Raw genomic sequence first — 82,260 nt, forward strand, 5'->3', positions numbered from 1 at the left:
CCGCCAAGCTCAGCTCGGCGTGTTGAACCAATGACCGGATCAACCGTTATTCAGACAGTCCCAGGCGCCTCAGATGGATTGATACGTCGGAGGTGGAGTACCGATCTGCGCGCGCGTGTAGTTCCAGCACGAATCCGTGCACGTTGTCGTTGTAGATGAAGAGATCCAGGTCGTCGACCGGGCCTATCGCCAGCGACTCCGGTACGCCTCGCGCGCCCGCGAAGTCGAGGTCGTAGTCGAAGACTTTGGGATTGAGTTGTGGGAGCGCAGCCTTACGGCCGCCCGATGCCGTGGCGAGGCGTTCACCGCGATACCGCTGGTGCTTTCGGACATCCTTCATCGCGGCGACCACTCGTGCCAGCCAGTCGCCGACCGTGTCGTCGGGCGAGGCCTCCAGGTGCAGCGGAAGCATGTTGACCAGCATCATCGGCGTCAACAACGCGACCCCGCGCCGACCCATCATCGGAAGTGCGATGCTCGCTGCGGTCTTGCCCTGCCGCGCCGCGTTGTACCAACTCCACACGGCGATCGCTGCGTCGCCCCATGATGCACCGACCGCTTTCCCCAGTTCGCCTATCCGGTTGATCACCTCTCGGTCTATCGAGACGCTCGCCTGAATCGGCAGTGCCAGTGCGGGTGTGGCCGTCACCAGTTCCGAATCATCATCCGTCCGGGCAGCGAGGACCCCCTCCCAGTAGACCCGGTCGACCTCGGCACTCGGTCCATTCTCGTAGGTCGCTTCGAGCGCCACCACCTCGGCCACGGTGCCTGCCTTCGAGGCCGGGATCTCACGGCACTGCGCCAAAGCCGTGTACACCTGCGCAACTCGACGAGTCAGCAATGACACCCCATATGCATCCAGCATTATGTGGTGAGCCTTGAATTCCCAGGCAACCCCGCCGCCGGCCAGTGTCCAAACGGTGTTGTCGTACATGAGGTTTGCTGACAGAGCGATCGGCACCGCCATACGACTGCGCGCCTCGCCCCGCAATTGGTCGGGCGTGCCGCCGAAGTGGACGACGGATACCGCCACCTCATCCGTCGGCGCCCCGACGATCTGTACGGGCCCGGCGTCGCCATCTTCGAATCGGCACCGCAACACGTCGGCCTCGCCGGTCGCGATACTCACCGCGGACGCCACCAGGTCGGCGTCCACGTCGGACGGTAGCCAAACCAGTTGCCCTACCGAGAAAACGGGCGACTCCGGCTCCAGCTGCTGGGCAAACCACACGCCCCGCTGGGCCCCTGACAACGCCATACGTGCACTCACAAGAAATCTCCTCGGACCACGGACCACGGACTGCTCGACGTCGGTAACTCCGTCTGCGACCGCAGAAGAAGGTGCACGAGCAGATCGTCGCTATGCTGTCCAACCTAGCCTAGACAGTGGAGAGCATTCCAGGAAGCCTGGGCGGTCCCGGTCAGTGGTGTGGACTACCGGGCTTCGACAGCCGTCAGACCGAGTTCGATTTCCTGATACTCGCGAGGCGATATCCCATGGAAGGCACTGAACGTCCTACTGAAGTTGGACAACTGGCTGTATCCGACTCTGCAGGCCACGAACCCGTTTGTGCAGCACGTAGAATCTGTGGCCACTGAAAACTGGTTTGGACAGGTGGTCGCGGGTGACAACTGTCCCACAGAGGACGTCTTCGTCCGATGACGGGCATCAGTCGATGCGCGCGACGCAATGAAGAAACGGCGGGCCGGCGGCCGCTACGCGACCGCCGATCCGCCGTTCGTTCAACGCATTCAGATCACCGCACCGCGGTGACACGTGCATCTCAAGCCGGCATCTTCTCCAACTGCTCGTCCAAGCTGTCCAAACTCGCAAGTCCCGCGTCATAGGTCTGCGGACGCGTATGCGACACCGCGAGAACGCGACCGGCCCGGACTGCCGGAAGAGACTTGAAGAGTTCCGAATCGAGAACCGCCTGCATCTCCGGTGTCGGGGTACCGTCCGGCTGCACCGGGTAGAGAATCGCGTCGTATTCCGCAAGAGTGCCGAGCTGCTCCACCGAGACCTCCGCCAGCTCACCCTCCGGGAAGACCAGACCTGCGTCCTGCGCCTTCTGAGGTGTGAACGATCCGGCGGGCTGGGTGTAGACGGTCCCTGGTGTCCACGAAGCGATCGCCACGAACTTCGTGCCGTCGATCTTCGCGGCATGCTTGTCGTGAACCTCAGCGGCCCGAGCCTCGTACTCGTCCTTCTTCGCGGTACCGGCTTCGTTCAGACCTGCGATATCAGTCGTCTCCGCGAAGACTCTCGTCCACTCCGAAGAGACAGATCCCGTGTCCAGGTTCACCACTGGCGCGATCTGGCCAAGTGCTTCTTGATTGACGTCGGCCCAGTACACCTGCGGGACGCCGCCGAGGATCAGGTCCGGTTCCAGCGCTGCGACCTTCTCCAGATCGGGGTCGTCCATCTTTCCGATCTTGGGCAGGGCCTGGTAACGCGCCCACGCCTCGGTGTTGTCGCCGAACATCTCCTCCGTGTACCCCTCGGGAACACCCACCACATTGCCGTCCAGAAGCACGAGTGCCTCAGCAGTGTTGCGCAGGGCGACTATTCTCTGCGGGTCGGCTGGAATCTCGACCGGACCGTCAAGCGTGGTGACCGTTTTCGTCTCACTCGAATCGCCGGATCCGCCTTCGTCGTCCGAACTACTCGAGCACCCGGTCAGCACGACCACGAGCGCCAGCAGCAGCGCTGCCACCACTGACCACGGCCGCATCAGTTTCGAAACCATCATCACCCCATCTACGGCGCCACGATGACGCCTCACATCAGTTCAAGCTAGCCTAACCGGACATAGCCCTCAAGTAGGTGGAGGATATTCCACGGAGGTGGTCACGCGTTCCGCCATAGTTCGGCGACCGGGCCGATCCACCGTGCCACCTCAGCGGGGACAAGCAGTTCGCGGTATTCGGCGTCGGCGGCAGAGCACGTTGCCTTCGGCAGATGGGTACTCCACGACTCCTGGAGATCAGTGAGTCCGGTGGTCCGGGAATTCGTTGACGCAATCAGGACCGTGGCGACATCCAAGGTGCCCCTGGTTGGTTGGGCGCGTACAGAGAGACTGCGTACCAGGGAGTCGAAAAGGACGCCGTAGGGTTCGTCATCGTCACCGAACACCGGTTCCAGCCTGGGGTGAGCCAAACGCACCAAGTGCCCAGGAGTGATCTGGTCGTCGATCTTCACTCCAACGGGCAACATCGGCGCGAGTGCACGGAAGACCGCATCGTATGCGCCGTCCGCCAGCGAGACCGGCTCGTATCCGGACTCACCCGTGGCGTAGCCGTCGATCAGCGCCAACGAGGCGACGTCCTCACCCCGCGAGGCCAGCTCTACGGCGACCGCGAAAGCCAGATGGGCGCCGAAGGAGTATCCCAGCAGGTGATACGGGCCGACGGACTGGATCTGCTGCACCAGATCCGCGTATTTCGCGCCGGTCGTGGCCCGGGTGTCGAGTCCGTCCGGTGAGCTGTGATGTTCGGGATCCTGCACGCCCACCAGACCCAGCCCGGTCGGCAGGTGCGGCACGAGTGCCCGGTACCCATCCGCCAGACCCAGTCCGTCGTGGAAGCCGAAAACACTCACACCAGACGCGGCCGGTGCGAACACCGTGATCCACGGTGGGACGGTCGCCCGATCTCCATCGGCGCTGTCCTTGTTCTTGCCATCCAACAACTCTCGGACGGTTGGCGATGAAAACAGATCACGGGCCTTGATGCCCAGCCCTGGCAGAACCCGTGTGACGGTGCTGACGAACCGCATCGCACTGAGCGAATCGCCGCCGTGCTCGAAGAAGTCGTCATCGATCCCGACGTGGGTGATCCCGAGCGTCTCGGCGAAGGCATCGCACACGGCGCGTTCGTCATCCGTGCGCGGTTCGACTGATGGCTGGTCCGGAGTCGACAGATCGGGGGCCGGAAGGGCCTTCCTGTCGATCTTGCCGTTGCTGGTCAGCGGCAGCGCATCGAGTACGACCACCGCCGAAGGAACCATATAGGCGGGAAGACGATTGGCCACAAAAGCTTTCAGACCTCTGGTGTCCAGCGCCGCGGCCCCCGAGCAGTACGCCACCAGGTGTCTGCCCTGGCCGTCCTCAGTGCCGCCGACGGCCACCACGACTGCCGTGCCGACCTCAGGATGTTCGGTCAGCGCCGCGGCGATCTCATCGGGTTCGATCCGGAATCCCCGGATCTTGATCTGGTCATCTGTCCGGCCGAGATAGTCCAACTGTCCGTCGTCCCGATAGCGCACCAGATCGCCGGTGCGGTACATCCGCCCCCCACCGAACGGGTCTGCTACAAATCGCTCCGCCGTCAAACCTGCGCGGGAGACATATCCGCGGGCCAATCCATCGCCGGCCAGATACAACTCGCCGGGAACACCGGCCGGCACGGGGTTGAGGTCGAGGTCGAGAACATGGGCGCGGGTGTTGAAAATCGGTGAGCCCACGCTTGCAGTCGGACTGTCCGCAACGTCGGCGCCGAGCGCATTGATCGTGTATTCGGTTGGTCCGTAGAGGTTGTAACCCTCGACGCCTGCGGCATTTCGCAGCGACGACCACAGGGACTCCGGGACGGCTTCGCCACCGAGCGACACGAACACCACACCGGCCTCATCAGCGGCCGTCGACGAGCCGGCAGAGCGCGGTCGGTCGAGCAGACCTTCGTCGACGAGAACCTGACCATACGAGGGGGTCACGTCGAAGCCGTCGATGTGTTCGCAGTCGTAATGCTCTAGCAGCAGCTGCGGATCCTTACGCATGTCCTCATCGATCACATGCACCTCGTGCCCGTTCAACAGCCAGAAAAGCTGCTCCCAGGAGGCGTCGAACGAGAACGACGTGGTGTGGGCGATCTTCATCCGCCTGCCCGACTGATGTTGTGTCACCCGGTCGAAGATCTTTGCCACGTGGTTGTAGTACATGTTGGTCAGGCCCCGGTACCCGACCGCGACACCTTTCGGTCGACCTGTCGAGCCCGAGGTGAAGATGATGTACGCGAGGTTGTCCGCTCGCAGGCGATCGCGATCGGCCTGCGGCATCGGGCCACCGGACAGTCCCGCGAGTTCGGTGTGCACCTCATCAGCGTCCAGATTGATCGTCCGATAATGCCCCGACGTCGGTATTCGATGGGCGAACTCGTCGACCGTCACCACGACCGACGGCTCGGCCACGTCGAGCATGTACGCGATCCGCTCGTCAGGAAGTCCCGCGTCGATCGGTACGTACGCGCCACCCGCCTCGAACACCGCGAACATGGCCACCACCATGCGCTCGTCTCGGGGAAGCAGCAGAGCGACCCGATGTTCGACGTCCACCCCACCTGCCAGGAACAGCCGGGCATGGCGTCGAGCGGATGCGACGAGCTCCGCGAACGAGAGCCGAACGTCGCCCGCCACCAAGGCGATCTCGTCCGGCGTCCGAACAGCGGCGGCATCGAGCAGGTCCGCCACCGACACCGCGTCGATCGCCACGTCGGTGTCGTTCCAGGTCCGCAGGGTTCGCTGCTCGGACGACGTCGTGATCGACAGCGCGGCCACGGGTTGGTCGATCTGCGACGCCATGGCTCGCGCAAGCGCCTGCAGCCGATCCATGATCTGGTCCACGTCGGCGCGGGAATACACATCGCCGCGGTACGAGCAGCGCAGACGTACCTGCTCTCCCGGATACAGCGCGAACGACAGCGGATAATGCGTCGAATCATCGAGATCAGCACCCACGGCAGAAATCTGGGCATCGACAGGACCCACCGAACGACCCGTCTCGGCGTTACCAAACGCATGGTTCTGGATGATGAACAGGGTGTCGAAGAGCTGGGTCGAACCGGCCACGCGCTGCACGTCGCTGAGGCTGACAAACGAGGATTCCAGTACCCGTGCCATCCGAGACTGCTGGTCCCGCAGGAACTCACGCACCGTCCAGTACGGATTCGTGGCGACTCGAACCGGAATCGTGTTGAACAGCAGACCGATGATCGACTCCGACCCGGGGAGATCGGGTGATCGTCCGGAGACGCTGGTCCCGAAGACCGCGTCGGGTCGGCCGGTCAGACGCGCGAGCACCACGCCCCACGCAGCCTGGAAGAACGTTCCGATCGTCACGCCCGACTCTCGGCACGCTGCGACCACTTCCGAATGGAGCTCGGGATCGAGGTGTCGATACACATCTCCGGCCATCTCGGGCCGCGGCGCCTGCCCGAGGCATCGGGCCGCACGATTGTCGGCTCGACACCGTCCGCGAACTGTTCTTCCCAATGTTCCAGCGCGGCGCAATGGTCCTGAACGTGAGGCCATTCCACATACCTACGGAACGGAACCGCCTCGGCGAGCGAGCGTCCGCTCAGATCGTCGTAGAACGCGAACAACTCGTCCCACACACTCCCGAGTGACCAGCCGTCGAAGAGAATGTGCTCGAAGGTCAGCGCGATCGTCCATTCATCACCGGCGTGCTGTACCAGTGAAAATCGCAACAAGGGCGGTTCGGCAGCGATGAAGGGACGGAACCGTTCGCGTTCCAGGACGTCTTCGACAGTCCCGGCGTAGTCGTCCACGGCAAATGCAGTCACCGGCGTGGGCACATGCGCCGGCAGGACCTGGACGGGCCGGTCCCCGACCATCGTGAATCCAGCTTTCAGGTTTTCGTTCCGGCCGAGGAGCCGCTCGACTGCCACTCGCATACGATCGGGGTCCAGCGCTCCGCGAACCCGGACCCGCGCCTGCGACGCGTACAGATCGGTGATCCCCGCCTCGTTCGCCAATCCGAGGTGGAAGAAGAAGCCCTGCTGGAGCGCCGACAACGGTAGAACATCCGCGATATCGCCGAATTGTTCCTCCAGAGCGCGTAGTTGGGAGGCATCGAGGTCGAGCAGCGGTGCAGGTGCCTGTTCGATGGTGACGACGTGCAGGGCGGCATCCGTGATGCGTTCGGCTCGTTCGCAGTTCGAGTTCTCGACCGCGCCGGATGACCGCTCGATGGCCGCCATGATGTCGTCGACGACCGTGGCGTCACCGAACGCCACGAGCTCGGTCGACTCGGTACCGATCGTCACCGCGATCACCAGCCGATACCCGCCCCACGACCGCGGTTGGTCATCGAGATGGACCCGGGCCTCACCATGCGCCACCTGCACCAGGACTTCAGCATCCGGCACCTCGTCGAACATCCCTCGGGCGTGACGGCTGGCATGACGAAGGAGTTGGTAGTCTGCGGCGGTCTGCTCATCGGTCGGCAGCACTCCGGCGGCCCGTAATCGCTCGGCGACACCGGCATGCTCGTCGCCGGTGTCGAGGTGTTCCGGGCCGATGTGGACGGGATAGCGAGTCGCGAGTCGACCGGGAGCCACGAGCACATCCGCTGTCCCCCTGACGGACTCCTCGACGTCGACCAGGACACCTTCGGCCTCCGGACGCTCGGCCAGCACCGTGGTGGCCACCCGATCGAGCACCGCCGCGACGGTGGCAGGGATACCGGCGGCGAGGTGGCCTGCCACGCGCGTGCGCCGGACCACGGGAGCCCCGTCTCCGCCGACAGACCCGAGGTCGTCCTGGTCACGGCCTGCGTACTCCTCGACGAAGTCGATCCAGTGGTCGCTGTCGAGTATGGACCTCGACTCGGCTCGATCGGTGCGCCCGGCGAGCAGCTCGGTCGGATCAGGAGTTCGGAGGCTGACGCGGTCGCCGCGTTCGACCGCGTTCGCGCCCAGCTCCAGCGATCTCGCAAACACCTCGACAGTGCCCACATCGAGGTCGCCCGCGGCCACGACTGTTGCCGCGGCGACGTTCCCGCCCGTGGTGGTGCACCACAACTCCACCAGCCCGGAGCCGATCCTCACATGGGCGTCAGGTCCTGCCTGATCCTCGCTCACGTGGATCTGCGCGCGAATCACCTCCGCATCGCCCGCGGCCACTGTCGGATGGTATCCAAAGGCAATGAGGCAGCGCACAAATGCTTCGACGACCGCGTCAACGGATGTTCCGGCCACCGCAACCGCCCGGTCGACGCGGGCCGCACGAGACATGTCGATGCCGGCGAGGCGATCGCTGTTCGCGAGCAGATCCACAGGGTCCGGCGTGTCGATCCGGGCGCCTTCCAGAAGCTCTGAAACCACCCTGTCGACGATGTCATTCGCATCCTCCGACCCTCCGAGTGCACCCATACGCACGCGGTCGAGTACCTCCGCCACGTCGAGTGTGGAGTTGTCACACAGGATCTCCAGAGACGAGGCGACAGTTCGCGTGAACATTTCTGCGGTGGCCAGGTCTACGTCGGGGTCCGTGTACGAACACCGCAGCACAGCCTCGTCGAGGTGAGCGATGAACTCGAGGCCGGCGGCCGAGTCACCTACTGCGGGAGAGGACGCACGCACCCCGGCGGTACGTACGACCGACGCCGCAACACCGACGATGTCGCGTGAGGTCGTCGCGCCGAACATGAGACCAAGGAAGTCCGCGACAGGAATGTCGGTGTGCGTGAGACCCTCGGTCATCGTTCGCTGCACGTCTGCCAGCAACTCGGCGCCGGTCGAGTTGCCTCGCAGCATGTATCGGAGTGGGATCAGCTCCCCGGTGGTCGGCGTTGCACGGGCCTCCTCCTCAGTCGGGAGTCCCACCACCAGATCCAGTCCGCCGTCGATCGCAGCGGAAGCGATGACAACCGCAGCATGGACGACGGCATCGAGTGACACCTGGCGCTCGGTCGCGACTTCACGGACCTTCTCCGCCAGAACGTGATCCATCGGACGTTCCACTTGCCCAGTCGATCTGGGCGAGACCGGCTCCAGCGGATCGGGTGCCTTTCGTGCCACACCTTCGAGACGCTCCTGCCAATAGCGGACATCGGCGATCATGGTCGTCAGATCGCTGCGACCACCCCGAGCGGCGCGGAAGAGAAGCTCGTACCAGGGGTAGCGATCAGCGAGCATTCCCAGATCGGTTGCACGCCGGAAATCGCGCTCGCCGCTGCGTTCCCCGATGGTGGCCAGCTGTCGAAACCCGAAATAGTGACCGGGACCGTCGCCTAAAGATGTCGCAGCAGAGCATGTCCCGGCGAGCACCGCCGCGTAGTTCCCCAGGAAGAGCTCGTGGCATGCCTCCGACACATCGAGTGACAACCCCTCGAGGGTGACGTCGCCTGAGAGGTCGAAGCTGACCCCATCGATGACCGGACCGGTGTCGATGCCACCGTCGACTCTGTGCAGCGCCGCTCCATACCGGCTCTCACCGTTGAGGATGGCGTATGCCTCGGCAACCAGGGGCACTCCCCGATAGTCCGGCAACGGACCACCGTGGACGTTGTAGATGGCCAGCCCCAGATCGAGGATCGGCCCCCGGAAGATAAGGGATTCCCCACCGACCAGATCACGCCGTCTGAGCACAGTTCCTCGATGCGACCGGACAATTCGTTCACGTCGGCCGTGGCGACGGTCTCGAGGTCGACCGCCCACGCGGGAACGATTTCCTGATGAGGATGAACAACGGCATCGACAGTTCCATCTTGCGCGCGTGCGTACCGAACCGCGCGCCACAGGACCGCACCCGAACCGACGAATATCACCGAATCTCCCTCTGTCCGAAGCGGATCTCCTGCTTCCATGTGTCGACAACCTGCTCGGCGATCTCCTGCTGGACTCCGATCACGACCACTGTGATCGTCGAATCTCCACAGAAGTACCGGCAGACAACCGGATACAGATGCTCGAGCCCTTCCCTGCCGTGCAGCGTCGCGGGCTCGCCGTGGACCCGGGTCAGCAGGACAGACTCTTGTGCAATGCTCCTCAGCTTTCGTCGCGTTCGAGCAGCATGCCTCGTCAGCGAGAAGAACGCTCGGTCGTCTCCGGTGAACTCCCCCTCCGACAACTCCTGCGGGTAGGTGGCGGTCAGAGGGCCTTCGACCGTGCCCGGCACGGTGACCACAGCCCTCAGGTCGAACTCCCGGTCGATGCCCACCGGCCCGAGCGTGTTCCGGGCGGCGCGGATGAATGCCTCCTCGACAAGCAGCGGGTCAAGGAGTCCATCGATCACGGTACTCACAGCGTGGGTACCCGACGCCGCCTCGACACTCGTCCGTTCGGAATCGAGTAGGGCCGCCAGGCATCTGGAGCCGGCGTCGTCCTCACTGCGGACCTCGGCAAAGGTGTCCACGGCAGCAGCGGCGTCGGCGATCGACACGAACTCGTCGGATACCAACGGGTGTGCAGACGGACCGGTGCAGTCGTGTATCCGTGCCGCGAGTGCATGCAGGCCCACCCGATCGATACACAGGGCATGTGCGACGACGACCACCGAGCGGCCCACGGCACTGTCGACGAGAGCGGCCGCCAGCCCCTGTCCTGCGGTGACGTCGATCTGATCCGACAACTCCACTGCTGCCGCGGCGATCGCCTCGGCCCGCGGTAGCCGGCTCATGTCCAACGCGGTCACCCGCTCGGAGATGGCCCGCGGCGATGGCGGCACGGTGTCGATCCACCAGATCGATGAACTCCTGGGTTCGACTCTCGTTCTGAGGGAGTCGATGCTGCGCGTCGCGGAGTACAGGAAGGCCCGCAATTCCGCGATGTCGAGGTCACTCCGGACGTCGATCACCTCCGAATACCAGGCTGACGCGAGATCGGCACCACCGGTGCGGATCCGGTGCGCCGTCGGCAGTGGCACGACCGCTGTGGGCGTGGCCGCCCGTTCGCCGGCCGAATCGGCGACGACATCGAGACCGGCCGCCATCTCCGAAGCGGCCTGCTGCCAGTACCTGGACATCTCCGCGAAGTCGTCGTCGGAGAGCTCACCGGCGATCACGTAATGGACTGCGGTGCCTGCGAGGCTTCGGACGGCATGGAGATCGACCGTGATGGGATGCGAATGTTCGGAGTCGTCGGTCCGCCCGGAGATCACGGCAGGCGACTGGGGCGGGGTCTCCCAGGCAACGGCACGATTCTCACGCTCGAAATCACCTAGAACACCCGCGAAATTGAACAACACGTCGGGCTCGGCAAGACCCGCCAGCTCGGGTACGGACTGGGCATCGAGTGACGTCAGCACCCCATATCCGACCCCCTGATCGGGGACGTCACCGACCACGTCTGCGACGGCGTGAACCACATCCGCAGCAGCCGCCGGGACGGCAGAGATCGCCTCGGCGGTATCGCTGCTGACCGGGATGGCCAAGGGATACATCGAGGTGAACCAACCGACTGTCTGTGTGACCTCGAGTCGATCGTCGAGGGCGGTCGGACGACCATGGCCCTCGAACTCGACAAGCATTCGCTCTGCGGGCGGGCCACCACGGCGGGTTCTCCACCGTTGCAGGGCAACCACCAGCGTCGCGATGAGGACATCCTGCAGCGAGGTGCCGATTCGGCCGGCTCCCACGAAGAGTTGTTCGCCGACCGCAGGTGCGATGGTCGCGTCGACCCGGCCGGTGCCGGGTACAGCCGACCCGGTCCGATCGATCGATTCCAGGACCGGGGTTGCCGACGCCAATTGCCCTTGCCAATAGCTCAACTCACCACGGAACTGCTCAAGGGTCGATTCCGAGTTCAGGTGTTCCATCCACGTCGCATAGGAACTCTCCCGGCGAGGTGTCAGATCGTCCCCCAGATAGGACGCGCGCAGATCGTCGACGAGCACGTGCCACGACACGAAGTCGACCGCGAAGTGATTGACCGTCCACACCAGCAGGTCCTGCTCCGCGTCGCGTTCGACGTACATGATGTTCGTCAGGATGCCCTGCGCCAGAGAGATATCGGCGCTGTGGCGCACCTCGGAGTCCATGATCAGTTCGGCAAGATCCTCCTCCGCGACTCCTCGCGCGTCGAGACGTGTCACGGAGGACTGGCCGACCTTCTCGTCGACGAACCGCACACGCGGGTCGTTCGCGGTGTCGATACTCATCCGCAGCGCGGGGTGACGGACGACGACCGACGCCAGCGCAGCGCGCAACCGATCGAGATCCGTCTCGTCGGGCGCCAGCACGATGCGGATCTGCCGCACCGTGTCGGGGCTCGCGGCACCGGCGAGCTGCCGATGCATGATCGGTGTCATCGATGTCTCGCGATGTGGGAGGTCGAGAACCTCCGATTCGGCCGGCGGACCCTCGTCGACGAGAGCCGCTGTGCGAGCCGGCGTCCGCAGGTCGAACAGATGGTGAACCTTGAGTCCGATCCCACGCTGACCTGCGCGCCGTACCACGCTGATCGACAGAATGCTGTCGCCGCCGAGAGCGAAGAAGTCGTCGTCGACGCCTACCGCACCGACCCCCAGTACATCGGCGTAGATTTCACACAGGACCTTCTCTGACTCGGTCGTCGGCGCACGCTGCTCCTCCGCGCGGACCTGCACACTCGGTTCAGGCAGGGCACTGCGGTCGAGCTTGCCGTTCGCCGTGAGCGGGAATGCCTCGAGCACCGTCACTGTGGTGGGCACCATGTGGGAGGGGAGGACGAGTCCGGCCTGTTCGAGGACCGTCATCCCATCGATGGTGTCGACGTCCCGGGTCGGGGTCACGTAGCCCAGTAGCCGGGTGGTGCCGAGCTCGGTCGAGGCAACCACCACGGCGGCGTGGACCCCGTCCACCGACGCCAACGCGGCCTCGACCTCACCGAGCTCGATGCGGAAGCCGCGTACCTTCACCTGGAAGTCATTGCGTCCCAGATACTCCAGACGGCCATCGGCGTTCCAGCGGGCAAGGTCACCGGTGCGGTACATCCGCGCGCCCGCCTCGGAGGAAGGAGCGTGCAGGTTGGCGACGAACCGATCGGCCGTCAGGGCCGGTCGATCGTGATAGCCACGGGCCAATTGCACCCCGCCGAGGTACAGCTCGCCCGGTACTCCGGGGGGAACCAGACGCAGGTGGTGATCGAGCACGAACACATCGGTGTTGGCCACCGGTACACCGATCGGAACTCCGGATACTGCCGGGTTCGCAGTGTGGTCGGTCTCGATCGGCTGATAGGTGACGTCGACAGCGGCTTCGGTCGGGCCGTAGAGGTTGTGGACGCCACCGGAGAAGACGGCCATCGCTGCAGAAGCATTCTGCGCTGACAGTGCCTCACCGGAGGTGAACACTCGTTTCACGCTCGCCAGTTGCGCCGGTGCTGGTCCGGAATCGAGGAATGCGGCCAGCATCGATGGCACGAAGTGCACCGTCGTGATCTGTCGTTCGGAGATCAGAGTGGTCAGATACTGCGGATCCTTGTGCCCCTCGGGAGCGGCGACGATCATCGCCGCTCCGGACATCAGTGGCCAGAAGAACTCCCACACGGACACATCGAAGCTGAACGGGGTCTTCTGCAGCACCCGATCTGCGCCGTCGAGCCCGTATTCGCTCTGCATCCACTTCAGGCGGTTTCCGATCGCCTGATGGGAGATCGTGACACCCTTCGGCTTTCCGGTGGTTCCCGACGTGTAGATCAGGTAGGCGGCGTCATCGGGCAGCAGCGTTCGTGGTCGGTGACCGGGTGGTCGGACATCGCAGCGATCTCGCGAAGCGCGGTCTGATCATCGAGATCGATCTGTTCCGGCCGGCCTGGGACATGGTCCAGCCGGCCGGCCAGTTCATCACCGACCGAGAGCCTTCCGGTGATGACGGCGGTCGGTGTCGAATCGCTGAGCAGGTGGTCGATTCGCTCCATCGGGTACGAGGGGTCCACCGGCACGTACGCGGCTCCACTACGGACGATCGCGGAGAGGGCAATCGGCAGCCACTCGCCTCGTGGCAGCACGACTGCCACGCGGTCGCCCACCCTCACACCACGTGCCAGCAGTAACCGGGTCAGTCCGTTGACTCGGGCGTCGAACTCCGCGTACGTCAGCGTGGTGTCGCCGAAAACGATTGCGACCGAGTCAGGAGTCGATGCCGCTTGCGTCGCCAGCAGGCTGTCGAGGGTGCCGGTGCCGGAGAGGATCTCGGGAACCCGTGTACCGCGCGAGCAGGTGTGCAGTCGAGATCGATCTCGATCGGTCAGTAGATCCACCTGGGCCAGCGCGGTGTTCACGTCGGTGGCGAGGATCTCGAACGCCCGCATCAGCGTATCGGTGAACCGCCGGACCGTACTGTCGGAGAACAGTTCGTCGGAGTACCCACCCACCACCGTGATCTCGTCCGCGGCAACGGTGATGTACAGCTCCGCCTCTGACTTCAGCGTGTTCAGGGAGATTCGGTCCATCGACCCGAACCCGATCCCCGGGGCGAACTCGTCCGGCGGACCGCCGTCCTCGCGGTAGGTCACCATCGTCTGGAAGAGCGGCGATGCCGACCCGCTTCGTTCGACACCGACAGCGCGGACCATCTCCTCGAACGGGGTCTCCTGGTTCTCGAACCCGGCCAGCACCGTTGCGCGAACACGCGCCAACAGATCCGCAGGGGTCGGATTGCCGGTCAGGTCGTACCGCAGCGGCAAGGTGTTGACGAAGTAGCCCACCAGGTCGGTCAAAGCTTCGTCGGTGCGGCCACCGACGGGAGACCCGAGGACCACGTCGTCACCGCCGCCCGATGCCGACACCGCCAACGCGACTGCCGCCTGGGTCAGCATGAACATGGATACGCCCTGCTGCCGTGCCACCTCCCGGAGCATTGACACCACCACGTCCGGCACGACAGCCTCGCGCCACCGCCCGGACCATGTCGGATCGGTCGGACGTATCCGGTCGGACGGAATACCCGACACCGCGGGTACCTCGTCCAGAGCAGCGGTCCAATATCGCAATTGCTCAGCCAACAGGGAGGTTTCATCGTCAACGGTGCCCAGCAACCGGCGCTGCCAGACTGCGTAGTCGGCGTACTGCGTGGGTGACTCCGACCACGTCGGCGCCGAACCGTAGGTCCTCGCGCGGTACGCGGTGACCATGTCCCGGTGCAGCGTCGGGATCGACCATTCGTCGAGAGCCGAGTGGTGCACGCCCAGGCCCATCACGCAGCCGCCCTCGGTGTCGATCAGAACCGCCCGGATCGGGAGGTCGTCTGCCAGCGAAAACGGTGCCAGAATCCGATCGCGAACCTCCGCATGGACCTGCGCAGTTGCCAGCTGCTTCCGTCGAGCCGGTCGATGACCAGCCGCCCCGGCAGTTCGTGGTCCGGGACGACCTCCTGACGGACCAGTACCTGATCGTCGGCGATCAGGAGGGTTCGCAGCGCTTCGTGGCGGGCCACAACATCGCCGATCGCCGACGCCAGGGCCGACGTGTCCACGGGGCCGACCAGCGGTACCGCGATCGGAACGATGTACTGGTCGGAAGGCCCACTACGCTGATCCATCAGCCACAACGACTGCTGTCCGAACGATGCCGGGATCACTTCGGGGCGAACCACATCCGACACCCGCACCCGCGACGCGGTCTCGGCGCCCACCAGATCGGCCACCACTGCGCCCAGGGTGCTGACCGTGGGATTCTCGATCAGCGGACGCAACGTCAGCGTGATATCGAACTCCGCACTGATCCGTGACGCCAGCCGGGTGAGCCGTAGCGAATCGATACCGATGTCGACGAAGTCGGCGGCGACCGAGACCTTGGCCGGATCCATGTCTGCATCGATGACGAGTGCCACTATCGCGCGAAGTCTGCGCTCCGTCTCGGTCGTCGGTTCGAGGATCTCACCCCCAGCGAGGTCGAACTCCGGAGCAGGCAAGGCCGCGTGGTTGATCTTGCCGTTGGTGGTGAGCGGCAGAGTCGTCAGATGGGTGAAGCTCGCCGGGACCATATACTGCGGCAGCCGTTGCGCCGTGTGGGCTCGAATATCGTTGTCGTCAAGCGCCTGCGGACTCGAGTAGTAGGCGGCGAGCTGGATGTCCTTGCGATCGTGCCCGGTGTTGACGGCGACGACGGTCGCCGCACCGACACCGGGCATGGCCCGGATCGTTTCGGCGATCTCGCCCAGTTCGACGCGGAACCCGCGGATCTTGACCTGGTCGTCCGTACGCCCGAGATAGTCGATCTGGCCATCGGGCCGCCACGACACCAGGTCGCCGGTTCGGTACAACCGCCCCCCGTGATCGAAGGGATCGGCGACGAACCGCTCACTTGTCAGGGCGGACCGGCCGAAGTAACCGCGCGCCAATCCGGCACCGGCCAAGTACAGTTCACCCGGCGTTCCCGGCGGAGTGAGCGCGAGGTTGGTGTCGAGGACATAGGCGCGGGTGTTGTCGATCGGCGTACCCGCGTTCGACGTGGGGCTGTCGGCAAGGTCGGCGCCGAGGGCATTGATCGTGTACTCGGTGGGTCCGTACAGATTGAAACTCTCGATCCCTGGCGCGGTCCGGAGCTCGGTCCACAGGGATTCGGGCACGGCTTCCCCACCAAGCGAGATGAAGACGACACCCGGATCGGTCTCGTCGGGCGACGCGCCCGCCGGTCGTGGCCGGTCCAGCAGCCCCTCCTCGGTGAGGATCTGTCCATACGAAGGGGTCACGTCGAACCCGTCCACACGGGCAAGGTCGTAGTGCTCGAGCAGGAGGCGGGGATCTTTTCGGAGTTCGTCGTCGATGATGTGCACCTGATGGCCGTTGAGCAGCCAGAACAGTTGTTCCCACGAAGCGTCGAACGAGAACGACGTGGTGTGGGCGATCCTCATGCGGCGTCCGCGCTGGTGCCGGACCACCGGATCGAAGATCTTGCGCACGTGGTTGAAGTACATGTTGGTCAGCCCCCGGTGGCCGACCGCGACCCCTTTGGGACGACCGGTCGATCCGGACGTGAAGATCACGTAGGCAAGATTGTCGAGCGCGACGGGTACCGGATTGACCGGATCACTCTGCGGCGCAGCCAACTCCGTGGCCACGGCCGCGGAGTCGAGGTCGATGACCGTATGGGCACGATCAGCAGGGATACGTGTCCGAAGATCGGTGGTGGTCAGCACCACGGTCGGCGCAGCGGCATCGAGTATGTATTCGATGCGTTCGTCGGGGTGTTCACTGTCGATCGGGACGTACGCCGCGCCGGCGAGCAGAACTCCGAACAGCGCCACCACAGTTCGTTCGTCGCGCGGAAGCAGCAGTGCCACGCGGTCTTCGACACGCACGCCGTGGCGCCCGAGGATGGCAGCGCAGCGGCCGGCAGCGAGGAGGAGTTCGGCGTAGCTCAACTGGGTCTCGCCCGCCACGACCGCTGTCTCGTCGGGAGTGCGCTCGGCCTGCTCCACGAGCAGTTCTGCGATGGTGACAGCCGCCACCGGCCGACTGGTGTCATTCCACGACCTCAACAGCTCGAGCTCGGCGGGGACGGTCACCCCGATTCGACCGACGGCCCCATCGAGGTCGGCGACCATCGCCCCGGCCGTGTGGATCAGTCGATCGATGATCGTCTCGACCTCGGCAGGCGTGTAGACGTCGCCGCGATACGAGCAGCGCACCCGCACCTTGTCACCTGGATAGACGGCGATCGACAGCGGGTAGTGAGTCGAGTCATCGAGCGCGAACTCGTCGGCGCTGATCTGCGAGCCGTCCGGTCCGAAGCTCTCACCGAGCTCGGTGACCGCAACCGGCATGTTCTGAATGATGAACAGCGTGTCGAACAGCTGCGACGAGCCTGCGATCCGCTGGGTATCGGTCAAAGGCACGTGGGCGGCGTCGAGCACCGCGGCGCTGCGGGACTGATGATCGGTGAGCACTCGTCGGACCGATGCCGATTGCGGCGCGCGCACATGCACCGGAACGGTATTGAACAACAGCCCGATGATGGACTCGGACCCACCGAGTTCGGGTGGTCGGCCGGACACGCTGGTTCCGAACACCGCGTCCGTCCGGCCCGTCAGTCTCGCGAGCGTGATGCCCCACGCCACATGGAGGTAGGTTCCGATGGTGACCCCGGCCTCGCGGCACGCGGCGGTGATGCGCGAGTGGAGTTCGGGATCGAGATAGCGATAGCTGTCGGCTGCGGCATCCGCGGCCGCGGAGGTTTCCAGGGCTCTCGGCGCGACGATCGTCGATTCGATCCCTCCCGACGCGAGGTCGAAATACTCGCTCCAGGACTGCTCTGCGACGGCACGTTCCCGGTCGCCGAGCCACCGGAGGTAGTCGCGGTAGGCGGGACTGTTCGGTACCGAGAACCCCGTGAGATCGCCGTAGAGAGCGAACAACTCATCCCACAGCAAAGCCAACGACCAACCGTCGAAGAGCAGGTGTTCGAACGTGATGGAGATGATCCAGTCGCCCGGTTCGGTCTCCAGGAGCAGGAAGCGGATCAGCGGTGGCCGGTCGGCGATGAAAGGTGCGCTGCGTTCCTCCGCCAGTGCCTCTTCGAGCCCTCCGGGGTCGGCACTCGCACCGTCCGCCCGGACCACTCGGACCGGGATCGGGCGGTCTCGGGGATCACCTGGACTGCGCGGCCACCGATGGTGACGAAACCCGCGGTCAAATTCTCGTTGCGTGTCAACAACTCCGAGATTGCGTCGGTCATCCGGTCGGTGTCCAGCGACCCGCGGACGCGGGACCTCGACTGGGACGCGTACAGGTCCGTCTCGCCGCTCTCGTTGGCCATCTGCAAGTGGTAGAAGAACCCCTCCTGCAACGGCGACAGCGGCAAGATGTCCCTGATCGCACCGAAAGACGCTGACAAAACGGCTATCTCGGGATCGGTCAGCGCTACCAGAGGAGGCCGCGCTGCCTCCACCGTCACCACCCCGGTGACCGCTGCGGCGATGGCTCGGCAGCGTCAGATGTCACATCGGCGTCACTTGTCGAGAATTCCAATGACCGGCACAGGGCATCGACATCGAAGTCGATGCCGCTGCGGGATTGGAGCACCACCTGGAGCCGACGAGAGTTGCCATCGGCCGTCGCCGGTCCGCGAACCACCGTGACGACCACTGCGTAACGACCCCAGTGCTCGCAGTCGGCGTCCGGCACCCGAACGGCGGCCTCGCCTTCGGCCACCCGCACCAACACTGCAGCGTCAGGAACGTCGTCGAAGATGCCGAGAGGCTGGTCGTTGTCCCAGTACAGCAGTGCGTAGTCCATCGCCGTCGATCGGTCCGCCGGGACGATGCCCGCGTCACGAAGCGTCGCATAGACGCCTGGCCCCGCTCCGATCGCCTCTGAACCGAGATCCTCCAACACGACCGGGTAGCGCGTGGTGATTCGCCCCGGCAGTACGAGATCCGCCGAACCGCGAGCCGATTGTTCGACGTCGATCACCACACCGCCAGTGACCACAGCACCGATGTGCGCTCCGAGCCACCCGAGTACCGATGCCGTGATTTCCTCCACCGCAAGCGAACTGAACACCTCACTCGCGCCGATCACGGCCTGCGCGTCCGCATCTATCCCAGCGAACTCGCGGTCGGAGTGGTTGTCCGCGAAATCCATCCAGTACGCGGAGTCGAGGATTTCAGCGGACCCTGACCGATCGCTGCGCTGCCGCAGCAATGAATCACAATCGGGGACATGTAGATGCGGGCGATCGCCCGCTGCCAGTGCCGTTGCCACTGTCGCCAGGGTTTCGGCGAACACATCGACCGCTGTGGCGTCGATGTCGCCCGCGGCGACCACCGAGAACGAGACATCGTCGGTCGCCGACCCACACAGCAGGTGCATCGACCTCGGCGACACCGGTGCGTCGAACACATCGCGATCCTCGAGGTGGATCTGCGCGCGGAGGTCGGCGGCCGTCGGATTCCCGCCGTGATAGCCGAATGCCCGCACGCACCGCACAAAAGCATCGACCATGACCGGGGTCGGCAGATCCGATACCCCCTCGACGTCACGGACCCACTACCACACCCGCGCCGAGTGCACACCCGCTTCTGCGTCGAAGCGTTCCAGCAGGTCGAGGCCGGTACCACCCGGCACCTCCGCTGCGATACCCGCGGCGACCGCGGCGTCGATGTCGACAATCGTTGCGGACCCGCCTCCACCGACCTCGGCCAGCGCCGACAGGGCCGTCTCGATTTGTTCCAGGAGCCGGTCCACGGTGTGGCGTTCAACAACGTCTGCGGCGAACACGCAGGTGATCCCGATCTGATCGTCGTCGAGTCGCAGCGCCAGTTCGATGTCCGATGCCCTCTGTTCCACAGCATCGAAGCGGTACGACTGCGGCGGTTCATGGCGGTTCGTCGACCCAAGGTCGTGCCTGCTCACACAGGACACGGTCAGTTGCGGCCTGCTGCTGACACCGTCCGTCCCGTCGAGGGCATCGACGATCTCGGTGAACGGGATCGATGCATGCCGGGTGGCCTCGCCGATGGCCCGCTGCACCTCGACCACGACTTCTTCGCCGAAGTGGTTTCCGGGCAGCTCAATTCGCAGCGGAACCCAACCGGCCTCTTCGCGGACCGGAAGAGCCAGGGTGAGCGCGCGGTCTCCGGTGATCTCGGACACCCCAGCCGCCACCGCACCGATCAGCACAGCGGTCACCGGCAGTTCGATGCGCTGAGCCGCGTCTCGGACGAGGACGGACGCACGGCCCGCCGCGATCCGTTCGACGCGCTCGACACTTCGTGGGCCCGAACTCCTGTCGGAGCGACCGCCGGGTATCGGCGCACCCGCGGTCGTGGTCTGCCCCACGCCCAGCCAGTAGCGGAGGTCCGCGATGACCGACGTGAGGTCGTCTTTTCCGCCACGCGCGAAGTCGAAGAGAATCGCATAGAACCGGTAGTGGTCCGTGAGCACCCCGAGGAACGTCGCTCGCGCGAAGTTCTCGTGGTCGCGCAAGGTCCCGATCGTCGCCAACTCTCGCATCCCGAAATAGGACCCGGCCGTAGGGTCGCTCCCGCCCGCGTCCGCGGCCGGCCGGAGTCCGCCGGTGGTCTTCGCAGCGTCGAACGCCGACACGAAGATGTCGTGACACTGCTGGCTGACGGTCAGCGTCAACTCTTCGAGTGTGATGTCGTCGGGGAGGTCGAAGGTCGATTGCTCGACGATTGCCCCCGTGTCGATACCCTTGTCGACCCGGTGAATTGTGACGCCAAAACTGGTTTCACCGTTCAGGATCGCATGCACGGCGCCTGCCATCGGCAGTCCCCGATAGAACGGTAGCGGTCCGCCGTGAACATTGAGGATCGTCAGTTCGAGGTCGAGGATCGGCTTCCGAAAAATGAAGGGGTTTCCTGTCGACCACACGACCTGATCGGCCGTCGACGCCTCCTCGAAGACGTCCGCCAGGTCGTTGACATCGGTCGCCCCGACACATCGGAGCTCGCCTGCCCAGGCAGGCGGGTCCTCGCGTTCAGGATGTACGACCAGACTCACCTCTGCGTGCCTTGATCGCGCGTACTCGACCGCGCGCCAGAGCAACGAACCCGAACCGACAAATATCATGTTGAACTCTTTCAATCCTGTTCGTTGGCACCGGCTGACCTGCCCGGCCAGGTTTCACCGGTCAGCGACCACCGAACCGACGGGTCCGTCGTGACAGTGGTGAACGCCGCTAGCGGGACGCTATCTGGTCGGCAGCGCCGGGTACGGGTTGCGCGGGATCGTTACCTAGGGCGACGATCCGGTTGTCGCCGTCGACGTGGACGACTTTGGGCTCATGGACGATCACCTCGGCCTGCTCGAGTTGCAGGAACGACATGATGATCACGAGGTCGCCTGGGTTGACCAGATGTGCCGCAGCACCATTGATACAGACGACGCCCGAATCAGGTGCGCCTGTGATCACGTAGGTCTCCAGTCGCGCGCCATTCGTGACGTCGACGACCTGGACCTGTTCGCCCTCCACCAGATCCGCCGCCTTCATCAACGTCTCGTCGATGGTGATCGAACCGACGTAGTGCAGGTCGGCCTGGGTGACGGTGGCGCGGTGGACCTTGCCATTGACCATGGTGCGAAGCATGTTAGTTCCCTCGAGGTTTGAGTTGAGTTGGGGTTGAGTCAGTTGGTTACGCTCTGGCGAGACGCCGAGTCTGCAGCATCGCGTTCCATGGCGTCGCGCAGACTCTTGGGCCGCATGTCGGTCCAGTGTTCCTCGACGTAATCAACACATTCTTGCCGCCCGGTACCGCCGTCACGACCATGCACCACCCGCCAGCCGTCTGGCACCTGGGCGAACGTCGGCCACAGGGAGTACTGCTCCTCGCCGTTGATCAGGACGTAAAACGTTCCGTCTTCGTTGTCAAAGGGATTGGTAGACAAGGTTCTTTTCTCCTTCAGCGGGGGGCGCCGCAGTGGTGTCGACGCGGGTACCGGACTGCGCCGCCCGTTTGGCGGCCACAAGCGAATCGACGAGCTCTCCGGATCGCACGGCGAGATTCGACAACAACGTCGATGTCAGTCCGTGCGTGTGCTCGGTGGCACCCTGGAGGTATATCCCGCCCGAGATCTGCCCGCTCGTGGTGACGCGGTAGTCGCGATCGACCAGGGGGCGACCCTGATCGTCGACATCGCAAGCGCCCGCGAGCGGCCCCAGCAGATCCTGGATCCCGGCCGGTTCGAATCCAGTTGCGTACACGACGGCATCGCACTCGAGCTCGTCGACGTCTTGCGACGGGCGGTGCAGGACCTGCACGTTCACACCGGATTCCGACTCGGAGATCGAGCTGATCTCCGAGGCCCCACGAACAAACAGTCGCCTTCGCCCCGAGACCCGTTCGCCGTACTCACGTCGGTAGAGTTCCTCGATCAGCGGCGGGTCGACCGCGGAGTAGTTGGTGCCGCGGTGATAGCTGAGCAGCTGAGCGCGAAGCTCATTCGATGACTGGTGAAAGTCGACCACGGCTTCGGGATCGAAGATCCGGTTCGCGTACGGGCTGTCGTCTGCCGGCGTGTAACCGTATTTGCCGAAGACCGCATGGATCTCTGCACCGGGATACGACTCGTGCAGGTACGCGGCGACTTCCGCCGCGCTCTGGCCGGCACCGACCACCACGAGCTTCTGATGACGGAGCGGAGGCAGCTCACGAAGGTGTTCCAGGAGTCGATGATTGTGGAAGAGTCTGCGACTCAGTTGCACACCCTCAGGAACCTTGGATCGCAATCCTCCGGCCAGCACCACGTTACGTCCGGATACCGGGACCGAGCCTGCCACCCGAACCTCGAACAGCTCCCCCGTCCACCCCACCGAACTGACCTCTGCGCCGTAGGTGACCGGCGACGAGACCTTCCCCGCGGCCCACTCCAGGTAGTCGTGAAACTCCAGGCGAGTGGGAAAGAAGCTCTGCTGATTGATGAAGTCGATCAATTTGCCACGCTCGGACAAGTACTTCAGGAAGGAATACTGACTACAGACATCTCGCTGTGTGGCAAGGTCTTTCAGGAAAGATATCTGCATGGTGGTGCCTGGGAGCAGCATGCCCCGGTGCCAGCCGAACCGCTCCTGCTTCTCCACGAAGCTCGCCGTGATCCGCTCGGAGGGATCCGTTCGTTCGTTGTGTTCCTCGATCGCGATCGCCAACGCGAGATTCGATGGACCGAAGCCCACCCCCACCACGTCGACCGGAGTATTGCTGTCGCTCTTCACGAATCGACTCCTCCCGCCAGGCTCTCGAATGAGCCGACTCGAATGACCATTTCAGACCTATCCATTCTGTGGATTGTGCAAGTATAAGCTATTTAATCTCCTGATTCGCCACGTACCCTCGCGAACGATCGACCTCACTTCGCGCGCTGGTTCAGCTTGCTGACCTTGCCCACGGCCGTCCGTTCGAACTCGTCGACAAGTTCGACCACATCAGGCAGTTTGTAAGCGGCAAGCCGTTTGTCCCGCAGAAACTTTCGGATGGTTCCGAGGGTCAACAGCGACGTGTCGCCGCCCGCACGTGACACCACAAAGGCTTTCGTGCGCTCGCCGAGCATCTCGTCTGGAACTCCCACCACCGACACGTCATGGACGGCGTCGAACGCCAGCAGTAGATTCTCGACTTCCTCAGGGGCAATCTTTTCGCCGCCACGGTTGATCTGATCCTTCGACCGGCCGACCACCGTCAGATATCCGCGCTCGTCCTCGAGCACGATGTCGCCGGTCTTGTAGAACCCGTCTGCGGTGAAATTCTGCGCGTTGTGCTCCGGCGCCCGGTAGTACCCACGAATCGTGGACGGCCCTCTGGTCCAGAGATGTCCGGCAGTTCCGGTGGGCACGACAGTGCCCTCGTCGTCGACCACCACCACCTCGTCGGCTGACAGAGTGGGCCTTCCCTGCCTGGATGTGATCGTGTCGTCGTCTTCGTCGAGGCCGGTGAAGGTGGTCAGGCCCTCCGCCATCCCGAAGCTCTGCTGCACGGTCGCTCCCAACTCGGCACGTACCCGGCCCGCTGCCTGCGCACTGAACTTTGCGCCGCCAACGCGCAGTACCTGCAGACTCGTCAGGTCGTAACGCTCTTTCAGCGACGAGTTCAGCCACACGAGTGCCAGCGGCGGCACCACCGAGACGTCCGTGACGCCATGCTGGGCGATGAGCGGGAACGCAACGTCCGGGCTCCCGTTCAAGGTCGGCACGATGGTGCCGCCCTGACTGAGCACACCGAGGAAGCCCGGGGATCTCATCGCAAAGCTGTGGCACAGAGGCAATACGACCAGCTGGACGGTGTCCCCGGTGATCGCGCCGATTTTGACACTTGCCCTTACCGAGGCCAGATAGTCCTCATGGGTGTGCGGGATCACCTTCGGTTGACCAGTTGTGCCGCCGGATAATTGGAGAAAGGCGACGTCAGACGGCAGTGACCGGCGAGCATGACCGAGGGCGCCATGCGACAACAATTGCTCGACGTCCGCGCTGGTACCGTCCGTCGCAAGTACGACGGTGTGTTCCAGGTTCGGTGACGACTCCTCGAGTTCGCGGGCCAGCGCGGCGAAGTCGTTGCCCGCGTGCGTCTCGATGGTGACGTAAGCCCGCGCCTCGGTGAACTCCACGAAATACTCGATCTCGTGCCGACGCAGCGCGGCGAGTGCCAAGACCGGGACAGCGCCGATCTCGAACAGCGCAAACAGGATCGGCACATAGTCGGAGACGTTCGGCAGGTGCAGCACGACGCGATCACCGCGACTGATACCCAGATCGGTGAAGCCGGCCGCGAACCGAAGTACGCGCTCCCCCAACTCTCCGTAAGTGATCCGGACGTCGCCGGCGATGATTGCAGTCTTGTCCGGGACGCGTTCGACGACTTCGAACAGCATCTCTGCCAGGGTCTGATCGGTCCAGTGAACCTCACCCCGGTACCTGACGGCGAACTCCTCCGGGTAGGGCACGACACCGTCGAGCAGGAGAGGTTCGAGGGCGGTCATGAGTGGATTCCGACTGTGTCCGGTGAAACAAACTCGGCTGCAGCGTCGTTCGCTGTCGGCCGCAGGCTCCTCAGGGCCGCGACCAGTCCCTCGAGGGATTGGGCGCCGACTCGTGCCACCTCGTGAGGCGATCGCTCCCGGTAGCCAGGGTTGAAGATCTCGAGCGACAGGGGTCCGTCGTAACCTGATGCGAACACCGACGCCGTGGACGGCAGCAAGTCCATCTCACCTTCCCCCGGGAAGCATCGATGATTTCGGCTCCATTGCTTGAGATCCATCGACAACCACGGCGCATCGGCCAGCTGGAAGAACCCCACAGCCCCGTGCGGCAGCGCGTCCAGCGTGTCGACACCCTCACCGCCGGCGAGCAGATGGAACGTGTCGACGACCAACGACAGATTCGGATGATCCGCCTCTCGCACCACATCCCAGAGGTCGACAACCGAGCTGATGTGGGTCCCCCAGGCGAGCGCCTCGAACATGACCGTCATGCCCTGCTCCGCGGCGGCGTCACTGAGAGCTGCCACCTGAGTGGTGGAAAGATCGCGACTGCCCTCGGCGTCGTCATCGGTGTTGGACACCACCAGAATCGAGTCGGCACCGAGTTGTCGCATCACCTCGAGTTCTGAGCGAAAGCGCTTGAGCACATCGTCGAACTCTTTGTACGACACGCCTTCTGCGCGGCGAAAGGGTTGATAGAGATCGATGGTCAAGCCCAGATCTCCGCACCGCCGGGCGCAGTCGGCCGGCGACATCGAAGATTCTCGCAGGTCTGTGTCGAGTAGCTCGATTCCGTCGAACCCTGCGGCCGCAACGGCGTCGATCTTTTCGTCGAGCCCGCCGCCAAGCGACACGGTCGCCATACACAGTTTCATGACATCGCCTTTCCGACTTCGGTATTCGGCTCGTTCACGAGCACCTCCACCCAGTGGCCGACGACCGGCTCGGACGCCAGGACCGGAAAGTCGACATCAGCCGCTCCGGCGCTGCGCCACTTCTCGACCAGCGACATCAACCGGATGGAATCCAGCCCGGCATCGATGAGATCCGTGTCCTCGGCCAGTTCCTCCGGAGGTATCCCGAGCGCTGCGGCGATGTCAGCGACCACCTGCTCTTTCGACAACGTCGCCTGCGCATTCTGCTGGCTCACCACTGCACTCCTAGTCTCACTTTCCGTGGATGATCCGAGGCGGCGCCCCAGCCAGCCAGTCGATTTATAATAGCCTAGACATATATTGGCATTTAGGGAAGTGCTTAGCCCCCGCAGCTACCTCTTACAACGCTCACTGCGAGCCTGTGGTCGCCCCAGGGCCCCGTGGCCGCACATAAGCCATATAGGCTATTCCGTAGTGAAATCGCTGCTCAGAACACTTCGACGAAAGGCCGACCACTGTGACGGTCCACGCAACACCGAGACGACTGACGATGCTCGTCGCCGCCCTCCTCAGCTCCGTCTTGTTCCTGACCGCCTGCAGCGGCGGCAACGACAACGAGTCGGCCGACGTCGGCGAATCGTCGTCTGCCGGCTACCCGGTCACCGTTCCAGCCGCGTACGGAGACTTCACCCTGGACAAGAAGCCCTCACGAATTGTCGTGATCGGCGTCGAGAACGTGGACCTGCTCAATGCTCTTGGCGAGAAGCCGGTTGCGTTCGCGGCCGCGGGCGAGGCGGACGAGGAAGCCCTGAACGCGGGCTCGCCGTGGATCGCCGACCTCTACTCGGCGGGTGAGTACGACCCTTCGCTGATCACCAGCGAATACAAGGTCTCGCTCGAGGCTGTGGCGGAGCAGAATCCCGACCTCATCATCGGCTCGTCGTTCTACATCGAGCAGCCGCAGTACGAAGAGCTGAGCAAGCTGGCTCCGACCTACGTCAAGGTGACGTCGCCTGATCGTGACTGGAAAGCCGACTTTACCGACCTGGGCGAGCTGCTGGGCAAATCCGACCAGGCACAAAACGCCCTCACCGACCTCGACGCAAAGTATGCGGCCGCGAAGGAGACCTTGCCTGGTCTGCAGGGGCAAGACCATCAACACCGGTTGGTACAACGAGGGCGGCGTTCGTATGCCACCCACCTACAGCTGGGTCGAGGATCTCGGTCTGGTTCCGGCCGCGAACCAGCCTGCCTTCGGTACTCCCGCAGCGACGCTGTCGGCGGAGAACCTGGATCAGTTCGCCGGCGATGTGGCCATCCTCAGTGCCACCGACCCCGAACGTGCTGCCCTGGAGGCAGATCCGCGCTACAGCCGGCTGCCCTCCGTGGCGAACGGAACGTTCATCTTCAGCGACCGCACACTCATCGACGCAGGGCTCTCGGCCGGGCCTGCAAGTCTGAGCTGGTTGCTTACGGAAATCGTGGCGACGCTCGAACAGTCGAAGTTGAACTCCGAAGGACAGTAGGAACACTCGAGCTCGAGTAAGAGCTCATCAAACGGAAGGCCGGACCAGGGCATACCCGCCCAGGTCCGGCCTTCCGGCTTTCTGATGTCTGCCTCGGGCTGTCAGATACCGGCGCGGCCGCGGGACCACGCCTTCCACAGATCTCCGTAACGACCCCCCAGCGAGACGAGCTCGGTGTGCGTGCCCACCTCGACAATGCGGCCGCGCTCCATGAAGACGATTCGGTCGGCACGTGCGGCCTGGCTGAGCCGGTGAGCGATGATCAGCGCGGAACGACCTCGCAAGGCGGCCTGAGCCGACTCTTCGAGTACCCCGGCGCCGACGCTGCCGGCATCGGCGGTGGCCTCGTCGAGGATGGCGATCTTCGGACCGAGCAAGACCAGCCGCGCCAGCGCGAGCTGCTGTGACTGCATCGGCGTGAGCTGATGTCCCTCCTGCCCGACAACGGTTTTCACACCATCGGTGAGTCCCCGCACCCATGCGGCGGCGCCGACGACCTCCAATGCGGACCACAACGCTTCCTCGGACGCATCGGGGGCGGCCATGCGTAGGTCGTCGCCGAGGGTGCCGGCGAACACGTGCACTTCCTGGGTGACCAGCGCGATCGAGCGGGACAGCTCGGTGGGATCGACGGTGGAGATGTCGACGCCTTCGAGCAGCGCGCGCCCGCCGGTCGGCCGATGGATGCCGGCGACGATCGCCGCGAGGGTCGTCTTGCCTGCGCCCGAGGAGCCCACCACCGCGACGTGTTCTCCATCGGCCACGGTCAGCGATATATCGTGCAGCACAGTGTGATCTGCCGAGTATCCGTGCGTGATGCCTTCGAGCTCGAGCAGCGGCGCCGAAGGCACCCGAGAGCCATCTGCCGTCGGTGCGTCGACGGCAGCGGACTCTTCGATCACCCCGACGATCCGGCCGAGTGCGACGGCACCGGACTGCAGGTCGTCGACCACGAACAGCAACTGACCGATCGGATCGAACAGCAGTAGGAAGAAGAGCATGGCCGCGGTGACCGCACCGATGGTGAGGGAGTCGGCGTCGACGAGGATGAATCCGACGATCAGAATGGTTGTCATCCCGACGAATTCGCCGAGATTGACACGTGCGCCGAGTCGACTCTGCAAGACGCTGGCGCGCATCTCCCACCGGACGACCTCCCACGAGTGCCGGTCGATGCGCCGATTCAGGGAGTCCGACAGACGGAAAGCGTGCACCGACTCGAGGCCGCGAATGGCGCCGAGCACGTTGTGCGCACGATCGGCGGTAGAGGCGCGCACCGCGGCATAGAGTCCCGGTGCCCGCTCGAGGTACATGCGAATCCCGTTGATGTACACCGGAAGGACGACCACCAGCACCACCAGGAAGCGCCAGTCCAGCGAAGCCAGCCCCAGGAAGGTGACGCTCACGGTGAACGCTGCGGTCAGGAGTGTAGGGATGGCGGAACCGATGGCCTCGCTCACGGTACTGACGTCGGCGGTCGCGCGAGACACCAGGTCGCCGCTACCCGCCGCCTCGATCCTGTTCAGCTGCAACCGCAATGACGCTTCTATCATCGCCTCGCGTAGGTTGGCGAGCATCGATTCGAAGATCTTCGCCGACAGCATGACCCCGAGTCCGGCGAACAGCGCCGCGCCGACTGCGGAGGCCGCCATGATCGCGGACAACCGCCAGATCTCGGAGGCCTCGCCGTTGTCGTTCGCGATATCTATGATGGTGCCCAGTGACCGCGGCGTGACCAGGCCGAGAGCGGCAGCGACAGTCATTATCACCGCGAGGAGTACCAACTGCCAGACGTGCCTGCGCATCTCCCGGCCGAGGTAACCCATCGTCGTCCCGAAGTCGGCGATCGCGAGTTTGCCGGATGTCGGCGCCACCTGCGGCGTCGCGGTGCTCATCGCTGTCCCCCGTTCGCACCGGCACGCAACGTCTCTGCGCCGGCCACATCTCCCTGATAGCTCAGTGCCCCGCCATCGAAAATGATCACCTGATCGGAAACCTCCAGCAGGGCAGGTGAATTGCTGAACACCACGGTGACGTGTCCGGCTCGCGCCCGAGCCAGCCGCTGTGCCACTGTCGCCTCGGTCACCGAATCCACTGCCGTGGTCGGATCGTTCAAGACCAGGATTCCCGAATCCGCTGCAAGCGCTCGCGCGAGGCTGACACGTTGACGCTGGCCACCGGACAACATGCGTCCGGCCTCCCCGACCGGGGTGTCCAATCCGAGCGGGAGTACGTCCGCGACATCATCGCAGGCCGCAGCGAAGATCGCCCGGGTGATTCGCGAGTCGCGGTCGGGCTGGTCGCCCGCTCCCGCCCCGATGTTCTCCAGCACCGTGCCGTCGAACAGATCCGGGGAGTGGGGAACGCTGCGGACGAGCTGCTGTGAGATCTCGCTGTCCAGATCGAACAGGCCGACCCCACCGACGGTCACGCTCCCGGACTCCGGCACCATCTTGCGGGCCAGGACCGACGTCAGCGCTTCGGTGGTCTCGGCCGGGCAGATGACGGCGACCAAACCCTGGATCGGCAGTTCCAGATCCAGGTCGCGAACCGGTCCGAGGCTGAACTTCTCGAAAGCAAGTGCCCCCTGGGCATCTCGCACGTCACCGGTCTGCGCCGACGGCTCGGCCTGCAGCACCGAGAGCACCCGCTTGGCGCAGGGCACCGCGGTGTTCCACACGGCACCGAAGTTGGTGCCCAGATTGTTCAGTGGTCCCATGATGAACTGCGTCAGCCCGACCACGGTGATCAACGCGCCCAGGCTCATCTGACCGTCGAGGGCCATGAGTCCGGCGGCGACGCCGACTCCGACGACGAAGAGCGCCGAGACCATCTGCATGACACCGACATATGCGCCCTGAGACCGACCCGCTCGGATGGCGCCGTCGCGGGCGTGGCGGCTCGCCACCCGGTAGCGACGCCCGGCCTCGGATTCAGCGCCGAGACCCTTCACGATGCGGAACCCGGCAACCAGATCGGCTGCCGTGCCTGCAGCCTCACCTGCCGCTTCCTGCTCGTGCTCGGTACGCGCCCGCAGCGGTCCTCCGCTGAGATCGAGGATCCAGAGCAACGTCGGGGCTCCGAGCAGGATGGCGAGGCCGAGCGGCCACGAGATGAAGAGCAACACGCCACCGGCTACCAGGACCGCGGCCATTTCACCGACCGGGAACACCGACAGGAAGACCGCGTACGAGAGCCGGTTGACATCCGAGGTGGCGATGTTCAGCGACACGCCGGGGAGCCGCGCCGGACCCGCCATCCCCATCGGGTTCAAGATGCGATCGGTCACCCGCATGCGGAAGTGGTGTTCGACCATGGTCTGTCCGTAGACCGCCAATCGCTCCCCGAAGCGCCACGTATGGGACAGCAGTACGAAGTTCGCGGCGAGCGCGATCACCCAGATCACCAGCGAGCCGACGTCACCTGTCGCAACTGCGCGATCGATGGCGACGCCCATGATGACCGGGACCAGGGCCTCGCCGACGAAATGTCCGACCATCAGGGCCATCGCGGGCACTGTGTATCTGTTGGCCCCGAACACCGTCCGCACGGCCAGCTGCCGCGGGGTGGTGTCGGCGTCGACCTGTATCTCGTGGCCACGGACCGGGTCTGCGGGTGGAACGAACCAGACCGGCCATCGGGTACCGGACCGGTACGCATCGGAATCCGCCTGACGCAGCTTCGCGTCGGTGTCCACTAGATCCTCCGGCCGTTGTCCCTGCACGTGCCAACACCCTAGAACGCTAAGGGCGTCCTTACTTGCAGGGGTGTGCCGATATGCCGGTTTCGTCGACGCGGAGCGCGATCACGGGCCGGTCGCGCCGCCGTACGTGGCGATCTTGTACTCGGTCGCCACGAGCGAGAACTGGAGCTCCCGGATCTGCCTGCGGATGGTGTCGCGATGTTCCATCAAGATGTCGAGACGTTCGGGCACCGTGTCGTCCCCGCGATCGACCAGTTCCACGTAATGCTGCAGGTCGCGCATCGGCATACCCGAGAGCCGCATCCGGGTCAGAAAGACGAGCCGGCGCACGGCCGCTGCGTCATATCGCCGGTGCCCGTTGGCATCTCGGTCCACGGTGATCAATTCGGCACGTTCGTAGTAACGGAGCGTGTGCGCGGTGATCCCGAGCATGTCTGCGACGTCGGCGATCGGAAGCGGTTCGGTCACCTCGCTCGCGTCGATGAGGTCGTGTACCACCTCGATGGTCTTCGGATCATCGACGTCGCCGAGGGCGGCGAGCGCCCGGCTCATCAGATCGTCGATTGCCATCTGATCACGGTAGTCCTGGCCGCCCGATCAGACCGGCCGTACCGATTCCGGCACACCCGGGAAGTCGGCACCCGCCGAGACCTCGGCGTACGCCTCCAATTCGGCCAGCCCGCTGCGGTACGAATCACCGATCCGGCGGACGGCCTCGCGGCCCAGGGCGATGCGCAGCGGAGCGGTCTCCGCGTCGACCAGCGTGCGGATGATCTCGGCAGCGCGAGCAGGATCACCCTCCTGCTTGCCGTCCACAGCGAGCATGTCCGCCCGGATGGCGCCGAGCATGTCGCCGTACGTCGACGACGACGGTGCGAACTCGAGGACGTCGGCGGCGTTGAACCCGGTACGGAAACGACTCGGCTCGACAATGAGGACCCGGATACCGAACGGCGCCACCTCCCCGGCCAACGCCTGCGACCAGCCTTCGAGTGCGAACTTGCCTGCCGAATAGGAACCGGCGCCGGGGAACGAGACCCGCCCACCCTGACTGCTGATCTGCACGATGGTGCCGGCTCCAGTCGTGCGCATGCCCGGCAGTACAGCTCTGGTCAGCGCAGCAGGACCGAGCAGATGTTGCTCGATCATGTCCCGCAACCGGGCATCATCGACCTCTTCCGCGGCGCCGATCTGACCCACGCCCCCGTTGTTGACCAGCACGTCGACCCGACCGAAGCGGGCAACGGCCTGGTCGACGAGCCCCGCCGCGGCCGCGGTGTCGCGGACGTCGAAAGTACGTGGCAGCAGCTAATCCGGGTACTGCGCGACGAGGTCGTCCAAACGCTCGGGCCTGCGCATCGCGGCGACCACGGTGTCGCCAGCGGCCAGTGAAGCCTCGGTGAGTGCACGTCCGAACCCGGACGACGCTCCGGTGATGAGCCAGTTCTTTGTCATGGGAGTGAAGCTATTGCTTCGAGTGCGCTCGAACGCAAGCCCGGCGCTGCGTGGTTACAGGCCTGCTCTCTCGAGGGCGTCGTCGAACTCCTCGCTGGCGATCTTCTCGCTCTTGCCTTCGGCAATCGCCGTCGAGTACACCGAGAACAGCTCGGCACCAACCTCTTCGAACTTGCGGGCCCAGGCCTCACCGTCGAAGCGCCAGTAGCCGATGATGTCGCACTGATCGGCCTTCCAGCCGTACTGCTTGCGCAGGTGCTTGCGCGCCGTCCGCGACGCCTTGGCCTCGGCGGCGAACCAGCAGTAGCCGCGGCCGTCCGTGTGCACGAACTCTTCGACGGCGTCACCGAGCTTGCTCTCGCCGAATCCGTTGCCGCTGCCCACTTTTGCGATCACCTCGACGTCGGCACGCTTCGGTAGGTACGCGAGATCCTCGTCGTCGCACACCTCGACGATGGCCGTCACCCGCGGATTCGCGGGAAGCTCCTCGAGTATGCGGGCGAGCGCGGGCAGTCCGGCGAGATCGGCCACCAGCAGCTGCCATTCGGTGGTGGGCTCCGGTCGATACCAGGACCGGGCGTGCGACATCGCGACCTCCTCCCCGATCCCTGTGCGCTGAGCCCACAGGGTCGCGGTGCCATGGTCGTGGACGACGAAGTCGATGGTCATCGTCGCCGTCCGACGGTCCAGGTGGCGCACTGAGTAGTTGCGCCCTTCTGGCATCGGATTGATGTCGTAGTAGCTCCAGACACCGTCGCGGTTCTCCATCGCCGGCGCCTTGCGCTCACCGGGCTCGGGAAAGTAGATCCCGACGGCCGCGTCGGCCACATCCGGCACCTGCAGCTGGTCGAGATCGTCGATCGCGAAGATGATTCGGATCAGCCGGGGGTTCAGCTCTGTCTTCTCGACCACGCGCCCAAACGAAAATCCCATGCAACGAAGGCTACCCTAACCATTGAGCGCCGCGGTGACGCAGTTGCGGCTCCAGCCCTCTCCATGGTCCGACCAGTGCTAACTTCACAGCTGGCCGAGAGCGAGCCAGATCACACCGGAAGGCAGGCGTATGAGCCGGCGCGGCGCCACCCGTTCACCTGCGAAATTCCTGCGTCTTGCCACCATCATCTCGACCTTCGGCGGCCTGCTGTTCGGCTACGACACGGGCGTCATCAACGGCGCCCTGCCCTATATGGCCGAGAAGGACCAGCTGAATCTGACGTCGTTCACAGAGTCCCTGGTAGCGAGTTCGCTCATCTTCGGGGCCGCGGTCGGCGCAATCGCGGGCGGTCGTCTCGCCGACCGATATGGACGTCGTCGCAACATCATCGGCTTGGCGGTCATCTTCTTCTTCGCGACCCTGGGCTGCGTCTTCGCCCCCTCGATGGAGGTGATGGTCGCCTTCCGGTTCGTGCTCGGACTCGCGGTCGGCGGCGCGTCGGTCACCGTACCCACGTATCTCGCCGAGATGTCACCGGCCGAGAAACGCGGACGGATGGTCACCCAGAACGAGCTGATGATCGTCAGTGGACAGCTTCTCGCCTTCACGTTCAACGCGATTCTCGCGAACCTCACCGAGGACAACCACGTCTGGCGCTACATGCTGGTCATCGCCACGTTGCCGGCGTTGGTGCTGTGGTTCGGGATGCTGATGATGCCCGAGAGTCCGCGCTGGCTCGGCCGGCAGGGTCGGACCGCGGACATGCTGCGCGTCCTGTACCAGGTCCGCGAAGAGCAGCAGGCCCGCACCGAAGCGGACGAGATCACGCGCATGGCCGAGGAAGAGAAGGCGACGGTCGCGATGCAGTGGACCGTCCTGCGCGACGTCCCCTGGATCCGGCGGGTGCTGGTGATCGGCTGCGGCATCGCGGTCGTCCAGCAGATCAGCGGCGTGAACTCGATCATGTACTACGGGACGCAGATCCTGGAGGACTCCGGCTTCGACAAGGACGCCGCCCTCACGGCCAACATCGCGAACGGCGTCATCTCCGTGGCGGCCACGTTCGTCGGGATCTGGTTGCTGGGCAAGGTGGGTCGTCGGCCCATGTTGATGGTCGGCGTCGCCGGTACTGCCACGGCTCTGCTGCTGATCGGGATCTTCTCGCTGGTGTTGCCGGCGGGTACCGGCCGCGCGTTCGTCGTACTGACCCTGACGGTGACGTTCCTGGCGTTTCAGCAGGGAGCGACGTCGCCTGTCACCTGGCTGATGCTCTCTGAGATCTTCCCGCTGCAGGTGCGGGGCTTCGCTTTCGGCGTCACCGGCTTCGTGCTCTGGATGGTGAACTTCGCAGTCGGCTTCTTCTTCTTGCAGCTCGTCGACTGGTTCAGCATCTCCACGACGTTCTTCATCTTCTTCGTCCTGGGCTGCTGCGCACTCACGTTCGTGAAGCTGTATCTGCCCGAGACCAAGGGCAGGACGCTGGAGTCGCTCGAGACCGAGTTCACCGAGAAGTACGGCGACGACGTGAGCACCGGGAAGCCGCGGAGTTACCTGCAGAAATAGGTAACTCCGACTGAGCTACAGGGTCGGGGGTCGTGCAGCTCAGCCGGAGTTACTTGGTTCATCGCAGAGTTCTGCCAGGGCGTTACACACTCGCCAAAACTTTTTTCCCGCCTCCCGGAAATGGGGCCTTTTGGCGGACCCCACCAGGGGTTTTGTTCGCCAGAAGGCCCCATCTTCGGAGACGAAGCGTAGCGGAGCTCGACCAGAACGTCGGGAGGGTCAGCCCTCGATGATCGCGGTGACGCCTTGCCCACCGGCAGCGCAGATGGAGATCAGCGCGCGGCCGCCGCCGTTTTCCTTGATCTGCTTCGCCGCCTGGGCGACGATCCGGCCACCGGTCGCGGCGAACGGGTGTCCCGCAGCCAACGACGAGCCGTTGACGTTGAGCTTGGCGCGATCGATCGAGCCGAGGGCCTTGTCGAGGCCGAGGCGTTCTTTGCAGTAATCCTCGGATTCGAACGCCGCGAGCGTGCAGAGCACCACCGACGCGAAGGCCTCATGGATCTCGTAGAAGTCGAAGTCCTGCAGGGTCAGGCCGTTGCGCTCGAGCAGCCGCGGGATGGCGTAGGTCGGGGCCATCAGCAGGCCGTCCGGCCCGTTGACGTAGTCGACTGCAGCGGTCTCGACGTCCACCAGATGCGCGAGCACCGGCAGCTTCTTCTCCGCAGCCCACTCGTCGGTGGACAGCAGCACCGCCGACGCACCGTCGGTCAGCGGGGTCGAGTTGCCCGCGGTCATGGTCGCGTCGCCGAGCGAGACGCCGAAGACCGGCTTCAGGGTCGCCAGCTTCTCGACCTTGCTGCCCGGACGCAGGTTCTGGTCGCGGGTCAGACCCTGGAACGGGGTGATCAGATCGTCGAAGAACCCGCGGTCGTACGCTGCCGCCATCTTCTGGTGGCTGGCCGCGGCGAGCTCGTCCTGGTCCTCGCGCTTGATGCCGAATTCCTTGGCGGTGATGGCCGCGTGGTCGCCCATCGACATCCCGGTGCGTGGTTCGCCGTTGCGGGGGATCTCGATGCCCAGCGAGGTCGGGAGCTTGGCGACGGCCTTGAGCCGGTCAGCCAGGCTGCGCGCCCGGTTCACCTGCAACATCACCTGGCGCATGTCCTCGGAAACCCCGATGGGCGCGTCCGACGTGGTGTCGACGCCGCCGCCGATACCGGCCTCGAACTTGCCGGTGGCGATGCCGTCGGCGACCGCGGAGATCGCCTGCAGGCCGGTGCCGCAGGCCTGCTGCAGATCGAAGGCAGGCGTGTACGGCGACAGCGCCGAACCCAGCACCGATTCCCGGATCAGGTTGAAGTCGCGCGAGTGCTTGAGCACCGCGCCGCCGGCGACCATGCCGAGGCGTTCACCCTGCAGGCTGAACCGGCTGATCAGGCCGTCGAGGGTGGCGGTGAACATGTCCTGATTGCTCGCGCGGGCGTACGCACCATCCTGGCGCGCGAACGGAATCCGGTTGCCACCGACGATCGCGACCGGCCGCACGCTGCGGGTCTTGCGCGATGTGGTCGCAGCCCCACTGGTTTCTGTCGGCCCGTTGTTTGTGGGCTCATTGCTCGTCGACACTGTGGCTCTCCCATGTAGTGGATGACTCGTATAGCGTATTCTTACTCGCGAGTAAGTTAGTTGTCGACTCCGCCCGGGACTACCCCTGATGGGCGGCGGAAAACAACTTCAGATGCCGTCAGCGACCTAGGAGTGCTTCGTGTCAGCCACTGGAACCACCGACCTGTATTCGACGTTCGTCAGCTCCGGACCCGGATCGTTCATCGCCGGCAAGGTCGGCCTGCCCCAGCCGCCGGTCCTGCGCCGTTACAAGGCAGGCGAACCGGCTCTGTCCGGGCCCGTCCTGCTCGGCGGCAACGGCCGGCTGATCGAACCGCTGCGCGAGATCCTCGGCGATCCCGACAGCGGATATGAACTGATCACGAACAACACCGGGGGCCGGGGTGCGGACAAGCTCGGCGCCGTCGTGCTCGATGCGACCGGGATCACCCAGTCCTCGGAGCTCTCGCTGCTCTTCGAGTTCTTCACCCCGACCCTGCGTTCCACCGGCAACTCGGCGCGCTTCGTGGTCATCGGCACCACTCCCGAACTGATCAAGAACCCGAACGAGCACATCGCCCAGCGCGCCCTCGAAGGCTTCACCCGGTCGCTCGGCAAGGAGCTGCGCAAGGGTGCCACCGCCCAACTCGTATACGTCTCCCCCGACGCCAAGACCGGCCTGTCCGGCCTTGAGTCGACACTGCGGTTCATCCTCTCGGCCAAGTCGGCCTTCGTCGACGCCCAGGTCATCCGCGTCGACGAGAAGGATGCCGTCGCCCCGGCCAGCTGGGACAAGCCGCTGCAGGGCAAGGTCGCCGTGGTCACCGGAGCCGCCCGCGGTATCGGCGCCACCATCGCCGAGGTGCTCGCCCGTGACGGCGCCCACGTCATCGCCGCAGACATCCCCGCGGCGGGCGATGCCCTGTCGGCGACCGCGAACAAGGTCGGCGGCACCGCGCTACCCCTCGACGTCACAGCCGCCGACGCAGGCAAGAAGCTCGCCGAGCACGTCCTCGAACGTCACGGCGGCGTGGACATCATCGTGAACAACGCGGGCATCACCCGCGACAAGTTGCTCGCCAACATGGACGACGCTCGCTGGAGTTCGGTCATCGGCGTGAATCTCATTGCGCCGCAGCAGCTCGTCGACGACCTGGTCGAGGCGGGCGCACTGCGTGAGGGTGGCTCGGTCATCGACGTGTCGTCCATCGCGGGAATCGCGGGCAACCGCGGGCAGACCAACTACGGCACCTCGAAGGCCGGGGTGATCGGCCTCGTCGACGCCTACGCGCCGATCCTGGCCGAGAAGAAGATCACCATCAACGCAGTCGCCCCGGGCTTCATCGAAACCGCCATGACCGCCGCGATTCCGCTGGCCACCCGCGAGGTGGGCCGTCGCATCAGCTCGCTGCAGCAGGGCGGTCAGACCGTCGACGTCGCAGAGACCGTCGCATACTTCGCCAACCCGGCGTCGAGTGCGGTCACCGGCAACGTCGTCCGGGTCTGCGGCCAGAGCATGCTGGGTGCCTGATATGGCCAAAACCATTGCACTGAAGGAGTTCCCGGGGACCGCCGACATCTACCGGCGGGCCATCATCGGGATGCTGCCGGTGGTCGGCAAGTCGGGGAAGGTATCCCCCGACGCCACCCTCCCCGACACCGAGCTGACGCTGTCCGGCGTGAAGGTCGACCTCGATCAGCTCGCCAAGTACTGCGCCGCGACGGGTCAGCGGTTCGGCGACACGCTCCCGCTGACATTCCCGTTCGTCCTCCAGTTCCCGCTGGTCATGAAACTGCTTGTCGCAGGCGACTTCCCGTTGACGGCCATCGGCTCGGTCCACATCGAGAACACCATCGAGCGGTTCCGGCCGATCGGGGTCACCGAGCCGCTGACGATCACCACGCACGCCGAGAATCTGCGCGAACACCGCAAGGGCATGCTGGTCGACGCGATCTCAGAGTTCGCCGTCGGCCACGAGCCGGTCGCCAGGCAGACCGCGACGTTCCTGAGTCAGCAGCGCACCAGCCTGTCCGGTGGGCCGCGACCCGAGGCCCCGAAGGATCACCGCCCGCCACCGCCGGATGCGAAGCTGAAGGCGGATCTGGGGCTGATCCGGCAGTACGCGGCTGCCAGCGGCGACCGCAACCCGATCCACATGAGCGATCTGGGCGCCAAGGCGTTCGGCTTCCCACGGGCCATCGCCCACGGTATGTGGACCGCCGCCCGCGTCGTGGCCAACGTCGAGGGACGACTCGACGACAAGGTCACGTACAACGTGCGGTTCGGTAAGCCGGTCATCCTGCCCGCCACGGTGAACGTCTACACCGAGCAGGTCGAGGGCGCGGGCTCAGGCGCGTTCGACATCTCGGTGCTCAACCCGAAAAAGGGTTACCCGCACCTCACCGCGACACTCCGGTAATCCCGGAATTGGTGGGTTTTGGCGAGCATTTCCCCAGGTGGGGGTCGCCAAAACCCACCATTTTCGGATTCTAGGGGCGGTCGCCTGCGAGGCCGCGCCAGCCCATGGAGACCATGAGGTCGGCCGCGGTGTCGAGGTCGATGTCCCCTTCGGAGATCCGGTCGGCCACCGCCTCACCGGCACCGACCAGCGCGACGGCCATCAGTTCGAAGTCGGTGTCACTCGGGTGCGGAACCGTGGTCCCGCGGCGGAGCAGGTCGGCGACCATCTCGATGAGTCGCGCACGGCTGGCGGCGACAAGACCCGCGAAGTTGGCCTGGCCGGTGGCGAGGCGATAGAGCACCCGCCACGACTCCTTGTTGTCGTGGACGTACCGCAAGAAGTCGTAGATGACGGTGCGGGCCTGATCGTGCTGCCGGAGATTCGGGTCGAAGCCGGCGCTCATCGCTTCGATGAAGCGGCCACCCTCCCGATTGATACAGGCGCCGAACAGTTCGTCCTTCGACCCGTAATAGAGATACAGCATCGGCTTGCTGATGCTGGCCTGTGCCGCAATGGCATCCATCGAGGTCTCACGAAAGCCGTTGGCGGCGAACACCTGTACGGCCGCGTCGAGCATCTGCTGCTCGCGGACGGCGCGCGGTAGGCGCTTCGTTCCTCCGGCCACCACAACCACTCTTTCTGCCAGTTTCTGGACACATGGACGTCCGGACTACCTTACCAGCCGGTAAGTTTCGGGTTCCCGGAGTGGTGAATCGTCGCCGCATCTGCCCGGTCGAGCATGTCAGCGGTCGCGCATGTCAGCAGTCGAGCACACCCTTCGCGCGGAGCACCCGCACCACCGACTCGTCCACCTGCGTGGCAGGCAACTCGCCGGTGTTCACTGCCGTGGTCAGCGTATCGAGCACCGCGGGCACCTTGTCGGTGGACAGCCACAGCGCGATGTCGGCGCCGGCGGACAGCGCGAGGGTCGCAGCCTTCTCGATGCCGTACTTGGCGCTGATGGCCGCCATGCCCGACAGATCGTCGGTGAAGATCGGACCGTCGAAGGGCTGGCCGCCGTAGCCGGTGCCCTCGCGGAGCAACGACATCGCCGGCTCACTGATGCTGGCCGGGGTGTCCGGTCCGGTCAGGCCCGGGACGATGAGATGCCCCACCATCACCCCGACGCCGGGCTGGATCAGCGACCGATACGGGACGAGATCGTCGTCCTGCAGCTCGTCCAGCGGCGGGGTCGCGACGGTGCCGGTGTGTGAGTCGCCGGATCCGTGACCGTGGCCCGGGAAGTGCTTGAACACCGGCATGATGCCTGCATCCTGGAGGCCGTGGGCGTAGGCGTTCGCGTACTGGGTCACGACCTCGGGATCATTGCTGAACGAACGGTCGCCGATCACGTCGTCGTCGGACTCATCGCTCACGTCCGCCACCGGTGCGTAATCGACGGTGACCCCGAGTTCCTTCATCTTCAGACCCTGAGACCTTGCCAGCGCCCGAACCTGCGCCGGCGTGTCGGTCTGGGCGAGTTCACGGGCCGACGGGCTGTCGATTCCCAGCGACGACAGCCGCGACACCCGGCCGCCCTCCTGATCGACGGTGACCATCACCGGGGTCTTTGCCGCGTCCTGCACCGTCTCGATGCCACCGTCGGACAGGATCGACAGATCGGTCCAGCTCCCGATGAACACGCCGCCGATCTGTTCGGTCTTCACCACGTCCAGCGCGTCCGACGTTCCGGTGACACCGACGACCAGCAGCTGGGCGAGCTTGCGCCGCAGGCTCATCGACTCGAGTTCATCGTCCCCGCACGACACCGGCGACACCGCAGTCGACGACGACACCGGAACACTCGAAGTCGTACCGCTGGAGTAGGCCGAGGTCGGCGGGATCTCCGGACCTCCGTCCCCGTTACTGCACGCCGCCAGCACGGACGCCACAGTCACGGTCAGCACGGCCAGACACCTGGACCGCCCGTGATGAGAGAACTGCCCGCGACGAGAAGGCTGCACTGGGGAAAACATGCGTCGAGTCTTGCACGGCCCACTGATGTGACGGACGTTACATTTGCCGGGTATCCTCGAAACCCTCAGCCCCTGCGGGAGGAAAAGCCATGTCCGGTCTAACAGGCGACACCAAGCAAGACACGATCATGATCGCCTACGACGGCAGCGAGAACGCCGATCGCGCGATCGACTACGCGGGGCGTTTTCTGGCCTCTCATCGCGCCTATGTCGTGACGGCGTGGGAATCGGGAGTGCACCAGAGCGCCCGTCTGTCCGCTCTGTCGGGCGGGATGCAGCCGGTACTGCATTCGGTCGTCGACCAGGACATCGACGACGCACTGCATGTCGACGCCCGCACCCGCAATTCCCGGGGCGTCGCGCGGGCCCGGGCGGCCGGCCTGGCTGCCGAGGGCCGCCTCGCCGAGGTCGATTCGACCGTGTGGGGTGCACTGGTCGACGCCGCGGACACCCTCGAGGTCGACATCCTCGTCACCGGAACGCGCGGTTCATCAGGTTTGCGAGCGCTACTGCACAGCAGTGTTGCCGAGCACGTACTGAAGCACTGCCAGCGACCGGTGCTCGTGGTCCCGGCCGGGTGTGCCCGCCGCGGCGAGGGCGCGGTCGCCGGCCAGAAGGCGGCTGACCGGAAGAGCAAGGCCCGGGTGGTAACTTCGCAGCCATGATGAACAACCGCCTGATCGCCGGCGCTGTCGCCGGCCTCCTCGGCGTGGTCGTGGCCATTGGAGCGGTGTTCCTCGGTGGCGTCTTGACCTCTGAGGACAAGCCAGCAACTGATGTGAACAGCTTCAACGCCGACAGCGGATTCGTTCAGGGCTCGGTCGACTACGGCACCAGGGACAACGCCGGAGTCACAAACTGACCAAACGGGGACTGCTTATTGCAGCTCTGTGGGCGCTGTTGGCGTCGTTCGCCCAATCGCCCGGCCTGATCGCCGCCGACACCAAACTCGACCTCACCGCCGACCCTCTCGGCTTTCTCGGTCGCGCCGCGCATCTGTGGTCGTCCATCGCCCCACTCGGCCAGGTGCAGAATCAGGCCTACGGTTATTTCTTCCCGCATGGGGCCTTCTTTGCTGTCGGTGATCTGCTCGCCGTTCCGCCCTGGGTGACCCAGCGCCTGTGGTGGGCCCTGCTGCTGTGGGTCGGTTTCGTGGGGTTTGTACGCCTGGCCGACGCGGTGGGCGTCGGCTCGCGCTGGTCCCGGATCTTCGCCGCGGTGATCTTCGTCGCGAGCCCGCGAGTGCTGACGACCATCGGATCGATTTCTTCCGAGACGCTGCCGGTGATGCTGGCCCCGTGGGTACTCGCTCCCGTCGTCATCGCCCTGAACCACCCCGATCCGCGAAAGAATCTGCGGCAGCTGGCTTTCCAATCTGCCTGCGCACTGGCGTTGATGGGCGCGGTGAACGCGGTCGCAACGCTTGCAGCGGCGTCGGTCGCCGGACTGTGGTGGCTGCTGCACACCCCGATCAAGCGACCGGCCGAACGCTGGTTGCGATTCGGTGGGTGGTGGGCGCTCGGGGCGACGGCAGCGTGCCTGTGGTGGGTCGTCCCACTGCTCATCCTGTCCCGCGTCAGCCCGCCGTTCCTGGATTTCATCGAATCCTCCCGGGTGACAACGGAATGGGTGTCGCTGACCGAGGTGCTGCGCGGCACCAGCGCCTGGACACCGTTCGTGTCACCGGAGCGGGTCGCGGGGGCAAGCCTGGTCACCCAGCCGGTTGCGGTGCTCTCCACCGGGTTGCTCGCGGCGGCAGGACTGACCGGGCTCGCCATGCGGGCGATGCCAGGACGCGGCCGACTGATCACCATCTTGATCATCGGCCTGCTCATGATCTGCCTCGGCTATCCCGGGCAGCTCGGGTCGCCGCTCTCGGAGTCGGTGCGGGTGTTCCTCGACGACGCGGGCGCACCTTTGCGCAACGTCCACAAGTGGGATCCGCTGATCCGGATCCCGTTGGCACTGGGCATCGCTCACCTACTGGCCCGCGTCCCCACACCGGACGTCGCCGGCTGGCGCGGTACCGGCCGCGCGGTCGCCCACCCGGAGCGTTCCCGGCCGGTGGCGGCAGCGATCGTGGTCCTGGTGGCTGCGCTCGCCGCGGGTTCCATGGTCTGGACCGCGGCCCTCGCAGCCCCTGGCAGCTACAGCTCCATCCCGTCGTATTGGAAGCAGACGGCGCAGTGGCTCGAAGACAATGATGCGGACCAAGACCGGCGCGCACTGGTGGTGCCGGGATCACCTTTTGCGAACCAGACCTGGGGTCTGACCCGCGACGAACCGCTGCAGGTGCTCGCCGACGAACCGTGGGCCGTGCGCGATGCCATCCCGCTGACACCGCCCGGCGCCATCCGGGCCCTGGATTCGGTGCAGCGAGCGGTCGCCGCCGGACGACCGCTCCCCGGCCTCGCCGCCACGCTTGCCCAGCAAGGCATTTCGTATGTGGTCGTACGTGCCGACCTCGATCCGTCCACCTCGAGGTCCGCGCGACCGATCCTGGCCCACAATGCGATCGCGGGTTCGCCGGGTATGACCCCGGTTGCGCAGTTCGGACCCGAGGTCGGCCCGCCGCGCATCGACGACGTCGTCTCCGACGACGGGTTGCGTCCGACAATGCCTGCGGTGCAGATCTTCCAGGTCGACTCCGACGTCGCGTTCCCCGGTACCCGGCCTGCCACCGTGCCACTGAACCAGATGCCCAGGGTATCCGGTGGACCCGAAGCCCTTGCCCCACTACAGAATGCAGCGGCGCTGAGCGGTGGTCCACCCCTGGGACCCGTCCTCCTGCAGTCCGATGCGCAGCGCGCCGGACTTCCCGATGCACCGTTGATCGTCACCGACTCCCCCACCGACCGTGAAGTCGACTTCGGGCGGGTCGACGACCACAGTTCGGCACTTCGCGCGCCAGGCGATCCACGACTGACCCAGAACGCCGCGACGGACTATCCGGTCGACGGGCAGCCTCTGGTCCAGGGCGAATGGCTGCTCGACGGTGAGCCCGGGCAGCTGTCTGTCAGTGCATCCGGGTCTGCCTCCGACGCAACGCAACTGGGGCAGAGTGCTCCGGGCAGCTCACCGGCGGCCGCGTTCGACGGGAACCCGAACACCGCGTGGGTCAGCCGCGGACTCGATTCCGCGGTGGGACAGTGGTTACAGCTCGACTTCAGCAGACCACGGGAGCGGCTGGCCCTCGACGTCACCGTCGGCAAGGCACTAGGCGCCGGCGTCAGTACGCTTCTGATCACCACCGAGGCCGGGAGCACCGTGGCCACCGGCGTGACCCCGGGCGAACCCACGTCCGTGGTGCCACCCAGCGGTCCGACCCGATGGGTGCAGATCAGGGCCATCGGCACCGACAATGGCACGGCCGGAAACCAATTCGCGATCTCGGAGATAGAGCTCCGCGATGCCGCGCAGGCGCGGACGCTGCCCATCCGCCACCGGGTGGTACTACCGGAATTGGTGGCGGGTCAACAGGTCGCCGGGTGGGCGCTGGCCCCCGAACTGCCCGGGCGCGACGCATGTGTACCCGACCGCGACGTCACTCGATGTTCGGGAGCACTGGGACTCGCGCCCGAAGAGCCCGGGATCTTCGGACGGGTGTTGTCGGTGCCGAGCCCGGTGGCGGTGACGCCCTCGATCACGCTGACCGCCAACCCTTCCGAGGAACTCAACCGGCTATTGGCCGGAGATGATCAGATCGTCGCGACTGCGCCGTCGGCGAGCATCGACCCCCGTGGCAACGCGGGCGCGGCCGTCGACGGCGACCCCGGCACCACCTGGGTCGCCCGCGACAGCGGCGCGGGGGCCGAGCGCCCCACGATCGAACTCACGCTGCCGAGTCCGCGTGAGGTCGACGGACTGCAGATCACCCTCCCCCCTGGCCAATTCCCGGCGCGACCGGTGAACGTGGGGATCGATCTCGGCAACGGACGTCAGGTACGGGAAATCCCCGCCGATGGCCGAATCACGCTCGATCCCCATCTCACCTCGACGATCTCGATCACCGTCCTCGAGAAGGAGGAGGTCCTCGACGTCAACAGTCTCGGGTTCGCCGCCATCGCCCCGTCCGGGATCTCCGAGATCACCGTCCTCGGGGGCGTGCCGACCCCGCCGGACCCCGACCGCCCGATCGAGGTCTCCTGTTTCGACGGGCCGGGCCTGACCATTGCCGGTAGCGTGCAGCGATTTTCGCTGCAGACCACAGCCGCGATCCTGGCCTCGGGAGCACCGATCCGGGCACAGGCCTGCGACCGAGGGTCCGTGGACCTTCCCGCCGGTGAACAGGAACTCGCGGTCAACCCCGGTCCGGCGTTCACCGCGGCCGGGGTCGAGCTCACGGCTACCGATCTCGAAGACGGAAGCCCCTCACCGGGCGCCACACCGACACCGGTGAGCGTGAACAGGTGGAACGCCACCGACCGCAGCGTCACGGTCGCCGGCGAGAGCAGCGAGCGGGTCCTCATCGTGCCGGAGAGCATCAACCCCGGATGGCAGGCACATGCGGGAGACGACGAACTGCAGCCCATCGTCGTCAATGGCTGGCAGCAGGGTTGGATCGTGCCCGCAGGTTATGCCGGCACCATCGAACTGACCTTCCCGCTCGACAAGCCCTACCGGTGGGCCATCGCGGGCGGACTCGCCCTGCTGGCGCTGCTGCTGCTCTGCACGTTCGTCCCGGCCCGCCGAGCACCGGTGTCGTTGCCGGTGGCCCGCCCCGTCGACAGCCGCACAGTGCTGCCGCTGTTGCTCGGCGCGGTGGTCTACCTGCTCACAGGTCCGATCGCGCTGGCCGTGGCAACAGTCGTCGCGATCACCAGCACCGCGGCACCTCTCGTCTCACGCTCACTGCGCGGCAAGCAGTGGACTCCCGCGCTCGTGGCATGGTTGATGACCGCGGCCACCTTCGGTCTCGCTGCCGGACCGTGGCGGTCATCGCTCGGGTACAACGGCTGGGACTGGTGGGTGCAGCTACCGGCTCTGCTGGCGGTCGTACTCATCGCGTGGCACGCGATCAGACTGCCGCGATGGCTGATCCGGGCGAACCTGCGCCGTCGTCGACGCTGACGTAGCGCGCTGTTCGGAGCGACGCAGCCACCGCCGTGCCGGATCCTCGATCCACGAGTAGCTCGCCGCCGAGACCCCGATCGTGAGCAGCAGCGTCAGACACCAGACCACCACCATCGAACCGGAGAACGGGATGACCCCGGCCAACGGGAAGACCGCGGCCAGGACCGCGAGATGCCAGATGAAGATGGCATACGACCACCGGCCCAGGGCCTGCATCGGCGCGGAGTCCAATAGCCGATGAGTCCGGGGTGGTCCCAGAACGAGTGGTCCGAGCAGCGCGAAACCGAGAATCGCACCCAGCACCATCTTGACGGCGAACTGCCAAGGCGCCAACGGGGCCAGCCCGGTGGGCCCGGCGAGTTCGGTGCAGGACAACGCGAACGCGACCGCCGCGACGCCTGCCATCCACCAGGGCCGCGACCCCAGCCTCGCGACGACACCGCCGGATCTCGACACCACCAACTCGGCCAGGATCAGACCGCTGATGAACCACGGCAGATGACCCGGCAGCCAGTTCTTGGCCTCGACCCCGGCGGCCAGCGGCAGTGCGTCGGCGACCCAGGCCCAGCCCAGGCTGGTCACCGCCGCAGCGGACAGCATCGGTATCCGCCACCGCGCCCGTCGCCCGCGCAACCGCACGAGCAGGCAGGCGAACAGCGGCAGCGCCAGGTAGAAACTGACCTCGACCGACAGGCTCCACATCTGGGTCAGCCCGGCCGTCAACGTCAGCGGTACGAAAACTTGGGTGAGGGTCAGGTTCGCCAGCCACACGGTGGCGCCGGCGGGCCGGGCGTCGGGCAGCAACGTCAGGACGACGACCACGACCACGACGTACGCGGGCCAGATGCGGACGAACCGGTGGCGCAGGTAACGGACCACTCCAGGGGGCTTGCGCGACAGATTGTGCGCGGCGTCGGCGTGCGGACGCCACAGCAGAAACCCCGACAGCGCGAAGAAGAGGGCCACGGCCATGTCGAAGCGACCCCAGATCGCCCCGAGGACACTGCCGTCCACCGCGCCCGTCTGGAAGGCCACGTGCGTGGTCATGACACCGACAGCCGCCAAGGCACGCATGCCTTCGAGCGCAGGCAGAAAGGCGGCCGGGGCGCCGGCCTGCCGCTGGGGACGCATGGTCAGCCAATGTACCGGCCACGATGGCCGTCGGTCAGAACTCGGTGCCGAGGGCCGAGCTGAGTGCCCAGCTGCGACGACCTCGGCTGTTAGTCTCGCTTTATCTGCCCGCTGCACCGACTCAAGATCTGAAGGAGTACCCGACGTATGGCAACAGGGCCTCGGATGTCTGCCAGGGACCTCGCGGGACCGGTCGCCATCTTCTTCGGCGTTCTACTGATCGTGGTGGCCATCGCGCTTCCCCTCTATTACGTGGGCACGCTCAAGAAGACGCCGATGGATCTCGACATCACCAGTGTCGCCGACAGCCAAGGTCAGCAGGGGGTGTCCGCCAGTGATGCGCTGCCCGCGAAGATCTTCAACCGCTGCTCACTCGACGAGCCGCGACCGCAGGTGTCGGACGCGAAGCTGACCGAACAGCAGCGGGTGCTGGTCGTCGACCCCGCCGACGCCAACAAGGTCACCTTCCAGGCGGGTAACTCAATCCGGATCGACTCGTACACCGACGGTGACGAGACCGTGACCCCACCGGCGCAGGGTGGTGCAAATGACTGCATGACAGCGCTTCTCACCGCGACCCGCGACCGGATCACCACCAACCGCACCACCGCCGAACCGCAGATCAGCGGCGGTGGGCAGTCCGAGGTCCAGGTCGACGCAGGCGAGAACAGCGTCAGCCTCCCCGACCGCCAGGGACTGCAGTACCGCTTCCCGTTCGGTGTCGACAAGGGCAAGACCTACACGTACTTCGACCTGCCGAGCCGCACCACGAATCCGTTGCAGTTCGTCGACGAGACCGAGATCAACGGCGTCAACACCTACCACTTCACCCAGGAGGTCCCGGAGACCGACCTGAGTACCCTCACCGATGCCAACGACCAGCAGCTCGCCGGTACGTCGATCGATCAGCCTGCCGGCTGGTACGGCGGGTTCGAGGGGTACCGCAACAATGAACGGTTGCCGGCCTCGCTGATCCAGACCACGACCCGAGACCTCTATGTCGATCCGGTCAGCGGCACCATCGTCAACGAGCGCGAACACATCAAGCAGGAATTCAAGCTCAACGTCAGCGACGGCTCGCCGCAGGCGATGCTCGACTACCGGCTGACCGCGCTCGACGTCGTCTTCTCGTACACCCAGAGCACGCAGGAGCAGCTGGCCACGGACGCCAAGGACCTCGGCAGTCCGATAAAGCTGTGGGGTCGCTGGATCCCGATCGGTGTCGGCATCCTCGGAGTGATCCTGCTCGCCGCCGGCGTCTGGCTGTTGCTCCGTGGCCCGAGCACGCCCGCCCCCGCGTCGGGTGCGCCGTACAACCCCGCCGATCCCGACGAGCAGCAGCGGACCGATCTGATCAAGCAGTACCGGGGTGGGGATCAGGGCAACCGCCCTCCTCCCGCGCCGCCGTTCGATCCGGATCAGACGCGTCAGATCCCCGCTATCAGGGACGATCGCGGCGACGGCTTCGCCGGTCACAATCAAGACGGCTTCGCCGAGGTCGGCGACCAGTATCCCTACCTCGATCAGCAGAACATCGGTCAGCAGGACCAGCCGCCGGTCCGCGATCCGGGCTGGACTGTCCCGCAACAGGATCCGCCGTCAGATCAGGAGCCGCGCCGCGGCGGTGACGAACCCTGGCGACGTCCCTGAACCTGCTCGAACGCAAACCCACCCGTTCCGGTCAAATCCAGAGGTCTCCGACCCTTGGGTGTGACCAGAACGGGTGGGTTTGTGCATTGAAGAGCTAGTTCACCAACGGGGCCAACGCTTTACCGGCCAGCGTGATGTTGCCCGGCTCGTGCCCGTTGTGCAGCATGTTGATGGTGAGACCGTCGATACCGACGTCGAGAACACGCGCCTTGATGTCGGCGGCAACCTCATCGGGCGAACCGACGAAGAACCGTTCGGTGGCCTTCGCCCAGTCGTCGGCACTGACCGAATCGTGATCGACGCCGTTGGCGCGCATCCGCCTGACCACCTCGGCGCGGGCCTTGTCACCGTCGGCGTCGAGGAACACAGTCGCCAGGAAGCTGGTCTTGATCGTCGAACGATCCCGCCCCGCTTCCTCGCAACGCTTGGCCAGGGCATCGAGCTTGCGCGGCAGTTCGCTGGGCGCGGCGATGACGTTGAGGTGCTGGGCGTAGCGTGCCGCCATCCCGAACGTCTTCTTCTCGCCACCGCCGCCGAGCATGATCGGCAGATCCGTCCGGAACTGCGGATTGTTGCGGGTTCCGTGCGCCTGGTACCACTTGCCGTCGAGTTCGGGTTTCTTGCCGCGCAGCATCGGCTCGATGATCTGCAGGGCCTCCTCGAGACGTTCGAAACGCTCGGTGAAGGTGCCGAACTCGTAACCCATCTCGTCGTGCTCGAGCTCGAACCAGCCGGCACCGAGGCCGAGGATCGCGCGGCCTCCACTGACCACGTCGAGGGTGGTGATGGTCTTCGCCAGCATCGCGGGGTTGCGGTATGTGTTGCCGGTGACCAGGGTCGAGAGGTTGATGGTCGACGTCGCGGTCGCGAGCGCTCCGAGCGCCGTGTACGCCTCGAGCATCGGCTCATCCGGAGACCCGATACCGGGCAATTGGTAAAAATGGTCCATCACGAGAACCGTGTCGAATCCGGCACTTTCGGCTTCCTGCGCCTGGGCGATGACGGTCGGGAAGAGGTCGGCGACGTTGCCGCCAGGGTAGGAGAAATTGGGGATCTGATAACCGAGACGAATGCTCATGCATCCACAGTACGACTGCCCGAGACCCGGCGGAGTGTCGTCGATGTGCTGACCCTCGGGGCGATCAGCGTCAGTGCGGTCCCGATGACCGCACACCCTGCCGCGGTCAGTGCCAGCGTGGTGATGCTGTGCGCCCAGGCCACGATGATCACGACCTCGACGACGAAAACCAGCCAACTCAGCGCCGCGACCAGTGTCTGGTCCCGCGCGATCGCCGCGAGCAGACCGACCTGCAGGATCGACAGCGCACTGCCGGTGAGCGCGAAGATCCACAGGATCGGCACCACGGCCCGGTACTCGTCGCCGACCAGGACCGGGGCCAGCGGCGCGAGGATCGCAGCCCCGCCGACCACCACCACGGCGATCGCGAGCAACCAGCCGACGGCAGTTCGCAGCGCCGCCGACGACCGGGCAGTGTCCGCGAACTGCGGGAACAACACCACGCCGATGGCCTGCGGCAGCCAGAACGCGGCCTTTGTCGCGATGGTCCCCAGCGCGTAGACCCCGGCGTCCTGTTCTCCCAGGACCGGTCGCGACAGCAGCAGATCCACCGACGAGAGCGCGATGAGGACCAGCTGCACCTGCGAAGCGCGCAGCACCATCGTCAGCGCGAGCGCCCGGGCACCTGGGTGGCGGTCTGATTCCGATCCGGTCCGCGACACCGCGACCCAGACGCCGGCAGCCGACACCGCGGCACCGACGGCGGTCGCGGCGAGGGCACCTGCCGCACCGCCACCGGCAGTGATGACGACGATCCCTGGCACCGTACGCGCGACACCCACCCCGGCCAGCACCCAGGACAGGAGCGAGAACTGTTGCCGACCTTGCAGAATCCCCTGCCCCGCGGCGATGAGGACGAGCAGCGGTGCCGTCGCGAACGCGGCGATGGTCGACGCCAGGCCGGTGTCGGCGATCCACATCACGATCGGGACGGCGATCACCGCGGCCCCCAGCACGGCGGCCGCTGTGCGAATCGTGATCGACACCAGGTCGGCGATCGGACGCCCATGCACGACTTCCCGCGCGATCACCACCTGCAGAGCCAACGCCGGGACCCCGAGGACCAGCATCGTCTGCAGTAGGACGGCGAACTCTCCGTAGGAGCTCTCGCTGAGCCACCGGGCCGCGGGCAGGTGGATGAGGTAGCCGCAGATGTTGGCGACCATGGTTCCGGCGGCGACACCGCCCACGCCCGCCATCACCCTCGCCATGGCGCTCAGTGTCTCAGGGGAAGCGCTGCCTGCAGTCGAGGGAGGGTGTCGATGTCGCCCGAGAGGCGGTCATCCTCCTGTGTCGGGACAGGTGCGACTCCGGTGCGGAACCGGGCGCGCTGGGCGACCCACACCAACAGTCCGAGCGTCACCCCGACCGCGTAGATCCACGGATCGGGACGTTCCCCGAGCAGCAGCGCCGACCACACGATCGTCATCAGCGGCTGGATCTGCTGGATCTGACCGACCCGCGCGATCCCGCCGCGCGCCAGCCCGCCGTACCAGGCGAAGAAGCCGAGGAACTGCGAGATGACGGTGACATAGACCATCCCGGCGATGACCGAGCCGGTGAACTCGTAACTGCCGCTCATCCCGAGCACGATCGACACCGGTATCGACACCGGCAGCAGCAGGACCAGTGCCCACGACACGCTCTGAGCTCCACCGATCTGCTTGGCCTGCGCCCCTCCGACCGCGTACCCGAATCCAGCGCTGACGGTGGCCAGCACCATCCACAGATGTCCCCACTCCAGCGTGAATCCGGAGAATCCCGACGGGCTCGTGCTCAGCAGGTAGGCGACCAGCACCAGCGCTCCCATCCCGGTGGCCAGCCAGAACATCCAGGGCAGGCGCTCGCCCGCGAGGAGGGAAGCGAAGGTCGCGGTGAGCGCCGGGAGCAGGCCCAGCACCACGGCGCCCGCCGACGCGTCGATGGTCTCCAGCGCCAACGAAGAGAACAGCGGGAACCCGATCACAACACCGAAGCCGGAGCACAACAGTGCACCGAGGTTTCGCCCGGAGGGGATCGTGGGACGCACCATCAGCAGGTAACCCAGCGCGAGCAGTCCCGCGAGTGCGGCCCGCCACGCAGTGATCGAGAACGAATCGATCCCGGCGACCGCCAGCTTGTTTGCCGGCAGCGAGAAGCTGAAGGCCAGCACACCGAGTCCGCCGAGCAGAATGCCTGCGTGGGCGGACACCCTGCGGCGACCGTTATCTGCTATCAGGGAAACAGTGAAACTGTTATCGTTGTCACTCATGGATAACGATAGCGGAGTAACAGTGCTTCGCGAAACCCTCCGATCCCTGATATCGGAGAGCAGCTCGGGGACACGTCTGCCGTCGGTCCGCCTCTTGCAGGAGCAGCACCGCGTCTCCCCGAACTCGATTCAGCGTGTGCTGTCCGAGTTCGCGGCCGAAGGACTGGTCGACGTGCGTCCTGGCGCCGGGTCCTTTGTCGCTGCGCCACCGGCCCCGCGGGTCCCGGCAGACACGTCTTGGCAGGAGTCCGTCCTCGGCTCACGCATCCCGCCCGAGTTGTCGCGGACTCTGGACCTCTGGCGAACCCCGGGTTCGGACGTTATCCGCCTCAAGGGTGGATACCTCGACGAGGAGTTGGTGCCGACAACCGCACTGAACGCGGCGATGTCGCGGGCCCTCAAACGGTCGAACAGCTGGGGTCGGTACCCCTTGGAGGGCAGCCCCGAACTCCGGCGCTGGTTCGCGTCCGAGATCGACGGAATCCATGCCTCCGAGGTGATCGTGACCGCGGGCGGGCAGAGCGCGCTGTCGATCGCCATCCGCGCACTGGTCCGACCAGGCGAGCCGGTGATCGTCGAGAGCCCCACGTACACCGGCACCGTCGCCATCGCCCGCAGCCACGGCGCAGACGTCATACCCGTCCCGATGGACGAACGGGGCATCCGCACGGACCTGCTCGCCGACGCCATCGCGCGGACCGGCAGTCGGTTGCTGGTGGTGCAACCGGCGTTCTCCAATCCCAGCGGCGTCACGCTGTCCCACTCGCGACGCGACGATATTCTCGAACTGGCGCACAAACATTCGATGTTCGTGATCGAGGACGACTACGCGCGCTATCTCGGTATCGACCGGACACCGCCCCCGCCGTTGACGTCCCGTGACCCGAACGGCCACATCGTCCACATCCGTTCGCTGAGCAAGCCGGTCGGACCGGGCATGCGCGTGGCCGCCCTGTGCGCGCGGGGCCCGGCGCTCGCGCGGTTGCGCGCGGCCAAGACCCTCGACGACTTCTACGTCTCGGGTCCGGTGCAAGAAGCTGCCGTCGAGTTCCTGAACTCACCGGCCTGGACGCGGCACAACCGGCACGTCGGTCGCGCGCTCGGGGAACGTCGCGACGCCCTGGTGGGAGCATTGCGACGCTTGATCCCGCAGGTGGAGATCCCGGCGATCCCGCACGGCGGCATGCATCTGTGGGTGCGGTTGCCCGCAGGATTCGACGACCGCGACGTCGCGGCCGCGGGTAGTGCCGAAGGTGTGCTGGTCGGCGAAGGCGCCCCATGGTTTCCATCCGAGTCCGACCACTCTCACCTGCGACTGACTTTCGGCGAAACCCCCGTCCCGATGATCCACGAAGCGGTCACCCGTCTCGCGCGCGTAATTGGGTGACGTCACCCTCTAGGGTTCGACATATGACCCACCGGCACTGGATCACCCTGTGGCTCACCAGTGCCGGACTCTCACTTTTCATCCTCGCGCCGATCTTCCGGCCCGGGTATCTGCTGATCCGCGACATGGTCAGTACCCCGCGCTCCTATCTGACAGACACCGCGCTCGGGCTCGGGGACAGCGCCCCTCGCGCGGTTCCGCAGGACTGGTTCATCGCCATGACCTCCCAGGTGATCGATGGCGGCATCGTGGTGAAAGCGCTGACGTTCGTGGCCCTGCTGCTTGCCGGAGTCGGGTACGGCAGGTTGGCCCGGCTCGCGATACCCGCGTCGGGAACACCCGGAATGATCGCTGCGGTCGTCATCACCACCTGGAATCCTTATGTCGCCGAACGTCTCCTGCAAGGTCAGTGGAGCCTGCTGTTCGGGTACGCCGCCCTCGGCTGGATCGTCGTCTCTGCGGTGCTGGTACGCCGCGACCCTTCGTTCGCCCACTGGTCGATGTTGGGTGGCTGGCTCGCGGTTGCCGGATTCACGCCCACGGGATCACTCCTGGCGGCTTTCACCCTGCTCGCGACGCTCGCCATTCCGGTTCTGGCGACGAGACGCTTCCGTACAGCAGCCATCGCGCCAGGGGTGTGGCTGCTCAGCGCGCTCCCCTGGCTCACGGCCGCGGCGTTGGGCAGCGGGGCGACCACATCAGACTCCGCGTCCGTGGCAGCGTTCGCCGCCCGGGCCGAACCGTTGCTCGGGACAGCCGGATCAGTGCTCGGATTGGGTGGCATCTGGAACGCCGACGCCGTGCCCGCCAGCAGGACCTCGGGATGGGCGCTGGTCGCCACCGCACTGGTTCTCCTCGTCGTGGCCACGGGTCTGCCGTCGCTGTATCGACGCCGACGCAACGGGGTGATCACCGGAGTGGCATGGCTCGCGATCGCCGCGATCGTCCTCGTCGTCTTGGCCGCGACCCCACCTGGGATCGCGGTGCTCGAATGGCTGGTCGATGTGATCCCCGGTGCCGGTCTGCTGCGCGACACCCAGAAGTGGGTCGCGCTGGCGGCGCCGCTGTACGCCCTCGCCGCCGCAGCAGCAATCCAGACTCTCGGCCGCTACGTGCCACGGGCTTTCGCAGCGGTGATCGCCGCGGCGCTCATCATGGCACCGCTCCCCGACCTTGCCTGGGGTGTCGGCAACACCATGACTCCGAGCACGTATCCGGCTGACTGGCAACAGGTGTCCGACACGATCGGAGCGGGACAGGGCGATGTGCTGATCCTGCCGACCGGGATGAACCGGGAGTACGCATTCACCGGACACGTCTCCCTCGACCCGGCACCTCGACTCCTGCGCGCCGATGTTATACAGACCGGCGAGCTCATCGTCGGTGGCCGCAGCGTCGACGCCGCGGATTCACGGGCAGCCCGCGCCGAAGCTGCGCTGGTGGCGGGCGCGGACCCGAACGCCTTGGCCGACCTCGGTGTCGGCTGGATACTCGTCGAGGGCGATTCGGGCTCGGTCGGCGACGCTCCGCGCACCCTGGCGCAACTCGACACCGTCTTCACCGGTGATGACCTGCGGGTCTATCAGGTGCCGAGTCCGACGTCGTTCGCGGCTTCCAGTACCAATCGGACGCTCGTATGGATCGCTCACCTCTGGTGGGTTCTTTTGATCGCCAACGGTTTTGTGGCCGTTGTGCTGCAATGGGCGCACCGATCAGCGCACCGAAAGAGGCTCAGCTAGTGGACGACATCGAAGCCATCAAGCAGGTCAAGTACCGCTATCTCCGTACCCTGGACACAAAGCTGTGGGATGAGTTCGAAGGCACCCTCACCGACGACGTCACCGGTGATTACGGCGACAGCCTGTCGTTCACCACCCGCGACCAGCTGGTGGATTTCATGAAGTCGTCCCTGGGCGCAGCCATCATCACCGAGCATCGGGTCGATCACCCCGAGATCGTCGTCGACGGCGATGAGGCGACCGGACGCTGGTATCTACAGGACCGCGTGATCGTGGCGGACTTCGACTTCATGCTTTTCGGCGCTGCGTTCTACAACGACCGCTACCGCCGCACCGCCGACGGCTGGAAGATCAGTGCGACCGGTTACGACCGGACGTACGAGGCCACGGTGTCCTTGGAGGACATGCCGAGCTTCAAGGTGAAAGCTGGCGCAGCCCTGAACCTTTGATTCAGCCCTGAACGAGGCCCGACACCCTACGCCCCGCTGCGGCCTCGGTCAGCACGTGCGTCACACCTGACGCTGCCACCGGCCACGAATATCCCTCGGCGCGTTGGTTGGCCTTCTCACCGAGCTCGCGACACCACGCCGGATCGTCGAGTAATTGTGCTGTGGCAGCGGCCAGTTCGTCGATGTTGTCGACCAGCAAGCCGGTGACGCCGTCGATGACCGAGTCGGTCAGCCCCCGCGAAGAGCGGTAGCCGATGGTCGGGACACCGTGTCCCGCCGCTTCGACCACCGCCAGACCCCACCCTTCCGTCCGTGACGGCATCACATGCAGGGCGGCGCCGGCCAGCACCCTGTGCTTGTCGTGCTCGCTGAGATGACCGTGAAAGACGACGCGCTCGTCCACACCCAGTTCTGTTGCACGCACGTGCAATTGCTCCGACCACCAGCCGCCGCCGATGACGTCGAGGACCACATCCGGATGAGTCGCTGACAGCCGCGCCATGACCTCGAGTGCATGCTCGATCTGCTTGTGCGGCACCAGCCGGGAGAGCACGCACAGCCGCATCGGGCCGGCAGCGTCCGACTCCACCTCCGGCACGGGATCGGTGCCTGCCCGGACCACCGCTACGCGTTCAGCGCCGATCCCCATCGAGTCGAGATCTTCGGCCGACGGCAGGGACACGGTCAGATACTGCGAGCGCCGGTGCACCCACGGCGACATCCGCGATTCGATGAACCAACCGACCTTGCCCAGCAGGGCACCGGCCACCGGCCACTGCATCCGGTGACAGTGATGCACGAGCACCACCACCGGCGCCCCGGCCACCCAGCGCGCGAAGAAGGGAATGCCGTTCTGGGTGTCGATCACGACGTCGGGGCGGATGCCCGCGAGCGGGCCGCGACCGAACCGACTCGCGACGATCGCCGCGAGCGCCGATGGATACACGCCCAGGCGACCCCCACCCCGAGAGATCGTGATGCCGTCGCGGACCTCTGAGGCCGCCGATCCCGGATAGCGTGCCGTGCGCAACGTGACCTGGACACCGCTACCGGCCAACTCCGCCCCGATCCGCTCCAGGTAACGCTCGCTGCCACCACCTTGCGGATGGTCGCTGTCGCGCCAACAGAGCAACAGCACCTCACGGAGAGATGCCGGCCCGGTGGTGTCGGTCGCGTTTTTCACTGCCAGCCAGGGTAGCGGGCACAGCGCACCAGGTCAGGTGTGGGCGGTCGCGGCGCCTCTGCTCCGCTGACATGCCTGCCTCGAGAATCTGCTCCGCTTCCGGGTAGATGCTCCAGTTCCAGGGTGCTGGAAGCGGAGCACATCACTGAAAGTGGAGCAGATCAGGTCGACGCGGGGCCCAGTATCGTGTCCCCGGTGAACCGAAGCACCCGCCGAGCGCAGAAACGGGCCACCGTATCTCGGTCGGTACGTCTGCTGAACCATTTCAGGTACGAGCAACCCGATCCCGACCGGTTCTACGGCGCACTCGCGGACGATTCGGTGGAGCTGATCGAGGCGTTGCACCTCGACGTCAGCGGCACAGATCTGCGGGGTCTCACCGTGCTGGACGTCGGCGGTGGCCCCGGATACTTTGCCGAGGTCTTCCGAGCCCGCGGCGCCGACTATGTCTCCGTCGAACCCGACCCCACCGAGATGCACGCCGCGGGTCTCCCGCAGCGTGCCAGTGTCCGTGGTTCGGGTATGGCCTTGCCGATCGCCGACGCCGCCGTCGACATCTGCTATTCGTCGAATGTCGCCGAGCACGTCCGTGATCCGTGGACCATGGCTCAAGAGATGTTGCGGGTGACCAGGCCCGGCGGGCTCGTCCTCCTGAGCTACACCCTCTGGTACGGGCCGTTCGGCGGGCACGAGATGGGGCTCACCCACTACGCGGGTGGCGCCCGCGCAGCGCGGTGGTACACCAGTAAGCACGGGCATTCACCCAAGAATCTCTACGGCACATCGCTTTTCAAGGTCACAGCAGCTGATGGTCTGCGGTGGGCCGACTCGGTCCCCGCTGGTGAGGCCACCCTGCTGCGCGCTTTTCCCCGCTACCTGCCGGGCCGACTCTGGTGGATCATGCGTGTCCCACTGGTGCGAGAAGTGCTGGGTAGCAACCTCGTTCTGCTCCTGCGCAAGAACTGAGACCACAAAAGCACACGCTCCGGTCAGGTGCACACGTTTGAACGTGTGTTTCTGACCGCAGCGTGTGCTTTTGCGGAGACTGCTATTCGGCGATCGCCTCCAGCGGCTTGGTCTTGGCCGCGCGGGATGCCGGCCACAATGCCGCCAGCACACCGACTATCGCCGCGCCCACCAGAGTGATGACGATCAAACCCCATGGGAACACCGGATCTCCGAGTCCCCAGTACCGCAGGGTCCGGACCAACGCCCAGCCGAATGCCACACCGAGCACCACGCCCAGAACGGCACCGAAGATCGCGATGAGCAGCGACTCGATGTAGATCGTGCGTCGCACCTGCGCCCGGGCCATACCGATCGCCCGCAGCATCCCGATCTCCCGCTTACGCTCGATCACCGACAACGCCAGCGTGTTCACGATACCGAGCACCGCGATCACCAAGGCGAGTCCGAGCATCGCGTACAGGACGCTGAGCATCTGATCGATCTGAGATGACTGCTCGCCCTTGAACTCTGCCGGCGTCTGCACCTTCACCGTCAGGTAGTCGGCGGTGGCGTCCTCGACGCGATCGCTGATCTGGTCGATGTTCGCACCCGGCACGGTCTTGATGGCCGCGAAGACATCGGTCCGCAAGGGTTCGGGGATCAGCTTCTGGTACGCGTCACTGCCGATCGCCCACGGATCGACGAGCGGGTTGTCCTTGAAGATGCCGGTGACCGTCACCGGGACGACAGTGCCGTCGAAGTTGGTCATCTCGACGGTGTCACCGATGTTCCAACCCTTCTCCTTGGACGTACGCTCTCCCACGACCATGCCGTCCGGCTCCACCGTCGGCGGGCCTTCGACCATGTCGTAAGGGGTCACCGTCTCCATGTCACCGATCGGCGAGTAACCCCAGACGCTGTCGCCGTCGACCTGCGCCTGAACAGCTCCGAACGACACCACCGATTCGACACCCTCGATGCCGTCGACCGACTCGCTCACCGAGGGCGAGAAGCCGCTGCCCTGCGAACCCGAGATGATCAGGTTGGCAGTCAGGCCCGTGTCGATCGCCTCGTCGATGGTTCCCTTGAACGACGAACCGAGCGTGCCGATCACCGCGACCAGCATCAGGCCCAGCGTCAACGCGAAAGCCGTTGCAGCCGTTCGTCTCGGGTTGCGAACCGCGTTGGTTCGTGCCAGCTGACCGATCTTTCCGAACGGCCGGGCGAGTACGGAGCCGATGCCGCTGACGAACGGCCTCGACAGCGCGGGCGCCGCGAACACCACCGCGAAGATCATCACCAGGGCACCGCCACCTACTGTGGCCGCCGCACCCGGGCCCTCGCCCGCCGCGCCGATTGCCAACAAGGCAACAGCGATGACGGCCAACACGATTCCGATGATCGTCCGCACCTTGAGTGAGGCCTGGCCGTCCGTGGCGCTCTCGCGCATCGCCTCGACCGGCGACACCTTCGACGCGCGCCGAGCCGGGGCGTAGGCGCTGATCATGGTCACACCGATACCGACCACGAGACAAGCGATGACCGCGGGCGCACCAATCTGCAGCGACGCCGTCGGCAGACCGGTCGACGAGGTCAAGGCCCGCAGCAACGCCGCGATACCGATACCTGCGGCGAGTCCGATCAGCGCACCGATCAACCCGACGACAAAGGCCTCGAGCAGCACAGACCTGGTCACCTGCTTGCGGCTGGCGCCGATTGCCCTGAGCAGAGCCAACTCTCGCACCCGCTGCGCCACGATCATCGAGAACGTGTTGTAGATGATGAACGTGCCGACGATCAGTCCGATCGCAGCGAACGCCAGCAGGATGTAGTTGAAGACATCGAGGAACTGGTTGATGTTGTCTTTTTCGTCCTGTCGGACCTGATCACCGGTGCGCAGTTCGTAACCGTCACCGATCAGGGCGCCGGCCCGGGACTTGAGCTCCTCGGGGCTCACTCCCGGCACAGCCTGCAGATCGATGGCTTGCGAATGCGATCCGTCGGTGAACAGATCCTTTGCCGTCGACTCGAGGAACTGGACGTTGGTGAAACCGCTCGTGTCGCCCGGAACGTTCAGGAGCCCGACGATGGTCACCTCTATCGGCGCACCCATGCCGCGGGTGATCGCCACCTTGGTGGTCGACCCGAGCTTCAGATCGGCTTCGTCTGCGGCCGAATCGTTCAGCGCAACCTCGTTCGGTGCCGCGGGTGCCCGGCCTGCGATGAGCCGGCTCTCCGTATCCGAGAGTCGCTGGTCCGGAGGTTGGAAGGCACTGCCGACACTCGGTGCGCCTCCGGTCTGCAGCGCCTTGCCATCGGCCTTCGCGATCGTCGCCGGACCGCTGTACGACGGCATGATCTTGGCGATCCCGAGTTCGGACTTGTTGTCTTCCAGCTGGTCGAGAACCGAATCCGGAACACCGGAAGAGTTCGATTCCTTCGGCGTGACCTGGGTGTCGACGCCCAGCGCCACATTGTTGAAGATGCCATCGAACGCAGTCGACACCGTCGAGGTGAAGATCATCGAGCCCGCGACGAACGCGGTACCCAAGACCACCGACAACACCGTCAACACAAGCCGGAGCTTGTGTGCCGCAAGGTTTCTCAGAGAAACCTTGCGCATGGTGTTCGACGCCATCAGAGCTCCCTGGGGGCTTGCGAGAAGCCTCCGCTCGACGGTGTCTCGTCGAGGTTCTTCATGTACTCGAAGATCTCGTCGGCGTCGGGGTTCCGTAGCTCCTGGACGATCTGGCCATCCGCGAGGAACACGACCCGATCCGCGTAGCTGGCCGCACGCGGGTCGTGGGTGACGATCACGACGGTCTGCCCGAACTCGCTGACCGCAGCCCGCAGGATGCTCAGCACCTCACCCGAGGATCGGGAGTCCAGGTTGCCGGTCGGCTCATCGCCGAAGATGATCTCCGGCTGGCCGACGAGTGCCCTCGCGCAGGCCACACGCTGCTGCTGGCCACCGGAGAGCTCGCTGGGCCGATGGCCGAGACGATCGGCGATGCCGAGGCGCCCGATAACGGTGTCGAACCACTGCTGGTCCGCCTTGCGGCCCGCGATGTCGAGCGGCAGGGTGATGTTCTCTTTGGCGGTGAGAGTCGGAACCAGGTTGAACGACTGGAAGACGAAGCCGATGCGATCGCGACGCAGCAGTGTCATCTGCTTGTCGGAGAGGTTCGTCAGATCCGTGTCCCCGATGCTGACCGAACCACTGCTGGCCGTGTCCAGGCCGGCCAGGCAATGCATCAGGGTGGATTTGCCGGACCCTGACGGGCCCATGATTGCGGTGAACTCGCCGCGGACGAAATCTGCGGTGACTCCTGCCAGCGCGTGCACTTGGGTGTCTCCGGTGCCGTAGATCTTCTTCAAATCGGTCGCACGGGCTGCAACTGCGGTCGGTGGGGCGGTCATGTGTCTGGCCTTTCTCACTCTTCGGTCAGTGGTGCACGATGCCTGGTTAGGGCTGACTCAAATACTGACTGGCAGCCCGCCGCCGAATCATCGGGGACGACCCTGATCTTTCCCCCTACATCCTGCCTGGGAATCCTCCTACAGGATGATTTGCGCGGCCAGGTCGATCTGCGCGGCCGGTGACACAACAATGCCGCCGCCGGGAGACCCGGCGGCGGCATTGTGATTGTTGCCCGCTACTTGTCTGCGGACAGACGTTGCTTGAGTGCGTCGAACTCGTCCTTGATGCCGGTCGGCAGCTTCTCGCCGACGAAATCGAACCACTCCTCGATGGAGGGGATCTCGTTCAGCCACTCATCGGTGTTGACTGCGAGAGCTTCGGCGACGTCTGCCTCGGAGACGTCGAGACCTTCGAGGTCGAGGGCCTCCGGGGTGGCGACGATCCCGACGGGCGTGTCGATGCCACCGGTCTTGCCCTCGATACGCTCCACGATCCACTTGAGGACGCGGCTGTTCTCGCCGAATCCTGGCCACAGGAAGCGCTTGTCGTCGCCCCGGCGGAACCAGTTGACGTAGAACACCTTCGGAAGTTTCGACTCGTCGGCGTTCTTACCGAGGTCGATCCAGTGGTTGAGGTAGTCACCGACGTTGTAGCCGAGGAACGGCAGCATCGCCATGGGGTCGCGACGAATGGTGCCGACGGTGCCCTCGGCGGCTGCGGTCTGCTCCGACCCGACGGTGGCACCCATGAACACGCCGTGCTGCCAGCTGCGAGCCTCGGTGACCAGCGGCACGGTGGTCTTGCGGCGGCCGCCGAACAGGATGGCCGAGATGGGTACACCCTGGGGGTCGTCCCACTCGGGAGCCATGATCGGGCACTGGCTCATCGGAGTGCAGTAGCGCGAGTTCGGATGCGCTGCCGGAGTATCGGAGTCCGGCGTCCAGTCGTTGCCGCGCCAGTCGATCAGGTGCTGGGGGTCGCCTTCGAGGCCTTCCCACCACACGTTGTTGTCGTCGGTGCGAGCGACGTTCGTGTAGATCGTGTTGCCCGCCTCCATGGTCTTCATGGCGTTGGGGTTGGAGCTGTAGTTGGTGCCCGGTGCGACACCGAAGAAACCGAACTCCGGGTTCACGGCGTACAGGCGGCCATCGTCGCCGAACCGCATCCACGCGATGTCGTCGCCGAGGGTCTCGGCGCGCCAGCCGGGAATGGTCGGCTGGATCATCGCCAGGTTGGTCTTGCCGCACGCACTCGGGAAGGCGGCCGCGATGTAGTAGGCCTTCTCCTCCGGGCTGATGAGCTTGAGGATGAGCATGTGCTCGGCCAGCCAACCCTCGTCGTGAGCCATCGCCGATGCGATACGCAGCGAGTAGCACTTCTTGCCGAGCAGGGCGTTACCGCCGTAACCGGAACCGAAGGACCAGATCTCGCGATCCTCGGGGAAGTGGGTGATGTATTTGTCCGGGTTGCAGGGCCACGGCACGTCGTCCTGACCCGATTCGAGCGGCGCACCCAGCGAGTGCAGCGCCTTGACGAAGAACCGGTCCTCACCCAGTGCCGCGACGACCTCGGGGCCGACTCGCGTCATGACCCGCATCGACAGCACCACGTAGGCGGAGTCGGTGATCTCGACGCCGAGCTTCGGATCGTCCGAGCCCAGGGGGCCCATGCAGAACGGGATGACGTACATCGTGCGGCCACGCATGCTGCCGCGGTAGAGGTCGGTCATGGTCGCGCGCATCTCGGTCGGGTCGACCCAGTTGTTGGTCGGACCCGCGTCGACCTCACGCTTGGAGCAGATGTAGGTCCGCGATTCGACCCGCGCGACGTCGGCGGGATCGGAGTTCGCCAGGAACGAGTTCGGCGCCTTGTCCTCGTTGAGTTTCGTGAGGGTCCCGGCGGCGACCAGTTCCGTCGTCAGGCGATCCCACTCGGCGTCCGAGCCATCGGACCACTCGACACGGTCGGGTTGGGTGAGCTCTGCGATCTCGCGAACCCACGCCAGCAACTCGGTGTGCGACGTCGGCGCGTTGTCGGGGTCCAAACCGGGAATTGTTGCTGAGGTCATTGTTTATCTCTCCTGCCGGTGACCGCCCGGGCAGAAATCGCTGTGCGGTGAGCGTCTGCGCCGGTCAGCCCCTCCGTGGGGGGTCTTTTTCTCAGGTTACTTCGCTATTCCCCGATCCCGTCAATCGGGGCGTGCAATAGGGCACATCTCACCATGTGGAGTGACAAGAAACGTAGCCGTCGTCAAATCTACCTGTTTCTATAGATTGACTACACAAACGGGTGGAATGGCTCGCGGACTCACCCGAGTCGGCCCGAATCGGTGGCGATCCACTCGCCGCTCGACGGATCGAGTCGTTGCGAAGTGAAACCGCCGTCCTTACGGACCTCGGTGATGAGGTCGACCTGTCCGTCGCGATCGCTGTCGGTGTAGACGGTGAGTCCGTCCGGACCGGGACGGGTGAGCGAATCTGCGATGCCGTCGGCATCTGTGTCCACATCCGCGGGGCCCAGATCCCAGATGCGATCGTTCTCGACGATCCACAGGTTGTCGTAGGCCTCGCTCGCCGGCGCGGGCTCCGCGTGCTGCACATAGGCAGCCTGCTCATCCGCCGGATCCCCACCCAGCCCGGCCAGGAACTCGCTGTCCATGTGATCTCCCCCGCGTCGTGGTCGGTGCCGTCCGCTGGGTTGGACGCAGCCGCGGCCCCTCGGGTTCCATCTGATCGAGGATGAGGCACCCCGAGGAGTCCCTGAAGTCAGCCGAGCCGGGTGAGGATCTGGTCGATCCGGTCACGGACCTCGATCGCCGCAGCGAGCCGGGTGTTGTCGTTATCCCGCGCGACCGTCGCCGATCGGCGACGCTCTCGGATCTGGCGATCGAGTTCGACGACCCGGTCGGCGGTGAGATGTACGCGCCGTTCGTAGTGCCGGGTGACCCGGCCGCCGATCACCGATTCAGCGGTGAGCAGCTGGCGGGATATCTCCTGTTCGAGACCGATACGGGCATCGGCGACCGCAGCCTGCGCCCAGCTGCCCATCACCGTGCGGAGAGCGGAGAGCCTGCGCAGCCGGACCAGTCCCGTCGCGATCACGACACCGAGGATCAGCGTCAGGGGCATCGAGATCCATTGAAGTGTGTCGACAGCAGACATCGGGGTCACGATGAGCCGCCCGAGACCCAGACCTGCGGAGGCCCCGAACACCAGCAGCAGCGCATCCTCGGCACCACGACGCTGGGTGGGCAGCGGCGGTAACGCCACCGCCGGAGGGGGCGCGGGTGGACCTGCAGGTTCAGGGTCCTCCAATCCCAGCATCGTCCGGGCCTCGAGTGCTCCGATCTCGTCGGCTGTTCTGCACCGGATACGGTCTCGCAGGCTGTCCAGGCGGCCGGCAAGACCGGCGGCAAAGTCTCCGACACCCGACCGCGGCAGCTCTGCGGCCCTACCGGCCGCCTCGGCGGCGATGTCACGGGCCGATCCGGCGACCTCGGCGAGCACACCGCCGCGGATCTGCCCGGCACCGCCCCGAAGAGCCGCAAGCCGGTCGGGACGACCACGATCGCGCGCCGCATGGACGGCCGCACGCTCGGCCAGCAGCGGCGTTGCCGGATCTGTGCGGTCCCGGGAGGCCAGGTCGTCGATGAGCTCGCCCAGTTCTCGTTCCGCCGCCACCGTTGCCAGGCGCTCCGGCCGCGCGATCGGATCGAGTTGCTCGCCCAGCCATACCGACAGCGCCCCGAACCCCGACTCCTCCCGGTGCCCTGCGAGAGCGGCAGCGGCCGAGACCGCGAAGATCGGCATTCTGCCGTCGGGATCGAGCAGACCGCGATTGACCTTCAGCAGCGTCGGCCAGTCCCAGAATGCGTCGATTTTGTTGCACACCAGTGCGAGGACAGCAGCGTCAGCCTGCAGACTCCGAACGAGTTCGAGTTCACCTGATCCGATGCCCGACGAGGGATCGACGATCAACAAGGCGACGGCCACCCGTTCGGCCGCTCCCGGCTTCCACTCCCTGACCGGCAGGCCTGCCTCGCCGAGCACCGCAGTCACCGTGGTGACGCCCACCCGTCCGATCCCGGCAACCACCACGTCGACGGGGTCGGGGTCTGCGGCAGGCTGCCCGGTGAGTGCGGCCACCTGCGCGATCACCTCACGCATGTCCTGAACATCGACGGTCACCGGGTTGCCACCTCCAGCGATGATCCGGCCAGCAAATGCTCGATGTCGTCGCGACAAACACCCGACGCGGCGATGAGTTCCAGCTGGTCCGCGACCCTGGCCAGCCGCAGTCGACCGGCCGAACCCGCAGCGGCGGTCAAGAACTCGCCGAGCGCAGGCAGCCCGCTGCGCCCGACGAGTTGCGCACCCAGCTCCGCCGCGTCGATGGGCTCATCGGCGAACAGGGCCAACACGCAGGCAATTCCGTAGGCGTCGAGAGTGCGCAGCAGCCCTATCCGGACGAGCCGTTGGTGCGGTCCGCCTGCGTCGGCGAACGACGCCTGCATCGGCGGCACCACCTCGCCTGCAGATGCGAGAGAAGTCAGCAGCTCCAGGTCGGGGTCGCCGAGGTCGGCCACGGCGAGCAAGGGCATCAACGCAACCACCGGCCTGCCCAGTTCCTCGGCGCACTCGGCGGCGCGGGCACGGGCGGCAGGCCACGAGCCCAGGGTGTCGGCTTTGCCCAGGATCACCAGACTCCGTTCCGGATCCAGGCGCGAGAGTGCGTCCGTGTCATCGGGCCGGGGCCAACCGGCCAGAACGTGCAACCAGACATCGGCGTCCGCGTCGTCGTCCCCCGGCCCGATCGGGCTCACGTCGAAGACTCGCCGAACCGCTCGCGCGAGCGTGTCTCGGCCGGTGCCGTGGCGGCCGGTGACCGCCACCCGCATCGGTCCGTGCAGGTCATCGACGGTGCGCCGGAGTGCGACTGCCTCGGGTAGGCGGGAACACAGCCCGTCGAGCCGAGCCGCGATGTCGAGATATCCCGGATCTCCGAGCCCGACAACAGTCCGTTCCATCTGATCCCTCCCCGTGCGCAGACCTGCTCGGTGGCGCCGAGAAATGCGCCTTCACCAGCTCAGACGCGCGGGATCAGGATCTGGTTCCGATCACCTCCAGATAACAATTGGCAGCGCTTTGGCAAACCCCTGCTGTCACATCGGAGAGTAATGCGGGACTATGGCCGGGTGACAAGCCCACGCTCGAACCCGAACTCGGAACTGGACCACGTCGAGGAATCATCCCCACACGTTTCTGGTGTGACCGACGTCTCCGATGCAACCGATGCGCCGGCAGACCGGGACGCGGAGCGCCGTGAGCGGGCCCGCCTCTATCCGCGGGTGACCAGTTTCCGGTCGCGCCGCGGCAGCCTCACACAGGCCCAGCAGCAGAACTGGGAGGAGCTCTGGCCGCGGATCGGCCGGGATGTCAGCGAGACCGAACAGGTCGACCCGACCGCTTGGTTCGGCCGCTCTGCCCCACTCATTCTCGAGATCGGCTGCGGAACCGGTACCTCGACAGCAGCAATGGCTGCCGACGAACCCGACACCGACGTGATCGCGGTGGACGTCTACCGCCCCGGGATCGCGCAGCTGCTCGGAGCCATCAAGCGCGCCGGTCTCGACAACATCCGTGTCATCCGCGGCGACGCCGTCATCGTGCTCAAGAACATGCTGGCGCCGGCGTCCCTGACCGGGGTCCGGGTGTTCTTTCCAGACCCCTGGCCGAAGGCCCGCCATCACAAGCGGCGGCTGCTTCAGCCGGAAACGCTCGTCCAGATCGCCCACGTGCTGCGCGACGGTGGCGTACTGCACATCGCCACCGACCACGCCGACTACGCCGAGTCGATCGCCGCGGTGATCGACGGCCAGTCCGTACTGACCGCCACCGACCAGCCGGTCCCGTTCTCGATCGCGCGGCCGGTCACCAAATTCGAGGGACGGGCGGCCCGCGAGGGTCGCCCGGTCACTGAGTTCGTTCTCACACGGGTGCCGCGATGAGTCCCGGGTCCTACGCCGACGACGGCCAGCGCACCCCCGACACCTCTGTGGCCCACGCCATCTCCGGCGCCAGCCAGGAGGCCCGGGTCCTGCTCATCTGGGACGCGCCCAACCTCGACATGGGCCTCGGATCCATTCTGGGCGGCCGCCCCACCGCAGCTCATCGCCCCCGTTTCGACGCTCTGGGCCGCTGGCTGCTCGCCCGGACCGCAGATATCTCGGCCACCACGCCACGAGTGACCGCCGACGGCGACAATCGACCGAAGTCGGGGGCGTCCCCGGTGCCGGAAGCGACCGTCTTCACCAACATCGCCCCTGGTACGGCCGAAGTCGTGCGTCCCTGGGTCGAGGCATTGCGTAATGTTGGTTTCGCTGTTTTCGCCAAGCCCAAAGTGGACGAGGACAGCGACGTGGATTCGGACATGCTCGACCACATCGAGTTGCGCAGGCACACTGTGGGGCTGGCGGGCCTGATCGTGGCGTCGGCGGACGGGCAGGCCTTCCGGGAACTGCTCGAAGATGTCGCCGCCGACGGTGTTCCGGTGCAGGTGCTCGGTTTCCGCGAGCATGCCGCGTGGGCACTGACGTCGGAGAGTTTGGAGTTTGTAGACCTAGAGGACATCCCAGGTGTCTTCCGTGAGCCGCTGCCACGGATCAGCCTGGACTCGCTGCCCGAGGAAGGCGCATGGCTGGCACCGTTCCGGCCGCTCACCGCCTTGCTGTCGGGTCGCCAGAACTGACAACACACTCGGCGGTGACACACCACGGTCGTCCCAGACCGGAACGAACAGACCGAGACGCCCCCGACAACAACGACGTACCGAGTACGGAAAGGAAGCTGCGGTGTTTGGTGCCATAGGCAACTTCGTGTACCGGCTACGTTTTGTGGTCATCGGCGTGATGGTCGCGCTGATGGCCGCCCTGGGCCTCTACGGGCTCGACCTGAACAAGCATCTGAGCCAGTCCGGCTGGTTCGACCCGGGTTCGGAATCGGTCGAGGGATCTCAGCTCGCAGACGAGGTCCTCGGGCGCGATCACAAGTCGGACGTGATCATGCTCGTCACGCCGCCCGCGGGGACCAAGGTCGACGACCCCGCGTTCGGCGCCAAGGTCGAGACGGTCGTCGAGGATCTCATCAATCAGCACGGCGACATCGTCAACCGCACCGACCCCGGCATCATCGACCCGTTCAAGGCGGCCGAGAACGACTTCGACAAGGCCACACAGGATCAGGTCCGCGCCCGGCTGTTCGACCAGTCCCGCGAGCATGCCTTCGTCAGTATCGGCATCAAGGGCGACGACGACACCACGATCCTCAACAACTACAAGATCGTCGAACCGTTCTTCGACGACCTCAGCGGGAAGTACGACCTCCCCGGCACCCAATTCCAGATGGCCGGCCTGCAGCCCGTCGCGGGCGCCATGTCCGCCGGCATGGACGAGGACATCAAACGCGCCGAGATCATCGCCCTGCCGCTGGTGGCGATCATGCTGTTCTTCATCTTCGGCGGGGTGATCGCCGCCTGTCTCCCCGTGGTCATCGGCGGTCTGACGATCGCCGGCTCACTGGGCATCATGAAGATCCTGGCGCAGGTCACCGAACTCAACATCTTCGCCCAATCGGTGGTGACGCTGATCGGGCTCGGCATCGCCATCGACTACGGATTGTTCATCGTCAGCCGCTTCCGAGAGGAGCTCGCGGAAGGCTACGACACCCGCAGCGCCGTCCGGAGAACAGTGATGACCGCGGGACAGACCGTGGTGTTCTCGGCGACCATCATCGTCGGCGCGCTGGCCTGCCTGCTGCTCTTCCCGCAGGGCTTCCTCAAGTCGGTGGCCTACGGCGCCATCGCCTCGGTGACGCTGGCCGCCATCTGCTCGATCACGGTGCTGCCCGCGATCCTGTCGATCCTCGGACCCAAGATCGACATGTGGGGCTTTTCGTTCCTGCGCCGGACCAAGACCAAGAAAGAGGTCGAGGACGGTTTCTGGGGCAAGCTCGCGAGCTGGGTCATGCGGCATCCGCTCAAGACCGCGATCCCGGTCGTCCTGCTGCTGCTGGCGTTGATCATCCCGTTCGCCGGCATCCAGTTCGGTGGCATCACCGAGAAGTACCTGCCGCCGCAGAACCCGAACCGGGTCGCACAGCAGGATTTCGACACCTACTTCCCCACCGAGCGCACCGAAGAGATCAAGCTCGTCATCTCCTACGACCCCGAGAGCAGCGACGACGCGGCGAAGCTCCAGACGATCGCCGACGAAGCGAACAAGATCCCGGGCTTCACCAAGGAGTTCACCCTCGACGGCGCAGAGGCCTCGGACAACATCGTGCAGATGTCCGCGGGCCTGATCGATCAGAACACCGCGGGCGAGGCGGTCAAGGAACTACGGCAGATCAACACCGACGGCCTCGACATGTACGTCGCGGGCACCCCTGCGCTGACGCAGGACTCGATCAATGCGCTGCTCGACGATCTTCCGCTGATGATCTTCCTGCTGATCATGGTCACCAGCCTGCTGATGTTCCTCGCGTTCGGATCGGTGGTGTTGCCGATCAAGGCCGCACTCGTCTCCGCGCTCGGACTGGGTTCGACTCTGGGGATCCTGACGTGGATCTTCATCGACGGCCATGGTTCATCGATCGCGAACTTCACGCCCGGTCCGCTGATGTCCGCGGTCCTCGTGCTGATCATCGCCATCATCTATGGACTCTCGACGGACTATGAGGTGTTCCTGCTCTCCCGCATGGTCGAGGAGAGGCAGAAGGGCGCGACGACCACCGAGGCGATCCGCAAGGGCACGGCCCATACGGGCCGGATCATCACGGCCGCCGCGGCGATCCTGGTCGTGGTCACCGGCGCCTTCGGGCTGTCGGAGATCGTGATGATGAAGTACATCGCCTACGGCATGATCGCCGCATTGATTCTGGACGCCACCGTCATCCGCATGTTGCTCGTACCGGCGATCATGAAGCTGCTGGGCGACGACTGCTGGTGGGCTCCGCACTGGATGAAGGTGATCCAGGAGAAGATCGGCCTCGGAGAGACCATCCTCGACGACGAGCTGGACGGCAAGCGTGTCATGACTGCAGCCAAGACGGCGCGCAGCGCGGGCACCGTGGTCGCCGAGGCCCCCACCTCGGCGATGCGAAGCCAGCCTGCTGCCGGTCCCCGGGCCGTGCCCGCTGGTGTCCGGTCGGTTCCCGCCGGCGCCGGCGGGAACCGACCGTCCGGCCCCATCGCACGTCCGGTCGCACCCCGACCGAACGCACCTCAATCTCGACCCGTTCCCGATCGCCCTGCCGCAGCCCCGGTCGGACACCATGAGTCGGGACCGACACCACGGCAGTCGAGCCCGGTGGCCGCACCGACGGGACGGATGGGCGCACTACGTCCGGACTCGGGCGGCGGTCAGACCAACGGCCGGCCACCCGCGAGTCGCCAGCCGGACCCGATCCGGCCACGACCACCGGCCGATCGTCCGAGCGAACCCCCCGTCGGCGGTTCCGTGCGCCGGGCCCCGAGTCGCCCTGCGCCGGACTCCGATCCGGTGGCACCACGGACCCCGAGCCGCGAGAACGCCCGCCGAGGCCGACCCGACACCGGCGGTTGGAGCCTGGGTGCAGGCGGGATCCGCCTCGGCGGCACGGATACTCCGGCGACCAACGGAAGCGGTGTCATCCGCGCCGGCGGAAGCAACACGAACGGCACCAGCACGAATGGCAACGGCACGACGCCGGGACATCGCCAGGACGCCGCCGAACCCCTTCGCCAGCCCGGACGCCCGCCTCGTCCCCAGCCGACCGGGACGAATCGACCCGCGTCCGGCCCGGATGGACGTCCGCAGGAGTCCCGTCCGACCGGTCCGCGCAGCGTTCCGGCGGGACGACAGGATCCGTCAGGCCGCGGTCCGCTCGCCTCGGGTTCGACGGGCGGTGAGCTGAGCAGCCCGCTGCGCCGGCGCCCGAACCTCGGCCCGGCAGGCACCGGCGGACAACCGTTGATCGCATCGCTGAACCCGGAACAACAGGCGCCGCGGCCCAACCCGCCGCGGACACCCGAGCCAGAGCAACCGCGTCCCGAGACACCCCCGCCTGCACCGCAAGACACGTCGTCGAGTGGTCGGCGTCGCGCTCGCGGCACCTCAGAGGAACAGATCAGCGTGCGGGATCTACTTCGCCGCGGGAACAACAACAACAACCCGCAGGAATGATCCTCAGCGGCGACGGTCGGTGACCGTCGCCGCGAGGCGGATGACGGGTCTCGACAGCAGCAAGACCAGCACCGGCCAGAGACCGAGCGTGGGGAACGCGAGGGCGAGGATCAGCGCGACGGAGATCAAGAACAGCGGTGTCGTCTCGACCCACAGATCTGCCCTCGTCAACGGCGGACCCGAACGCAGTCCGGCGCGAACCAGGATGGTCTCCTCTATCCGGCTCATGAACATCACTGCGGCGACCGTTCCGAGGTAGACCGCGATGGCGACTCGATCGTGTTTGCCCGCGGAGACGTAGAGGACCGTGGCGACCGGCAGGAACACCACTCCGGCCAGCCAGATGAGTTCGCCCGCAGGAGCGTCGGCGTGTAGCCGGAGGCGCGTTCGAAGAGCCGATGATGATCGCGCCAGAACGCTCCGATCACCGCGAAGCTGATGGTCGCAGCGATCAGCGCCGCGGAATCCTCCGAGAGGAACTCCGCGACCGAGCGCCTGTCGAGATCCTTGGCCTCGTCCACGAGTGGCAGCACCACCAGCGTGATCGCGATGGCCACCACGGCGTCGGTGAAGAAGATCAGCCGCTCGAGGCCGCGCTCGGTGCGGACATCCCCATCACTCATCGGTTGAAGCTACACCGCCCCCTTGCCGGCCTTGGCCGAGCAGCACGCCGATGAGTCCGGCAACCGCGGCCACCGCGGCGAGGATCCCGAAGTTCAGCGACCAGTTGGTCGAACCCGACAGCAGCACCCCCATCAGGGTCGCTCCGCCCGCCGCGGCCAGTTGCACTGTGATGATCAGCGACGTCTTGGCCTGGGGCACCGCGTCGGCGGGCACCACCCGGTACACGTTGTCTTCGGTTGCGTATCTCGAGTCTCTGTCGTCATGGGCTCAAACTAAACTGAACCGTATAGTGTAGTCAATGGTTCGGAGCGGGTAGAATCTTTCGACATGGCATCTACGCAGGTTGCGGGCGGCGAAGCGACGCGACGGCGTCTGCGGCCCGACAAGCGTGAGGCCATCTTGCGGGCGGCGGGTGAGATCTTCGACATCGAGGGCTACGAGCGCACCAGTATCGACGCGGTGGCCGCGAAGTCCGGGGTGTCCAAGCCGACCATCTACAACCACTTCGGCAGCAAGGAACAGCTGTTCCGGGACCATGTCGCGTTCACCGCGCAGGTGATCAACGCCAGGACCTCCGCGGCCGTGCACGAGATCGACCCCGACTGCGTGCAGTGGCGAGAGGTGTTGCGCCACGCCGCATTGCAGCTCGCCGAGTGCCAACGCAGCGACTGCTCCATCTCATTGAACCGCCAGTTGCATGCTGCTGTCGGCCGCGACCCCGAGGTGTACCAGTACGTGCTCGACAACGCAGCCGGGCCGATCCTGGCGATGTTGGCGGACAAGTTTGCCCGCCTCGGTGAGACCGGACGGCTCGACGTGGCCGATCCCGACTTGACCGCGCGCCAGTTCCTGGCGCTGATCAGTGCCGAGCTTCCCGAGATGAGCCGTCTCGGCACGGTCGCCATCGACGACGAATCCTTCACCCGGGCAGTCGACGCCGGCTACGAAACCTTCCTGCGCGCCTTCGCCTCGCGCCCTCCCTGAAAGTTCGCACCACCTACGTGCATACGCGCCAGGTGCAACTGGCGCGTATGCAGGCAGATGGCGCGAACTTCACAGGGTCAGGAGGGCGCGACTGCGGCGAGGACGGAACGGGCGGTCGCCTCGAGTTGGGTCAGACCCGGATCTTCGACAGGAAAATGCCCGCAGTTCTCCAGGCGCACAGCGTTGGTCGGTCCGGCGATCCTGCTCAGGAACCGCTCACTGAGTTCCGGGGACGTCCAGCGGTCGGCCCCAGGGTGGGCAAGGGTCACCGCCGGTCCGCGATAGTCCTCGGGCGCGGTGTGCGCGAACGTGAACCAGTCGGCCAGGAAGCCCAGCGGGATCCGTCCGCCACCGCCGAGCGGATCGCTCGCGCAGAGGCGGGCGAGTGCCGGGTTGTTGCTCATCGCGGACATCGGGGTCAGCCACCGGATCGGGACGCGTAGCCTCCCGGCGACCTTCGCGATCACCGGCAGCGTCCGAGGTGCGTTGCGTCCCAGGGTCGCCCACCGGGCGGCGGCTTCGCGGGCTGCGACGTCGGCGGTGTCGAGCAAGCACGTGGCCACCACCGCATCGACGATGCCCGTGCGCGTGGCTGCTTCGTATGCAAGGAGGCCGCCCATGCTTGCCCCGAACAGGATCAGCGGGCGCGGGTCACTCGCCTTTTCTGCAACGATGAGCTCGCACAGCAGATCCACCCAATCGCGATAGCGGACGTTTCCGGGGTCGCGGACCTCCGTTCTGCCGTAGAGCGGCAGATCCGGCGCAAGCACCTCGGCACCCTGTGCCGCGACCACCGCAGCACCGGGCCACAGTGCACCGGCGTGGCCACCGGCGCCGTGGATTACCATCACCCGCACCGCAGCAGACGGGTTCGCCGCCCGCGCGATGTGGACCCGAGTGCTACGCCACGTCCACCAGGCGTCGGTCGGTGGACGAACGAGCGCACGGAAGCGCTCCGGAAGGAACGCCGAGTATTCGTCGACCTCGGTATATTCGATCGCGTTCATACTCTTGAGCATTGGTGAAGGGCGCTGCCGTGACAACTCGCTTTGGGTCGCCATGAGTCGGGCACGCAAGAAGCCAGTTCAGGACCGGTCCCGCTTCATGGTCGACACCATCCTCGAAGCGGCTACTCGCGTTTTCGATGACGAGGGCACAGCGGGCACCACCAATCGGATTGCCGACCTGGCCGGTGTCTCCATCGGATCGCTCTACCAGTACTTTCCGAACAAGCAAGCAATCCTGGCCGAACTCGCGCTGCGACATCTGGCCGAGTCGACCGCCACCCTGCTCGCGCTGTGCGATCGATTCGATGCCGAGGAACCAGACCGCGACGAGATGGTCACTGCGATGGTGGGGACTGTCGTCGATCTCAATGGCCACGATCCCCGCGCACACGCTGTGATGCGTGAACTCGCGCCCCGTACACCCGAATTGGTCGCCGGATTCGCCGCTCTCACCGAGGTGCTCGCAGACCGGATGATCCCGCACCTCGTTCGTACCGGCACACCGGAGTCCGCCGCCCCGATGCGAGCCCGTTTGCTCGTGGCCTCGATCGATGGGCAGGTTCATCAACTGATCGCGGGAGCGTCGACGGCCAACGGCCGGGCTGCATTGGCAGCGGCGATCGTAGCGGGTCTGGGCTGACAACGCGGCGGTGCCCGCCACCGGAGGTGGCGGGCACGGCTGCGATCGGAGCTGGGTCTCAGGGCTGGGCCCCGACCGGGGTGTTGTCCGGGCTTCCTTCGGATGCTGCGCTGTTGCCCAGTGCGCGGGCATAGCCCGCGCCGACGGCCAGCAGGATCAGGCCGACGACGATGAACACCGCGACCCGGAAGATCCCGTCGAGTGTCGCGAGGTCGAACAGGAAGAGCTTGGCCACGGCTGCCGCGGTCAATCCGAGTCCGGCGCCCACCGCTACGTTGCGGCCGATGCCACCGAATCGCTTGTGGCCCTTGGCGATGGAAATCGAGATGATCAGCAGGGTCGCGGCGCCACCCATCCAGCAGATGGTCGCGGCCATATGGCCACCGAGGAAGCCGCCCTCGCTGCCGCCGATCGCGACACCGGCGGTCACGGTCAGCGCCGTCACCGCGTAGAGCGACCCGAGAGCGGCGATGATCCCGAAGCCCTGGACGTTCTGAGCCGACGGCGGAGTTGTTGCAGCGCGGTACCAGGCCCACAAGTTCAGCCAGATCGCGGCAACCGCGAGCACACTGCCGACCACGATCGATGCCGCAACGGATGTCTCGATGTCGGTCGACACGGTCAACTGGCCCGGGGGCGAGATCGCGAGGAAACCGATACCACCGAACATTCCGATCAGGGCTGCGATGATCCGGGCCACGAGATCCGATCGTCCGGCGACCGCGATCACGATGGACATCGCGAGCAGCACCGGCGCCAGGACCGGTCCCTCGAACGCGACACCGGCGGCGATCACCGCGGTCACGGACGCGGTCGCCGAGTAGATCCGGCGGGGCACCGTCGGAAGCGTGCGGGCGAGCAGCACGACCGCGAGCAGCAGTACGGCGACGCCACCAATGATCGCAGCCGCCACCCAGCGGTCCAACGTGATCGGTGAGAACACCACGGGAACGACTGTGGCGCAGCCGAGCAGGGCGGTCAGGTGCGGCAGTGATGTGTTGCGCACCAAAACGACCGAGCCGGCGACACCGAAGACCGCGTTGCCCACGATGGCAATCGTCGCCAGGGCAACGTGCGATTCCGAGCCCCAGGCGCTGGCGAAGATCCAGGCGAGCAGGGTCGCGGTACTGGCGGTGACGCGGGCGGCGTGCAGGAACACCCAGTCTTTGCCGAGTTGCACCGGGAACGAGCCGATGGCCATGGCCAGCATGAACCCGACCAGCAGCAGCGACGGACCTTCGGTGAGAACCGGAGCGAGAATGAACACGGGGATCAAGACCAGCAGTCCGAGATGTTGCGAGTCCCAGCGACGGGCCAGCAGCAGACCACCGAAGGTGACCAGTCCTGCCAGGATCAGGCCGCCATAATCCGGGAGCCAGTCATAGAACCGCGTCACGGCGACGACGTCGAAGTATGCGGCCGCGATACCTGTGGCGGACAACGCGATCGCGCCTACCCGGCCACCGGGACGATCAGCCATCCGGATCGCGACGACCACCAGGACGGCGGCGAGGACTGCACCCGCCGCGACCCTGATCTCGGGACGAAGGATGCCTGCCTGAGCGGCGAGCACCAGCATCATCACCACACCGATCAGCGTGACGGCCACACCGGCGACCGCGAGGATCTTGCCGATCAGGCCACCACCCGGATCGGCGGTCATGCGCTGCCAGAGCGACGGTTTCGCGGGTGGAGGAGGTCCGGCCGGTCCCCGGCCGCCCGAACCGGGCGGCGGCGGCAGCAACGGGCGTGCACCCGGCGCGTACGGACCGACGGGCCGTCCCGGGGCAGCCTGTCGGCCTGCGGCCGCGGGCTGCATCCAGGAGGGGTACGGCGCACGTTGCGGCCCGCCGATCGCCGGCCGGCCCAGGTATGCGCGTGGATCGGGCGCGCTGTGGCTCCACGGTGACGCCGGACCCTGCGGAGCGGTACGGGGTCCGTACTGCGTCGCCGCCCGGGGACCGGGTTGAGGTTCGGGTCGGGATTGGGGTTGGGGCTGATTCGGCTTCTCGGCAGCCGCGGGTTGCTCTGCGGCTGCGTCGTTCTCGGGGACATCGGGCTCCGTCGCCGGCGCTTCGAGCGCGGCCAGCACGGTGTGCAATTCGGTCAGGTCGCCCGAGACACGAGCAAACTGACTCGACAAAGAGTTGAACTCGGCGGAAAGCCGGCTGATGACGGCTTGGTTCTGTTCGGTCATGAATCGATCGTCGCGGCTGCGAGCCGTCAGCGGATGAGTAGCACTACTCAGCCGGTATGGGGAGTTCCCGCACGGTGGTCCTCCGTTGGCTCCGAGGCTGACTTTACCGTCTGGATACCCTCAACCGTTGTTTTCTCAGCCACCGCCGCCATTTCAGACCTGCGATTCGCCGCCATCGACGAACAGTTCGCTGCCGGTGATGAAACTCGCCTGAGACGACGACAGGAACAAGACTGCGTCGGCGATCTCCGATGGCTGTCCGAGCCGGCCGAGCGGGACCCGGCTTGCCTCGCGTTCGAGCAACGCGCGGGACTCATCTGGGTCGGAGGCCAGGCCGGCGAGCCCAGGTGTTTCGGTCGGACCCGGCGTGATCGTGTTGACCCGAATACCTCGCTCGGCGAGTTCGACCGCCCAGACTCTGCTGAACTGGCGGATCGCGGCCTTGCTTGCCGAGTAGACACCGAACGATGCGGTCGCCCGGGCCGCCGACGAAGACCCGGTGACCACGATCGATGCCCCGGGATTCAGCAGCGGCAAGGCCTTTTGAACAGTGAAGACCGTCCCCCGGACATTGATGCCGAACGTCTGGTCGAAGGCATCGGGTTCGAGATCGGCCAACGCCGCGAACGTGCCTCCGCCGGCATTGGCGACGAGGACGTCGAGGCCACTTCTCCGATCAGCGATCGCCGCATACACCCGGTCGAGGTCTTCAAGATCGGAGACGTCGCTGCGTATCGGGCTCACCCTGTCTCCGAATTCGGCGGCGAGCGCATCGAGTTCTGATTCGCGGCGCCCGGTGACGAAAACGTGCGCTCCTTCGCCGATCAGTCTGGTGGTGATCGCGCGGCCGATACCTGAGGTCCCTCCGGTCACCAGCGCGGTGCGGGAATCCATCTGTCCCATGTCAGCTCCTATCTCGAGTTTTTGACGACACGGTCCAAAATACACTTATGGACCAGATAGTCAATAACCGCGTACCGTGAAGCCATGGCGAGACCCAGGAAGTTCAGCGAAGATCAGGTCATCGCATCGGCCGGCGAGGTGTTCGCACAGAACGGTTACGCCGGAACGACGATGGATGACCTGATCAAGGCGACCGGGCTCGGAAAACAGAGCCTGTACAACACCTTCGGCGGCAAACGCGAACTATTCCTCAGAGCTCTCTCGGCAAGTGCCAGCGATGCTGTTGCCGCTGTGGACGAGGCTCTGTCCGGACCCGACTCCACCCCGCTCGAACGGATCAAGGCCCAGATGCTCAAGGTCGCCTTTGCTCTGACACAAGACAATCGCCAGGACTCGCTCATCACCAAGGCCACCGTCGAACTCGGCTACCGGGACTCCGACGTCGCCTCGTCAGCCCTCGGGGGATTCACCAGACTCGAAGCAATCTACTGCCAGTGCATCATCGATGCCCAGGACAGCGGTGAGATCGATGCCTGCGCCGACGCGCATGCCCTCGCCGCCTACTTCGTGGCCGTCACACGTGGGATGGAAGTGCTCGCCACCGCCGGTGTCGGCCGTCCTGAGTTGACGGTGATCGCCACGACTTCCCTTGCTGCGCTCCCCATTCGATCTGAGTTTGATCCGGGGTAGCGATTCATTTGCGCTAAACGGTTTTGCAGTCGTTGCTTCACCGAACCGAGCCGCCCAGCCCCGACATCGAGACGACGTGACTACCGATTGTCGGCGTTGAAGTTGGAAGACTGCACCCCGGGTATCCCGGCGTTCAGGCGAACATTGCGCCGCAGTCCGCACGTTTCGACTGCGGCCCGGGGGCGTCGCTTCACGCCGATTCGTAGGCAAGGCCCGATAATGATGTTCATGAGTCAATTCTAGGGCGTCGACTACACGCTTGCCTGGCCTGCAGGGCTACTCCGAAGGGAGCTTTCAACGCTGGTCAATCGGACAGACATCGTCGGTTGGTCCGATCGTGTGGAGCTCCTACTCGAGGAGGCGTTCATCGACTCCGTTCCGAAAGAGTTCTTCCTAGAGGCAAGCAACGCAGCGGGTATCTCGAGCAGGCGAAATGGAGCTGATCCTGGTCGGAAGTTCCTGGCACTAATGCTGCGGTCTCTTGACACCCTTCCCTCCGCGGCTGCACCCAAGAGATACTGGTCCGAGCGCAAACAGGCGGAACTTAGCGCGGGCAGCGAGTTGTCACTGACACGAATGATCCGAGAGGTAGTGCACATAATTATTTCGCTTGATGACCATGGCTATTTCGAGCAAGCCTTCGGAAAGGACTGCGTCGACGATCCGCGAGAGCTCGATCCTAACGACATCATCGAGCGGAGAATCGCCGTCGATAACGTGTGGCCGGTCGACGCGAATCGGTTTGCCGCAGAAAAAATTTGTTCTTTGATGTTCTGGAGGTACTACATGACCTGGTCGCTCGGCCCCGAAGCCGCAGCTTCCATAGCTTCTCCAACTGCGGCTATCACCATCACGACTTCTCCCGCGGTATTGGTCAGCAGTTGTACCGCTGGCGCGTCAATGATGTCTTAGATCGTGCGGGCTTGGATGTGCGATTCGCCGAGGACGGCGATGACAAGGGCCGACTAACGACCACGACCGATACCACCCGTACAGACCTGCTCCACACCATGACGACACCTAGCGACGCGAGCGCCGGCGACCAGGTCCGGCATGCCATCGCACTGTATCGCTCACGCGACGCCGATGAGCACCTGAAGCGTTCGGCAGTTGTCACCCTTGCGGGAGTGCTTGAAGAGCGACGGGCCTTCTTGAAAGACCACCTGTTCCGAAAGGATGAAGGCGCTCGCTTTCGAATCGCAAACTAGTTCGCCATTCGACATCGGAACGCCTCCCAGAAGCCGGACTACGGTCCACAGTTTCTTGACTGGATCTTCTGGTGGTACCTCCCAACCATTCAATTGACAGACCGGCTGGGCGCCGAACGAGTGTCGGATAGCACGTAGATTTGGACGTACTTCGTCGGCCTCGCAGCCTGGCTCTGCCGGTATGGTTTTCGGCAGCATGGGCCCTTCTCACGGACACAATGTCAATCCGGCAAATTTACTAGAGTATCTCTCTTGCAGGCACTTCGGGTCGCTACCTTACATAATTATTGGGCGTACAAATAGGGCGAGTCCGTTCTCCCGAGATATCAAGTGCTACCTGAAATCTATGCTTCTCGCGATAGTCCGACGACAAGGTACTACACGGTGGCCGCGATCAAAGTGACGGCCGTCAAGGGAATGGCGACCAGAAGTAAGACCCCGAAATGTCGTCCAGTTTGCCAGCCGACGAACGACAGTCCGGCAAGAAGGAGCTGACGACCCTGTAGCGCAAGCGTGATGGGAGGTCGAGCACAGCCCCGAAGCAGTCGCTACCCGCGCAACTCTGGCGCAGCGGGTGAGAAAACGGGCCGCGAAGAGGAGCGGAGTTTGATTCTTAATCCCACACCAGCTCTTATTGAGGAGCTGGGACTCGATTCTGCCGCCGAGGCGCGCGCGATATTGGCCGACCGCGAATATCAGGGGCTGCAGGAAGCGCGCTATCGCCAGGCCCTACCCCAGCCGCTGCGTCGCCCGAGGTTTACGGCCGTAGCCGACGCCGCTCTGGTCGCTGCTGGCCGCAAGGCAGCGGCGCCGGCTGGACGGGACAATCCATCCCAGAAGCGGCTGCAGACCGGCCAGCCACTAGTACTACAGCCGTAGATAGGGTTCATTGTTGTTGTGACCTGCGTTGATAGTGGTGTTGTCGGGCTCGGTATTGGTGTTTTCGTCGCCAGAGTGACCAGCGGAGGGGGTCAGCGATGGCATGCAGTGGTGTGAGGACGAGGATCGTGAAGAGTTTGCGGAACTCGTTGACCGACAACCGGATCAGTCCAGGTTCTGAGGGTTGGGCCAGGCGTTCAGTGGCGGTATGCACGGCCAGGAAGGCGTGCGCAGCCATGACCAAGGTAATCCAGCGGTGCCAGGACGTCCACGTCCGCACTTGATGCTGATCCAGACCGGTCAGGCCTTTGCCGCTCTGGAACGATTCCTCGACCGTCCACCGCCGCCCGGCGACTCGGACGTACTGGTTCAGCGGCACCGGTGCCGGGCTGTAGCAGCGATAGAAGGCGAGCTCGCCGGAGCTATCGTTGCGCCGCACCAACACGTGACAGAGGCCAACATCGGGACGCTCGGTGGTCGCGATCAAGGCCCAGGAGTACCAGCGGTGTCCTTTGCTACCGGCGCCGGCAGACATCTTGTGCCAGGACCGCGGCGGTAGATTCTCAGCAAGGGCATCGACCCGGATCTTCCCGGCGGCTGTGGGGACCTGCCGATTGCATCCGACGGCCAGGACGTAGCCGATCTGTCTGTTGTGCAACGCTTTTCGTAGGTTCGGGTCTGCGCCGTACACTTCATCGCCAGCGACCCACGAGGCCGGAACGTCGGCGTCGAGGGCCGCCTCGACCAGCGTGGTTGCCAGGGCTGGTTTGGTAGCGAACTCGACCGTGTCAGGGACCCCGGCCTTGGTCCTTCGCTGCGGGTCGGTGGCCCAGGTGTGCTGCGGCAGGTACAGCGCTCGGTCGATCAGGGTGTGTCCGCGAGCGGCGGCGTAGGTCAGGTAGACCGCGACCTGACAGTTCTCCGTGCGTCCGGCGGTTCCGGTGTACTGGCGTTGTACCCCAACGGTGTTGGTGCCCTTCTTCAAGTCGCCGGTCTCATCAACGACAAGCACCGCATCAGGGTCGGCCAGGTGGTCGATGACATAGCTGCGAACGTCATCGCGGACCAGATCAGCGTCCCATTTAGCGCGGGACAGCAAGTGCTGCAGTCGGTCAGGGGTGCCATGGCCCGATAGTTCGGCGATAGTCCAGCAGTTCTTGGAACCTATATCGGCCAGCAAACCCAGCACCAGCGCACCGGCGTTGCGTCGTGCTTCGACCCGCGCGAACCGCGACGAGAACGACTCCAACAACCCATCCAGGCCCGCATGCCACCGCTCATGGTCTACCCTCAGTGCTGCGGTTGCCGCAGCTGATCTGGATGTCTTCACAAACTCGAGATCATGCCGCGGCAACCGCGCCTACCAGCGCAAACACGCCGAAACTACCTATCTACGGCTGTAGTA

General features: G+C 65.4%; 61 protein-coding genes and 1 pseudogene. 19 read left to right on the plus strand and 43 right to left on the minus strand.

The annotated features are described in order from the left end of the window. Positions 1-46 precede the first annotated feature (46 nt). The 16 genes from BFL43_RS09625 to BFL43_RS09700 form a co-directional block, all read right to left on the minus strand. On the minus strand, positions 47-1,270 hold the full coding sequence (locus tag BFL43_RS09625; protein WP_143695224.1) for a condensation domain-containing protein: 1,224 nt from the start codon (positions 1,268-1,270) through the stop codon (positions 47-49). A 514-nt stretch (positions 1,271-1,784) separates the two neighbouring features. Further along, positions 1,785-2,750, minus strand: a complete 966-nt coding sequence (locus BFL43_RS09630; protein WP_168176588.1) for an ABC transporter substrate-binding protein — start codon at positions 2,748-2,750, stop codon at positions 1,785-1,787. A 101-nt stretch (positions 2,751-2,851) separates the two neighbouring features. After that, complete coding sequence (locus BFL43_RS09635) at positions 2,852-6,190, minus strand: non-ribosomal peptide synthetase (RefSeq protein ID WP_168176589.1); 3,339 nt, start codon at positions 6,188-6,190, stop codon at positions 2,852-2,854. Further along, positions 6,112-9,387 carry a condensation domain-containing protein gene (locus tag BFL43_RS29750; protein WP_084892337.1) on the minus strand — a complete coding sequence of 1,092 codons (3,276 nt, stop codon included), beginning with the start codon at positions 9,385-9,387 and terminating at the stop codon, positions 6,112-6,114. Before BFL43_RS29750 ends, BFL43_RS09635 begins: the two co-directional genes overlap by 79 nt. Positions 9,388-9,562: 175 nt before the next feature. Next, positions 9,563-13,441, minus strand: a complete 3,879-nt coding sequence (locus tag BFL43_RS29755; protein ID WP_346425958.1) for an amino acid adenylation domain-containing protein — start codon at positions 13,439-13,441, stop codon at positions 9,563-9,565. Beyond that, positions 13,414-15,027, minus strand: a complete 1,614-nt coding sequence (locus tag BFL43_RS29760; protein ID WP_346425959.1) for a condensation domain-containing protein — start codon at positions 15,025-15,027, stop codon at positions 13,414-13,416. The genes BFL43_RS29755 and BFL43_RS29760 overlap by 28 nt, the downstream gene beginning before the upstream one ends. Next, positions 14,937-18,278, minus strand: coding sequence for a non-ribosomal peptide synthetase (locus BFL43_RS09655; RefSeq protein WP_084892340.1), 3,342 nt, complete (start codon positions 18,276-18,278; stop codon positions 14,937-14,939). The genes BFL43_RS29760 and BFL43_RS09655 overlap by 91 nt, the downstream gene beginning before the upstream one ends. Continuing rightward, positions 18,179-18,607, minus strand: coding sequence for a condensation domain-containing protein (locus BFL43_RS09660; protein ID WP_168176590.1), 429 nt, complete (start codon positions 18,605-18,607; stop codon positions 18,179-18,181). Before BFL43_RS09660 ends, BFL43_RS09655 begins: the two co-directional genes overlap by 100 nt. Before the next feature lie 2 nt (positions 18,608-18,609). Then, on the minus strand, positions 18,610-19,662 hold the full coding sequence (locus BFL43_RS09665; RefSeq protein ID WP_084892342.1) for a hypothetical protein: 1,053 nt from the start codon (positions 19,660-19,662) through the stop codon (positions 18,610-18,612). Between the two features lie 45 nt (positions 19,663-19,707). Next, on the minus strand, positions 19,708-21,252 hold the full coding sequence (locus BFL43_RS09670; RefSeq protein WP_084892343.1) for a formyltransferase family protein: 1,545 nt from the start codon (positions 21,250-21,252) through the stop codon (positions 19,708-19,710). A gap of 109 nt (positions 21,253-21,361) precedes the next feature. Then, entirely contained in the window at positions 21,362-21,769 is a 408-nt protein-coding gene (panD, locus tag BFL43_RS09675) for an aspartate 1-decarboxylase (RefSeq protein ID WP_084892344.1), read from the minus strand. 38 nt (positions 21,770-21,807) lie between these two features. After that, positions 21,808-22,068 carry an MbtH family protein gene (locus BFL43_RS09680; protein WP_084892345.1) on the minus strand — a complete coding sequence of 87 codons (261 nt, stop codon included), beginning with the start codon at positions 22,066-22,068 and terminating at the stop codon, positions 21,808-21,810. Beyond that, positions 22,049-23,392 (minus strand): SidA/IucD/PvdA family monooxygenase, encoded by a 1,344-nt coding sequence (locus BFL43_RS09685; RefSeq protein WP_084892346.1) that lies wholly within the window; start codon positions 23,390-23,392, stop codon positions 22,049-22,051. The genes BFL43_RS09680 and BFL43_RS09685 overlap by 20 nt, the downstream gene beginning before the upstream one ends. A gap of 134 nt (positions 23,393-23,526) precedes the next feature. Continuing rightward, positions 23,527-25,152, minus strand: a complete 1,626-nt coding sequence (locus tag BFL43_RS09690; protein ID WP_084892347.1) for an AMP-binding protein — start codon at positions 25,150-25,152, stop codon at positions 23,527-23,529. Next, positions 25,149-26,027, minus strand: a complete 879-nt coding sequence (locus tag BFL43_RS09695) for a sugar phosphate isomerase/epimerase (RefSeq protein ID WP_084892348.1) — start codon at positions 26,025-26,027, stop codon at positions 25,149-25,151. The genes BFL43_RS09690 and BFL43_RS09695 overlap by 4 nt, the downstream gene beginning before the upstream one ends. Continuing rightward, positions 26,024-26,302, minus strand: coding sequence for a phosphopantetheine-binding protein (locus tag BFL43_RS09700; RefSeq protein ID WP_240498173.1), 279 nt, complete (start codon positions 26,300-26,302; stop codon positions 26,024-26,026). Before BFL43_RS09700 ends, BFL43_RS09695 begins: the two co-directional genes overlap by 4 nt. 242 nt (positions 26,303-26,544) lie before the next feature. Here BFL43_RS09700 and BFL43_RS09705 point away from each other — a divergent pair, with 242 nt between their 5' ends. After that, positions 26,545-27,573 (plus strand): ABC transporter substrate-binding protein, encoded by a 1,029-nt coding sequence (locus tag BFL43_RS09705; RefSeq protein ID WP_084892349.1) that lies wholly within the window; start codon positions 26,545-26,547, stop codon positions 27,571-27,573. A gap of 81 nt (positions 27,574-27,654) precedes the next feature. Here the strand turns inward: BFL43_RS09705 and BFL43_RS09710 are convergent, their stop codons facing one another. The 5 genes and pseudogenes from BFL43_RS09710 to BFL43_RS09730 all read right to left on the minus strand — a co-directional run bounded on the left by BFL43_RS09710 (position 27,655) and on the right by BFL43_RS09730 (position 33,644). Continuing rightward, positions 27,655-29,448 (minus strand): ABC transporter ATP-binding protein, encoded by a 1,794-nt coding sequence (locus tag BFL43_RS09710; protein ID WP_084892350.1) that lies wholly within the window; start codon positions 29,446-29,448, stop codon positions 27,655-27,657. Then, on the minus strand, positions 29,445-31,277 hold the full coding sequence (locus BFL43_RS09715) for an ABC transporter ATP-binding protein (RefSeq protein ID WP_240498174.1): 1,833 nt from the start codon (positions 31,275-31,277) through the stop codon (positions 29,445-29,447). The genes BFL43_RS09710 and BFL43_RS09715 overlap by 4 nt, the downstream gene beginning before the upstream one ends. 81 nt (positions 31,278-31,358) lie before the next feature. Beyond that, a complete protein-coding gene (locus BFL43_RS09720; protein WP_084892351.1) occupies positions 31,359-31,826 on the minus strand; it encodes a MerR family transcriptional regulator in 468 nt (155 codons plus the stop codon). Positions 31,827-31,853: 27 nt separating this feature from the next. Further along, positions 31,854-32,711, minus strand: a pseudogene (locus tag BFL43_RS09725) (SDR family NAD(P)-dependent oxidoreductase). A 54-nt stretch (positions 32,712-32,765) separates the two neighbouring features. Continuing rightward, positions 32,766-33,644 (minus strand): siderophore-interacting protein, encoded by an 879-nt coding sequence (locus tag BFL43_RS09730; RefSeq protein WP_084892352.1) that lies wholly within the window; start codon positions 33,642-33,644, stop codon positions 32,766-32,768. Positions 33,645-33,774: 130 nt separating this feature from the next. On the opposite strand from BFL43_RS09730, the gene BFL43_RS09735 reads away from it, so the two are divergent. Continuing rightward, entirely contained in the window at positions 33,775-35,208 is a 1,434-nt protein-coding gene (locus tag BFL43_RS09735) for a sugar porter family MFS transporter (protein WP_084892353.1), read from the plus strand. Between the two features lie 219 nt (positions 35,209-35,427). Here the strand turns inward: BFL43_RS09735 and BFL43_RS09740 are convergent, their stop codons facing one another. Further along, positions 35,428-36,777: an acetyl-CoA C-acetyltransferase gene (locus BFL43_RS09740; RefSeq protein ID WP_084892354.1), complete on the minus strand. Its 1,350-nt coding sequence runs from the start codon at positions 36,775-36,777 to the stop codon at positions 35,428-35,430. A 139-nt stretch (positions 36,778-36,916) separates the two neighbouring features. Here BFL43_RS09740 and BFL43_RS09745 point away from each other — a divergent pair, with 139 nt between their 5' ends. Both BFL43_RS09745 and BFL43_RS09750 read left to right on the plus strand, forming a co-directional pair. Then, positions 36,917-38,287, plus strand: a complete 1,371-nt coding sequence (locus tag BFL43_RS09745; RefSeq protein WP_084839344.1) for a 3-oxoacyl-ACP reductase — start codon at positions 36,917-36,919, stop codon at positions 38,285-38,287. A 1-nt stretch (position 38,288) separates the two neighbouring features. Next, positions 38,289-39,176: a MaoC/PaaZ C-terminal domain-containing protein gene (locus BFL43_RS09750; RefSeq protein WP_084892355.1), complete on the plus strand. Its 888-nt coding sequence runs from the start codon at positions 38,289-38,291 to the stop codon at positions 39,174-39,176. A gap of 70 nt (positions 39,177-39,246) precedes the next feature. Here BFL43_RS09750 and BFL43_RS09755 read toward each other — a convergent pair whose 3' ends face one another. Both BFL43_RS09755 and BFL43_RS09760 read right to left on the minus strand, forming a co-directional pair. Further along, the gene (locus BFL43_RS09755) at positions 39,247-39,843 is read right to left on the minus strand and encodes a TetR/AcrR family transcriptional regulator (RefSeq protein ID WP_084839608.1); all 597 of its coding nucleotides are present in this window, start codon (positions 39,841-39,843) and stop codon (positions 39,247-39,249) included. A 133-nt stretch (positions 39,844-39,976) separates the two neighbouring features. Then, positions 39,977-41,125 carry a glycoside hydrolase family 3 N-terminal domain-containing protein gene (locus BFL43_RS09760; protein ID WP_276206102.1) on the minus strand — a complete coding sequence of 383 codons (1,149 nt, stop codon included), beginning with the start codon at positions 41,123-41,125 and terminating at the stop codon, positions 39,977-39,979. 158 nt (positions 41,126-41,283) lie between these two features. Between BFL43_RS09760 and BFL43_RS09765 the strand changes: the two genes are divergently transcribed. The 3 genes from BFL43_RS09765 to BFL43_RS09775 are packed head-to-tail and all read left to right on the plus strand — an operon-like array spanning position 41,284 to position 46,264. Then, positions 41,284-41,859 (plus strand): universal stress protein, encoded by a 576-nt coding sequence (locus BFL43_RS09765; protein WP_084892356.1) that lies wholly within the window; start codon positions 41,284-41,286, stop codon positions 41,857-41,859. Further along, complete coding sequence (locus BFL43_RS09770) at positions 41,856-42,056, plus strand: DUF2613 domain-containing protein (protein WP_084839348.1); 201 nt, start codon at positions 41,856-41,858, stop codon at positions 42,054-42,056. The genes BFL43_RS09765 and BFL43_RS09770 overlap by 4 nt, the downstream gene beginning before the upstream one ends. Positions 42,057-42,094: 38 nt before the next feature. After that, the gene (locus tag BFL43_RS09775) at positions 42,095-46,264 is read left to right on the plus strand and encodes an alpha-(1->3)-arabinofuranosyltransferase (protein WP_240498175.1); all 4,170 of its coding nucleotides are present in this window, start codon (positions 42,095-42,097) and stop codon (positions 46,262-46,264) included. On the opposite strand, the gene BFL43_RS09780 is transcribed toward BFL43_RS09775, so the two are convergent. Further along, entirely contained in the window at positions 46,169-47,398 is a 1,230-nt protein-coding gene (locus tag BFL43_RS09780) for an acyltransferase (protein ID WP_084892358.1), read from the minus strand. The genes BFL43_RS09775 and BFL43_RS09780 overlap by 96 nt on opposite strands. A 147-nt stretch (positions 47,399-47,545) precedes the next feature. Here BFL43_RS09780 and BFL43_RS09785 point away from each other — a divergent pair, with 147 nt between their 5' ends. Continuing rightward, the gene (locus tag BFL43_RS09785; protein ID WP_084892359.1) at positions 47,546-49,048 is read left to right on the plus strand and encodes a DUF3068 domain-containing protein; all 1,503 of its coding nucleotides are present in this window, start codon (positions 47,546-47,548) and stop codon (positions 49,046-49,048) included. 94 nt (positions 49,049-49,142) lie between these two features. Here the strand turns inward: BFL43_RS09785 and BFL43_RS09790 are convergent, their stop codons facing one another. The 3 genes from BFL43_RS09790 to BFL43_RS09800 are packed head-to-tail and all read right to left on the minus strand — an operon-like array spanning position 49,143 to position 52,377. Next, positions 49,143-50,126 carry an LLM class F420-dependent oxidoreductase gene (locus BFL43_RS09790; RefSeq protein ID WP_084892360.1) on the minus strand — a complete coding sequence of 328 codons (984 nt, stop codon included), beginning with the start codon at positions 50,124-50,126 and terminating at the stop codon, positions 49,143-49,145. Then, positions 50,123-51,337 carry a polysaccharide biosynthesis protein gene (locus tag BFL43_RS09795; protein WP_240498176.1) on the minus strand — a complete coding sequence of 405 codons (1,215 nt, stop codon included), beginning with the start codon at positions 51,335-51,337 and terminating at the stop codon, positions 50,123-50,125. Before BFL43_RS09795 ends, BFL43_RS09790 begins: the two co-directional genes overlap by 4 nt. A 5-nt stretch (positions 51,338-51,342) precedes the next feature. After that, on the minus strand, positions 51,343-52,377 hold the full coding sequence (locus BFL43_RS09800) for a DMT family transporter (protein ID WP_084892361.1): 1,035 nt from the start codon (positions 52,375-52,377) through the stop codon (positions 51,343-51,345). On the opposite strand from BFL43_RS09800, the gene BFL43_RS09805 reads away from it, so the two are divergent. Genes BFL43_RS09805 through BFL43_RS09815 form a run of 3 tightly spaced genes read left to right on the plus strand, consistent with a single transcriptional unit; the run spans position 52,376 to position 55,952 of the window. Then, a complete protein-coding gene (locus tag BFL43_RS09805; RefSeq protein WP_084892362.1) occupies positions 52,376-53,764 on the plus strand; it encodes a PLP-dependent aminotransferase family protein in 1,389 nt (462 codons plus the stop codon). The two genes, BFL43_RS09800 and BFL43_RS09805, sit on opposite strands and share 2 nt — an antisense overlap. Positions 53,765-53,787: 23 nt before the next feature. Further along, on the plus strand, positions 53,788-55,503 hold the full coding sequence (locus BFL43_RS09810) for a hypothetical protein (RefSeq protein WP_084892363.1): 1,716 nt from the start codon (positions 53,788-53,790) through the stop codon (positions 55,501-55,503). After that, complete coding sequence (locus BFL43_RS09815) at positions 55,503-55,952, plus strand: nuclear transport factor 2 family protein (RefSeq protein WP_206186646.1); 450 nt, start codon at positions 55,503-55,505, stop codon at positions 55,950-55,952. The genes BFL43_RS09810 and BFL43_RS09815 overlap by 1 nt, the downstream gene beginning before the upstream one ends. Before the next feature lies 1 nt (position 55,953). Here the strand turns inward: BFL43_RS09815 and BFL43_RS09820 are convergent, their stop codons facing one another. After that, the gene (locus tag BFL43_RS09820; protein ID WP_084892364.1) at positions 55,954-57,135 is read right to left on the minus strand and encodes a glycosyltransferase family 4 protein; all 1,182 of its coding nucleotides are present in this window, start codon (positions 57,133-57,135) and stop codon (positions 55,954-55,956) included. A 195-nt stretch (positions 57,136-57,330) separates the two neighbouring features. Between BFL43_RS09820 and BFL43_RS09825 the strand changes: the two genes are divergently transcribed. Then, entirely contained in the window at positions 57,331-58,101 is a 771-nt protein-coding gene (locus BFL43_RS09825; RefSeq protein ID WP_143695228.1) for a class I SAM-dependent methyltransferase, read from the plus strand. An 82-nt stretch (positions 58,102-58,183) separates the two neighbouring features. Here the strand turns inward: BFL43_RS09825 and BFL43_RS09830 are convergent, their stop codons facing one another. The 6 genes from BFL43_RS09830 to BFL43_RS09855 all read right to left on the minus strand — a co-directional run bounded on the left by BFL43_RS09830 (position 58,184) and on the right by BFL43_RS09855 (position 66,530). After that, positions 58,184-60,721, minus strand: coding sequence for an FtsX-like permease family protein (locus BFL43_RS09830; protein ID WP_240498177.1), 2,538 nt, complete (start codon positions 60,719-60,721; stop codon positions 58,184-58,186). Then, a complete protein-coding gene (locus tag BFL43_RS09835) occupies positions 60,721-61,503 on the minus strand; it encodes an ABC transporter ATP-binding protein (protein ID WP_084892365.1) in 783 nt (260 codons plus the stop codon). The genes BFL43_RS09830 and BFL43_RS09835 overlap by 1 nt, the downstream gene beginning before the upstream one ends. A 236-nt stretch (positions 61,504-61,739) precedes the next feature. After that, complete coding sequence (locus tag BFL43_RS09840; protein WP_084892366.1) at positions 61,740-63,572, minus strand: phosphoenolpyruvate carboxykinase (GTP); 1,833 nt, start codon at positions 63,570-63,572, stop codon at positions 61,740-61,742. A gap of 239 nt (positions 63,573-63,811) precedes the next feature. Further along, the gene (locus BFL43_RS09845) at positions 63,812-64,162 is read right to left on the minus strand and encodes a DUF6802 family protein (protein WP_084892367.1); all 351 of its coding nucleotides are present in this window, start codon (positions 64,160-64,162) and stop codon (positions 63,812-63,814) included. 107 nt (positions 64,163-64,269) lie between these two features. Further along, on the minus strand, positions 64,270-65,691 hold the full coding sequence (locus tag BFL43_RS09850; RefSeq protein ID WP_084892368.1) for a hypothetical protein: 1,422 nt from the start codon (positions 65,689-65,691) through the stop codon (positions 64,270-64,272). Then, positions 65,688-66,530: a hypothetical protein gene (locus tag BFL43_RS09855; RefSeq protein ID WP_084892369.1), complete on the minus strand. Its 843-nt coding sequence runs from the start codon at positions 66,528-66,530 to the stop codon at positions 65,688-65,690. Before BFL43_RS09855 ends, BFL43_RS09850 begins: the two co-directional genes overlap by 4 nt. Before the next feature lie 150 nt (positions 66,531-66,680). Between BFL43_RS09855 and trmB the strand changes: the two genes are divergently transcribed. The 3 genes from trmB (at position 66,681) to BFL43_RS09870 (ending at position 71,723) form a co-directional block, all read left to right on the plus strand. Further along, positions 66,681-67,511, plus strand: coding sequence for a tRNA (guanosine(46)-N7)-methyltransferase TrmB (gene trmB / locus BFL43_RS09860; RefSeq protein WP_084892370.1), 831 nt, complete (start codon positions 66,681-66,683; stop codon positions 67,509-67,511). Next, on the plus strand, positions 67,508-68,251 hold the full coding sequence (locus BFL43_RS09865) for an NYN domain-containing protein (protein ID WP_240498178.1): 744 nt from the start codon (positions 67,508-67,510) through the stop codon (positions 68,249-68,251). Before trmB ends, BFL43_RS09865 begins: the two co-directional genes overlap by 4 nt. Before the next feature lie 103 nt (positions 68,252-68,354). Then, a complete protein-coding gene (locus BFL43_RS09870) occupies positions 68,355-71,723 on the plus strand; it encodes an MMPL family transporter (protein WP_084892371.1) in 3,369 nt (1,122 codons plus the stop codon). Between the two features lie 3 nt (positions 71,724-71,726). Here the strand turns inward: BFL43_RS09870 and BFL43_RS09875 are convergent, their stop codons facing one another. The 3 genes from BFL43_RS09875 to BFL43_RS09885 are packed head-to-tail and all read right to left on the minus strand — an operon-like array spanning position 71,727 to position 72,563. Then, positions 71,727-71,951 (minus strand): hypothetical protein, encoded by a 225-nt coding sequence (locus BFL43_RS09875; RefSeq protein WP_168176592.1) that lies wholly within the window; start codon positions 71,949-71,951, stop codon positions 71,727-71,729. 5 nt (positions 71,952-71,956) lie between these two features. Then, entirely contained in the window at positions 71,957-72,346 is a 390-nt protein-coding gene (locus tag BFL43_RS09880) for a TMEM175 family protein (protein ID WP_084892373.1), read from the minus strand. Continuing rightward, positions 72,339-72,563 (minus strand): hypothetical protein, encoded by a 225-nt coding sequence (locus tag BFL43_RS09885; RefSeq protein WP_143695230.1) that lies wholly within the window; start codon positions 72,561-72,563, stop codon positions 72,339-72,341. The genes BFL43_RS09880 and BFL43_RS09885 overlap by 8 nt, the downstream gene beginning before the upstream one ends. A gap of 111 nt (positions 72,564-72,674) precedes the next feature. Between BFL43_RS09885 and BFL43_RS09890 the strand changes: the two genes are divergently transcribed. Next, entirely contained in the window at positions 72,675-73,331 is a 657-nt protein-coding gene (locus BFL43_RS09890; RefSeq protein WP_084892375.1) for a TetR/AcrR family transcriptional regulator, read from the plus strand. A gap of 77 nt (positions 73,332-73,408) precedes the next feature. On the opposite strand, the gene BFL43_RS09895 is transcribed toward BFL43_RS09890, so the two are convergent. Continuing rightward, entirely contained in the window at positions 73,409-74,338 is a 930-nt protein-coding gene (locus BFL43_RS09895) for an alpha/beta hydrolase (protein WP_084892376.1), read from the minus strand. Between the two features lie 97 nt (positions 74,339-74,435). Here BFL43_RS09895 and BFL43_RS09900 point away from each other — a divergent pair, with 97 nt between their 5' ends. After that, positions 74,436-74,978, plus strand: coding sequence for a TetR/AcrR family transcriptional regulator (locus BFL43_RS09900; protein ID WP_168176593.1), 543 nt, complete (start codon positions 74,436-74,438; stop codon positions 74,976-74,978). Positions 74,979-75,036: 58 nt separating this feature from the next. On the opposite strand, the gene BFL43_RS09905 is transcribed toward BFL43_RS09900, so the two are convergent. Together BFL43_RS09905 and BFL43_RS09915 are read right to left on the minus strand one after the other, a co-directional pair. Next, on the minus strand, positions 75,037-77,175 hold the full coding sequence (locus BFL43_RS09905; RefSeq protein ID WP_168176594.1) for a DUF2339 domain-containing protein: 2,139 nt from the start codon (positions 77,173-77,175) through the stop codon (positions 75,037-75,039). A gap of 153 nt (positions 77,176-77,328) precedes the next feature. After that, positions 77,329-78,078 carry an SDR family oxidoreductase gene (locus tag BFL43_RS09915; protein ID WP_084892379.1) on the minus strand — a complete coding sequence of 250 codons (750 nt, stop codon included), beginning with the start codon at positions 78,076-78,078 and terminating at the stop codon, positions 77,329-77,331. 84 nt (positions 78,079-78,162) lie between these two features. Between BFL43_RS09915 and BFL43_RS09920 the strand changes: the two genes are divergently transcribed. Next, entirely contained in the window at positions 78,163-78,768 is a 606-nt protein-coding gene (locus tag BFL43_RS09920; protein ID WP_084892380.1) for a TetR/AcrR family transcriptional regulator, read from the plus strand. An 80-nt stretch (positions 78,769-78,848) separates the two neighbouring features. Here the strand turns inward: BFL43_RS09920 and BFL43_RS28895 are convergent, their stop codons facing one another. Beyond that, a complete protein-coding gene (locus tag BFL43_RS28895) occupies positions 78,849-78,998 on the minus strand; it encodes a hypothetical protein (RefSeq protein ID WP_168176595.1) in 150 nt (49 codons plus the stop codon). Between the two features lie 489 nt (positions 78,999-79,487). Here BFL43_RS28895 and BFL43_RS28550 point away from each other — a divergent pair, with 489 nt between their 5' ends. Next, positions 79,488-79,976 (plus strand): hypothetical protein, encoded by a 489-nt coding sequence (locus BFL43_RS28550; protein WP_143695232.1) that lies wholly within the window; start codon positions 79,488-79,490, stop codon positions 79,974-79,976. An 886-nt stretch (positions 79,977-80,862) separates the two neighbouring features. Here the strand turns inward: BFL43_RS28550 and BFL43_RS09930 are convergent. Further along, entirely contained in the window at positions 80,863-82,104 is a 1,242-nt protein-coding gene (locus tag BFL43_RS09930) for an IS701 family transposase (RefSeq protein ID WP_084889687.1), read from the minus strand. Between the last annotated feature and the right edge of the window lie 156 nt (positions 82,105-82,260).

The organism is Williamsia sp. 1135 (assembly GCF_002095395.1).
GTDB lineage: Bacteria > Actinomycetota > Actinomycetes > Mycobacteriales > Mycobacteriaceae > Williamsia.

Bases quoted from the DNA above. Each gene is read 5' to 3' on its own strand.
- BFL43_RS09630 (WP_168176588.1), bottom strand. From the start codon at position 2,750: ATGGTTTCGAAACTGATGCGGCCGTGGTCAGTGGTGGCAGCGCTGCTG.
- BFL43_RS09635 (WP_168176589.1), bottom strand. From the start codon at position 6,190: ATGGCCGGAGATGTGTATCGACACCTCGATCCCGAGCTCCATTCGGAA.
- BFL43_RS09665 (WP_084892342.1), bottom strand. From the start codon at position 19,662: ATGGTCGATGCTTTTGTGCGGTGCGTGCGGGCATTCGGCTATCACGGC.
- BFL43_RS09670 (WP_084892343.1), bottom strand. From the start codon at position 21,252: ATGATATTTGTCGGTTCGGGTTCGTTGCTCTGGCGCGCGGTCGAGTAC.
- panD (WP_084892344.1), bottom strand. From the start codon at position 21,769: ATGCTTCGCACCATGGTCAATGGCAAGGTCCACCGCGCCACCGTCACC.
- BFL43_RS09690 (WP_084892347.1), bottom strand. From the start codon at position 25,152: ATGACCGCCCTCGAACCTCTCCTGCTCGACGGTGTCGTGCCCTACCCG.
- BFL43_RS09695 (WP_084892348.1), bottom strand. From the start codon at position 26,027: ATGAAACTGTGTATGGCGACCGTGTCGCTTGGCGGCGGGCTCGACGAA.
- BFL43_RS09710 (WP_084892350.1), bottom strand. From the start codon at position 29,448: ATGAGCACCGCGACGCCGCAGGTGGCGCCGACATCCGGCAAACTCGCG.
- BFL43_RS09720 (WP_084892351.1), bottom strand. From the start codon at position 31,826: ATGGCAATCGACGATCTGATGAGCCGGGCGCTCGCCGCCCTCGGCGAC.
- BFL43_RS09730 (WP_084892352.1), bottom strand. From the start codon at position 33,644: ATGGGATTTTCGTTTGGGCGCGTGGTCGAGAAGACAGAGCTGAACCCC.
- BFL43_RS09735 (WP_084892353.1), top strand. From the start codon at position 33,775: ATGAGCCGGCGCGGCGCCACCCGTTCACCTGCGAAATTCCTGCGTCTT.
- BFL43_RS09750 (WP_084892355.1), top strand. From the start codon at position 38,289: ATGGCCAAAACCATTGCACTGAAGGAGTTCCCGGGGACCGCCGACATC.
- BFL43_RS09765 (WP_084892356.1), top strand. From the start codon at position 41,284: ATGTCCGGTCTAACAGGCGACACCAAGCAAGACACGATCATGATCGCC.
- BFL43_RS09770 (WP_084839348.1), top strand. From the start codon at position 41,856: ATGATGAACAACCGCCTGATCGCCGGCGCTGTCGCCGGCCTCCTCGGC.
- BFL43_RS09780 (WP_084892358.1), bottom strand. From the start codon at position 47,398: ATGCGTCCCCAGCGGCAGGCCGGCGCCCCGGCCGCCTTTCTGCCTGCG.
- BFL43_RS09785 (WP_084892359.1), top strand. From the start codon at position 47,546: ATGGCAACAGGGCCTCGGATGTCTGCCAGGGACCTCGCGGGACCGGTC.
- BFL43_RS09790 (WP_084892360.1), bottom strand. From the start codon at position 50,126: ATGAGCATTCGTCTCGGTTATCAGATCCCCAATTTCTCCTACCCTGGC.
- BFL43_RS09795 (WP_240498176.1), bottom strand. From the start codon at position 51,337: ATGGCGAGGGTGATGGCGGGCGTGGGCGGTGTCGCCGCCGGAACCATG.
- BFL43_RS09805 (WP_084892362.1), top strand. From the start codon at position 52,376: ATGGATAACGATAGCGGAGTAACAGTGCTTCGCGAAACCCTCCGATCC.
- BFL43_RS09800 (WP_084892361.1), bottom strand. From the start codon at position 52,377: ATGAGTGACAACGATAACAGTTTCACTGTTTCCCTGATAGCAGATAAC.
- BFL43_RS09810 (WP_084892363.1), top strand. From the start codon at position 53,788: ATGACCCACCGGCACTGGATCACCCTGTGGCTCACCAGTGCCGGACTC.
- BFL43_RS09830 (WP_240498177.1), bottom strand. From the start codon at position 60,721: ATGGCGTCGAACACCATGCGCAAGGTTTCTCTGAGAAACCTTGCGGCA.
- BFL43_RS09835 (WP_084892365.1), bottom strand. From the start codon at position 61,503: ATGACCGCCCCACCGACCGCAGTTGCAGCCCGTGCGACCGATTTGAAG.
- BFL43_RS09840 (WP_084892366.1), bottom strand. From the start codon at position 63,572: ATGACCTCAGCAACAATTCCCGGTTTGGACCCCGACAACGCGCCGACG.
- BFL43_RS09845 (WP_084892367.1), bottom strand. From the start codon at position 64,162: ATGGACAGCGAGTTCCTGGCCGGGCTGGGTGGGGATCCGGCGGATGAG.
- BFL43_RS09855 (WP_084892369.1), bottom strand. From the start codon at position 66,530: ATGGAACGGACTGTTGTCGGGCTCGGAGATCCGGGATATCTCGACATC.
- trmB (WP_084892370.1), top strand. From the start codon at position 66,681: ATGCGGGACTATGGCCGGGTGACAAGCCCACGCTCGAACCCGAACTCG.
- BFL43_RS09865 (WP_240498178.1), top strand. From the start codon at position 67,508: ATGAGTCCCGGGTCCTACGCCGACGACGGCCAGCGCACCCCCGACACC.
- BFL43_RS09875 (WP_168176592.1), bottom strand. From the start codon at position 71,951: ATGAGCCGGATAGAGGAGACCATCCTGGTTCGCGCCGGACTGCGTTCG.
- BFL43_RS09880 (WP_084892373.1), bottom strand. From the start codon at position 72,346: ATGAGTGATGGGGATGTCCGCACCGAGCGCGGCCTCGAGCGGCTGATC.
- BFL43_RS09890 (WP_084892375.1), top strand. From the start codon at position 72,675: ATGGCATCTACGCAGGTTGCGGGCGGCGAAGCGACGCGACGGCGTCTG.
- BFL43_RS09895 (WP_084892376.1), bottom strand. From the start codon at position 74,338: ATGAACGCGATCGAATATACCGAGGTCGACGAATACTCGGCGTTCCTT.
- BFL43_RS09900 (WP_168176593.1), top strand. From the start codon at position 74,436: ATGGTCGACACCATCCTCGAAGCGGCTACTCGCGTTTTCGATGACGAG.
- BFL43_RS09905 (WP_168176594.1), bottom strand. From the start codon at position 77,175: ATGACCGAACAGAACCAAGCCGTCATCAGCCGGCTTTCCGCCGAGTTC.
- BFL43_RS09915 (WP_084892379.1), bottom strand. From the start codon at position 78,078: ATGGGACAGATGGATTCCCGCACCGCGCTGGTGACCGGAGGGACCTCA.
- BFL43_RS09920 (WP_084892380.1), top strand. From the start codon at position 78,163: ATGGCGAGACCCAGGAAGTTCAGCGAAGATCAGGTCATCGCATCGGCC.
- BFL43_RS28895 (WP_168176595.1), bottom strand. From the start codon at position 78,998: ATGAACATCATTATCGGGCCTTGCCTACGAATCGGCGTGAAGCGACGC.